Origin of the sequence: Synechococcus sp. CB0101 (genome assembly GCF_000179235.2) — a bacterium.
Classification (GTDB): Bacteria; Cyanobacteriota; Cyanobacteriia; order PCC-6307; family Cyanobiaceae; genus Vulcanococcus.
In genome coordinates this window covers 2,365,186-2,473,698 of the sequence record NZ_CP039373.1, presented here as the reverse complement: position 1 = coordinate 2,473,698, position 108,513 = coordinate 2,365,186, and the positions used below count along the sequence as shown (strand labels likewise).

At 66.9% G+C, this 108,513-nt stretch carries 118 protein-coding genes, 2 tRNA genes and 1 pseudogene (2 of these 121 cut by a window edge); 50 read left to right on the top strand and 71 right to left on the bottom strand.

Translation table 11 applies throughout. The features are described from left to right. A protein-coding gene (locus CB0101_RS13400) for an ABC transporter ATP-binding protein (RefSeq protein ID WP_010303838.1) crosses the window boundary here: on the bottom strand, window positions 1–111 show its 5' end (the start). The gene continues 600 nt to the left of window position 1, outside the view; 111 of the gene's 711 nt are visible here — the first part of the coding sequence; its start codon is at window positions 109–111; its stop codon lies off the left edge, out of view. Further along, the gene (locus CB0101_RS13395; RefSeq protein ID WP_371413631.1) at window positions 111–1,673 is read right to left on the bottom strand and encodes an NAD(P)H-quinone oxidoreductase subunit N; all 1,563 of its coding nucleotides are present in this window, start codon (window positions 1,671–1,673) and stop codon (window positions 111–113) included. Before CB0101_RS13395 ends, CB0101_RS13400 begins: the two co-directional genes overlap by 1 nt. Window positions 1,674–1,803: 130 nt before the next feature. On the opposite strand from CB0101_RS13395, the gene topA reads away from it, so the two are divergent. Genes topA through CB0101_RS13370 form a run of 5 tightly spaced genes read left to right on the top strand, consistent with a single transcriptional unit; the run spans window position 1,804 to window position 7,733 of the window. Next, a complete protein-coding gene (gene topA / locus CB0101_RS13390) occupies window positions 1,804–4,515 on the top strand; it encodes a type I DNA topoisomerase (RefSeq protein WP_010303834.1) in 2,712 nt (903 codons plus the stop codon). Then, a complete protein-coding gene (locus CB0101_RS13385; RefSeq protein WP_010303832.1) occupies window positions 4,515–4,910 on the top strand; it encodes a hypothetical protein in 396 nt (131 codons plus the stop codon). Before topA ends, CB0101_RS13385 begins: the two co-directional genes overlap by 1 nt. After that, entirely contained in the window at window positions 4,907–5,545 is a 639-nt protein-coding gene (locus CB0101_RS13380; RefSeq protein ID WP_010303830.1) for a DUF2232 domain-containing protein, read from the top strand. The genes CB0101_RS13385 and CB0101_RS13380 overlap by 4 nt, the downstream gene beginning before the upstream one ends. After that, the gene (cobT, locus tag CB0101_RS13375) at window positions 5,542–6,651 is read left to right on the top strand and encodes a nicotinate mononucleotide-dependent phosphoribosyltransferase CobT (RefSeq protein ID WP_010303827.1); all 1,110 of its coding nucleotides are present in this window, start codon (window positions 5,542–5,544) and stop codon (window positions 6,649–6,651) included. The genes CB0101_RS13380 and cobT overlap by 4 nt, the downstream gene beginning before the upstream one ends. 26 nt (window positions 6,652–6,677) lie before the next feature. After that, complete coding sequence (locus CB0101_RS13370) at window positions 6,678–7,733, top strand: hypothetical protein (protein WP_010303825.1); 1,056 nt, start codon at window positions 6,678–6,680, stop codon at window positions 7,731–7,733. A gap of 11 nt (window positions 7,734–7,744) precedes the next feature. Here the strand turns inward: CB0101_RS13370 and CB0101_RS13365 are convergent, their stop codons facing one another. Then, the gene (locus tag CB0101_RS13365) at window positions 7,745–8,818 is read right to left on the bottom strand and encodes an aldo/keto reductase (protein WP_010303824.1); all 1,074 of its coding nucleotides are present in this window, start codon (window positions 8,816–8,818) and stop codon (window positions 7,745–7,747) included. A 52-nt stretch (window positions 8,819–8,870) separates the two neighbouring features. Continuing rightward, the gene (locus CB0101_RS13360; protein ID WP_010303822.1) at window positions 8,871–9,431 is read right to left on the bottom strand and encodes a bifunctional nuclease family protein; all 561 of its coding nucleotides are present in this window, start codon (window positions 9,429–9,431) and stop codon (window positions 8,871–8,873) included. 55 nt (window positions 9,432–9,486) lie between these two features. Between CB0101_RS13360 and CB0101_RS13355 the strand changes: the two genes are divergently transcribed. Beyond that, window positions 9,487–10,158, top strand: a complete 672-nt coding sequence (locus CB0101_RS13355; protein WP_010303819.1) for a riboflavin synthase — start codon at window positions 9,487–9,489, stop codon at window positions 10,156–10,158. 45 nt (window positions 10,159–10,203) lie between these two features. After that, the gene (locus tag CB0101_RS13350; RefSeq protein WP_010303818.1) at window positions 10,204–10,806 is read left to right on the top strand and encodes an HdeD family acid-resistance protein; all 603 of its coding nucleotides are present in this window, start codon (window positions 10,204–10,206) and stop codon (window positions 10,804–10,806) included. Here CB0101_RS13350 and CB0101_RS13345 read toward each other — a convergent pair. The 4 genes from CB0101_RS13345 to CB0101_RS13330 form a co-directional block, all read right to left on the bottom strand. Then, window positions 10,794–11,180, bottom strand: coding sequence for an AbrB family transcriptional regulator (locus CB0101_RS13345; RefSeq protein WP_043716970.1), 387 nt, complete (start codon window positions 11,178–11,180; stop codon window positions 10,794–10,796). The genes CB0101_RS13350 and CB0101_RS13345 overlap by 13 nt on opposite strands. A gap of 114 nt (window positions 11,181–11,294) precedes the next feature. After that, window positions 11,295–11,903, bottom strand: coding sequence for a cytochrome c oxidase subunit 3 (locus CB0101_RS13340; RefSeq protein WP_010303814.1), 609 nt, complete (start codon window positions 11,901–11,903; stop codon window positions 11,295–11,297). Then, entirely contained in the window at window positions 11,900–13,567 is a 1,668-nt protein-coding gene (gene ctaD / locus CB0101_RS13335) for a cytochrome c oxidase subunit I (protein WP_010303812.1), read from the bottom strand. Before ctaD ends, CB0101_RS13340 begins: the two co-directional genes overlap by 4 nt. Further along, window positions 13,564–14,397 (bottom strand): cytochrome c oxidase subunit II, encoded by an 834-nt coding sequence (locus tag CB0101_RS13330; RefSeq protein ID WP_010303810.1) that lies wholly within the window; start codon window positions 14,395–14,397, stop codon window positions 13,564–13,566. The genes ctaD and CB0101_RS13330 overlap by 4 nt, the downstream gene beginning before the upstream one ends. 185 nt (window positions 14,398–14,582) lie before the next feature. Here CB0101_RS13330 and CB0101_RS13325 point away from each other — a divergent pair, with 185 nt between their 5' ends. The 7 genes from CB0101_RS13325 to CB0101_RS13295 all read left to right on the top strand — a co-directional run bounded on the left by CB0101_RS13325 (window position 14,583) and on the right by CB0101_RS13295 (window position 19,915). Further along, on the top strand, window positions 14,583–15,506 hold the full coding sequence (locus CB0101_RS13325; RefSeq protein ID WP_010303808.1) for a heme A synthase: 924 nt from the start codon (window positions 14,583–14,585) through the stop codon (window positions 15,504–15,506). Further along, a complete protein-coding gene (locus tag CB0101_RS13320; protein WP_029552737.1) occupies window positions 15,499–16,518 on the top strand; it encodes a heme o synthase in 1,020 nt (339 codons plus the stop codon). Before CB0101_RS13325 ends, CB0101_RS13320 begins: the two co-directional genes overlap by 8 nt. A 57-nt stretch (window positions 16,519–16,575) precedes the next feature. After that, on the top strand, window positions 16,576–17,607 hold the full coding sequence (locus CB0101_RS13315; protein WP_010303803.1) for an ABC transporter ATP-binding protein: 1,032 nt from the start codon (window positions 16,576–16,578) through the stop codon (window positions 17,605–17,607). A gap of 47 nt (window positions 17,608–17,654) precedes the next feature. Then, the gene (locus CB0101_RS13310) at window positions 17,655–18,521 is read left to right on the top strand and encodes an ABC transporter permease (RefSeq protein ID WP_010303801.1); all 867 of its coding nucleotides are present in this window, start codon (window positions 17,655–17,657) and stop codon (window positions 18,519–18,521) included. Between the two features lie 10 nt (window positions 18,522–18,531). Continuing rightward, the gene (locus CB0101_RS13305; protein ID WP_136644169.1) at window positions 18,532–18,972 is read left to right on the top strand and encodes a hypothetical protein; all 441 of its coding nucleotides are present in this window, start codon (window positions 18,532–18,534) and stop codon (window positions 18,970–18,972) included. Beyond that, entirely contained in the window at window positions 18,962–19,654 is a 693-nt protein-coding gene (locus CB0101_RS13300; protein ID WP_010303796.1) for an N-acetylmannosamine-6-phosphate 2-epimerase, read from the top strand. The genes CB0101_RS13305 and CB0101_RS13300 overlap by 11 nt, the downstream gene beginning before the upstream one ends. 69 nt (window positions 19,655–19,723) lie before the next feature. After that, entirely contained in the window at window positions 19,724–19,915 is a 192-nt protein-coding gene (locus CB0101_RS13295; RefSeq protein WP_010303794.1) for a hypothetical protein, read from the top strand. A gap of 16 nt (window positions 19,916–19,931) precedes the next feature. On the opposite strand, the gene groL is transcribed toward CB0101_RS13295, so the two are convergent. Continuing rightward, window positions 19,932–21,599: a chaperonin GroEL gene (groL, locus tag CB0101_RS13290; RefSeq protein ID WP_010303792.1), complete on the bottom strand. Its 1,668-nt coding sequence runs from the start codon at window positions 21,597–21,599 to the stop codon at window positions 19,932–19,934. A gap of 125 nt (window positions 21,600–21,724) precedes the next feature. Here groL and CB0101_RS13285 point away from each other — a divergent pair, with 125 nt between their 5' ends. After that, window positions 21,725–21,979 carry a hypothetical protein gene (locus CB0101_RS13285; protein ID WP_010303790.1) on the top strand — a complete coding sequence of 85 codons (255 nt, stop codon included), beginning with the start codon at window positions 21,725–21,727 and terminating at the stop codon, window positions 21,977–21,979. Between the two features lie 4 nt (window positions 21,980–21,983). Here the strand turns inward: CB0101_RS13285 and fabG are convergent, their stop codons facing one another. From fabG to CB0101_RS13270, 3 genes are read right to left on the bottom strand one after another with little or no spacing between them, the layout of a single operon-like run. Then, on the bottom strand, window positions 21,984–22,736 hold the full coding sequence (gene fabG / locus CB0101_RS13280; protein WP_010303788.1) for a 3-oxoacyl-[acyl-carrier-protein] reductase: 753 nt from the start codon (window positions 22,734–22,736) through the stop codon (window positions 21,984–21,986). 56 nt (window positions 22,737–22,792) lie between these two features. Beyond that, the gene (locus tag CB0101_RS13275; protein ID WP_010303786.1) at window positions 22,793–23,905 is read right to left on the bottom strand and encodes a TrkA family potassium uptake protein; all 1,113 of its coding nucleotides are present in this window, start codon (window positions 23,903–23,905) and stop codon (window positions 22,793–22,795) included. Continuing rightward, window positions 23,902–24,738 carry a glycosyltransferase family 9 protein gene (locus CB0101_RS13270; RefSeq protein ID WP_010303784.1) on the bottom strand — a complete coding sequence of 279 codons (837 nt, stop codon included), beginning with the start codon at window positions 24,736–24,738 and terminating at the stop codon, window positions 23,902–23,904. Before CB0101_RS13270 ends, CB0101_RS13275 begins: the two co-directional genes overlap by 4 nt. Before the next feature lie 61 nt (window positions 24,739–24,799). Between CB0101_RS13270 and ispD the strand changes: the two genes are divergently transcribed. Next, on the top strand, window positions 24,800–25,483 hold the full coding sequence (gene ispD / locus CB0101_RS13265) for a 2-C-methyl-D-erythritol 4-phosphate cytidylyltransferase (RefSeq protein ID WP_010303782.1): 684 nt from the start codon (window positions 24,800–24,802) through the stop codon (window positions 25,481–25,483). Here the strand turns inward: ispD and CB0101_RS13260 are convergent. Together CB0101_RS13260 and CB0101_RS13255 are read right to left on the bottom strand one after the other, a co-directional pair. After that, window positions 25,474–26,361, bottom strand: a complete 888-nt coding sequence (locus tag CB0101_RS13260; protein ID WP_010303780.1) for an LD-carboxypeptidase — start codon at window positions 26,359–26,361, stop codon at window positions 25,474–25,476. The genes ispD and CB0101_RS13260 overlap by 10 nt on opposite strands. Then, complete coding sequence (locus CB0101_RS13255; protein ID WP_029552735.1) at window positions 26,358–27,263, bottom strand: 4-hydroxybenzoate polyprenyltransferase; 906 nt, start codon at window positions 27,261–27,263, stop codon at window positions 26,358–26,360. Before CB0101_RS13255 ends, CB0101_RS13260 begins: the two co-directional genes overlap by 4 nt. 76 nt (window positions 27,264–27,339) lie before the next feature. Here CB0101_RS13255 and CB0101_RS13250 point away from each other — a divergent pair, with 76 nt between their 5' ends. Further along, window positions 27,340–28,947 (top strand): Ppx/GppA phosphatase family protein, encoded by a 1,608-nt coding sequence (locus tag CB0101_RS13250; protein WP_010303776.1) that lies wholly within the window; start codon window positions 27,340–27,342, stop codon window positions 28,945–28,947. Here the strand turns inward: CB0101_RS13250 and CB0101_RS13245 are convergent. From CB0101_RS13245 to petC, 6 genes are all read right to left on the bottom strand, one after another. After that, complete coding sequence (locus CB0101_RS13245) at window positions 28,928–29,743, bottom strand: helix-turn-helix domain-containing protein (RefSeq protein ID WP_010303775.1); 816 nt, start codon at window positions 29,741–29,743, stop codon at window positions 28,928–28,930. The two genes, CB0101_RS13250 and CB0101_RS13245, sit on opposite strands and share 20 nt — an antisense overlap. Before the next feature lie 189 nt (window positions 29,744–29,932). After that, window positions 29,933–30,004, bottom strand: a tRNA-Val gene (locus CB0101_RS13240). Between the two features lie 61 nt (window positions 30,005–30,065). Beyond that, complete coding sequence (cobM, locus tag CB0101_RS13235) at window positions 30,066–30,827, bottom strand: precorrin-4 C(11)-methyltransferase (RefSeq protein WP_010303773.1); 762 nt, start codon at window positions 30,825–30,827, stop codon at window positions 30,066–30,068. Further along, entirely contained in the window at window positions 30,824–31,678 is an 855-nt protein-coding gene (gene lgt, locus CB0101_RS13230; RefSeq protein ID WP_010303771.1) for a prolipoprotein diacylglyceryl transferase, read from the bottom strand. The genes cobM and lgt overlap by 4 nt, the downstream gene beginning before the upstream one ends. Further along, on the bottom strand, window positions 31,678–32,610 hold the full coding sequence (gene petA / locus CB0101_RS13225) for a cytochrome f (protein WP_029552733.1): 933 nt from the start codon (window positions 32,608–32,610) through the stop codon (window positions 31,678–31,680). The genes lgt and petA overlap by 1 nt, the downstream gene beginning before the upstream one ends. Window positions 32,611–32,648: 38 nt before the next feature. Beyond that, window positions 32,649–33,197, bottom strand: a complete 549-nt coding sequence (gene petC / locus CB0101_RS13220; RefSeq protein WP_010303768.1) for a cytochrome b6-f complex iron-sulfur subunit — start codon at window positions 33,195–33,197, stop codon at window positions 32,649–32,651. Between the two features lie 99 nt (window positions 33,198–33,296). On the opposite strand from petC, the gene CB0101_RS13215 reads away from it, so the two are divergent. Further along, window positions 33,297–33,656: a DUF3067 family protein gene (locus tag CB0101_RS13215; RefSeq protein WP_029552732.1), complete on the top strand. Its 360-nt coding sequence runs from the start codon at window positions 33,297–33,299 to the stop codon at window positions 33,654–33,656. On the opposite strand, the gene tatC is transcribed toward CB0101_RS13215, so the two are convergent. Beyond that, on the bottom strand, window positions 33,653–34,468 hold the full coding sequence (gene tatC, locus CB0101_RS13210; protein ID WP_010303762.1) for a twin-arginine translocase subunit TatC: 816 nt from the start codon (window positions 34,466–34,468) through the stop codon (window positions 33,653–33,655). The two genes, CB0101_RS13215 and tatC, sit on opposite strands and share 4 nt — an antisense overlap. Then, the gene (locus CB0101_RS13205; RefSeq protein ID WP_010303759.1) at window positions 34,465–36,195 is read right to left on the bottom strand and encodes an NFACT family protein; all 1,731 of its coding nucleotides are present in this window, start codon (window positions 36,193–36,195) and stop codon (window positions 34,465–34,467) included. Before CB0101_RS13205 ends, tatC begins: the two co-directional genes overlap by 4 nt. 59 nt (window positions 36,196–36,254) lie before the next feature. On the opposite strand from CB0101_RS13205, the gene gmk reads away from it, so the two are divergent. After that, entirely contained in the window at window positions 36,255–36,824 is a 570-nt protein-coding gene (gene gmk / locus CB0101_RS13200; protein ID WP_010303756.1) for a guanylate kinase, read from the top strand. Between the two features lie 53 nt (window positions 36,825–36,877). On the opposite strand, the gene psaJ is transcribed toward gmk, so the two are convergent. After that, on the bottom strand, window positions 36,878–36,994 hold the full coding sequence (psaJ, locus tag CB0101_RS13195) for a photosystem I reaction center subunit IX (protein ID WP_010303754.1): 117 nt from the start codon (window positions 36,992–36,994) through the stop codon (window positions 36,878–36,880). A 49-nt stretch (window positions 36,995–37,043) separates the two neighbouring features. Continuing rightward, window positions 37,044–37,523, bottom strand: a complete 480-nt coding sequence (locus tag CB0101_RS13190; protein ID WP_029552731.1) for a photosystem I reaction center subunit III — start codon at window positions 37,521–37,523, stop codon at window positions 37,044–37,046. Between the two features lie 62 nt (window positions 37,524–37,585). Between CB0101_RS13190 and tsaD the strand changes: the two genes are divergently transcribed. Beyond that, window positions 37,586–38,653 (top strand): tRNA (adenosine(37)-N6)-threonylcarbamoyltransferase complex transferase subunit TsaD, encoded by a 1,068-nt coding sequence (tsaD, locus tag CB0101_RS13185; protein WP_010303749.1) that lies wholly within the window; start codon window positions 37,586–37,588, stop codon window positions 38,651–38,653. 34 nt (window positions 38,654–38,687) lie between these two features. Continuing rightward, the gene (locus CB0101_RS13180) at window positions 38,688–38,882 is read left to right on the top strand and encodes a high light inducible protein (RefSeq protein WP_010303746.1); all 195 of its coding nucleotides are present in this window, start codon (window positions 38,688–38,690) and stop codon (window positions 38,880–38,882) included. On the opposite strand, the gene CB0101_RS13175 is transcribed toward CB0101_RS13180, so the two are convergent. After that, on the bottom strand, window positions 38,879–40,225 hold the full coding sequence (locus CB0101_RS13175) for a type IV pilus twitching motility protein PilT (protein WP_010303744.1): 1,347 nt from the start codon (window positions 40,223–40,225) through the stop codon (window positions 38,879–38,881). The two genes, CB0101_RS13180 and CB0101_RS13175, sit on opposite strands and share 4 nt — an antisense overlap. Between CB0101_RS13175 and wecB the strand changes: the two genes are divergently transcribed. Next, a complete protein-coding gene (gene wecB / locus CB0101_RS13170) occupies window positions 40,173–41,291 on the top strand; it encodes a non-hydrolyzing UDP-N-acetylglucosamine 2-epimerase (RefSeq protein ID WP_010303742.1) in 1,119 nt (372 codons plus the stop codon). The genes CB0101_RS13175 and wecB overlap by 53 nt on opposite strands. Here the strand turns inward: wecB and CB0101_RS13165 are convergent, their stop codons facing one another. Next, a complete protein-coding gene (locus CB0101_RS13165; protein WP_010303739.1) occupies window positions 41,292–42,464 on the bottom strand; it encodes an efflux RND transporter periplasmic adaptor subunit in 1,173 nt (390 codons plus the stop codon). A 113-nt stretch (window positions 42,465–42,577) separates the two neighbouring features. On the opposite strand from CB0101_RS13165, the gene ychF reads away from it, so the two are divergent. Next, window positions 42,578–43,669 (top strand): redox-regulated ATPase YchF, encoded by a 1,092-nt coding sequence (ychF, locus tag CB0101_RS13160; protein WP_136644168.1) that lies wholly within the window; start codon window positions 42,578–42,580, stop codon window positions 43,667–43,669. Window positions 43,670–43,760: 91 nt separating this feature from the next. Further along, a complete protein-coding gene (locus CB0101_RS15500; protein WP_168187989.1) occupies window positions 43,761–43,925 on the top strand; it encodes a hypothetical protein in 165 nt (54 codons plus the stop codon). 12 nt (window positions 43,926–43,937) lie between these two features. Here CB0101_RS15500 and CB0101_RS13155 read toward each other — a convergent pair whose 3' ends face one another. Together CB0101_RS13155 and CB0101_RS13150 are read right to left on the bottom strand one after the other, a co-directional pair. Beyond that, a complete protein-coding gene (locus CB0101_RS13155) occupies window positions 43,938–44,837 on the bottom strand; it encodes a cation diffusion facilitator family transporter (protein WP_010303717.1) in 900 nt (299 codons plus the stop codon). A 54-nt stretch (window positions 44,838–44,891) separates the two neighbouring features. Beyond that, a complete protein-coding gene (locus CB0101_RS13150) occupies window positions 44,892–46,106 on the bottom strand; it encodes an MFS transporter (RefSeq protein WP_010303714.1) in 1,215 nt (404 codons plus the stop codon). Between the two features lie 35 nt (window positions 46,107–46,141). Between CB0101_RS13150 and CB0101_RS13145 the strand changes: the two genes are divergently transcribed. Then, window positions 46,142–47,671: an alpha/beta hydrolase gene (locus tag CB0101_RS13145; RefSeq protein WP_246833774.1), complete on the top strand. Its 1,530-nt coding sequence runs from the start codon at window positions 46,142–46,144 to the stop codon at window positions 47,669–47,671. On the opposite strand, the gene CB0101_RS13140 is transcribed toward CB0101_RS13145, so the two are convergent. From CB0101_RS13140 to CB0101_RS13075, 14 genes are all read right to left on the bottom strand, one after another. Continuing rightward, window positions 47,661–48,680, bottom strand: a complete 1,020-nt coding sequence (locus CB0101_RS13140) for an ABC transporter permease (RefSeq protein WP_010303709.1) — start codon at window positions 48,678–48,680, stop codon at window positions 47,661–47,663. The two genes, CB0101_RS13145 and CB0101_RS13140, sit on opposite strands and share 11 nt — an antisense overlap. Further along, window positions 48,677–50,251 (bottom strand): ABC transporter substrate-binding protein, encoded by a 1,575-nt coding sequence (locus tag CB0101_RS13135; RefSeq protein WP_010303707.1) that lies wholly within the window; start codon window positions 50,249–50,251, stop codon window positions 48,677–48,679. The genes CB0101_RS13140 and CB0101_RS13135 overlap by 4 nt, the downstream gene beginning before the upstream one ends. Before the next feature lie 22 nt (window positions 50,252–50,273). After that, window positions 50,274–50,477 (bottom strand): hypothetical protein, encoded by a 204-nt coding sequence (locus CB0101_RS13130; protein ID WP_010303705.1) that lies wholly within the window; start codon window positions 50,475–50,477, stop codon window positions 50,274–50,276. Between the two features lie 183 nt (window positions 50,478–50,660). Further along, complete coding sequence (locus CB0101_RS13125) at window positions 50,661–51,971, bottom strand: homoserine dehydrogenase (protein WP_010303703.1); 1,311 nt, start codon at window positions 51,969–51,971, stop codon at window positions 50,661–50,663. Window positions 51,972–52,033: 62 nt separating this feature from the next. Continuing rightward, a complete protein-coding gene (locus CB0101_RS13120; RefSeq protein ID WP_010303701.1) occupies window positions 52,034–52,453 on the bottom strand; it encodes a SufE family protein in 420 nt (139 codons plus the stop codon). Then, window positions 52,453–52,905, bottom strand: a complete 453-nt coding sequence (locus CB0101_RS13115) for a hypothetical protein (RefSeq protein ID WP_010303699.1) — start codon at window positions 52,903–52,905, stop codon at window positions 52,453–52,455. Before CB0101_RS13115 ends, CB0101_RS13120 begins: the two co-directional genes overlap by 1 nt. Window positions 52,906–52,947: 42 nt before the next feature. Continuing rightward, window positions 52,948–53,202, bottom strand: a complete 255-nt coding sequence (locus CB0101_RS13110) for a hypothetical protein (protein WP_246833773.1) — start codon at window positions 53,200–53,202, stop codon at window positions 52,948–52,950. Window positions 53,203–53,209: 7 nt separating this feature from the next. Further along, window positions 53,210–53,812, bottom strand: coding sequence for a 5-formyltetrahydrofolate cyclo-ligase (locus CB0101_RS13105; protein WP_010303694.1), 603 nt, complete (start codon window positions 53,810–53,812; stop codon window positions 53,210–53,212). Further along, on the bottom strand, window positions 53,809–54,285 hold the full coding sequence (ruvC, locus tag CB0101_RS13100; RefSeq protein WP_010303692.1) for a crossover junction endodeoxyribonuclease RuvC: 477 nt from the start codon (window positions 54,283–54,285) through the stop codon (window positions 53,809–53,811). The genes CB0101_RS13105 and ruvC overlap by 4 nt, the downstream gene beginning before the upstream one ends. A 17-nt stretch (window positions 54,286–54,302) precedes the next feature. Beyond that, on the bottom strand, window positions 54,303–55,391 hold the full coding sequence (gene bchI / locus CB0101_RS13095) for a magnesium chelatase ATPase subunit I (protein WP_029552727.1): 1,089 nt from the start codon (window positions 55,389–55,391) through the stop codon (window positions 54,303–54,305). Beyond that, window positions 55,388–56,767, bottom strand: coding sequence for a DUF3370 domain-containing protein (locus CB0101_RS13090; protein ID WP_010303688.1), 1,380 nt, complete (start codon window positions 56,765–56,767; stop codon window positions 55,388–55,390). The genes bchI and CB0101_RS13090 overlap by 4 nt, the downstream gene beginning before the upstream one ends. After that, complete coding sequence (locus CB0101_RS13085) at window positions 56,764–57,810, bottom strand: serine hydrolase (protein WP_043716941.1); 1,047 nt, start codon at window positions 57,808–57,810, stop codon at window positions 56,764–56,766. Before CB0101_RS13085 ends, CB0101_RS13090 begins: the two co-directional genes overlap by 4 nt. 90 nt (window positions 57,811–57,900) lie before the next feature. Then, on the bottom strand, window positions 57,901–58,626 hold the full coding sequence (locus tag CB0101_RS13080) for an RNA methyltransferase (RefSeq protein ID WP_010303684.1): 726 nt from the start codon (window positions 58,624–58,626) through the stop codon (window positions 57,901–57,903). Next, window positions 58,623–59,015, bottom strand: coding sequence for a cytochrome c (locus CB0101_RS13075; protein WP_029552726.1), 393 nt, complete (start codon window positions 59,013–59,015; stop codon window positions 58,623–58,625). The genes CB0101_RS13080 and CB0101_RS13075 overlap by 4 nt, the downstream gene beginning before the upstream one ends. 73 nt (window positions 59,016–59,088) lie before the next feature. Here CB0101_RS13075 and petG point away from each other — a divergent pair, with 73 nt between their 5' ends. Continuing rightward, the gene (petG, locus tag CB0101_RS13070; RefSeq protein ID WP_010303680.1) at window positions 59,089–59,202 is read left to right on the top strand and encodes a cytochrome b6-f complex subunit V; all 114 of its coding nucleotides are present in this window, start codon (window positions 59,089–59,091) and stop codon (window positions 59,200–59,202) included. Between the two features lie 19 nt (window positions 59,203–59,221). On the opposite strand, the gene rsmD is transcribed toward petG, so the two are convergent. The 7 genes from rsmD to CB0101_RS13035 all read right to left on the bottom strand — a co-directional run bounded on the left by rsmD (window position 59,222) and on the right by CB0101_RS13035 (window position 65,122). Beyond that, on the bottom strand, window positions 59,222–59,794 hold the full coding sequence (gene rsmD / locus CB0101_RS13065; protein ID WP_010303678.1) for a 16S rRNA (guanine(966)-N(2))-methyltransferase RsmD: 573 nt from the start codon (window positions 59,792–59,794) through the stop codon (window positions 59,222–59,224). After that, the gene (hisH, locus tag CB0101_RS13060; RefSeq protein ID WP_010303675.1) at window positions 59,791–60,417 is read right to left on the bottom strand and encodes an imidazole glycerol phosphate synthase subunit HisH; all 627 of its coding nucleotides are present in this window, start codon (window positions 60,415–60,417) and stop codon (window positions 59,791–59,793) included. The genes rsmD and hisH overlap by 4 nt, the downstream gene beginning before the upstream one ends. Continuing rightward, window positions 60,414–61,466 (bottom strand): TIGR00730 family Rossman fold protein, encoded by a 1,053-nt coding sequence (locus tag CB0101_RS13055; protein ID WP_010303673.1) that lies wholly within the window; start codon window positions 61,464–61,466, stop codon window positions 60,414–60,416. The genes hisH and CB0101_RS13055 overlap by 4 nt, the downstream gene beginning before the upstream one ends. 101 nt (window positions 61,467–61,567) lie before the next feature. Beyond that, window positions 61,568–61,891, bottom strand: a complete 324-nt coding sequence (gene trxA / locus CB0101_RS13050; protein WP_010303670.1) for a thioredoxin — start codon at window positions 61,889–61,891, stop codon at window positions 61,568–61,570. Between the two features lie 183 nt (window positions 61,892–62,074). Continuing rightward, window positions 62,075–63,238, bottom strand: a complete 1,164-nt coding sequence (locus CB0101_RS13045; protein ID WP_010303668.1) for a GuaB3 family IMP dehydrogenase-related protein — start codon at window positions 63,236–63,238, stop codon at window positions 62,075–62,077. Between the two features lie 67 nt (window positions 63,239–63,305). Next, window positions 63,306–63,926: a CAAD domain-containing protein gene (locus CB0101_RS13040; protein ID WP_010303666.1), complete on the bottom strand. Its 621-nt coding sequence runs from the start codon at window positions 63,924–63,926 to the stop codon at window positions 63,306–63,308. Between the two features lie 53 nt (window positions 63,927–63,979). Beyond that, window positions 63,980–65,122 carry a homocysteine biosynthesis protein gene (locus CB0101_RS13035; protein ID WP_029552725.1) on the bottom strand — a complete coding sequence of 381 codons (1,143 nt, stop codon included), beginning with the start codon at window positions 65,120–65,122 and terminating at the stop codon, window positions 63,980–63,982. Window positions 65,123–65,167: 45 nt separating this feature from the next. On the opposite strand from CB0101_RS13035, the gene gyrA reads away from it, so the two are divergent. After that, a complete protein-coding gene (gene gyrA, locus CB0101_RS13030) occupies window positions 65,168–67,816 on the top strand; it encodes a DNA gyrase subunit A (RefSeq protein WP_043716927.1) in 2,649 nt (882 codons plus the stop codon). Beyond that, window positions 67,809–69,065 carry a lycopene beta cyclase gene (crtL, locus tag CB0101_RS13025; protein ID WP_029552724.1) on the top strand — a complete coding sequence of 419 codons (1,257 nt, stop codon included), beginning with the start codon at window positions 67,809–67,811 and terminating at the stop codon, window positions 69,063–69,065. The genes gyrA and crtL overlap by 8 nt, the downstream gene beginning before the upstream one ends. Here the strand turns inward: crtL and arsS are convergent. Next, window positions 69,055–70,077: an arsenosugar biosynthesis radical SAM (seleno)protein ArsS gene (gene arsS / locus CB0101_RS13020; protein WP_010303657.1), complete on the bottom strand. Its 1,023-nt coding sequence runs from the start codon at window positions 70,075–70,077 to the stop codon at window positions 69,055–69,057. The two genes, crtL and arsS, sit on opposite strands and share 11 nt — an antisense overlap. Window positions 70,078–70,091: 14 nt before the next feature. Further along, complete coding sequence (locus tag CB0101_RS13015) at window positions 70,092–71,702, bottom strand: glycoside hydrolase family 57 protein (protein ID WP_010303654.1); 1,611 nt, start codon at window positions 71,700–71,702, stop codon at window positions 70,092–70,094. A gap of 66 nt (window positions 71,703–71,768) precedes the next feature. Between CB0101_RS13015 and CB0101_RS13010 the strand changes: the two genes are divergently transcribed. From CB0101_RS13010 to CB0101_RS12995, 4 genes are read left to right on the top strand one after another with little or no spacing between them, the layout of a single operon-like run. Beyond that, complete coding sequence (locus tag CB0101_RS13010; RefSeq protein ID WP_010303652.1) at window positions 71,769–72,296, top strand: NYN domain-containing protein; 528 nt, start codon at window positions 71,769–71,771, stop codon at window positions 72,294–72,296. 53 nt (window positions 72,297–72,349) lie between these two features. Next, window positions 72,350–73,990, top strand: coding sequence for a 2-isopropylmalate synthase (locus CB0101_RS13005; protein WP_010303649.1), 1,641 nt, complete (start codon window positions 72,350–72,352; stop codon window positions 73,988–73,990). Next, window positions 73,990–74,838: a carbohydrate ABC transporter permease gene (locus CB0101_RS13000; RefSeq protein ID WP_010303646.1), complete on the top strand. Its 849-nt coding sequence runs from the start codon at window positions 73,990–73,992 to the stop codon at window positions 74,836–74,838. Before CB0101_RS13005 ends, CB0101_RS13000 begins: the two co-directional genes overlap by 1 nt. 29 nt (window positions 74,839–74,867) lie before the next feature. Then, window positions 74,868–75,617, top strand: a complete 750-nt coding sequence (locus CB0101_RS12995; RefSeq protein WP_010303644.1) for a 2OG-Fe(II) oxygenase family protein — start codon at window positions 74,868–74,870, stop codon at window positions 75,615–75,617. 16 nt (window positions 75,618–75,633) lie between these two features. Here CB0101_RS12995 and CB0101_RS12990 read toward each other — a convergent pair whose 3' ends face one another. Both CB0101_RS12990 and CB0101_RS12985 read right to left on the bottom strand, forming a co-directional pair. After that, window positions 75,634–75,858 carry an aspartate aminotransferase gene (locus CB0101_RS12990; RefSeq protein ID WP_010303643.1) on the bottom strand — a complete coding sequence of 75 codons (225 nt, stop codon included), beginning with the start codon at window positions 75,856–75,858 and terminating at the stop codon, window positions 75,634–75,636. Then, window positions 75,855–76,277, bottom strand: coding sequence for a hypothetical protein (locus CB0101_RS12985; protein ID WP_010303641.1), 423 nt, complete (start codon window positions 76,275–76,277; stop codon window positions 75,855–75,857). The genes CB0101_RS12990 and CB0101_RS12985 overlap by 4 nt, the downstream gene beginning before the upstream one ends. 87 nt (window positions 76,278–76,364) lie before the next feature. Between CB0101_RS12985 and CB0101_RS12980 the strand changes: the two genes are divergently transcribed. After that, window positions 76,365–76,610, top strand: coding sequence for a Nif11-like leader peptide family RiPP precursor (locus CB0101_RS12980; RefSeq protein ID WP_010303639.1), 246 nt, complete (start codon window positions 76,365–76,367; stop codon window positions 76,608–76,610). 4 nt (window positions 76,611–76,614) lie between these two features. Then, window positions 76,615–77,091 carry a DUF427 domain-containing protein gene (locus tag CB0101_RS12975; protein ID WP_010303637.1) on the top strand — a complete coding sequence of 159 codons (477 nt, stop codon included), beginning with the start codon at window positions 76,615–76,617 and terminating at the stop codon, window positions 77,089–77,091. Here the strand turns inward: CB0101_RS12975 and CB0101_RS12970 are convergent, their stop codons facing one another. Continuing rightward, window positions 77,092–77,274: a hypothetical protein gene (locus CB0101_RS12970; RefSeq protein WP_010303635.1), complete on the bottom strand. Its 183-nt coding sequence runs from the start codon at window positions 77,272–77,274 to the stop codon at window positions 77,092–77,094. Between the two features lie 119 nt (window positions 77,275–77,393). Here CB0101_RS12970 and CB0101_RS12965 point away from each other — a divergent pair, with 119 nt between their 5' ends. The 3 genes from CB0101_RS12965 to CB0101_RS12955 are packed head-to-tail and all read left to right on the top strand — an operon-like array spanning window position 77,394 to window position 78,317. Beyond that, a complete protein-coding gene (locus CB0101_RS12965) occupies window positions 77,394–77,648 on the top strand; it encodes a hypothetical protein (RefSeq protein ID WP_010303633.1) in 255 nt (84 codons plus the stop codon). A gap of 50 nt (window positions 77,649–77,698) precedes the next feature. Beyond that, window positions 77,699–77,980 (top strand): cell division protein SepF, encoded by a 282-nt coding sequence (locus CB0101_RS12960; protein WP_010303631.1) that lies wholly within the window; start codon window positions 77,699–77,701, stop codon window positions 77,978–77,980. Window positions 77,981–78,014: 34 nt separating this feature from the next. Then, the gene (locus tag CB0101_RS12955; RefSeq protein WP_010303629.1) at window positions 78,015–78,317 is read left to right on the top strand and encodes a hypothetical protein; all 303 of its coding nucleotides are present in this window, start codon (window positions 78,015–78,017) and stop codon (window positions 78,315–78,317) included. Here the strand turns inward: CB0101_RS12955 and CB0101_RS12950 are convergent. After that, window positions 78,314–78,688, bottom strand: a complete 375-nt coding sequence (locus CB0101_RS12950; protein ID WP_010303626.1) for a hypothetical protein — start codon at window positions 78,686–78,688, stop codon at window positions 78,314–78,316. The genes CB0101_RS12955 and CB0101_RS12950 overlap by 4 nt on opposite strands. Here CB0101_RS12950 and CB0101_RS12945 point away from each other — a divergent pair. Together CB0101_RS12945 and CB0101_RS12940 are read left to right on the top strand one after the other, a co-directional pair. Beyond that, complete coding sequence (locus CB0101_RS12945; RefSeq protein ID WP_246833772.1) at window positions 78,669–79,415, top strand: RluA family pseudouridine synthase; 747 nt, start codon at window positions 78,669–78,671, stop codon at window positions 79,413–79,415. The two genes, CB0101_RS12950 and CB0101_RS12945, sit on opposite strands and share 20 nt — an antisense overlap. Beyond that, complete coding sequence (locus tag CB0101_RS12940) at window positions 79,412–79,729, top strand: SemiSWEET transporter (RefSeq protein WP_010303622.1); 318 nt, start codon at window positions 79,412–79,414, stop codon at window positions 79,727–79,729. Before CB0101_RS12945 ends, CB0101_RS12940 begins: the two co-directional genes overlap by 4 nt. Here CB0101_RS12940 and CB0101_RS12935 read toward each other — a convergent pair. Beyond that, entirely contained in the window at window positions 79,696–81,009 is a 1,314-nt protein-coding gene (locus tag CB0101_RS12935; RefSeq protein WP_010303619.1) for a Rieske 2Fe-2S domain-containing protein, read from the bottom strand. The genes CB0101_RS12940 and CB0101_RS12935 overlap by 34 nt on opposite strands. Next, window positions 81,009–83,072, bottom strand: a complete 2,064-nt coding sequence (locus CB0101_RS12930) for an HDIG domain-containing metalloprotein (protein WP_043716934.1) — start codon at window positions 83,070–83,072, stop codon at window positions 81,009–81,011. Before CB0101_RS12930 ends, CB0101_RS12935 begins: the two co-directional genes overlap by 1 nt. A gap of 113 nt (window positions 83,073–83,185) precedes the next feature. Between CB0101_RS12930 and folD the strand changes: the two genes are divergently transcribed. From folD to CB0101_RS12910, 4 genes are all read left to right on the top strand, one after another. Further along, window positions 83,186–84,082, top strand: coding sequence for a bifunctional methylenetetrahydrofolate dehydrogenase/methenyltetrahydrofolate cyclohydrolase FolD (gene folD, locus CB0101_RS12925; protein WP_010303616.1), 897 nt, complete (start codon window positions 83,186–83,188; stop codon window positions 84,080–84,082). A 73-nt stretch (window positions 84,083–84,155) separates the two neighbouring features. Continuing rightward, on the top strand, window positions 84,156–85,067 hold the full coding sequence (crtE, locus tag CB0101_RS12920) for a geranylgeranyl diphosphate synthase CrtE (protein WP_029552720.1): 912 nt from the start codon (window positions 84,156–84,158) through the stop codon (window positions 85,065–85,067). Next, on the top strand, window positions 85,064–85,576 hold the full coding sequence (locus CB0101_RS12915) for a divergent PAP2 family protein (RefSeq protein WP_010303612.1): 513 nt from the start codon (window positions 85,064–85,066) through the stop codon (window positions 85,574–85,576). The genes crtE and CB0101_RS12915 overlap by 4 nt, the downstream gene beginning before the upstream one ends. Beyond that, window positions 85,569–87,011, top strand: coding sequence for an ATP-dependent RecD-like DNA helicase (locus tag CB0101_RS12910; protein ID WP_010303610.1), 1,443 nt, complete (start codon window positions 85,569–85,571; stop codon window positions 87,009–87,011). The genes CB0101_RS12915 and CB0101_RS12910 overlap by 8 nt, the downstream gene beginning before the upstream one ends. A 2-nt stretch (window positions 87,012–87,013) precedes the next feature. Here CB0101_RS12910 and CB0101_RS12905 read toward each other — a convergent pair whose 3' ends face one another. The 7 genes from CB0101_RS12905 to CB0101_RS12875 form a co-directional block, all read right to left on the bottom strand. Then, a complete protein-coding gene (locus tag CB0101_RS12905) occupies window positions 87,014–87,700 on the bottom strand; it encodes a GAP family protein (protein ID WP_010303608.1) in 687 nt (228 codons plus the stop codon). A 10-nt stretch (window positions 87,701–87,710) separates the two neighbouring features. After that, entirely contained in the window at window positions 87,711–88,103 is a 393-nt protein-coding gene (locus CB0101_RS12900; protein ID WP_371413587.1) for an acylphosphatase, read from the bottom strand. Between the two features lie 104 nt (window positions 88,104–88,207). Next, the gene (locus CB0101_RS12895) at window positions 88,208–88,795 is read right to left on the bottom strand and encodes a histidine phosphatase family protein (protein ID WP_010303604.1); all 588 of its coding nucleotides are present in this window, start codon (window positions 88,793–88,795) and stop codon (window positions 88,208–88,210) included. Window positions 88,796–88,810: 15 nt separating this feature from the next. After that, a complete protein-coding gene (locus CB0101_RS12890; protein ID WP_010303603.1) occupies window positions 88,811–90,181 on the bottom strand; it encodes a cobyrinate a,c-diamide synthase in 1,371 nt (456 codons plus the stop codon). Window positions 90,182–90,190: 9 nt separating this feature from the next. Then, entirely contained in the window at window positions 90,191–91,498 is a 1,308-nt protein-coding gene (locus tag CB0101_RS12885; RefSeq protein WP_010303600.1) for a glucose-6-phosphate dehydrogenase assembly protein OpcA, read from the bottom strand. A gap of 45 nt (window positions 91,499–91,543) precedes the next feature. Further along, on the bottom strand, window positions 91,544–93,067 hold the full coding sequence (zwf, locus tag CB0101_RS12880) for a glucose-6-phosphate dehydrogenase (protein WP_010303598.1): 1,524 nt from the start codon (window positions 93,065–93,067) through the stop codon (window positions 91,544–91,546). Window positions 93,068–93,176: 109 nt separating this feature from the next. Continuing rightward, entirely contained in the window at window positions 93,177–94,361 is a 1,185-nt protein-coding gene (locus tag CB0101_RS12875; protein ID WP_010303595.1) for a phycobilisome linker polypeptide, read from the bottom strand. Window positions 94,362–94,461: 100 nt separating this feature from the next. On the opposite strand from CB0101_RS12875, the gene CB0101_RS12870 reads away from it, so the two are divergent. Continuing rightward, on the top strand, window positions 94,462–95,031 hold the full coding sequence (locus CB0101_RS12870) for an SRPBCC family protein (RefSeq protein WP_010303594.1): 570 nt from the start codon (window positions 94,462–94,464) through the stop codon (window positions 95,029–95,031). 156 nt (window positions 95,032–95,187) lie between these two features. Here the strand turns inward: CB0101_RS12870 and CB0101_RS12865 are convergent. Further along, window positions 95,188–95,260: transfer RNA gene (locus tag CB0101_RS12865), tRNA-Glu, on the bottom strand. 108 nt (window positions 95,261–95,368) lie between these two features. Then, entirely contained in the window at window positions 95,369–96,490 is a 1,122-nt protein-coding gene (locus CB0101_RS12860; protein WP_029552718.1) for a histidine kinase, read from the bottom strand. A 279-nt stretch (window positions 96,491–96,769) separates the two neighbouring features. Between CB0101_RS12860 and CB0101_RS12855 the strand changes: the two genes are divergently transcribed. The 3 genes and pseudogenes from CB0101_RS12855 to pepN all read left to right on the top strand — a co-directional run bounded on the left by CB0101_RS12855 (window position 96,770) and on the right by pepN (window position 100,484). Next, entirely contained in the window at window positions 96,770–97,294 is a 525-nt protein-coding gene (locus tag CB0101_RS12855) for a hypothetical protein (RefSeq protein WP_136644298.1), read from the top strand. Between the two features lie 50 nt (window positions 97,295–97,344). After that, window positions 97,345–97,764 carry a hypothetical protein gene (locus CB0101_RS12850; protein WP_010302520.1) on the top strand — a complete coding sequence of 140 codons (420 nt, stop codon included), beginning with the start codon at window positions 97,345–97,347 and terminating at the stop codon, window positions 97,762–97,764. Between the two features lie 22 nt (window positions 97,765–97,786). Continuing rightward, window positions 97,787–100,484: pseudogene (gene pepN / locus CB0101_RS12845) on the top strand (aminopeptidase N). Here pepN and CB0101_RS12840 read toward each other — a convergent pair. Then, the gene (locus CB0101_RS12840; RefSeq protein ID WP_246833882.1) at window positions 100,481–101,602 is read right to left on the bottom strand and encodes a glycoside hydrolase family 10 protein; all 1,122 of its coding nucleotides are present in this window, start codon (window positions 101,600–101,602) and stop codon (window positions 100,481–100,483) included. The pseudogene pepN and the gene CB0101_RS12840 overlap by 4 nt on opposite strands. A 35-nt stretch (window positions 101,603–101,637) precedes the next feature. Continuing rightward, window positions 101,638–102,633, bottom strand: a complete 996-nt coding sequence (locus CB0101_RS12835; protein WP_010303572.1) for a ribose-phosphate pyrophosphokinase — start codon at window positions 102,631–102,633, stop codon at window positions 101,638–101,640. Window positions 102,634–102,703: 70 nt separating this feature from the next. Between CB0101_RS12835 and CB0101_RS12830 the strand changes: the two genes are divergently transcribed. After that, the gene (locus CB0101_RS12830; protein WP_010303569.1) at window positions 102,704–103,285 is read left to right on the top strand and encodes a hypothetical protein; all 582 of its coding nucleotides are present in this window, start codon (window positions 102,704–102,706) and stop codon (window positions 103,283–103,285) included. On the opposite strand, the gene CB0101_RS12825 is transcribed toward CB0101_RS12830, so the two are convergent. Next, entirely contained in the window at window positions 103,242–104,168 is a 927-nt protein-coding gene (locus CB0101_RS12825) for an LCP family protein (protein ID WP_136644297.1), read from the bottom strand. The two genes, CB0101_RS12830 and CB0101_RS12825, sit on opposite strands and share 44 nt — an antisense overlap. Window positions 104,169–104,283: 115 nt before the next feature. Here CB0101_RS12825 and CB0101_RS12820 point away from each other — a divergent pair, with 115 nt between their 5' ends. After that, window positions 104,284–105,498 carry a Coenzyme F420 hydrogenase/dehydrogenase, beta subunit C-terminal domain gene (locus CB0101_RS12820; protein ID WP_010303564.1) on the top strand — a complete coding sequence of 405 codons (1,215 nt, stop codon included), beginning with the start codon at window positions 104,284–104,286 and terminating at the stop codon, window positions 105,496–105,498. After that, a complete protein-coding gene (gene malQ / locus CB0101_RS12815) occupies window positions 105,498–106,985 on the top strand; it encodes a 4-alpha-glucanotransferase (RefSeq protein ID WP_010303561.1) in 1,488 nt (495 codons plus the stop codon). Before CB0101_RS12820 ends, malQ begins: the two co-directional genes overlap by 1 nt. Here malQ and CB0101_RS12810 read toward each other — a convergent pair. Continuing rightward, on the bottom strand, window positions 106,945–107,898 hold the full coding sequence (locus CB0101_RS12810) for a RodZ family helix-turn-helix domain-containing protein (protein WP_136644165.1): 954 nt from the start codon (window positions 107,896–107,898) through the stop codon (window positions 106,945–106,947). The genes malQ and CB0101_RS12810 overlap by 41 nt on opposite strands. Next, window positions 107,898–108,513, bottom strand: partial view of a pseudouridine synthase gene (locus CB0101_RS12805; RefSeq protein ID WP_010303557.1) — the 3' portion only. Its footprint extends 110 nt past the window's final position; the window shows 616 of its 726 coding nt (coding positions 111–726); its start codon lies beyond the right edge, outside the window; the stop codon is at window positions 107,898–107,900. Before CB0101_RS12805 ends, CB0101_RS12810 begins: the two co-directional genes overlap by 1 nt.

The following is a 108,513-nucleotide window of genomic DNA, read 5'->3' as shown; positions in this document are numbered from 1 at the left end:
GCGCACGTTCAGGCACAGGTCATCCAGGGCGGTGACGGCGGTGTCTCCACTGCCGTACACCTTGCGGATGTGATCCAGCTCCGCCACCAGCGGCGCAGCGGTGTGTGTCATCAACCGACGGGGAGATTGGCGGTAGCAGCTAGAGCTTTCTGCAGCATCGGCGTGCCGGCCACGGCACCATTCGCCCAGCCGAACAGCGGGTTGGAGAGGATGCCGCCCACAGCGGTAACAGCCACACAGGAGATCAGGGCCGCGCGCAGGGGTTGAAGACCGGCAACGCTCCAGTTCACCTCGGGATAAGCCTTCACCACTTCGGAGGCTTCCTGCGGCTCTTTCACCACCATCATCTTGATCACCGAGATGTAGTAGTAGATCGACACCACCGAGGTGAGCAGGCCCACCACCACCAGGAGGTATTGGCCGTCAGCCCAGCCGGCGAAGAAGAGATAAATCTTGCCGAAGAAGCCCAGCATCGGCGGGATGCCGCCCAGGGAGAGCAGGCAAAGGCTGAGGCCCAGGGTGATCAGCGGATCTTTCTGATAGAGGCCGGCGTAATCACTGATGCGATCAGAGCCAGTGCGCAGTGAGAACAGGATGATGCAGGCGAAGGCCCCCAGGTTCATGAACAGGTAAGCCGCCATGTAGAGCACCATCGCGGCATAGCCGTCTTCGGTGCCGCACACCAGGCCGATCATCACAAAACCGGCTTGACCGATGGAGCTGTAGGCCAGCATCCGCTTCATCGAGGTCTGGGCCAGGGCGACCACGTTGCCCAGCACCATGCTGAGGATCGCTAGGACCGTAAACAGCAGCTTCCACTGAGCTTCAAAGGGCTCAAAGCAGCCCACCAGGATGCGCAACGCCAGGGCAAAGCCAGCGGCTTTGGAACCGACCGAGAGGAAGGCCACCACAGGGGTGGGAGAGCCTTCGTAGACATCCGGTGTCCACTGGTGGAAGGGAACCGCGGCGATCTTGAAGGCCACGGTGGCCAGCACAAACACCAGTGCCAGAGCCGCCACCGGCGAGGCGCTGCTCTGCAGGGCCAGGGCTACTGCATCCAGACTGGTGCTGCCGCCCGTGAGGCCGTACAGCAGGGAGGCGCCATAGAGGAACACGGCGGCTGCAGCTGAGCCCACCAACAGGTATTTCAGAGCGGCTTCCGAGCTGCGGGCGTCGCGCTTCATGTAGCCCGAAAGCAGGTAGCTGGCCACCGAGAGGGTTTCCAGCGACACAAACACACTCACCAGGTCGGTGGAGCCGCAGAGGAGCATGGCTCCGAGGGTGGCGGCCAGCAGGATTGCGGCGTATTCACCCACCGGCGTGCCGGCCCGCTCCACATAGCGCCAGCTGATCAGCAGCGACAACAGCGTGGAGGCGGCCACAACGGCCCGGAAGGCAATGGCCAGGTTGTCGGCCAGGAAGGACCCCAGGAACGAGGGCTCCAGCGGCGAGGCGTTCCACTGCAACGCCAGCAGGCCCAAGGCCGTGCCCAAACCGATGTACGAAAAGAGGGGCACCCAGCGTGATGCGGCCTTCTCGCCGGCCAGGTCCACCAGCAGGCAAGCCAGCATGGCCAGGAGCACAGCCCCTTCTGGTGCCACCGCGCCTGCATTGAGCTGCAGGGAGGTGATCGCGCTCACCGCAGGAGCTGCCGCTGAGCCGGCCTCGGCCAGAAGAGAGTGCACAGCTGGATCAAGGTCGCCCGTTGGGGGGGACTGTAGCCGCGCTGTCGGCTGGATCTGGTTTCAGAGCCAGGGCTTGACCGCCGGTGCGATAAAGAGGGAAGCGGTTTACCGCCTGCCTGTGGCGCACACCCTCGTCATCGTTGAGAGCCCCACGAAGGCCCGCACCATCCGCGGGTTCCTTCCCAAGGACTTCAAGGTGGAAGCCTCGATGGGGCACGTGCGTGACTTGCCCAACAACGCCAGTGAGATTCCGGCGGCCCACAAGGGTGAGAAGTGGGCCAATCTCGGCGTGAACACCGCCAACAACTTCGAGCCGCTCTACGTGGTGCCGAAGGACAAGAAAAAGGTGGTGAAGGAACTCAAAGACGCCCTCAAGGGCGCTGATCAGCTCCTGCTGGCCACGGACGAAGACCGGGAAGGGGAATCAATCAGCTGGCACCTGCTGCAGCTTCTGAATCCGAAGGTGCCGGTGAAGCGGATGGTGTTCCACGAGATCACTAAAGAAGCGATCGGCCGGGCGCTGGAGCAGACCCGCGAGCTCGATATGGAGCTGGTGCACGCCCAGGAAACGCGGCGCATCCTCGATCGCCTCGTGGGTTACACCCTCTCGCCGCTGCTGTGGAAGAAGGTGGCCTGGGGCCTCAGCGCCGGCCGGGTGCAATCGGTGGCGGTGCGGTTGCTGGTGCAGCGTGAACGAGCCCGGCGGGCCTTCAAGAGCGGCAGTTACTGGGATCTCAAGGCCCAGCTGCAGCAGGGCAGCGCTGGCTTCGAAGCCAAGCTCACCCACCTCAAAGGCGAGCGCATCGCCGGTGGTTCTGATTTCGATGAAGCAACCGGTGGCCTCAAGGCGGGGAGCAAGGTTCGCCTGCTCGCTGAAGCCGAGGCGCGCCAGTTGCGGGAATCCGTGTTGGCGGCCCCCTGGACCGTGGCGGCCGTGGAGGAAAAGCCCAGCACCCGCAAGCCGGTGGCCCCCTTCACCACCAGCACCCTGCAGCAGGAGGCCAACCGCAAGCTGAGGCTCTCGGCCCGCGAAACCATGCGCACGGCCCAGGGCCTGTACGAGCGCGGCTTCATCACCTACATGCGCACCGACTCGGTGCATCTCAGCGACCAGGCGATCAACGCCGCCCGCAGCTGCGTGGCCGACAAATACGGCAAGGAGTATCTGAGCCCCTCGGCCCGCCAGTTCTCCACCAAGGCCCGCAACGCCCAGGAGGCTCACGAGGCGATTCGTCCTGCCGGTGAGAGCTTCCGCGATCCATCGGCCACGGGCCTCGACGGCCGTGATCTGGCTCTCTACGAGCTGATCTGGAAGCGCACCGTGGCCTCCCAGATGGCCGACGCCAAGCTCACGATGCTGAGTGTCGACCTTGAGGCTGATGGCGGCAGCCTCGGTACGGCCGCCTTCCGCGCCACCGGCAAGCGCATCGACTTCCCCGGCTTCTTCCGGGCCTACGTGGAAGGCAGCGACGATCCCGATGCCGCCCTGGAAGGTCAGGAGGTGCTCCTGCCGTCGCTCAAAACCGGCGACAGCCCGGCCTGCAAGGGAGTGGAGGCCCTCGGACACCAGACCCAGCCCCCTGCCCGCTACAGCGAAGCGGCCTTGGTGAAGATGCTGGAGAAGGAGGGCATCGGTCGCCCCTCCACCTACGCCTCGATCATCGGAACGATCGTCGACCGCGGCTACGCCACCCTCCAGAACAACGCCCTCACCCCCAGCTTCACGGCCTTTGCGGTGACGGCCCTGCTGGAGGAGCATTTCCCTGATCTGGTGGATACGAGCTTCACCGCTCGCATGGAGAACACCCTCGACGAGATCTCCCACGGGCAGGTGCAGTGGCTGCCCTACTTGGAGAGCTTCTACAAGGGCGACCAGGGCCTGGAAGCCCAGGTGCAGCAGCGCGAGGGCGACATCGACCCCACCGCCTCGCGCACGATCGAGCTGGAAGGGCTGCCCTGTGTGGTGCGCATCGGCCGCTTTGGTGCCTATCTGGAAACCAAGCGGGTGGCCGATGACGGCACCGAGGAGCTGCTCAAGGCCACGCTGCCCAATGAGATCACCCCAGCCGATCTCGATGCCGACAAGGCCGAGCTGATCCTCAAGCAGAAGGCTGATGGGCCCGAATCCCTCGGGGAAGACCCTGAAACCGGCGATCTGGTGTATCTGCTGTTTGGCCAGTACGGCCCCTACGTGCAGCGGGGCCAGGTGAGCGACGAGAACCCCAAGCCCAAGCGCGCCTCCCTGCCCAAGGGCACCAAACCGGAAGACCTCACCCTTGAAGACGCCCTCGGCCTCCTGCGCCTGCCGCGGCACCTCGGCGAACACCCCGACGGCGGCAAGATCGAAGCCGGCCTCGGTCGCTTTGGCCCCTATGTGGTGCACCACAAGGGCAAGGGCGAGAAGGACTACCGCTCCCTCAAGGCCGAAGACGATGTGCTGATGGTGGGTCTGTCGCGGGCCGTGGAACTGCTGGCTCAACCCAAACGCGGCCGCGGCGGCCGCACGGCCCTGAAAGATCTCGGCACGCCTGAGGGCGCCGATGAGGCGATCCAGCTGTTTGATGGCCCCTACGGCCTTTATGTGAAGCAGGGCAAGGTGAACGCCTCCCTGCCGGAGGGCACCACCGCCGACACGATCACCCTCGAGCAGGCGGTGGAACTGCTGGCGGCCAAGGCCGCGGCCGGCAAGGGCAAGGGGCGTAAGGCAGCGGGTACGGCGGCCAAGAAACCGGCGGCTAAAAAGCCCGCCGCCAAGAAGGCCCCGGCGACCACCAAAACCGGCCGCCTCCGGGCCAGTGCCGTGCGGGTGATCCGCGCCGCCGACAGCTGATGCAGCTGTCACGGCTGACGCCGCTGCTGCTGGCTGTTGCTGTGACCGGCTGCAGCGGCACGCCCTTTGGCGATCAGCTCTCACGCAGCTTCTCCCAGCCCCCCGCGCCCCCAGCGGCGCCGCCGGCTAAGCCAGACGTGGCAGCTACGCCCAAACCCGAGCCCCCCAAGCCTGAGCCCAAGCCCGCGCCGGCTGCACAACCCCTCACGCCGGCTCCCTACCGCGTGACGATCAAGCTGCCCGCCGCTGATCCCTCATCGCCGGCTGAAGCGGTGACCGATGCGCTGCGTCAGGCCGGTGTGGCCTTTGAGGTGGAAACGATCGAGCGGGTGCCGGCTGCCGGTGCGGATGCTGCGGCGCCCCTGCGCACCACGCCGGCCCCGCCAGCCCGATGAGCCTCAGCCGTCGCCAGGCCCATCAACTCACCGACACCGCCTATCTGGCGGCGGCCACGGCCTTGTTGTGGGTGGGTCTCTACTACCTGCCGGTGGGCGGTGCCCTGTTTCGCTTGGCCCTGCCGCTGCCGCTGGCGCTCCTGCAGCTGCGCCACAACCGCCGCTGCGCCGTGGAGGGGGTGACCGTATCGGCCTTGCTGCTGGTGGCCTTGATGGGGCCGATCCGGGGCCCGTTGGTGCTGTTCCCATACACGCTGCTGGCTCTCTGGCTCGGTTGGTGCTGGACCCAGAAGCTCAGCTGGTGGATCAGCTGGAGCGTCGGTGTGCTGATCGGCGCTACGGGTTTTCTGGTGCGGGTGGCGGTGGTGTCGGTGCTGCTCGGTGAAAACCTTTGGGTGGTGATCACCACCGCGGCGGCCCAGTTGCTCGAGCGGCTCAGCGGCCTGCTGCAACTCGGTGGCGGCCCGGAGCTCTGGCAGGTGCAGCTCTTGGCCCTGGGGCTGGTGCTGCTCCAGAACGTGATTTACGTGCTGGCTTTGCATGCGGTGGCGTTGTGGATCTTCCCCCGCCTGCGCAGCCCGATCAGCCCGCCGCCGGCGGTGCTGCGGCCCCTGCTCGCTCTCGATCCCCTTTGACGCTCCAGCGCCTCAGCGGTGATCCCCTGCAGGCGGAGCGATGGTGTGCCCAGGTGGCCGCCGCTGCCCGCGATACCCGGGTGTTGCTGCTGCTGGCCGGCACTGACACCGCCGCCGTGCCCGGTATCTCGGCCGCTGGTGCCACACCGGAGAGTCGCCGGCTCACGGCCGCAGCCGATGCGGAGTTGCTCTTGCTAGGGCCGGGCCAACCTCGCCCTCACGCCCTTCCGCCTCTGCCGGCGGGGGTGAGCCCGGCGCTGATCTCCCGGGTGGTGGTGGAGCAGCTGGCGCTGGAGCCACTGGTGGTGGATGCGGGGGCAGCGGTGCCGCCGGCGGTGCCCCATCTGCAGCTGGGCCATCGCCCGGCCCGTTGCCTCAGCACAGGAGCGGCGATCGAACAGCAGCGGGTGCTCGCGCTGATCGCCCTCGGCCGGCGCTGGGGAGGGCAGCTGGCCCAGCGCCGGCGGCCTTTGCTGCTGGCGGAATGCGTTCCCGGGGGCACCAGCACGGCCCAGGCGGTGCTCGAGGGCCTGGGGGTGCCCGCCGCTGGGTTGGTGAGCGGCAGCCTGCGGGAGCCCGCCCATGCCCTCAAGGCGCAGCTGGTGGCCAAGGGGTTGGCCGCGGCGCAGCTCCCCAATCCGGCGGCGGCGGAGCAGGTGCTGGCAGCGGTGGGGGATCCGATGCAACCCCTGGCGGCTGGGCTACTGCTCGAGGCGGCCATGGCCGGCTTGCCGGTGTTGTTGGCCGGTGGCAGCCAAATGGCTGCGGTGCTGGCGGTGGCGCTTGCCCTGGCTGAGCCCGCCCAGCGCTCGTTGGTTGCAGCGCACAGCGCGATCGCCACCACCGCCTGGGTGGCGGGGGAACCCGGCAGTGATCTGGTGCGGTTGTTGAAGCAGATCCACGCCCGTTGGGGGCATGCGCCGCTCGCCTTTGCGGCCTCCCTGCGCTTCATCCACTGCGCCTCTCCTCAGCTGCTGGCGTTTGAGCAGGGGTATGTGAAAGAAGGCGTGGGCGCGGGTGGTTTGGCGGCCCTATGGGAGCTCAGCGGCCGCAGCCCGGAGGCCTTGGCCGCCGCCTGCGATCAGGCCTGCAGCCAACTGATCTGATCGGTCTTGCCCCTTAGGGTCGGGCCATGGCTCAAGCCCCTCTGCTCTCGCGCCGCCACCTGCTGCAGCTGGCCAGCTTGGGGGGCACCGCCCTGGCCGCTGGATCCCTGGCGGGCTGCCGCCAGGGCGCCGAAGCCGGTCGACTGCTCACGGTGCGCGGCCAGCTGCCGCCGGCCTGGCTTAAGGCCCTGCCGACGGCCTGGCGTTCGCAGCTGCTGGAGGATCCCGCCGAGCTGCTGGAGCAGCTGAAGCGCTCGGGCGACCTCCCCAGCCTCAGCAGCCTGGGGGATGGTTGGGTGCAGCAACTTCCGGATGGGCTGTTGCAGCCCATCGAGGCTTCAGCGCTGCTGGATGCACTGGATCCCATGGCCCAGGCCCCCAGCCGTTTGTTCGCTGGGCCTGAAGCACCGGTCAAGGCGTTCCCCTGGGCCTTTGGCACCTGGGTGATCCTGCTGCGCAACCGGCCGGATCTGCTGCGGCGCCAGAGCGAGGGGTGGTCGTTACTGCTGGATCCCACCCTTCGCCAGCGGCTGGTGCTGCCGGCTAGCCCAAGGCTGCTGCTCGAGTTGGCGCGGCGCCAACTCGGCCTGGCTCCAGGCGGGGAGGATCCGCGCTTGGTGGAGCAGCTGCGCCGCCTGCACGGCCAAGCCATCAGCCTGGATGAACGCCAGGGGCTCAATTTTCTGTTGGCCGGCGATGCCGATGCGGCGGTGGTCACCAGTCAGCGCGCTGTGCCGTTGCTCCAGCGTGATCCCCGCCTGGCGGCCGTGCTGCCGGCCACGGGCTCACCGCTGTGGTGGCAGCTGTTGGTGCGCACGGGGCCGGCCGGCGCGCCTCTGCCACTGGAGTGGATCCGCGACGGCCTGAACCTGCCGCTGCTGGATCGTTTGCTGGCGGCCGGTTGGGTGCCGCCTTTGCCCGCTGCTGCGTTGAATCCTGCTCTCCAGCGTTGGCCTCAACGGCTGCGGCCGTTGCTGCTGCCGCCGCCTGAGCTGCTGGCCCGCTGCACCAACCTGCCGCCGCTGCCGCCTGCCGAGCGCCAAGGTCTCCAGCAGCTCTGGGATCAGGCGATGGCGGGGTAGACGCTCGCGCTTCAGCCCCAGAGCCGCCGCCGCGGCGCCGCCGCTAGTCGCTGATGGGTGTCGGCCAGCAGATCGGGAATCGGGAGCTGGTGGGGGCAGCGGGGCAGGCAATCGCCGCAGCGCTGGCAGGCGCTGGCATTGCGCTCCTCCCACCAATGGCCAGCACGGCCGATCAGGTTGTAGCGCTCCTGCGCGAAGGCACCCATGCCGTGGCCAACGGCCAGGTTGCGCAGGCGCAGCAGCTCGGGAATCGGCACCTCGCTGGGGCAGGGCAGGCAGGCTCGGCATTGCCCGCAGGCCTCGGCGCCCAGGCGCGTCTGGCCGGCTGCCGCCAGCCGGGCCAGGGCGCTCTGATGGGCATCGCTGAGCCAGGGCGTTGCACCGCTCAGTCGCTCGGCGAGGGCCAGATCCTCCGGCTGTTCAGCGCCGAGGCTGAGGGTGGAGATGCCGGCCTCCAGCAGAAAGCGATAGGCCAGCTCCAGGGGGTGGAACGGAGCGCAATCCGCCAGGAGCTCCGCTGAGGGGGCATACAGCCGTCCGCCTTTGTCAGCCGGGGAGATGGCCAGCACTCCGATCCCGGCCTGCAGGGCCTCTTTCGCGATGGCCAGCCGGGTTTGATCGAACAGGTGCACATGCAGGCTGCAGAAGCTGAAGTGCCCACTCGCCAGCGCCTGCTCGATCAAGGCGTTGCTGCCGTGGCTGGAGAAGCCCACCTGCCCCACCAGCCCTTCCTCCTGCGCCCAGCGGAGCAGCTCAGCGCCGGCGCCCTCGAGGGCCCAGCTCAGGTGCTCCGGCCGGTTGAGGCCATGCACCGCCAGGTTGTGGAGCTGGGTTAACCCCAGCCGCTCCAGCAAGGCCTGCAGCTGCTGCTGGCCTTCCTCCAGGCTGAGGCCCGGCAGCAGTTTGCTGGTGATCACCAGATCGGCGTGGGTGGCTGGATCGCGCTCCTTCAGGTCGCGCAGTGCCAGCCCCAGGTAGCGCTCGGCCATGCCGTAGGCCGGAGCCGTTTCCACGTGGTTCATCCCGGCCGCCAGGGCTGCTGTGAGCACCGCTGCCATCTGCTCGGCACTGCCGGTGGCCCGCATCGTGCCCAGGCAGAAGGGTGAAACCGCCGGACCTCGGCCGAAGGGGCGCCGCTCAACTGGGGGTGGGTTCACCGCCGGGGGCCTCCTCATCGCCGCCCTGTTCCGCGTCGCTGTCGCTCTGGGCCTGGCGGATGTTGCGCACCAGTTCGGCGGGGCTGATCCCATCGAGGAAGCGACGGAAATCGGCGGCATCCTCCGCATCCGCTTCGGCATCCACCGGTATGGAGGCATCGGCCACCACCTCCTCCAGCATCCAGATGCCGCTGCCGGTGCGCACGGCCAGGGCGATGGCATCACTGGGCCGGGCATCGAGCTCGTGGCTTTGGCCATCACTGCCGCTGAGCTTGAGCACCGCCCGGAAGGTGCTGTCTTCAATGGTGTGGATGATCACCCGCTGCAGCTCCAGGCCGCCCGCCTCCAGCAGCTTGGCCATCAGATCGTGGCTGAGGGGCCGGGCGGGGGGCTGATCTTTCAGCCCAGCCATGATGTTTTGCGCTTGGGCCTGGTCGATCCAGATCGGCACCTGGCGGCGGCCAGAGGGATCACGCAGCAGCACGATCGGGCTGCGGCTGGCGGCGTCGAGGGCGATGCCGGCCACTCGCATCTCAACCATCGCTTGCCTGCAGACGCCCTTGCCCGATTATGGCCAGGGTTGATCAGGGCACCGCATGTTCACAGGGCTGGTGCAGGCCGTGGGGCAGCTGCAGCGTTGCAGTGGCGGCGTGGAGCTGCGGGTCTCGGCCGAAGCCGGGCTCGATCCCAGCGCCCTGGCCCTCGGCGACAGCGTGGCGGTGGATGGCGTCTGCCTCACGGTGACCGAGCGTTCAGCCCATGGCTTCAAGGCCGATGTGAGCGAGGAAACCCTGGCCCGCACCACCCTCGCCGCCAAGGCCGATCGGCGCGGTTGGGTGAATCTCGAACCGGCCCTGCGCCTGGCGGATCGGCTTGGCGGGCATCTGGTGAGCGGCCACGTGGATGGCTTGGGTCGCGTGGTGGCGGTGGAACAGCAACCGGCTTCCTGGCGGCTGGTGCTGCGCTGGAGCAACCCCGCCTACGGCCGCTACGTGTGTGAGAAGGCCAGCGTGGCGGTGGATGGCATCAGCCTCACCGTGGCCGATTGCAGCGCCGATGGGGCGGACTTTTGGATTGCCGTGATTCCCCACACCTGGAGCTCCACCACGCTGCAGCAGTTGCGGGTGGGGGATGTGGTGAATCTGGAGGCCGACCTCCTGGCGAAGTACACCGAACGGCTGCTGCGTTGGCATCAGCAGGGCGATGCCAACGCCGCCTCGGCACCCGCGATCACCGCTGGCTGGCTGGCTGAACACGGCTGGAGCTGACGATCGCAGCGGTGATGTCTACCTTCTGGTAGACGACCGTTTTCTATGGCTTCCGACAGACCGGAACTCGATCTGAGTTCCCTGCGCAGTTTCACCATCGCCGAGGGCATCCTGCTGCTGGTGCTCGGCGTCCTGGCGCTGCTGTTCCCCGTGATCGCCTCCGCCTGGGTCACCGTGATCGTGGCCCTGGCCTTTCTGGTGGGTGGCATCTTCGGCTGGATCAACAGCCTGAACCGGTCACGCCGCCTGAGCCGCTGGCATTGCTTCTGGCGCCTGGTGGTTTCCACCTTGTTCCTGGTTACCGGTGCCTGGATCATTCAGCAGTTCAGCGCCGGCATCGTGCCAGCGGCGGCTCAGGTGGCGGCGCTGGCGTTTGCCATCGGCATCGTGTTCCTGGTGGAAGGTGTGGTGGCCGCGATCGTGGCCCTCTCTCACCGCGACATGGCCGGCTGGGGTTGGGGTCTGGCCAACGGCATCGTGACGTTCATCCTCGGCGTGATCATCGTCACGATGAAAGCCGGCGGTTTGCTGAGCGTGCTTGGAATCCTGGTAGGGATCAGCTTCCTGTTCAGCGGCATTGATCTGCTGGTGTTCAGCGCCGCCTTCCACGGTCCCAACGACCGTGGTGGCCCGGCTCAGCCGGCCTGATCCTCCTCTCCTGGGTTGCTGTCGTCCATGGGCAGCAACCAGATGGAGCCGGTTTCCTGGTGGATTTCGATCTTGAATTCCTGGCCCGGCTCCAGACCCATCCGGCGGGTGTAGGCGTGGCCGATCAGCAGGTTGCCGTTGCCATGCACCCGCGTGCGGAATTCAGCTTGGCGGCCGCGGGTGCCGCCACCACCGCCTCCTGAGCTGGCGTGGCTGGGCAGCTTGTAGCCCTTCGCTTCCACCAGCGCGCGGTAGAAGCTCTTCTTCAGTAAGCGGCCGCTGGGGCCCACATAGCCGCAGGCTCTGGCGATCTGATCTTCCGGGCGATTGCTCAGCGCCCGAGCCTTATCGAGCAGGGCCTTCCCTTCCAGCATCTGCACGGGAGTGCTCACTTTCTCTTCAACGAACACCGGCTTGGCTGAGATCTGGTCGCCCGATTGTGCCGATCAACTGCAATCCGCCGCAAGGGCAAAAGCAGAGAAAAATAGTCAGAGCAGATACAGCAGGCCGTAGAGGATCACCCAGATGCCATCCACAAAGTGCCAATAGAGCTCGGCAGCCTCCAGCGGGAACTGGTTCTCGATCGTGATCCGGCCGCCTTCGCGGCTTTGCCACCACACGATCAGGATCATCAGGCCGCCGAGGGTGACGTGCAGACCGTGGAAGCCAGTGATCGCATAGAAGGTGCTGGCGAACAGGTTGTCGGTGAGCCCGAAGGGCAGCGCGAAGTACTCCTTCATTTGGCCCGCCAGGAAGCTGAAGCCCAGTGCAGCGGTGAGCAGCAGCCAGCGCTGACAGAGCGGGTGGTTGCCTCGCCGCAGCGCTGCCCCGGCCCGATGGAAGGTGAAGCTGCTCACCAGTAGCAGCAGTGTGTTGATGGTGGGCAGCAGCAGCTCCAGCTCGTAGTTGTGCCCGGAAGGCAGTGGGTTCACCGCCCGGAAGGTGAGGTACGCCGCGAAAAAGCCGGCGAACGTCATGCCATCGGCCACCAGGAAGGTGGCCAGGCCAAAGATGCGGTGGTCAGCGTGTCCGTCGGTATGGCCGTGGTCGGTTGCGTTGGCCTCTTGCGCAACGCTGTCGCTCTGAAGGCTCGTCATCGCTGATCTCCTTGGCCAAGGGTCCACAGATCTCGGCCACTGCTGGCCTCCAGGCTCAGTTCACCGGGCGCCACGCCATAGCCATAGGGCTCATGCACCAGTGGCGGCTCCCCATGCCAGTTCTCCACGGGTGGCGGTGAGCTGGTGAGCCACTCAGGGGTGAGGGCCTTCCAGGGGTTGTCGCCGGCGGGAGCACCGTTGAAAGCGCTCATCACCACATTGATCAGGAAAGGCAGGGTGCTGATCGCCATCAGCAGGGCGCCGGCGCTGCTGAACTGATTGATCAGGGTGAACTGGGGGTCGTATTCGGCCACCCGGCGAGGCATGCCGTTGAGGCCGAGCCAGTGCTGCGGTGCAAAGCAGAGGTTGAAACCGATGAAGGTGAGCCAGAAGTGCAGTTGCCCCAGGGGTTCGTTCAGCAGCCGGCCGGTGACCTTCGGATACCAGTGGTAGACGGAGGCAAAGATCACAAACACCGTGCCGCCGTAGACGATGTAGTGGAAATGTCCCACCACGAAGTAGGTGTCGTGCACGTGGATGTCGAAGGGCACCTGGGCCAGTGCCACGCCGGTGATGCCGCCGAACACGAAGTTCACGATGAAGCCGCAGCAGAACAGCATCGCTGTGTTCAGGCTGATCTTTCCGCCCCAGAGAGTGGCCAGCCAGTTGAAGAATTTGATGCCCGTGGGCACCGCGATGAAGGCGGTGGCGATGGTGAAAAACAGGCGCATCCAGGGTGGAGTGCCACTGGTGAACATGTGGTGCGCCCACACGATCAAGCCCAAAAACACAATTGCCATGATCGAATACACCATGGTTGTGTAGCCAAATAGTGGCTTGCGGGCATGCACCGGCAGGATTTCGCTCACCAGGCCAAAAGCCGGCAGCACCATGATGTACACCGCCGGATGGGAGTAGAACCAGAACAGGTGTTGATACACCACGGCATTGCCCCCCAGGGCCGGATTGAAGAAGCCGGTGTGGGCAATGATGTCGAAGCTGAGTAACACCAAGGTGCCCGCCAGCACAGGGGTGGAGAGCACCACCAGGATGCTCGTTCCAAGCATGGCCCAGCAATACATCGGCAGTTGCATCAAGCCCAGGCCCGGGCGACGCAGCTTGAGGATGGTGGCGATGAAATTGATGCCACCGAAGATGGAACTGCCCCCCAGCAGCAGCACACTCAGGATCCAGATGATCTGGCCCGTGGCTGGTGTGGTGATGCTTAGGGGTGGATAGGCCGTCCAGCCAGATTGGGCGGCGCCGGTGATGAAGTAGCTACTGATCAGCAGGATCCCTGCGGGGGGGATCAGCCAGAACGCCACGGCATTGAGCCGCGGGAAGGCCATATCACGGGCTCCCACATAGAAGGGAATCAGGTAGTTACCGAAGGCACCATTCACCACCGGCACGATCCACAGGAAGATCATCACCGTGCCGTGCAGGGTGAGCACCTCGTTGTAGGTCTCCCGCGGCAGGAAATCGGAGATGGGGGTGAGCAGCTCGGTGCGGATCGCGCCGGCCAGGGCGCCGCCGATCAGATAGAAGAGAAAGCCGCAGACCAAATACTGCAGGCCGATCACCTTGTGATCGGTGCTGAAGCTCAGATAGCGCAGCCAGCCCTGGGGCTGCAGCGAGGGGCTGGGGTTGAGGCTGAGGGTCATGACTGCACCGCGGCGGGGGACTCAGCAGGGGGATTGGGGCTGTTCTTCGCCACCCAGGCGGCAAAGCTCTCCGGTTCTTCCACCACCACCGTGGAGCGCATGCCGCCGTGATACGGCCCGCAGAGCTCAGCGCACACGATCGGGTATTGGCCCGCTCGGGTGGGCGTAAAGCTCAGCAGGGTCGGTTGGCCAGGGATCACGTCTTGTTTGAGGCGAAACTGCGGCACCCAGAAGGCATGGATCACGTCGAGAGCTTTCATCTGCAGGGCGACGGGCTGCCCCACAGGGACATGCAGTTCTCCGCTGGTGATATCGGAGTCGGGGTAGTGAAAGATGAAGGCAAATTGCATGGCGGTCACATCCACCGGCAGCGGAGCGATCGCCCCATCTCCCTCCAGGGCTACCGGGCTGATCCCTCCCCAGGTGCGCTCGTCGCTGTGCTGCATGCCATGCATGCTGTGATCATTGAGCGGGGTCATCCCGCCCATGCGGTCGTAAATGTCGTAGCTGTAGATCCCCACAAACAGCACCACCACTGCCGGTATGGCGGTCCAGACAATCTCCAGGGGCAAATTGCCTTCGATGGCCGCGCCATCTCCGGTTTCACCGGCCCGGCGACGAAATTTGACCAGGCTGTAAAGAATTAGCCCCACGACCCCGATGAACAGGATCGCGCCAATGCTGAATAAAACCTTAAAGAGTTCGTCGTAAACCGGTGCGTTGGCGCTGGCGTCTGCCGGCAGCAGGTTCACGTTCTGGCCAATCCATAGCCCAGACAGCACCAGAGCCATTCCGGTGAGCAGGGTGAGGATGGCGGGAGGGATCCGCATGGCTGCGGCTACGGACGTCCAACCCTATGGAGGATCGCCGGGGCTGGACTGCTGGTGTTGACCTTTGCAGTAATCGCCGCTGATCGGGTGAGGGATTGAACACCGATTGCAACGTCGATTGATGCAATCGTGTGGCCGCCTGTTGCCCTGGTTAGGTTCAGCCCAACCGTGGTTCCAGTAGCCCGATGACGGCCATCACGTTCTCGCCGCCGATCGGTCGCCGTCGTGCTCTCGCGGCGCTCAATGTTCACTTATTGGCGGCGCTGATTGCACTGGTGGGGATTGGTGGGGCGACCCGGGTGATGGAGGCGGGCCTGGCCTGTCCCGACTGGCCTCTTTGTTACGGCTCGCTGCTGCCGGGCCGGCAGATGAATCTGCAGGTGTTCCTGGAGTGGTTTCACCGCCTCGACGCTTTTGTGGTCGGGGTTGGTTTGCTGGTGCAGGCATCCCTCAGCGCCTGGTGGCGGCATGAGTTGCCGCGGGCGGTGCCGTGGCTCTCAGGAGCAGCCCTGCTGCTGGTGGCCGTTCAAGGCGGCCTTGGCGCCCTCACGGTCACCCTGCTGTTGCCGTTTTCAGTGGTCACGGCTCACCTGATCACAGCTTTGTTGCTGGTGGCGCTGCTGAGCGCCTGCACCCAGGTGTTGTTGGAGCCATCCACCAGCCCCATGGCTCCTGTCCAGAGCCGTGGGGCTGTGTATCGCCTCTGGCCTGCGCTGATCGGTGTGGTCGCGCTGCTGGCCCTGGGCCAGTGCTTGCTGGGCGGGCTGATGGCCACCCAGTGGGCTGCCGGGCGTTGCCTGAGCTCCGGCGAAGGTTGCGGTTGGCTGCTGGCCCATCGTCTGGGTGCCCGGCCAGTGGCTGTGGCGGTCTTGCTGGCTGCTGCTTGGGCGCTTTGGCGCCGCCAGAGCGAACGGGTGCTTGCTGCACTGGCGGCCTTTGCCGTGATCGCGCAGGTGGCGCTTGGGGTGCTGAGCCTGCGCCTCACCCTGGCGGTTCCTGCCGTCACCGTGGCGCACCAATTAACGGCGGCCTTCCTGGTGGCGGTGCTCGCCGCCTGGTTGAGCCGCAGCTTGCTTGAGCCCGCTCATCTGGAGGTGTCTCGTGGTTAGTGCTCCTGCCGCTTCAACGGGTCTGAGCCGAGAACAGGCGGTGCCTTCAAGGGCGCGGATCAAACTGCCGCCCTGGCTGGAGGTGGCTAAGCCCCGTTTGATTCCGCTGCTGCTGGCCACCACCCTCGGCGGCATGGCCCTGTCCGAAGGGTGGCCCCTGCCGCCGTTGCGCCTGGCCTGCACTCTGGGCGGTGGTGCCTTGGCGGCGGCTGCCGCTGGTGTTCTCAACTGCCTCTGGGAGCAAGAGCTCGATGGCCGCATGCAGCGCACCAGCTCCCGGGCGCTGCCCTCCGGCCGCCTGTCGATGGGCACGGCCTTTGCCATCGCGGTGGCGCTAGCCCTCACGGCAGCCACCCTGTTGGTGGGTGGTGTGAATTGCCTGGCAGCGAGCTTGGCGCTGCTCGGGCTGTGCAGCTACGTGCTGCTCTACACCGTGCTGCTCAAGCCCCGCACCTCCCAGAACATCGTGATCGGCGGGGTGGCCGGGGCGATCCCGCCGCTGGTGGGGGCCGCAGCGGCCACCGGTCATCTCGGCCTGGGCAGCTGGTGGTTGTTTGCGCTGGTGATGGTGTGGACCCCGGCCCATTTCTGGGCCCTGGCCCTCCTGCTGCGCGAGGACTACCGCGCCGTGGGGATTCCGATGCTGCCGGTGGTGAAGGGCACCGCCGTCACGGCCCGTGGCATCAGCTTCTACGCCGCGCTCACGGTGCTGCTCAGCCTGTTCGGGGTTTGGGCGCTGCCCAGTGGTGGCCTCCTCTATGGCCTGCTGCTCCTGCCCTTTAATGCTCGCCTGATTCAGATGGCCTGGCGCCTGCATCAAGACCCCGACGATGTGCAGCGCGCCCGCGGCTTGTTCCGTTGGTCGATTCTTTATCTCTTCGGCATCTGCCTGCTGTTGCTGATGGCGCGGCTGCCGTCCGGTGCTGTGTTCAGTGCCCAGGGTTGGGATTTGCTGGCACTGGCTGGGTCCGGCAAGCCAGGTTTCACCCTGGCGGCGGTTTTGGCGGGCTGAGCTTTCTAGATTGGCTTCTTCACGGGCCACGGGGAGCCTGAACTCTTGGCGGATGGGATGCCGGAAGCGGTGATCGAGCTCCAGGATGTGAGCAAGCGCTATGGCAAGGGTGATCGCGCCGTTGTGGCGCTCGATGGCCTCAACCTGAACGTGCCTGCCGGCAGCTTGTTTGGCCTGCTTGGCCCCAATGGCGCGGGTAAAACCACAACCTTGCGGATCCTGGCCACCCTGCTGGCCCCCTGCAGCGGCAGCGTGCGGGTGGCCGGCGTGAATGCCCTGGAGAATCCCCGCGCTGTGCGCGAGCGCCTCGGCTACGTGGCCCAGGAAGTGGCGCTCGACAAAATCCTCAGCGGCCGCGAGCTGCTCCAGCTTCAGGGCGACCTGTATCACCTGGCCAGAGCCGACCGGGATCAGCGCATTGCCGAGTTGATCGATCTGCTCGCCATGGGCGACTGGATTGATCGCCGCAGCGGCACCTACTCCGGCGGCATGCGCCGCCGCCTCGACCTGGCCTCCGGCCTGCTGCATCGCCCCCAATTGCTGGTGCTCGATGAACCCACCGTGGGACTGGATATCGAAAGCCGCGCCGCCATTTGGCAGGTGCTGCGGCAGCTCCGGGATCAAGGCACCACGGTGCTGCTGAGCAGCCACTACCTCGAGGAGGTGGATGCCCTGGCCGATCAGCTCGCGATCATCGAAGGGGGCCGGGTGATTGCCGCGGGCCAGCCTTCCGAGCTCAAGGCCGCTCTTGGCGGTGATCGGGTCACCTTGCGGGTGCGGGAATTCAGTGATGAACCCGAGGCACTCCACGTGCAACAGCTTTTGCAACGCTGCCCCGGCGTGCGCCAGGTGGTGGTGAACCGCGCGCAGGGGTATTCGCTCAACCTGGTGGTGGAGCACGACGGCGTGGTGGAGCAGTTGCGCCGCCAGCTTGCCGAGGCCCAGCTGCCCGTGTTTGCCCTGGCCCAGAGCCGCCCCAGCCTGGATGATGTGTACCTGCAGGCCACCGGTCGCACCTTGATGGATGCGGAGCTGGCGGTGGCGGGCAGCCGTGATCCCAAGGCTGAGCGCAAGCAGTCGATGCGCTAACTCGAGTTTCTGCTCTCCGTTCTGTTGTTGTTTCCCCGTCAGCCGCGATGACCAGCGCCGCCCCTTCTCTGCTCAACGCCGCGGCGGGAACGCCCCCTCAGCGCTCCGCCACGGCTGAGCTGCTGCAGGAAACCCTGGCCCTCACGCGCCGCTTGTTTCTGCAGCTGGCCCGCCGCCCCTCCACCTTGGTGGCCGGTGTGCTGCAGCCGCTGATCTGGCTGGTGCTCTTTGGGGCTCTGTTTGCCAATGCACCGGAGGGGTTGTTGCCCGATGGGATGAGCTACGGCCGTTTCCTCGGTGCCGGTGTGATCGTGTTCACCGCCTTCAGCGCTGCCCTCAACGCAGGCTTGCCGGTGATGTTTGATCGCGAATTCGGCTTCCTGAACCGGTTGCTGGTGGCACCGCTGCGCTCCCGCAGTTCGATCGTGCTCGCCTCGGTGCTCTACATCACCGCGCTGAGCCTGGTGCAGAGCGTGGCGATCATGGCCACCGCCTGGGCTCTGGGTTACGGCTGGCCGGGTGGTGCCGGGTTGCTGCTGGTGCTGGTCACCCTGCTGTTGCTGGTGTTCGCCGTGACCGGGCTGAGCCTCGGGCTGGCCTTTGCCCTCCCCGGCCACATCGAGCTGATCGCCGTGATCTTTGTGGCAAACCTGCCGCTGCTGTTTGCGAGCACGGCCTTGGCTCCAATTTCGTTCATGCCCGCTTGGCTGGGCTGGCTTGCGGCTCTAAATCCCCTTACCTTCGCGATTGAACCGATTCGCGCGGCTTACGCCGGCCAGTTCTCCCTGTCTGCTGTGGTGCTGGAGGCCCCTTATGGGCAACTCAGCGCGGCGGCCTGCCTGGGAATCCTGGCTGCTTTAGCCCTGGGTCTGTTCCTGTTGATCCGCCCGCTGCTGGATCGCAAGCTCGCCTGATCCGTTGCCTGTGGCTGTCCGACCTCCCGCCTCTCCTTCACCGCAGGCCCGCCGGCAGGCGCAAATCCTGGCCTTGCAGGCCGCTCTGGCGGCCCGTGATGTCTCCTCGATCGAACGCCTGCTGGGCCAGTGGGTGCACCGCCAGGGGGTGAACTCGATCGACGCTCTCGGCCAAGAGCTGGATGCTGCCGAGCCTGAGGCCTGGGCGTGGTGGCAGACGCTGCAAAGTCCGGCTCCGCTGCCGGTGCTGCAGGAGCCAATGGCTGTTGCTGCCGAGCCCGTGGCTGTTGCTCCCGAGCCGATGGTCGTTGCTCCCGAGCCGGTGGCGCCTCTGCCACGCCTCGAGCCCCAGCTGCCAAAAGCCACCCGGCCGGCGCCGGCCCCTAGTCACCCCGCTGTGGTGCAACTGCGGGCTTGGTTGCCGGATCAGGAGACTCGCCGTGCTGCCTGAACGCGCCCAACTGCAGGGCGGTTTGATCGTGTCGGTGCAGGCGCCGGAAGGCTCGCCCATGCGCCAGAACGAGGTGATCGCCGCCATGGCGGAAGCGAGCCTCAACAACGGCGCGGTGGGTGTGCGGTTGGAGAGCCCTGAGCACATCGGTGCTGTGCGGCGCCGTTGCCCGGACGCCCTGATCGTGGGGCTTTGGAAGCGCACCTTCCCCGATAGCCCTGTGTACATCACGCCTGGCTGGGAGGAGATCCAGGCGGTTTGGGCGGCAGGCGCCGATGTGATCGCCCTCGATGCCACCGAGCGGGTTCGCCCCGATGGCGCCGTGCTCGCTGAGCTGGTGCAGCGTGCCCGCACCGATCTGGGTGCCGTGCTGATGGCCGATGTCGACAGCCTGGCCAATGGCCTGCAGGCAGCAGCCCTGGGCTGCCAATGGGTGGGAACCACCCTGTTCGGCTACACCGAAGCCACCACAGCGCTGAAGCCCCCCGCCTGGGAGCTCATCCCTCACTTGCGGCGCGAGCTCCCGGCCGATACGTTCCTGATCTGTGAGGGTGGCCTCGCCAGCTCTGAGCAGGCCGTGCAGGCGCGCAGCCTTGGCGCTGATGCCGTGGTGGTCGGCACGGCCATCACCGGAGTGGATCTGCAGGTGGCGGCCTACCGCCGCGCGCTCGAAGCTTTTTGAAGCTTGCGCCAACTCGGCCGCACCAAGCTGCAGACTGAGTGAGTCTCAAGCGTCTTACGGGAGGTATTGATGGCCCCCCTGCGATTGCACGCGATGGTGCCACTGGCCCTGGGCGGGCTGCTGCTGGTGGCGCCTGTGGCAGGCCTGCCGATGGGTGAACTGCAGGCGCTGAATCGGGAATTGGGGCGGCTCTGTTCCGATCCGCCCCGTGAGGCTTTGGCTGTCTGCCGGATTCACGCCCGCTTGGTGCGGGCGCTCTGAACCGGCGTCAGCGGCATCACATCATCCCGGGCATGCCCATGCCGCCCATGCCACCCATACCGCCCATTCCTCCCATGCCACCCATGTCGCCGCCGGGGGCGGCGGGAGCAGGAGGCTCGGGCTTGTCGGCAATCACCGCTTCGGTGGTGAGCAGCAGGCCGGAGATCGACACGGCATCCTGCAGCGCCAGGCGCACCACCTTGGCGGCATCGAGGATGCCGGCGGCGAGTAGGTCTTCGTAGCTGCCGGTGGCGGCGTTGAAGCCCTTGCCGCTGCGGCGCACTTCGTCGGCCACCACGTTGGCGTCGTAGCCGGCATTCGCGGCGATCTGATGCAGGGGCGCCGCCAGGGCGCGCTGCACGATCTCCACGCCGGTCCGCTCGTCGCCATTCAGGCCGGCGGCCAGGCTGTTGAGCTCGTCGGCCAGCTGCACCAGGGTGCTGCCGCCACCGGCCACGATGCCTTCTTCCACGGCGGCGCGGGTGGCATTGAGGGCGTCTTCAATGCGCAGCTTGCGGTTGCGCAGTTCGGTTTCGGTGGGGGCGCCCACCTTGATCACGGCCACGCCGCCGGCCAGCTTGGCCACACGCTCGCTCAGCTTTTCGCGGTCGTACTCCGACTCGGTGTTGTCGAGTTCACGCTTGATCGCGGCCACGCGATCGCCCACGGCGGCCTGGTGATCGCCGGTGGCCACGATGGTGGTCTCGTCCTTGCTGATGGTGATCCGGCGAACGGTGCCGAGATCCTCGAGGGTCACCTTGTCGAGGGTCATCGCCCGGTCTTCGCTCACAAGGGTGGCGCCGGTGAGGATGGCGATGTCTTGGAGCATCGCCTTGCGGCGATCGCCGAAGCCGGGAGCGCGCACGGCGGCCACCTGCAGCACGCCGCGGTTCTTGTTCACCACCAGGGTGGCGAGGGCTTCACCGTCCACTTCCTCCGCCAGGATCACCAGCGGCTTGCCGGCGCGCGACACGGCCTCCAGCACCGGCACCAGGTCGTTGATGGCGCTGATCTTGCGGTCGGTCACCAGCAGCAGTGCCCCTTCGAATTCGCACACCCGGCGGTCGCCGTCGGTCACGAAATAGGGGGAGCTGTAGCCACGGTCGAAGGCCATGCCCTCGGTGATTTCGAGCTCGGTGGCGAGGCTCTTGCTCTCCTCGACGGTGATCACGCCATCGGCGCTCACTTTGTCCATGGCTTCACCCACCATGCGGCCCACTTCCTCATCGCCGCCCGAGCTCACGGTGGCCACCTGGCGGATGGCATCGCCGGCCACGGCGCGGGAACGGCTCTCGATGCCCTTCACCACCTGGGCCACGGCCTTTTCCATGCCGCGGCGCAGCAGCACAGGGCTGGCGCCGGCAGCCACGTTGCGCAGGCCTTCACGAGCCATGGCCTGGGCGAGCACGGTGGCGGTGGTGGTGCCGTCACCGGCCTTGTCCTTGGTTTTGGTGGCCACCTGCAGCAGCAGCTTGGCGCCGAGGTTTTCGAACGGATCTTCGAGTTCGATCTCCTTGGCAATGGTGACGCCGTCGTTCACCACATCCGGAGCGCCGAACTTCTTCTCCAGCACCACATTGCGGCCCTTCGGCCCGATGGTGACCTTCACCGCATCGGCCAGGGCATTCACGCCGCGCTCCAGGGAGGCGCGGGAGGCATCAGAGAAGGAGAGCAGCTTGGCCATCGCTGGGCTATGAGCAGGCAATGGCCAAAGGCTCCCATGGCGAGGTGGTCGCTGGCTTGTGGGGAAAGCCGAATCGCTGCGGCCGGGCCGGTGCGCTCCTGGGCCGTGGCCGATAGGGTTCGCCCATGGAGGACAGCTTCAGCGACGCCCTGGCGGAGAGCCTGAACGGCCCACTCACCGAGGTTCTGGCGGATCCCACCACCGGCAGCGACGTGATGGCGTTTCTGATCGCGGTGGGTCTTGGTTTGGGGATGGCGTTGATTTACGTCCCCCTGCGCCTGTTCCTCACGATCACGGCGCGCAGCCGCCGCTTGCGGCTGCTGCAGCGGATTCGCCGGCTGCGCGAAGAGCTCGCACAGCCGGTGCAGCCTGGAACCTGAGGGTTCAGCGCATCACCATGCCCCCATCCACCTGCAGCACCTGGCCCGTCATGTAGGCGGCGGCGGGATCGGCGGCGAGGAAGCGAACAGCGCTGGCGACTTCGCCCGGCTGGCCCATGCGGCCCAGCGGAATCGCTTTCAGGATCGGTTCCTTGTCGAGCTCGGCCGTCATGTCGCTCTCGATGAACCCGGGAGCGACGGCATTCACAGTGACGCCGCGGCTGGCGAATTCAGCGGCGCTGCTGCGGGTGAGGCCGATCACGCCGGCCTTGGCGGCGCTGTAGTTGGCCTGGCCGGGGTTGCCCATCAGGCCCACCACCGAGGTGATGTTGATGATGCGGCCAGCTCTCGCCTTCAGCATCGAGCGGCTCACGGCGCGGGTGCAGAGAAACACGCCGGTGAGGTTGAGATCGATCACGCTCTGCCAGTCGCCGCTCTTCATGCGCATCAGCAGGCCATCGCGGGTGATGCCGGCGTTGTTCACCAACACATCCAGCCGACCTTCTTTCTCCAGCACCGTCTTGATCAGGCCTTCCACCTGCTCCTCATCGGCCACGTTCGCCTGATGGGCCCAGGCGTTCCCGCCCGCGGCGGTGATCTCACCCACCACGGCTTCAGCGGCAGCAGGGGAGCTGGCGTAGTTCACCACCACCGTGGCGCCGGCGTTGGCCAGTTCCTTGGCAATGGCGGCACCGATGCCGCGGCTGGCGCCAGTCACCAGGGCAACTTGTCCGCTGAGGGGAGTGGCGTCGGCCATGGAAGGAGGGGGAGTGCTCGGGTCGAGCGAGCGTAGATCTGGGCCCAGGCTGGCCCTCAGGCCGGCATGCTTGCCACGCCCTCCAGGGCCGAGCCGAGCAGGTCGCCGAAACGCTGCAGTTGTTGCTTGCTGCCCATCACCACCAGTAGTTGTCCTGGTGCAAGACGCACATCACCACCTGGGTTGGCGAGCAGGGGTTCCGGGGTACCGCTGCTGCTCGAGCTGGCCTGGGGATTGCGGATCGCCAGCACCAGGGCGCCGCTGCGGCGGCCCAGCTGCAATTCCGCCAGGCTGGCGCCGTTGAGGTCACCCAGGTGGCTCGGGTCATCGCTGAGCTGGAACTCCTCCACCTCGCAGTCGCTGCCGGCCAGCAGTTCCATGAAGGTCACGGCCAGGGGGCGCAGGGCCGTGGCGGCCATGGTGCGACCGCCGGCCACGTACGGACTCACCACCTGGTCGGCGCCCGCCAGGCGCAGCTTGCCTTCGGCCTCCTCGCTGTCGGCCCGGGCAATCAGGCGGGTGCGTGGGGCCAGGCCCCGGGCGCTGAGGATCACGTAGAGGTTGGCGGCGTTGCTGGGCAGGGCCGCCACCAGCGCCCTGCAGTGATGAATACCCGCTTCTTCGAGGGTTTCATCGAAGGTGGCGTCGCCCTGCAGCACGGTGAGCCCGCGTTGTTGGGCTTCTTCGATGCGATCCGGATCGTTTTCCACCACCAGGATCGGCACGCCTTCGCCGCTGAGCTGTTCGGCGATCTCCCGCCCGATCCGGCCGTAGCCGCAGAGGATCACGTGCTGATTCATCGTGCGTTTGAGCTGTTGGCGGTAGCGCCGTTCACGCAGCCGCCGGAAATAGCCGGAGTTGGTTAATTCCAGCAGTTTCTGGATGGTCTGCTGCACCACCACCAGGCCGCCCACCAGCAGCAGGGCTGTGACGATCCGCCCCCCGGTGTGAATTAGGGGGGTGTGCTCATCACTGAAGCCGAGGGTGCTGAGGGTGATCAGCACCATCCAGTAGCAATCGCCCCAGTCCCAGCCTTCGGTGAGGCGGTAGCCGAGGGCGCCGCCGTTCACCACCAGCGCGAGGGCCAGAAGGGGCCCGGCCCAGGGTTGCCGGGCGAGGGCACCGCGCAGGCCTGGCCGGCGACGGATCGGCCGGCGCGGGCGTTTCATCCCAGGCCGAGGGCGGTCAGAACCGCCGCGGAATCGAGCTGTTGCAGCTGGCCGGCCTGGCCTACCGCCTGAACACCCTGGCGGCTGGGCAGGCCAGCGACATCACGGCCCAGGGCTACCAGTGGCATGCCTGCAAGCAACGCCAGCTCTGTGGTGATCGGATCGCTGCTCAGCACCACATCACAGCTGGCCACCTGAGCGGCACGCTCCAGCAGCTTGCCGCTGCGGTTCGCGTGCACCACCCGCAGGTCGGGGAGCTTGGCGCGCACCTGATCCGGGAGCTCCTGCCAGAGCTGGCTGGGCCAATCACCGGCGTCGCCTGAAGGGGCGAGCAGCAGAGCCGGCCCCTGGCCTGGCGGCAGTTGTGTGGCGGCCTGCTCCAGGGCGGGCTTGGGCAGGGCGAGCCGGAAGCTGTTGGCGTCGAGGTTCAGGCCGAGGGGCTTCAGGTAGGCAGCCATCCCCTGGGCCGGCCAGCCGCTGCCCGCTGACACCGAGTTGGTGGCTGAGAAACCGCCGGCGGCCACGCGGGTGGGGATGTGGCTCATCGAGAGCATCAGATCAACCTGGCGCCCGCTGGCCAGGTTGATGCAGGCCTGGAAGTCGGGCTCACGCACATTCCCCAGCAAATTGGCCCAATCGGCGAGCGTGGGGTTGCCGTTGAAATCGAAGGGAATCAGCTTTTCGACGGCTGGCAGCAGGCTCCAGGCGCTGGCTGCCGCAGGGGCACAGGCCACCTGGATCTGGGCTCCGAGCGCTTGGGCGACTTCAGCCGCTGCCGGCAGGCAGTGCAGCTGCGCGTCGAGGCCGCCTGGAACCAGAAACAGAACGCGCATGGCCGCAGGCGGAGCGTCGACTGATTGTATGTAGGTGGGATTACTCAGCCCAGGACCCGCCATGCATTTGCTGATCGCCTGTGCCGGCAGCGGCCGCCGCATGGGGGCTGAACGCAACAAGCTGCTGCTGGAGGTGGCGGGCAGGCCTGTACTGGCTTGGACCCTCGAGGCGGCCCTGGCCTCCGCCTCGATCCATTGGATCGGGATCGTGGGGCAACCCATCGATCAGGCCGACATCCTGGCGATGGTGGAGGCCGCCAATCCCCAAAAGCCGGTGGCGTGGATTCAAGGGGGGGACACCCGCCAGGATTCGGTGTGCAACGGTCTGGCGGCGCTGCCGGACGATGCCCGTTCTGTGCTGATTCACGACGGTGCCCGCTGCCTGGTGGAGCCGGGCTTGATCGATCGTTGTGCGGCTGCCGTCGATGGCGGCGCGGCGGTGATCGCTGCAGCGCCCGTCACCGACACGATCAAGCGGGTGGACGACCAGGGGTTGATTCAAGACACCCCGGATCGTTCTCACCTCTGGGGCGCGCAGACACCGCAGGGGTTCCCGGTGGAGCAGCTGCGCCAGGCCCATACCCGCGCCCGTGCTGAGGGCTGGAGCGTCACCGATGACGCCTCTCTGTTTGAGCGGTTGGGCTGGGCGGTCTCCGTCATGGAGTCGTCGCCAGCGAACATCAAAATCACCACCCCCTTTGATCTCACGATCGCCGAAGCGGTGTTGGCGGCGCGTCAGGCCTGAAGCACCACCAGCTCACCCCCGGTGGCATCCAGCTGCACCCGCTGGCCAAGGGCCAGGGCTGCATTGCCGGGTTCATGGCCCACCGGAAGATCCGCCAGCACCGGAATACCCAGATCGCTGGTGCGCTCCTGCAGCACAGCCCGCCACGTGTCGGTTGCGTCGTCTGTGTCGCTGCAGTCGCTGAAGCTGCCGAAGCCGATCCCTGCTAGTTGCTGCAGCGCTCCGCTGAGGCGCCAGTGGGTGAGCATCCGATCGAGGCGGTAGGGGGCCTCGCCGATGTCTTCCAGCACCAGCACCGCCCCCCGCAGCTCGGGGAGGTGTGCCGTGCCCAGTAGATGGGTGGCCACGGTGAGATTGCCCACCAGCAGAGGCCCATCCGCCACGCCGCTCACCCAGGGGGTGCCGGCGAGGGCGGGCAGGGGTTCGCCGAACAGCAGTTGGCGCAAGCGCTCCTGGCTCCAGCTGGGTTCGGCGGCCAGGCTGGTGAGCATCGGGCCATGGATCCCGCCGGTGATGCCGGCGGCCTGGCGGGCCCAGAGCAGCGAGGTCACATCCGAGTAGCCCAGGAGCCATTGGCCAGCCCCGCTCGGGCGCAAGAGGCCTGGGTGCTCCAGTAGGCGGGCGGCGCCCCAGCCGCCCCTCAGGCAGGCCACGAGTGGCGCTTCGCTTTGGAGGTCGTCCAGGCGTTCGTGATCGGTGCCGGCCAGATGGCCCCAGCGCCGCAGCGGCTCAGGGTGGGGATCAACCTGCAGGCCCCAGCTCTCGAGCACGGCGATGCCGCCCTCCAGCCGCTGGAGCGCATCGGCCTGGAGCGCGGAGCTGGCGGCCGCCAGCTGCACCCGATCACCGCGGCGCAGGGGCGCTGGCCAGAGGGTCATGGGGTGAGCCCTCCGCTGCGGCCCACAACGAGGGCGAGGAGCAGCAAAGCCCCGAGCAACACCTGATGGCGGAAATGAAGCCCGAAGGTGGAGCGGGGCAAGTCGGGGCTCTGCAGCCGCCGGGCTTCGCGCCACCAGCCAACGGCGCTCACCAGCCAGAGCAGCCAGAAGCCGCCATGCACTCCCTGCATGGCGGCGGCCCAGGCCACCAGCAGGGCAGCGGCGCCGTAGCACCAGCCCACCACCACGGGCGCCCGATCGCCAAGGCTTAAGGCTGAGCTGCGCACCCCCACCCGCGCATCGTCGTCGCGGTCGGCCATCGCGTACACGGTGTCGAAGCCGAAGGTCCACAGGCAGGTGGCGAGCCACACGGCGGCCAGGGGCCAGCCCCCCTGCAGGCTGCCGCTGCCGGCGGCCCAGGGGATCAGCACGGCGAACCCCCAGCACAGGGCGAGCACAGCTTGGGGGTAGCCAAACCAGCGCTTGGCGGAGGGGTAGAGCAGCACCGGCGGCAGGGCTGCAATCGCCAGCCCCAGGCAGAGGCCGCGGCTTGCTGCCGGTAAACCCCAGAGCACCACAGCCAGCGCCGCCATCAGGCAGAGGGCCAGCAACAGAACGGCCGCCGCCACGCTGATGCGGCCGCTGGCCAGGGGGCGTTCGCGGGTGCGTTCCACCTGGGGATCGATGCGCCGATCCCAGAGGTCGTTCGCCACGCAGCCCGCGCCGCTCACCGCAAGCCCGCCGAGCACAATCCAGCCCACCAGCACCGCCGGGGGTGGCGCCTGCGGCAACAGCCAGAGGCTCCAGCCCGCCGGAATCAGCAGGATCAAACGGCCGCTTGGTTTATCCCAGCGCAGCAGCGCCAACCAGGTCTGCAGCGGTGCCAAAAAGCCAGTCAGCAACGTGGCGCAAACCCTAGGTCTGCCGCCTGGGTGAGCAGCAGTGCGAAAGTGGCGCAGCGCGAGAGGCGATGGCCGCGTGAGCGAGGCACCCAGCCGCTCCATCGGGAGCTCCATCCGCCCCGTAGCGGGGATTGATATCGGCACCAATTCGATCCACCTGCTGGTTGCTGCGGTGGATACGGAGCTGCGCACCTTTTCGGTGATCCTCACGGAGAAATCCACCACGCGGCTTGGGGAGCGCGACCCCGAAACCGGTGATCTCTCGCCGGACGCGATTGAACGGGCGTTCACGACCTTGCGCCACTGCCGCGAACTGGCCGCAAGCCATGGGGTGGATCCCGGTGATGTGGTCACCGCCGCCACCAGCGCGGTGCGCGAGGCCCCCAACGGCCGTGATTTTCTGCAATCGATCCAGGAGCAACTCGGCCTGGAGGTGGATCTGGTGAGTGGCCCGGAAGAGGCTCGCTTGATCTATCTGGGCGTGCTGTCTGGCATGGCCTTCGGAGATCAGCCGCATCTGATCCTCGATATCGGCGGTGGATCCACCGAGCTGGTGTTGGCCGATGGCCGTGATGCCCGCGTGCTCACCAGTACCCGCGTGGGTGCAGTGCGGCTGCAGCGTGATTTCGTGCGGGAGGAACCGCTGCCCGCCAAACGGGTGGAGTTTCTACGGGCGTTCATCCAGGGATCCCTGGAGCCGGCGGTGCTGCAGGTGCGTCAGCAGTTGCAGGCGGGTGAGCGGCCCGTGATGGTCGCCACCAGCGGCACGGCCATGGCGATTGCGGCCCTGGCGGCAGCCGACGATCCGAGGCCGCCTCTACGAATGCAGGGGTATCGGGTGAGCCGGCAACGGCTCGATCAACTGGTGGAGCGTTTGCTCGGGCTCACCCCTGCCCAACGCCGTGCGTTGCCGGCTCTGAATGAACGCCGCGCCGAGATCATCGTGCCCGGGGCGCTGATCCTGCAGACCGCCATGGAGATGCTTGGCGCTGCCGAGCTGGTGATCTGTGAGCGGGCCCTGCGGGAGGGGCTGATCGTGGATTGGATGCTGCGCAACGATCTGATCGTGGATCGCTTCGCCTTCCAGAGCAGCATCCGCCAGCGCACGGTGTTGCATCTGGCTCAGCGCTACAAGGTGGATGTGCCACGGGCTGAGCGGGTGGCGGCCTACGCCCAGAGTCTTTACAGCCAGAGCCAGGGGCTGCTGCACAGCGACGACGGCAGCGGCCGCCAGCTGCTCTGGGCCGCCGCCATGCTCCATAGCTGCGGCCAGCACATCAACACCGGGGCCTATCACAAGCACAGCTGGTATTTGATTCGCCACGGGGAGCTGCTCGGCTACTCCGATAGTGAGCACCTGATGGTGGCGGCCATCGCCCGCTATCACCGCCGCTCGTTGCCCAAGAAACGGCACGAGTCATGGCAGCTGATCGAGGGCCGCGACCAGCGCCGCACCGTGGCCGCCATGGCCCTGTTGCTCCGTCTGGCGGTGGCGCTTGATCGCCGGCCTGAGCCCGTGTTGGCCGGCCTGCAGCTACGGCGCGATGGCGATCACCACTGCTCGATCCGGCTGGAACCGATGCATGCTGGTCAGGATCTCAGCCTTGAGCGCTGGAGTCTGGCGGCGTGCCAGGCGGCCGTGGAGGAAGCAGTGGGGGTTCGCCTCAGCGTGGAGGAGCGTTGAAGCTCATCCAGCGGATCTGATCGATGGGGCCCAGGGGTTTGCCGGGGCCGTCGCCTTGGATCACCGTCACGAGATCAGGGCGGCCTGCCAACACTTCGAGCCCACCGTCGAGGGGGAACTGGCGCTTGCCTTGGAATGTGCCTTCAAACAACACTTTCCCCTTGGCGGTGCGCACGGTGAGCCAGCTGGGCTGGGCGGCGCTGAGGGTGAGTTCGGTGGGGATCGGTGCAGGTGCAGGCTTGGGTTTGGGCTTGGCCGCAACCGGCGGGGCAACGGGCTGGGCGGGCTTGGAGGGCTTGGCTGGTTGTGGAGCCGAGCCGCGAACCCCCCGTTGCGGCAGCTGCTGCCATCCCCACACGCCAGCGGCACCAATCCCGGCCAGCAGGGCCAGGCTCCCCAGCCAGCGCAGGGCGATCGTGCCGCCACCGTTGCCACGGGGGCGCGGCTGAGTGGTGTAGCTCTGGGGGCTGAGCCGGGCGCGGGGGCGCTGGCGGCCGGGAGGTTCGGCGCTGCTGAGGGGGGCGGGCACCGGTTTGATGGTGCTGCGTAGCTGCTTGAGCGGCTCCACCAGGGGGGATGCATCGATCCCCAGGGCCGCGGCTACTCGACGCGCCTGGGCGATCACAAACACCAGTTCCGGCAGGCGCTGCGGGTCTCCAGATTCCAGGGCGTTGAGTTGTTCCTCGCCCATATGCAGCTGTTCGGCCAGGGCGGTGCTGCTGAGGCCGCGTTGCTCACGGGCGCTGCGCAGGCTCTGGCCCAACGCGATCAAGGGATCGCTGGAGTCGCTACTCATCGCCGCTGCTTCGTGTTGCCCAGCGTTCGAAGGGTTGGCCTCACTGGCGTTCACGGTGAGTCGGCTGGGTCGTTGCCGTCATTGTGCCGTGAAAACAGTGATCAACCACGCGGTTGCTGAAAACCGTGGTTGTTGCTGAGATCAGTTGAACATCGATCAAGGTTGATTCGTCAACCTTGATGATTTAGATGGGCGATACTGGATTCGAACCAGTGACCCCTTCCGTGTGAAGGAAGTGCGCTACCACTGTGCTAATCGCCCGCGTGCGCTGCTCGCTCGCGCTTTGAGACTTTAGAACATGGCCTGCCTGGTTTCAGCTGGCTCAGGCGCCTCCGCGGAACAGGTGGTGATGGCTGGCTGAGTAGAGCCGAGAGCGGGCTGCTCCGGGAGCAGCGAGGGCTGGGCTCACCACATACAAGGTGGTGCGAATCAGCTCGCGTTCCTGGCTGGCCCGCGCCATCTCCGCTAGCGGCACCACCTGGAGCCATTGATCCGGCCAGCTCACCCGATAGCCAATGGCGACCGGGGTGTTGGCTGGATAGTGCAGCAGCAGCTCCGCCTGCACCTCCTCCACATGGCGGGCGCTCAGATACAGACAAAGAGAGGCTTGCAGCGCAGCGAGCTGCTGCAGTTGTTCTCGTTCAGGCACGCCGGTTCGCCCACCAGCGCGGCTCAGCACGATGGTTTGCACCAAGCCAGGAATGGTGAGTTCCGCCTGCAGGGCTGCGGCGGTGGCTTGGTAGGCGCTCAACCCCGGCACTACCTCAACCTCCACATCGGCATCCAGCAGCCGGCAGAGCTGTTCATGCAGGGCGCTGTACAAACACGTGTCGCCGTCATGCAGGCGCACCACCCGTTTGCCGGCGGCGGTGCGCTCAAGCATCACCGCCATCACCTCTTCCAGCGTGAGGGTGCTGGTGCGCACCCGCTCGCAGCCCTCCGGCGCCATCGCCGCCAGTTGGGGGTTCACCAGTGAGTCGGTCCAGATCAGCACCTCTGCCTGCTCGATCGCCCGCGCAGCACGGAGCGTGAGCAGATCCGGTGCTCCGGGACCTGCCCCCACGATCCAGACCTTGCCACTCATGCCTGCACTCCGCTGGGGTCCGGCAGGGGTTGGCGCCGGCCATACAGCCAGTAAAGGCCCAGGGCCCCAAGGCCGATCAGCAGCAAGCTCACCAGCTGGGCCATGCGCAGGCCTCCATCGCAGTCGGGCGGGGTGCCCATCAGGCAGAGGGGATCGATGCGCAGGCCTTCAATCCAGAAGCGCCCGGCGCTGTAAGCCACCAGGTAGAAGCAGCTGATCGCCCCCATCGGCAACTGGATTTTCCCCCGCACACCCCGTTCAAACAGCACCAGCAGCAGGGCCAGAACGCCGAGATTCCAGAGGGATTCGTAGAGGAAGGTGGGGTGGAAGGTGCTCTGATCGAGAAATTCCACGGGCCGATTGGCGTAGGGAATCGTGAGCTTCCAGGGCAGATCCGTGGGGAGTCCAAAGGCTTCTGAGTTGAAGAAGTTGCCCCAGCGGCCGATGGCCTGGCCCAGAGCAACCGAGGGCAGCAGCACATCGAGCAGGTTCCAGAAGGCAATCCGCCGCCAACGGCTGTAGAGGATCACGGCGAGCGTGCCGCCGATCAGGGCGCCATGAATGGCGATGCCCCCCCGCCAGATGGCGAAAGCATCCAGCCAATTCAGCTGGTACTGCCGCCACTCAAAGGTCACGTAATAGAGGCGGGCGCCGATCACGGCCGCCAGCACCAGGATCGGCAGCAGGTCGGCGATCAGGGCGGGATCGATGCCGCGCTGTTTGCCCAGGCGTGTGGCGAGCAACAGGCCCAGCAACACGGCAACCGCGATCAGCAGGCCGTACCAACGCAGAGAAAAGGGCCCCAGCTGAAACAGCAAGGGCCCTGGTGAGGTGAACAAAGCGAGGGGCATCAGATGCCTTCGGCGGCCTGAACCTTTTCTACCTGCTTCTTCTTCAGCACCAGCATGATCTGGGCCAGAGCCACGGCGGCGAAGAAGGCCAGCAGACCGTAGATGCGGTTGGGGTTCTGCAGCACCACTTCAGCGTCGAGCTGACCGAAACCACCCACGTTGGGATCGTTGGTGAGGGCTGCACCGGCGGCCACCACATCGCCCACGGCGGCGGTGAGGGTGGGACCTGCGGGAATGGTGTCGGTCACGCTGTTGCCATCAGCGGTTTGGATCACCACATCGGTGGCTCCGTTATCACCGGCGTTGATGGCCTGAACCGTGCCAGCGGCTGAAGCGGTGAAGACGCTGTTGTTGCTCTTTTCACCGGTGGGATACACCTGGCCGCGGCCACGGTTGCCGCCCACGTGCAGCTGGTATTTACCGAAGTGAATGTTGCTGTCGGTGGCGGGATCAGGCGAAAGAATCGGGAAGACGATCTTCTGGTGGTCATCGCCGGGCAGAGGGCCCACCAGCAGGATGTTGGGGTTGTCGTCGTTCCAAGTGGTCACGTAAACGCCGGCGGTCTCTTCCTTGAGCTCGTCGGTGAGGCGATCAGCCGGGGCCAGGGTGAAGCCATCGGGAAGCATCACCACGGCACCAACGTTCAGGCCGGTGGGGCTGCCATCGCCAGCCACCTGCTGCACCTTGGTGTCGTAAGGGATATCCACTTCCACCTTGAACACCTCATCAGGGAACACCGCCTGGGGCAGTTCCACTTGGGTGGGCTTCTTGGCGAGGTGGCAGTTGGCGCAAGCCAGCTTGCCGGTGGCTTCGCGGGGGTAGTCGTAGTTCTGCTGTGCCCAGAACGGGTAAGCCCAGCTGGCCTGGGGAGCTACGAGCAGAGCGCCGAGAGCCAGCAGCGAGCTCAGCAGCAGGGAAAAGGAACGACGCATGGTGCGGAGTGGCGAGGGGAAAACGACTGGGGAGGAGATCAGACCCACCAGGGCTTCTCGCCGGTGCGGAAATCGGTTTCGGTCCACTGGCTCAGGAACACGTTGTCGTTCTCAACCGACACGTGGGCCAGGGCCAGGGAGAGGGGGGCGGGGCCGCGCACCACCTTGCCGGTGGCGTCGTACTGGGAGCCGTGGCAGGGGCACATGAACTTGTTGGCCGCCGCGTTCCAGGGCACCACACAGCCGAGGTGGGTGCAGATCGCGTTGATGCCGTAGCTGCCGATCGCGTCGCTGCCCTCAACGATCAGATAGGTGGGATCGCCCTTGAGGCCCTGCACCAGGTTGCGATCACCTTCGCGGTGGTTGCTCAGCCAGCCACTGGCGGTGACGGCATTGCCGAGCTCGTCCTTGGCTGCGGTGCCGCCGCCGGAACCAGCAGCCTTGGGGGGGATGAAGTAGTTCACCACCGGGTAGAGGGCACCCAGGGCCACGCCCGTGACCGACCCGAAGGTCAGCAGGTTCATGAATTGGCGACGACCCATTCCGGGCACGTCACCACTCGAGGCGCTTGCTGGGATCTGGGTCATACGGGGCGGCGTGGTGGCCACTGCAACGTGGCGCCCATTATGGACGTTGCCCCTCCGGCCACCGTTGGCCAAAACGGGCTTGCGGCGGCAGCCTGCAACATGCTGTTGCGCGCCCTTGCTTCCGTGACCCTGCCCGCCGACGCTCCGCTCAGCAGCGCTGAGGTGCTCGAGATCCTGCGCCAGCGCTGGCAGGCCTCCTATGACCTGCAGCTGATCGTGCGCCGCGGCCGCCTCTATCTCCAGGTGATGTGGGGTTATCTCGAGCAGCAATCGTTTCCGATGACACCCGAGCAATACCTCGCTCAGCTCGAGGAGTTGGTGGTGAATCTCAACGGGCTGGGGGTGGCGCAGCAGGTGCGCAGCTGGCTGCTCACCACCACTGACAAACCAAGGTTGGGCAAGGCGATGAACCTCGCCCTTGATCTGCCCGAGGGGCGCTCCAGCGAATTTCTGCTCTAGCTGCGCTGCACGATGCGGGCGAGGCCCACGCCAATCAGATAGAGCGCGGTGATGGCGCCGCTGAGCAGCAGCATCGTGACCGGATCAGTGGATGGGGTGAGCACAGCCCCGGCCAGAGCCGATCCCACCACCACGAAGCGCCAGGCCGCCAGCATCGTCTGGGCGCGCACAAGGCCGAGCGCCGCCAGCAGCATCTGCAGCACTGGCAACTGGAAGGCCAGGGCCGTGGCCACCATCAGCAGCAACACGAAATCGAGATAGCGCTCGATCGACCACAGCGGCTCCACCACATCGGCGCCGTAGCTCACCAGGAAGTTGAGCGCGGCGGGCACCAGCGCCCACCAGGCAAAGGCCAGGCCGGCCATGAACAGCACAGCCGAACCACCCACGGCCGGTGCCACCAGCCGTTGTTCTCGCCGCGTCAGCCCCGGCAGCACAAAGGCCAGCCCCTCGTAGAGCACGTAGGGCAGCGCCAGGATCAAGCCGGCGTAGCCGGCCACCTTGATGGAGACAAACAGGAATTCACCTGGCGCCAGCTGTAGGAAATGAATGCCCTTGGCGGGTACCTCCAGCAGCCGCACCAGCGGTTTCACCAGTAGCAGGCAGCCACCAGCTCCGATCAGCACCGCCAAAAGGCTGCGCAGGATGCGACGGCGCAGTTCCTCGAGGTGATCCACCAGCGTCATCTCCACCTCGGCCGGAAACTGATCGTCCGGGTGGATCGCCTCTGGGCCCGCGGCAGCAGCCTGCTCGCCGATGCCGCTGATGCGGATCGGTGCCGGCGGGGGCAGCACAGTGTCGGGCTCGCTCATGGCTCTGGCTCCACTCCGAGGCTAGGGGGCGCCGCTGTGAGCAGCGCTGCCGCACGGCCGGGATCGGCCCACAGCACCTCGCCGCCCCGATGGCGCACGGTGCCGGGCACAGCGCCGGCAATGCGCTGGAGGTCGTCGCAGGGCACCAGCACCACCGCCACACGGCTGTTGCCGCGCGCCCGACTGAAGTGCGCGGCCAGATCGGCTGCGGCCTGGAGGTCTGCGTCTCCCGGCACACCTTCTGATCCCTTCAGCACCACATGGCTGCCTGGGCACTCCTGGGCGTGGAACCAGAGATCACCGCGGCGGGCCTGCCGCAGGCTGATCCATTCGTTCTGGCGGTGGTTGCGGCCCACCTGCAGACGCAGACCGCTGGGGCTGGTGAGCTCCAGCGGGTTGGGGGCAGCGCTGGTCTGCTGGCGGCGTTGGCTGCGGTTGGGGCGCCCGGGGTCCTGCAGGTGGGTGCATTCCTCCTCCAGGGTGTGCAGATGCTCCAGCGCAGCGGTGTGGCTGTGCTCCGGCCCCTGCTCCAGGAAGGTGAGGCTGGTTTCGAGTTGTTCGATCCGCTGGCGGTGTTGCTCCAGCCGCGGGGTGATGGCGGCCACGGAGCGCCGCAGCTTGCGTGCCCGTTTGTAGAGCTTCTGGGCTTCTGCCACCTGGTCACGGCTGGGCTGGGGCAGGCACAGCAGCGCATCGGCCTGCTGTTGCAGCTGGTCGCTGTTCTCCACCTGATCGAGCAGCTGCTGCTGGTGCTCCATCTGGGAGCGTTCGCGCTGCAGCAGTTGCTCCAGCCGTTGCCGCAGCTGATGTTGCCGCTGCTGCACCTGCCGGCTGCCCAGGCGCTGCTGGTGATAGCTGGCCAGGGCTTGGTTGATGGCCAGCGGTTCAGGGGCTGCGCTGCCAGCTGGGGCTGGTGCCTGCCAGCAGCGGTAGGCGCAGCATTGGCCCGGGGTGAAGCCAAAGCGCTGCTGCTCCATCGCCTGCAGCCAGCTTTGCCAGTGCTCCCACAGCGCCTGCCATTGCTGGGCGCTGAGGCTCTGCACCGGTTGGCTGAGCCAAGCCTGGCCCTCTGGGGTATCGCCGGCCAGCTGCAGAGCCAGGGCCGGGCTGATGCCTTGATACGCGCTCTGCAGCGCTTTCAGCAGCGGCAGCGGCAGCAGGGTGAGCTGCGCCTTCCAGCGTTCAAACGGTTCGTTGGGATCCGGGGGCTGTCCCTGCAGCGGCGGCGGTGGGCTGTAGAGGTCGCCGGTGCCGATCGGCCGCAGCCGCGACTGCTGTTGGCGCACCTGACGGGCGGCTGCCACCACGCGGCGCTGCTCGTCGAGCAGAAACAGATTGCTGTGGCGGCCCATCAGCTCCAGCACCAGCCAGCGCTGCAGGCTGTCGCCGGGCCGCGCCGCAAAGCCCAGCTCCACCACCCGCTCCCAGCCAGGCTGCTCCAGGCTCACCAGCGCCAAGCCCCCGAGGCCGTGCTGCAGCTGCTGGGCGAGGGTGCTGCCATCACCCTGGCGCGGCGGCGGGGCAATGGCCAGCAGGCGCGGTGCCTCCGCCAGCCAGCTCAACTCCAGCCAGAGGCGCTGCCGCAGGGTGCGAAATCCCAGCTGCAGGGTTTGGGCATCGGCCTGTTGCGCCTTCTCGAAGCGGCTCGGCACCAGCAGGGGCTGCAGTTCGCTCAGCACCGCCCGCAGGCTGGTGAGGTCCATGGCCTGGAGCGCGGCAGGAGCCATGGGCGAGGCGAAACAGCTGCGGCGGCACACCTACTCTGCAGGGCCGCGCTCGATCGTTCATGGCTGCTGAGCCCTCCGCTGCCGGCCGGCTGTTTCTGATCACCGGCCCGAGCGGGGTGGGTAAGGGCACCTTGGTGGCGGCCCTACTGCAGCGTCACCCCCAGATCTGGCTGTCGGTCTCGGCTACAACCCGTGCGCCTCGCAGCGGGGAGCAGGAGGGGCAGCACTATTTCTTCCTGGATCGCCCCGGTTTCGAGGCCAAGGTGGCCCAGGCGGGCTTGCTGGAGTGGGCCGAGTTCGCGGGCAATTGCTATGGCACCCCTCGGGAGCCGGTGGAGCAGCAATTGGCGGCCGGGCGCCCGGTGTTGCTGGAAATCGAGCTGGAGGGAGCCCGCCAGGTGCGCCAGAGCTTCCCGAGCGGCTTTCAGATCTTCATCAAGCCGCCCTCGTTTGACGAGCTGGAGCGCCGCATCCGCGGCCGCGGTACCGATAGCGAGGAAGCGATCAGCCGTCGCTTAGAGCGCGCCCGCGTGGAGCTGGCAGCCGAGGCGGAATTTGATGCAGTGCTCGTCAATGACGATCTCGATCGCGCCTTGGCTGAGCTCGAGGAGTTGATGGGACTGCGCTGAGCGCAAAAAAAGCGGCTCGTTGGAGCCGCTTCAGGGAATTCAGCCGGAGCTGCTCACATCGGGTGGAAGAGCAGGTCGGGATAGAAACGGTTGAACTCGATCAGGATGCCGGCGGTCACGGTGAACCAGATGGCGGCAAACACCGGAGCAGTGGTGAGGAACTTCTTCATCGCTGGAGAGTGAATGGACGAGGAAAAATCGGTTCAGGCCGCGGCCTGATCAGCGAGGGGAGACGGTGATCTTGTCGTCGGCCTCGGTGAGCTTGCCGCTGGTGAGAGCGCCGAAGGCAGCGATCGGCCAGGTGGCAGCAGCCAGGGTGCTCTTGAAGGCCAGCGAGAGGTCGATCTGGATTTCCTTCATGGCGGCATCCTTGTCGCCGCGGATCGCCATCAGGTAGTTGCGACCGGCCCAGCCGATGCAACCAGCGATGTAGAGGAAGGCGATGCCAGGAATGATGAAGTCACCGGCGTGGCTGAGGCGGCCATCCACGATCAGGTGGGGCAGGCCATCAGCACCGCAGGAGGCCTGGCTGTACATCGCGAAGCGAGCCTTGGCCTGGTCGGTGGTGGCGGCAGCAGCACGCTGCTGGAAGCGAGCGCTCTCAGCGCAGGGGGTCAGCCCGGCCACATCGGCTTTAGCCACAGGGGCGAAGCCGAAGATCAGCAGGGCAGAAATCAGAACAGCAAAGAGGCGGCGCATCGGGTCCAGCTGCTGCACGGCAGGATGTCACTTGCGGACACTAAGAGCGGCCTCGAAAGCTGATGCCAACCCTGCTGGCCCTCGAAACAAGTTGTGACGAGTCAGCGGCGGCTGTGGTGCGTGATCAGCGTGTGCTGGCGAGCGCTGTGGCGTCGCAAGTGGAGGAGCATGCGCGCTGGGGTGGCGTGGTGCCAGAGATCGCCTCGCGACGCCATGTGGAGGCGTTGCCAGCCCTGATCGAGCAGGTGATGGCGCAGAGCGGTGTGGCCTTCAGCGAGCTGGATGCGATCGCTGCCACAGCCGCCCCTGGGCTGGTGGGTGCCCTGCTGGTGGGTTCGCTCACGGGGCGCAGCCTGGCGCGGCTGCACAACAAGCCGTTTGTGGCCGTGCATCACCTGGAGGGCCATCTCTGCTCGGTGCAGCTCGGAGAGCCGCTGCCGCCGGGCCCCTACCTGGTGCTGCTGGTGAGCGGCGGTCACACCGAAATGATCCGTGTGGATGGTCCAGGGCGGTACGAGCGCCTGGCCCGCAGCCGTGATGACGCCGCCGGCGAGGCCTTCGACAAGGTGGCCCGCCTGTTGGATCTTGGCTATCCAGGCGGCCCGGCGATCCAGGCGGCGGCGGCCGAGGGTGACCCGCGCCGCTTTGCTTTGCCCAAAGGGCGGGTGTCGCTGCCCGGTGGTGGCTTCCATCCCTACGACTTCAGCTTTAGCGGCCTGAAGACGGCTGTGCTCCGGCTGGTGAATCAGCTCAAGCAGGAGGAGGCCCAGGGCGGGCAGCCCTTCCCCCTGGCGGATGTGGCGGCCAGTTTTGAGCAGGTGGTGGCCGATGTGCTGGTGGAACGCACCACCCGCTGTGCGCGCGATCAGGGCCTCAGCACCCTGGTGCTGGTGGGTGGCGTGGCGGCCAACCGCCGGTTGCGCCAGCGCCTGGAGCAGCGCTGCGCGGAGCTGGGAATTCAATGGCGCTTGGCGCCGCTGGCCTACTGCACCGACAACGCCGCGATGATCGCGGTGGCGGCTGAGCAGCGCTTCCAGGCCGGGTCGCAAAGCTCGATCGAGCTGGCGGTGGCTCCGCGGCTGGCCCTGGAAGAGGCCCCTGTTCTCTACGAACCGCAGCCAGCCTTCTGAGGCCCCTAGGCTCTTGAGACTCATCGGAACAGCCATGGCCACGGCTCAACCGGCACCCGAGCCCTCCGAGCTGGCTTCCAACGTGGTGGAAGCAGCTCCTGAGGAGCTCAACCAGTGGAAGCGCGGCTTCACCCCCCAGGCTGAGATCTGGAATGGCCGCATGGCCATGCTCGGTTTGTCGGTTGGTCTGAGCGTGCTGTTGATTGCTCGGCTGGCCGGCAAGGCCTAGGTCTTGCCCCGCAACGCCTGAGCCAGTTCGTTGGGTTTCAGGCTTTGGGCCAGGGCATCGTCCGCGTTGACGCGGCCTTGTTCCACCAGGGTCTGCAGGGCCTGATTGGCGGTTTGCATGCCGTCAAAGCTGCTGCGGGCCATGATTTCCTCGATCTCCGCCAGCTCGCCGCGCTGGATGTAGTCCTTGCAGGCGTCGGTGTTGATCAGGATGTCGTGAAAGGCGGCGCGTTTGCCGTCGGTTGTTTTCAGCAGGCCCTGGGCGATCACCCCCAGCAGGCTCTCCGACACGGCCCGGCGGATGCTCTCCTGCTCGCTCGGCGGCACCATCCCCAGCACCCTTTCCACGGTTTTCACCGCTGAGTTGGTGTGCAGGGTGCCGAACACCAGGTGACCGGTCTGGGAAGCCTCAATCGCGGTGGCCAGGGTTTCGCCATCGCGGATCTCACCGATCAGGATCACGTCGGGGTCTTCCCGCAGGGCGGCCCGCAGGGCGTTGTGGAACTGGCGGGTGTGCTGGCCCACCTCCCGGTGGCGGATCAGCGATTGCCGGCTCTCGTGCACGAACTCCACCGGGTCCTCAATCGTGAGGATGTGGCAGCTGCGGTTGCGATTGATCCAATCGATCATCGCGGCGAGGGTGGTGCTCTTGCCTGAGCCGGTGGGCCCTGTGATCAGCACCAGCCCCTTGGGCCTGGAGGCCAGCTCCTGCAGCACCGGCGGCAGGTTGAGCTGTTCGAGGGTGGCGATCTGCTGCGGAATCAGGCGCAACACCATCGCCGGGCCGCGCAGTGAATCCATGAGGTTGATCCGCACCCGCACGAACGGAAACGCGTGGGAGCCATCGAATTCCTTGTCGTGCCCGAAGCCATCGATCTGGGCGGGGCTGAGCATCTCCCGCAACCAACCGTGGAAGGTGGCGGTATCGGTGATCGGCCAGCCCGTGCGAATCATCTCGCCGCGGGCCCGGTAGCGGGGTTCTTCCCCCACACCCAAGTGCACATCGGAGAAGCCGTTGGCATCGGCGATCTTCACGATCCCCTCCAGGCTTCCGGGCTGGGGGCCATTGAGGGCGCCGGGCTCAGCAGGTGCAGATGGTGAGGCTGGCGGCGCGGCAGCAGGTGCAGCGGCTGGCTGGCTTCCCGTCAGCGGTGGAAACAGGCTGGGTGGAAACGGAGAGCTGGCACTCACCACGGCAGTGGTCGCTGGTTCCAGCTTCGCGGTGATTGCGCCCGTTGCCCAGGGAATTGGCCCGCCATCTTTAGGATCCGGCTGACTGCCGGCCTCGCGCGTGAGCACCCTCCACAACGTTTCCATCGTGCTGGGCACGCGCCCGGAGGCCATCAAGCTGGCGCCGGTGATCCAGGCCTTTCAGGCCGCCCCTGATTTCCGCACCCAGGTGGTGCTCACCGGCCAGCACCGGGAAATGGTGGCGCAGGTGATGGAGCTGTTCGGCCTCCAGGCCGATCACGACCTGGCCTTAATGGCCCCCAAGCAGACCCTCACCCACATCACCTGCGGTGCTCTGCAGGGGCTGCAGGCGGAGTTTGAACAGCACAAGCCGGATCTGGTGCTGGTGCAGGGCGACACCACCACGGCCTTTGCCTCGGCCCTGGCGGCCTTTTACGCCCAGGTGCCTGTGGGCCATGTGGAGGCGGGCCTGCGCACCGACAACATCATGGATCCCTATCCAGAGGAAGCGAATAGGCGGCTGATCTCGCAGTTGGCGCAGCTGCATTTCGCACCCACGGAGGTGTCGGCGGCCAACTGCCGAGCCTCGGGCGTTGTGGGTGAGGTGTGCATCACCGGCAACACCGTGATTGATGCGCTGCTGTTGATGGCTGAAAAGGCGCCGCCGTATGCGTTGCCGGGCCTGGATTTCAACAAGCAGCGGGTGATCCTGGCCACGGTGCACCGCCGCGAAAACTGGGGTGAGCGGCTGCAGGAGATCGGCCAGGGCTTCCTGCAGGTGCTCGAGCGCTTCCCGGATACGGCCCTGCTGCTGCCGCTGCACCGCAACCCCACTGTGCGGGAACCGCTGCAGGCGCTGTTGGGCGATCATCCGCGCGCCTTCCTCACCGAACCCCTCGATTACGACCAACTGGTGGCGGCGATGCGGGGCTGCACGCTGCTGCTCAGCGATTCGGGTGGTCTGCAGGAGGAGGCGCCGGCACTCGGTAAACCCGTGCTGGTGCTGCGCCGCACCACCGAGCGCCCCGAAGCGGTGGATGCCGGCACCGCGAAGTTGATCGGCACCGCCAGCGCCGACATCCTGCGTGAAGCCTCGCTCTTGCTGGAGGATTCAGGCGCCTACGAGGCCATGGCCCGCGCCCACAACCCCTTCGGTGATGGCAAGGCCAGTGAGCGGATCTTGGAGGTGAGCCGCCGCTTCCTGAATCAGGCCCGCTGATCACTCCCGCTTCTTTTTGGCCCAGGGCGGTAGGTCGATGAACACCCGGGTGCCGGGTTTGAGGCCTTCGAGGATCTGAGTGTCTTTGCCGCTGCTGGTACCGAGCGACACCGCCTGGAAGGTGGGCTGATTCCCGGGCCCCACCAGCAGCACCCCCGGTTTGCCCTGCTCGGTCACCACCGCCACGGTGGGGATCACGGTGCGGGCCGCCAGGGTGCCGGTGTTGAAGTCGATGTCGGCGGTCATGCCGATGCGTAGCTCCGGCGGCGGATCGATCAGTTGCAGCTTGACCTCGAAGGAGGTGACGTTGTTGAGCTTCTCGGCGCGTGGGGCGATCTGACGCACCCGCGCCGGGAAGCGGCGATCGGGGAAGGCGTCGACCCGCACGGAAGCGCTCTGGCCCACCGCAATGCGGCCGATATCGCTCTCGGGAACTTTCGCCACGGCCTCAAGGCCCTGGGCCAGCTCCACGATCGAGGAGCTACTGGCGCCGGCCGATGCCGAGGCGGAGGTGGTCGGCGTCACGAAGGCGCCGGGATCGGCGAAGCGGGCCGTCACCACACCAGCGAAGGGTGCTCGCACGGTGAGATCGGAGCCTTCTTTGAGGCGAGCGTCCAGGCGCTGGCGGGCTGCCTCCACCGCCGCTTTGTCCACGGAATAGGTGGATTTGGCGCTGTTGTAGTCGTCCACGCTGATGCCGCCCTGGCGGATCAGTGCTTCGCGGCGCTGGAGTTCGCTTTGGCTGCGGCTCAGCTGGGCCTGGGCCGATCGCAGTTGAGCACGCAGTTCATCGAGGCGATCTTCCAGATCGCCACCATCCATGAGCGCGAGCGCTTGCCCGGCCCGCACGCTGTCGCCCTCTTCTACAAACAGCTTGTTGAGCACCCCCTGGCGCTTGGGGCTCACGTTCACCTTGCGGAAGGCCTCCAGTTCGCCGCTGGCCGTGATCACCCCGGGCAGGGTTCCTTCCCGTGCCACCACGGTGAAGCTGTCGAGGCTGCGCTGCTGGCTGCTGCTGCGGCGCTGGCTGATCAGGGCGCCGCCGCCCCCGATCACGAGGGCACCGGCCAGAAGGCCGGCCCAGAGGCGTTTGCGTTGCAACCAACGCTGGCTGCGCTGCAGGGCGGCTGGGAGCGGCTTCCCGACCTCGCGCTTGGGGGGTGACTCGAGCATGGAGGAGGGAATGGTCGGGCGCCTGCGCTGGCTCCAGTCTTCCTGGTCGCACCCCTTGGCTGTGGGTTGGATCCCCGATGAGTGCTCCAGGGGGCAGTCCGTAGATTCCTCCGATGCTTAAAGCCGGAATCGTGGGACTGCCCAATGTGGGCAAGTCGACCCTGTTCAACGCCCTGGTGGCCAACGCCCAAGCGGAGGCAGCCAACTACCCCTTCTGCACCATCGAGCCCAACTCGGGTGTGGTGTCGGTGCCGGATCCGCGGTTGCAGCAGCTCTCGGATCTGAGCAAGAGCAAGGAGCTGATCCCCACGCGGGTGGAGTTTGTGGATATTGCCGGCCTGGTGAAGGGCGCCAGCCAGGGCGAGGGCCTGGGCAACAAGTTTTTGGCCAACATCCGCGAGGTCGACGCCATCGTGCATGTGGTGCGTTGTTTCGAGAACGACGACGTGATCCACGTGTCGGGCACCGTGGGCCCGGCCCGCGACGCCGAGGTGATCAACCTTGAGCTGGGCCTGGCGGATCTCAGCCAAGTGGAAAAGCGGCGCGAACGCCTCAAGAAGCAGGTGCGCACCAGCAAGGAGGCCCAGGTGGAGGATGCGGCGCTCGAGCGCATCCAGGCGGTGCTGGAGCAGGGCGGCGCAGCCCGCAGCGTGGAGCTCAACGAGGAAGAGGCGGCGATGGTGAAGCCCCTGGGGCTGCTCACCGCCAAGCCGATCATTTATGCCACCAATGTGAGCGAAGACGATCTGGCCTCTGGCAACGCCTACTGCGAGGAAGTGGCTGCGCTGGCCGAGAAGGAAGGCGCTGGCACCGTGCGCATTAGCGCCCAGGTGGAAGCCGAGCTGATCGAGCTCCCCGAGGAAGATCGCGCTGAATTCCTGGCTGGTCTCGGAGTGGAGGAAGGCGGCCTGCAGAGCCTGATCCGCGCCACCTACACGCTGCTCGGCCTGCGCACCTACTTCACCACCGGTGAAAAGGAAACCCGCGCCTGGACGATCAAGGCCGGCATGACTGCTCCCCAGGCCGCCGGCGTGATCCACACCGATTTCGAGCGCGGCTTCATCCGCGCCCAGACCATCGGCTACAAGCAGCTGCTGGAAGCCGGTTCATTGGCGGAAGCGCGCAACAAAGGCTGGCTGCGGGCGGAAGGCAAGGAGTATGTGGTGGAAGAAGGGGACGTGATGGAGTTTCTGTTCAACGTGTGAGCAGGGTTGCGTCGTTGTTGGGCATCCATCGCGGCTCTGATGCGCTCTCCGTGCCTGTTTGCCCCACAATGGCCTCAGCGTGTTTAGCCCCATGACGGAGCAGCAACAGGCCGCCGACGGCGCCCAGCAGCACGATTTCGAGGCGCAGAAGCAGGTGCACCAGCAGATCCGCAATGATCCCGATTACGACGATTGGGAGTACGGCACCGAACCCCTGCCCCACGAGGCCTGGACGGCCAAGGTGAGCAAGGGCTGAGACGCGCAGGCGTTAGCCCGGTTCCAGCTGCAGGGTGCTGTGCTCCACGCCAATGGCGGCGAGGGCGTCTTTGGCTTGATGCAGCAGATCGAGATCGTCGATGCCGCTGTCGCGGCGGCACACGTGGGCGGTGAGCGCCACTTGCGTGGTGCTGAGGCTCCAGATGTGCACGTGGTGCACATCCACCACTCCTGGTAGGCCCAGCAGCGTGGCGCGCACCTGATCCGGCTTGATGTGGGCTGGGATGCCATCGAAGAGCACCACGAGTGCATCGCGGATCAGCACCACGCCCGTGTAACCCACCGCCACGCCAACGCCGATGGCGGTGAGCGGATCGAGCCAGTGCCAGCCGGTGATCCCCACCAGCAGCGCGCTGAGCAGCACCGCCAGCGACACCAGCGCATCGCTCACTAAGTGGATCACCGCCGCGCGGCGATTGAGGTCATGGGAGTGGCCGTGGTTATCGCCCCCATGGCCGAACAGTTGCGCTGAGCCGAGGTTCACGACGATGCCAGCGGCTGCAGCCCAGGCCACGGGCCCACTCACCAGCGGCTCCGGGCTGTGCAAGCGCTGGATGGCTTCCACCACCACCACCGCCGAGGCCATGGCCACCAGTACGCCATTGATCAGGGCGGCCAGCTGGGTGCTACGGCCAAATCCGTAGGTGAACCGTTCGCTGGGCGGACGCGTGCTGAGCCGCTCAGCGCCCCATCCAAGGGCCAGGCCTGCCACATCGCCCAGGTTGTGAATCGCGTCACCGATCAGGGCCAGTGAGCCGAAGCCGATGCCGATCACGATCTGCGCCACCGACAGCGCCGTGTTCAGCAGGATGCTCCAGCGAAAGGCTGAGGCCAGGCCGGCCCGGCCGATGTGTTGCTGCGGGTGGCGGCGACCCGGTTCGTGCGGAGCCATCACGGCAAGTCCATTGCCCTGATTGTGGGGGCAGTGCTGCGGATCGGCCTGTGTTCAGGCTTTCACGTGGGCGCGTCGGCGGATCGGGCCAATCAGTAATAGGCACAGCGCACACACCAGCGCTACCAGCAACCAGAGCACCAGCCCATGCCCTTGCCCATCCAGCAACAGGCCCGCCAGCAGCGGCGCTCCGAAGGCGCTGAGGGCAAAGCATTGGGAGAACAGCGCCATCGCTAGGCCGCCATGGCCGGCAGGGCTCAGTTCCACCACCGCTTCTGTGGAGGTGGGCAGAAAGGCCGCCTGCCCCAAGGCCAGCACCATCAGGGCCAGCACCACGAGCGCGATGCCGTGGTCGGTGAGGGCTGAGAGCGCCAGCAGGGCTGTGCCGCCGCTGAAGCAAACCATGCTGAAACCGAGGCCCACCGCCACCGATCGGCGCGCCATGGCCTGGCCCACTGGCCACTGAATGAGCAGCAGCACGGCCAGGGGGATGCCAATCAGTAGGGCGCTGATGGCTTCCGGTTGGGCGTCGCGCTCCAGCCCGCCCCGCACCAGATCCAGGGGCACGGCGCTTTGCATCAACGCGGGGATCGCCGTGGCCACCACCGAGAGCAGCAGCATCGGCAGTAGGGCCGGTAACCACTGGCCCAGGGGAATGGTGGGCACCCCGGACCGTCCGGCCTGCAGGGCCCGCGGCAGCGGGCGCCAGAGCAGCAGGGCCGTTAGGGCCACGATCGCGCTCATGTCCACGAGATACACACCCCGCAGGTGGCCCAGCTGAGCCAGCAGCGCTCCAGCGAGCGTGCCGCTGGCCACACCACCCGCATCAGCGGTGCGTGACAGGGCGTAGCCGCGCGCTGAGGACATCGGCGTTGAGCAGAGCGGCACCGCCAGTTCCACGGCGGGCCAGTAGAGCCCTCCCGCCAGGCCCAACAGCACCTGGCCGGCCACATAGCCCTGCTGCTGCTGGGCACCCATCAGCAGCACATCGCCCAGGAAGCCGCAGAGCCCGGCCAGCAGCACCGGCAGGCCGCAGCTCAGCCCCAAATCGAGCAACCAGCCGCTGGCGAAGCGCCCGAAGGTGCCCGCCAGGGCCGCGACCGCCAGGCCACTGCCCACCTGTGAGGCGGTGAAATCCGCCTGGTGAAACACCATCGGGGTGAGATACAGCACCCCGCCTGCGCCGAAGCTCGCCACCAGCCGCACCATGGCGAGCTCCCGCAGCGACGCGGGAAACTGGTTCCACCACTGCCGGCCCGCTGACAGCATCTGTGCTTGTGCCAACCCGTCGACCGTTGCGTGCGGTGCTGCGCAGTCTGCTGGCTGGCCTGCTGTGGCTGAGCCCTGCCCGGGCCGCCGAAGAGCTTGAGGTGCGGCTCGATGGCTTGCGTCTGCCGATCGATCTGGTGGCGCTGGAAGCGTGGAGCGATGCACCGGATGCGGTCGACGGGGATCTGCGCGCCTGGCTCGATCTGCTCGATCCTCGCGGCCGTGAGCAGCTGCGGCGCGTGCTGCGGGCACCGCTGGTGCAAGACCGCTCCTTTGCCCAGCAGTTTCTGGCCAGCTGGGCCGGCCAAAGGGTGCTGGAAGAACTCGATCAGCTGATCAGCACCGAGCAGGGCGGCAGCGCCGGGCCACTGCTGTTTCAAACCCTGCAGGAATTGCTGGCGCGGCAGCCGCAGGTCACCACGATCGAGCTGCTACGGGCGGTACCCAGCCGGAGCCTGGTGCTGCATCTCGATGGGGGCCTCCAACTGGCGGACCAGTGGCGCCGACAGATTGAGGCGCAGAGCGAAGGGCTGAAGGCCCTGCAGCAGCTGCGCCTGCGGCAGGTGTCGCAGACCTGGTTCTCTCTCAGCAGCGAGACCGGCGCAGCCGCTCCGCCGCAGCGGCAGCGGCTGCAGCTCAAGGTGCCCCATCGCCGCCAGGCCCTGGAGCTGCAGATTTGGCCCGGCTCGCGCCGCAGCTGGGTGCTGCTGAGCCCGGGTCTCGGCGGTAGCGCTGCTCAGTTGGAATGGCTCGCCGCTGGGCTGCAGCAACGCGGGTGGCCCGTGCTGCTGCTGGATCACCCCGGCAGCGATGAGCGCGCGGTGCGGGAGTTGCTGGAGGGACGGCGCCCTCCGCCGGGGGCAGAAACCCTCAGTGATCGGGTGCTCGATTTGCAGGCGGTGGTGCGCGCGGTGGAGCAGGGCTCCCTGCCGCGGCTGGGGGATCAGGTGGTGTTGATGGGCCATTCGCTCGGAGGGCTCAGCAGCCTGCTGGCGGCTGGCCTCCGCCCGGAAGCGGGCCTGGCGCGCCGCTGTGACCGGGCCCTCGATGGCATTCCGCTCACCAACCTTTCGCGCCTGCTGCAATGCCAGCTGCTGGATGTGCGCTTGCCGGCTCCTCAGCCCCTGGCCCAGCCGTTGCAGGCGGTGGTGAGCCTCAATGGCTTCGGCAGCTTGCTCTGGCCCCATCGCGGTTTGCGCGCCTTGCCCGCACCGGTGCTGCTGGTGGGCGGCAGCCTGGATCTGATCACGCCTCCTTTGGGAGAGCAGCTGCAGCTGTTCCTGCGCGATCGAGATCACCAGAGCCGGCTGGTGTTGCTCGAGGGCGGTAGCCACTTTTCGCCCGTGCGTATTGATCGCCAGGAGCAGGCCCTGTTCCAGCTGGGTGAGGAGTTTGTGGGGGTGGAGCCCCTGCGGGTGCAGGTGCTCACCCTGGGGCTCACCGCCGATTTCCTCGATGCCCTGCCCAAGGGTGTGCCGCCGCAGCGGCGGCAGTTGGGGGGCGTGACCGCTTACGTGCTCAATCGCCGCCAGGCCGAAACCTGGAGCAACGCCCTCAGAAACTGACGCGCGGATCCAGCAGGGCCACCAGCAGGTCCACCAGCACGCTCACGGCCACCACCAGGGCCGCCACCACCACCACAATCCCCTGCACCACCGGGTAATCCCGCTGGCCGATGGCCTCCTGCAGCCGGAAGGCCACGCCGGGCCAGGAGTAGGTGACCTCAATCAACAGGGCTCCGCCGATCAGCGATGCCACCGTGATGCCCGTGATTGTGAGCACCGGCAGCAGGGCATTCGGCAGGGCATGGCGCAGCACCACCCGCCGTTCGCTCAGACCGCGGCTGCGGGCGGCCTCCACGTAGTCGGAATCGAGGGCGCGGCGCAGGTTGAGCCGCAGGGCGTTGGCAAACACGCCGCTGAGCAGCAGACCCAGGGTGGAGGCTGGCAGCACCAGATGGCGCATGGCCCCCCAGAACTGCTGGCTGCTGCCCGCTAGCAGGCTGTCGAGCAGATAGAAACCAGTGCCACTGGGCGGCACCAGGGTGGCGGGGAAGCGGCCCCCCACCGGTAGCCAGCCCAGCCATACGGCAAAAACCAACTGCATCACCATCGCCGCCCAGAAGGGCGGCAGGGCATAGGTGCCGATGCCGTAGAGCCGGCCCGCCAGATCGGTTTTGCCCTCTGGCCTGGCGACACCGCTGAAGCCCACCGCCAGCCCCACCAGCGCCGCGATCAGCAGGGCCACCACGCCCAGCTCCAGGCTCGCGGGAAGGCTATGGCCGATCACGGCGGTGACGGGTTCGTTGTTGGTGAGGGAGTCGCCCAGCTGGCCGTGCAGCAGATCCATCAGGTAGCGGCCGTACTGCACGGGTAGCGGCTGATCCAGCCCCAGTTGCGCCCGCAGCGCTGCCCGCGCTTCCGGTGGGGCGCGCATGCCCAGCAGGGCATCGATCGGATCCCCCGGTGCTACTCGCAATAGCAGGAACACCAGGCTGGCGATCAGCCACAGCATCAGCGGCACCAGCGCCAGGCGGCTGGCCAGATAACGCAGCAGGTGACGGCGGCGACTCATCGAACACTCAGGGCCTGCAGCACCAGGCGACCGCTGCCATCAAACACGGGGCGCTGCAGGCTTGGTTGAGCCCAGGCCCGCGGCGCCACCTGCCACACCGGGATGTAGGCGGCCCCCGCCGCGGCGCGCTGCTGCAGCTCGAGCAGCAGGGGAAGCCGCGCCGCGCCGGAGAGGCGCTCGCTGGCCTCCAGGTTGGCCTGCAGGCCAGGGGCACTCCAGAAGCTGCCGGCCGCGGCGGCGTTGCCCTCCAGGCACTGCGCGCCCTTGGCCTTGTTGCAGGCCAACATCGGGGCCAGGTAGATGTCGGGATCGGGGAAGTCGGCGCTCCAGTCGAAAAAGATCATCGGGAAGGCGCCATCGGCCACCTGGCGGTAAGCCGTGGTGGATTCCACCCCCGTGACCTCCAGCTGCACGCAATCGCCCAGGTCGCGCTCCAGCTGGGCTTTCCAGGTGAGGGCAAACAGCTTGTCGGCCGGCACGTTCGAGCGGAAGGTGAGCGGCAGGGTGAAGCGCCGGCCTCGGCAATAGCCGGCCTGTTGATAGAGCTCACGCGCCCGCCCCGGGTGGTAGGTCGGCCAGGCCGGGGGTGTTGAGCCCGCCAGGGGCGGTGGCACCAGGGAGCGCAGCGGCGCGCGGATGCCGTAGCTCACCCGTTCGCTGATCAGCTCACGATCGAGGCTGTGGGCCACCGCCTGGCGCAAGGGCAGCTGATCGAAGGGCGGACGATCGCTCAGCAGCGTGAGGTAACCGATTTCCCCAGCAGGGCCAATGCCCTCCACCAACCGGCCCTGCCGCGCCCGTTGTGCCAGGGCCCGCTGCTGGTCGCTCTCCATGCCGCTCGACATCAGCACATCCACCTCGCCGCTCACCAGCGCTCCGAACAGCGCGGTGGAGTTGCTGAGGGTCACCAGGTGGATGCCGCTGTTACTCGGCGCCGGCCCCCAGTAGCGCGCGAAGGGGAGCAGGGTTTGTTTCTGGGGGGTGCTGCTCACCAGCCGGTAGGGGCCCGTGCCCACAAAGCGATCCGCCAGGGAACGGTTGCGGTGTTGCTGGTAGGCCTTGGGGGAGAGCGGCGTGAGGCTGATCGAGCTGAGCAGCGCCGGCAGCGCGCTGTAGGGCCGCTTCAGCTGCAGCTCCAGTTCGTAGGGGCCACTGGCCCGCACGCCGCTGATGCGGTCATCGAGCAGGTAGCCCATCTTCGCGAGGCTGCGGAAGCGCTCGAGGCTGAACACCATCGCGGCGGCATCGAAGCGGCTGCCGTCGTGGAACAGCACATCGCGCCGCAGCGGAATCCGGGCGATGCGCCCATCCGGGCTGATCTGGGGTGGTGCAGCGGCCAGGCGGGGCTGCAGCTCGCCGCCTGCGTCTGTGGCGTAGAGGGGATCACCAATGGCGCTGAGCAGCTGCAGGCCTGCGGTGCCGGTGATGTCAATCGGGTCAACGGAGGCCAGCGTGCTTTTGCTGGCCACCACCAACTGCCCGGGGGGGTGAGGGTGCTGGCAACCGGCCAGCAAAGCGACGGCCGGCAGGAGCGTCGCCAGGGCCGTGCGGAACAGGAGGCGGCTGGTCAAGGCTGCGGGCAAGCCCGCTTATTCAAGCCCCATGCACAAGGCGTGGGGGATGGTGGTGGCTTTGGCTGGCCACTTGCTGCAGGGAAATTTCAAACACGGGTGAGCCATGGCGGGCCAGGGGCCAGCGCCGCACCCAGCAGCGGTTATGACGGTCGTCCACGCCGATCACCTGATACAGGTTTTCGTCGCTGGTGAGGGTGATGCAATCACCCTGATGCAGGGTCATGGGTCGGGTGTGAAACAGAGCGGTGGTGGCGCAGAGAGGAAGGGGTTTCGACAGGCAGCCTTCTTGGCGATGGGCTGATCAAAGGTTCTCGTCGCTACAAAGCAAGCGCTGCGTCAGCGGATTCAGATGGCGCAGCGGTGCGGGGTCGTTCTCGCTTTGTGTCCAATCTGCCTCAGCGCCGGCTCAGAGGGTGCGCAAGCAGGCCGCCACGGCTTTCACGTCCGGCAGGGCTGTGATTGCCGCCAGGGCCCGGCGGAAGTTGGCCTCCTGCACCTCGTGGGTGATCACCACGATCTCGGCGTCATTGCTGTCGCCGCTGGTTTCGAACTGCACGATCGAGCGGATCGACACCCCCTGATCGCCAAAACAGCTTCCAATCCGGCCGATTACACCGGCTTGATCACCGGTTTGCAGGCGCAGGTAGTTGCGGTGCTGCGTTTGGCCGGGATCCACCAGGCGGCAGCTGCGCCAGCGGCTGGCCGCCAGCAGCGGATCAAGGCCGCCGCCCTGGCCAGTGGCCTCGCGAATGCCGGCGATGTTGAGGATGTCGGCCACCACAGCGGAGGCGGTGGGCCCTGCACCGGCGCCAGGGCCGTAGAACATCACGCGACCCACGGGATCCCCCTCCACCAGGATGGCGTTGTTCACCCCATGCACCCCGGCCAGGGGGTGGTCTTTGGGGAGCAGGGTGGGGCTGACGCGCACATCAAGCTGCACCGTGTCATCGGCGTCGGTGCCGAGGAACTGGGCGGTGGCCACGAGTTTCACCACGTAGCCCAGCTGGGCGGCGTAGTTCACATCACGGGCATCGAGGCGGTTGATGCCTTCAGTGGGGATGGCGCTGCGTTCGATCGAACCGCCGTAGGCCAGGCCCGAGAGGATCGCGATCTTGTCGGCGGCATCTCCGCCTTCCACGTCGGCGGCGGGATCGGCTTCGGCATAGCCCAGGCGCTGGGCATCAGCCAGCACATCGCCGTAGGCAGCGCCCTCATCCGCCATGCGGCTGAGGATGTAGTTGGTGGTGCCGTTGATGATGCCGCTCACCCGCTGGATGCGGTTGCCACCCAGGGATTGTTTGAGCGGTTCGATGATCGGGATGCCGCCGCCCACGGCCGCTTCGATCAGCACGTACACGCCGCGTTCGGCGGCCGCGGCAGCGATCTCTTCGCCGTAGCGGGCGATCACGGCTTTGTTGGCGGTCACCACCGGTTTGCCGGCGGCGATGGCGGCCAGGATCAGGCTGCGGGCCGGCTCGAGGCCACCCATCACCTCCACCACGATGTCGACAGCAGGGTCATTCACCACCTGCTGGGGATCGGTGCAGAGAACGTCGGCGGGCAGTTCAACCGGCCGCGGGCGGTTCAGATCGCGCACGGCGACGCGTTTGAGCGCCAACTGCCCCACCAGCGGATGGCGGCCCTGAGGGTTGAGCAGGATCTCGGCCACGCCTGCTCCCACCGTGCCAAGCCCGAGCAAGCCGATGCCGATGGTCATGCCGCCTGATCCGTGAAAGGGGTGATCCTAGAAATTGATCGAACGCGCAGCCGCTTCGGCCTTCAGCCAGCCGCGAGGGCACTGGCCTGAGCCTGCATCAATTTGAGGATGTTGAGGAAGCCATTGGCCCTTGAAGGGGTGAGGCTGGCCTGCAGGCCGGTTTCGCTGAGGAAACCGGGATCGATTCCAGCTGCAGCGCCGGGCTCAAGCCCTTCGAGCCCCTCGATCAACAGCGCCAGTAGGCCTTTGGTGATGGCCGCGTCGGAATCGCCCTGCCAGTGCAGCTTCCCATCCACCAACTGCCCCACCACGTACACCTGCGACACGCAGCCCTTCACCTTGAAGGCGTCGTTGCGGAATTCCTCCGGCAGAGGCTCGAGCTTCTTCGCCAGCCACAGCACGTATTCGTAGCGCCGCTTCGGGTCGGCGGTGCTTTTGAGGCGTTCAACGATCTGATCGAGCTTCTCGCTGCCTGTAGCCATCAACGGTGACGACGGATGCGCTGGAGTCCCAGCAGCATGGCAGTTGCCCCCAGGGCGCCGAGCCATCCCAGCGGATGGGGCCGATGCTGGCTGATCTGATCCAACTGGGCCTGACCGTGCTGCACGGGCATCTCCAGATAGTCGCGGTGGCCTGGGCCCCCATCCACCTGCAGCTCCCACTCGCCCTGGGCTTGCTTGGGCAGCGCGAAGCTCAGCTGGCCCTGGGCGTTGGTGCGGCCCAGATCGATGGCTTCTCCATCGGGTGCCACCAGGCGCACCACGGCATCGCTGGTGGGTTCGCCGTTGGAGAAGCGGCTTTCAAGCACCAGGCTGTCGGTGAGGCTTTCCAGCCGCGTGATGCTGCTCTCAATGCCGTGGGCCTGCCCAGCAGCGGGGCTCAAGATGAGCGCTACGGCCAGGGCGCGCAGGGCGGTGGATCGGGATTGCGTCATCGCCATGCCAATGGGAGCTGTGCCCAGCTAAGCGCCTGGGTTTCAGGCCGACCAGCGGTTACCTGAACTGCGGGTTTTGCCGGCTTGCACCATGTGAACCATCGAGCTCACCATCATCGAGAGGGCGTCGCCACTTTCCTGGCGGCCGCTCAGTTCTGCAGCGAGCACCTGCTCAGCAGCCGTGCCTCGGTTCACGCGGATACCGGGTGTCCGCCGGCTGGCATTGCTGGCGGACTGGAACGCGTCGTTGGCCTGGAGATCCACAGCTGAGGTCTTTGCCTGCACTGATCCTGCCAAAACCTGATCAGTGGCGCGAGGACGAGGCGGAGCTCTCAACAGCTTGCAACCAATGGATGCCCCGTTCATCCAGCCACCCCGGGAAGGGCACATCCCAGGCATCGCGGGGTAGTGCGGACACTAGGCACGCCGCGGGCAGCACCGCCAGGGCGGGGATCGATCCCCAGTGGGGATCGCAGCGCAGGCGATCAAACCAGCCGCCGCCGTAGCCCAGCCGGATCCCGGCTGCGTCGAAGGCCAGGGCTGGCGCCAGCAGCAGCCCCAGAGCCCTGGCTTCGAGATCGGGGCCTTGCGTTGGAGAGGGGATGCGGGTGTCGTCGGGGCTGAGGTCATCCCCCAGCTGCCAGGGGCGATAGCGCAGCTGCCCCTCGGCAATGCGTGGCAGCGCCAGGCGCTGCTGCAGCGAGGGGTGCTCGGCTAGCGGGCGCAGGTCGGCCTCGCCCGCTAGTGGCCAATAGATCCCGAGCCGCTGCTCACCATCGAGGTGCGCCGCCAGCCCCAGGGCGGCTTGCTGCAGGCCTGGCTCGGCAGCGGGCAGGTGCTTCAGCCGGTGGCTGCGATAGCGCCGGCGCCACTCCGCTTTGGTGTGGTCGGCCGGGGCTTCCGTCATCGCTGGAACCACCCGGTCAGAGCCGCCGCCAGCGCATCGGCCGCATCGTCAGGCCGGGGCGGGGTGTCGAGGTTGAGCTCGCGCATCACAGCGGCCAACACGTCGTCTTTCTCAGCGTGGCCATGACCGGCGAGGGCCAGCTTGATCTGCATCGGCGGAAATTCCACCACCGGGATCTGGAAGCGCGCCAGGGTCATCATCAGCACCCCGCGCGCCTGCACCACCGAAATCGTGGTGCTGGAGCGATAGAAGAAAAACTTCTCCACCACCGCCAGCTGGGGCTGCCAGGCGCGGATCAGCTGGCGCAGGTCGCGGGCGATCTCCACCATCCGCTCCCCTTCGCTGCGGCCGGGGTCGGTGCGGATGATCCCGCAATCCAGCAACCGCTGCTGCCCCCGGCCCGGGGTGCCCTCCACCTCAATCAGGCCGTAGCCCACCCGGGCCAGGCCGGGGTCAATGCCGAGGATCACCATGGAGCCCCGGCCATCGCTCAGGCCGCCAGCGCCAGTTCGAAGGCGCCGCGGTCGCTGGATTCAGGGCGCTCGAACACCTTGCAGAACACCTTCACCACGCGGTCGCCGGAGTCGATCTGCTCGAGGGGGTCCTTGCGCAGGCGGTGCCGCAAGCAGCAGGCGGCCACGCGGGCCACGTCGTCTTCGGTGACCTCGGTGCGGCCCTCGAAGGCAGCCAGAGCGCGGGCGGCGCGGTTGGTCACGATGTCGCCGCGCAGGCCGTCCACATCGAGCTCACCGCAGATGGCAGAGATGCGGATGCGCAGGTCGTCGTCGATCTGCACGTGGGGCAGACGGTTCTGCGCCTCCACCACCCGGGCCTGCAGCCCGTCCTGGGTGGTTTGCACGGCGTTGTTGAAGCCGTCGGGGTCGTTGTCGAACGCGGTGCGCTGATCCACCACCTGCACGCGCAGTTCGGGATCACGCACGGTGCGCACCTCCACGCTCATGCCGAAACGATCCAGCAGCTGCGGGCGCAGTTCGCCTTCCTCGGGGTTGCCGGAGCCGATCAGCACGAAGCGGGCCGGGTGGCGCACGCTCACGCCTTCACGCTCCACCGTGTTCCAGCCGGAGGCGGCCGAATCCAGCAGCACGTCCACCAGGTGGTCGTCCAGCAGGTTCACCTCATCCACATACAGCAGGCCGCGGTTGGCCTTGGCCAGCAGGCCGGGCTCAAACGCCCGCACGCCTTCGCTGAGCGCTTTCTCAATATCGATGGTGCCGCAGAGGCGGTCTTCGGTGGCGCCCAGGGGCAGGTCCACCATCGGCACCTGGCGCTTCTCGGTGGGCAACTGTTCGCCGTGCTCGGCCCGCTGGCGCACCTCGCTGCTCTGCAGGTCGGGGTCGGCGGGGGAGCTGTTGTAGGGGTCGCCCGCCACCACGTCGATCTCGGGTAGCAGATCAGCCAGGGCGCGGATCGTGGTGCTCTTGCCGGTGCCGCGGTCGCCCATGATCATCACGCCGCCAATGCGCGGATCGATCACGTTGAGCAGCAGGGCGAGCTTCATCTCCTCCTGACCCACGATGGCGGTGAAGGGGAAGACCCTGCGCTTGCGGGCTTGCATCAGTGAGAGGAGGCTGGCTGGTCTGGGGATTGTTTCACAGGCACCAGGCTCAGCACCTGCGGCGGTGTGGCATCGGCCGGGTAGATCAGGCGCACCCGCAGATCACGGCTGGCCCCGGGCGCCAGGCTCACCGTGCCGAGGGCCGGTCCCTCTTGCCCCACCCGTTGCACCAGGTGGAAGCTGCGCCGCCCGCCGGCCTGGCCGCTGCTGTTGTCGAGCCCAGTGGTTTCCACGCTGCCGCGGAACATCACCGATTTGCCGGGTTGGGGATTGAAGCGCAGGCCCCCCTGGGCTGTGTCGCTTTTCAGCGGTGATTCAAACGCCAGTTCCAGTTGCACCGGTTTGCTGCTGGTGTTGCGTAGCGGGATGGAGAGGTTGTATTCCACGCCGTAGTTGCCGTGGGCGGCCCAGGCTGTGCCGGGATAGAAGGCTTTCAGCTCAGCGGTCTGCACCTGGCCGGTGCCCAGGCTCCCCCGCTCCAGCGAGGCGATTGGCCAGGAGATCGGCGCGCTGCTGGCGGCCAGATAGGGCTTGCCCGGATCGGTGATTGTGCCGCTCCACACGCTGCCGATCTGCACGCCGCTGACGCGGGAATACACCATGCGGCCGCTGGCACCGCGAGGGGTGGGCTGATGCTCCTTGGGGCTCAGGCCACCGTTGAGCAGCTGAGCCCAAGACTCCGCTGCCGGGGGCTGATCACCGCTGCCGTAGGCCGCCAGGGTGGCCAGGCTGAGGGGGCCGGAGCTCTGTAGGCGGAGCTGTAGGTTGCGGCCGTTGAGCAGGGGGTCGAGGCCTTTCACCGGTAATGGCAGCACGATCAGCGTGCTGACGCGGCCAGGTTCCAGAGTCCAACGATCGGGCAGCAGCTTGTTGCGTTGGCGGGCCAGCAGTTCGGTGGCCACGCGGCTGCCAGGTCCGCTGTACACATGCCCGTCCTGGGGCATCAGCGCAGGCAGGGGCAAAAAGGGCGCCTCGGGCTGCTGCTTGTCGGTGGCCTGCGACAGCGCCGTGGAGCCGCCCAGCAGTTGCAATGACACCGGCTGGCTCCCGCGCGGTTCGGCCACCACCGCCAGCCATAGGGTCGAATCGAGGCTGTCCGGCTTGCCGGCATACACGTGGTGGCTGAACAGATCGAAGCGTCCGTTCAGGGCCACATCCAGATGGGCGTCCGGCTGCGGCCGGCCGGCCGTGGGGAAGGTGGACAGCAGGATCCCCGGCCCGCTGATCAGCTCCGGGTTGTTGTCGTTCACCACCAGCACCCCATCGAGCTGCCCTGGTAGGGGCGCAACGGTCTGGCGGCGCAGAATCGGCGCCGGCGGTGCTGGGGCCGCAGGGGTGGCGGCAGCCGGAGTGGCCGCCAGCAGCAGGGGCAGGATCATCGGGTTGCAGCAGGTGCGGCGCCACCGGGTTTGCCGATCAGAGCCCGGGCCACCTCGGCGGCCATGGCGCGGATCAGCTCGGTGGAGCGCGGGTCGTTGAACGGGCCTTTCACCATGAAAGCGGCCACGGCCCGCTGGCCGTTGGGCAGCTCGATCAAACCTCCATCGGCGTAGGCGATGCCGATGTCGCCGGTTTTGTTCAGCACCGTCACACCGTGGGCCAGCAGGGCGCTGTCGGGATCAGCTGAATCGCCTCCCAGACCCTTCAGCAGTCCAAGGGGCAGCAGGGTGTTGGTGCGGGAGGTGCCCATCACGCCGCGGAACAGGTCGCGGGCCCTGGGGCTGAGCATCTCGCCGGTGTCGACCAGGGCGATCGAACGGGCCAAATCCAGGGAGCTGGTGGTGTTGGTGCCGTCGAGGTCGGGCAGCCAGTTGTTCACCACCGTGGCCGTGAGGCCCATGGCCTGGAAGCGGGCGTTCAGGGCGACTTTCCCCCCCAGGCGCTTGATCAGCAGGTTGGTGGCGCTGTTGTCGCTCACCCGGATCATTTCGGTGGCGGCTTCCCAGAACGGGAAACGGGTGCCCACGGGTTTGCTGGCCATCCAGCCGGCGCCGCCCCCGATCACCTCCTTGGTGAGGGCAAGCGGCTCGTTCCAGCGCAGCTTGCCGGCATCGAGTTCTTCGAGCCCGGCCAACAGGATCGGGGTTTTGATCGAGCTGGCTGCCGGCATGGCGCGATCGGGCTGCAGCTGGGCGAAACGGCCGTCGTCGAGCACCAGCAAGTAGCCGCTGGCCTGCAGATCTTTGTGGCGTGCCGCCAGCTGAGCCCACTTCTGGCTCACGGCGGTGAGCTCGGTTTTCGGTTCAAACCGGCCCAGGGCCATGCCGCTGGGCAGGGGCTGGGCGGTGGGGAGCAGTGCTTGGGGCGCTTTGCTGGCGCCAGCTGGTTTTGCCCCGCCGGCCAGTTGCGGTGCCAGCAGCTTCAAGGTGGTGCCGGTGATCACCCCCAGGCCGATCCCCATCACCGTGAGCCGCAACACCAGGCGCAGCGGCCCCCCCAACCGGGGGTGCTGCTGGAGCGTTTGGGGCGGCTCGCGCTCACGGGTGCTGCCTGTCGGCGGTCGGACCGGACGTTAAGGGGTCCCTTGCCGCGCTGCCCAACGCAGTTGGCGCACCATGCCGCGCAGCAGGGCGACCTCAGGCTCCTGCACCTGGGCCCGCTGCAACAGTGCTCGCAGCTTGGCCATCCGCGCTGCTGCTGTATGGGGATAAAGGAAGCCCACCTCAAGCAGCAGCGCTTCGGCATCGGCCAGGGTCGCCTCTAGGGCGCCGCGCTCGCAGAGGTTGCCGAGGTCTGCTGGCTCGGTGCGCTCTGTGGTGCGGCAGGCCTGCAGTTCGTGCAGGCAGATCGCCACCGCATGGGAGAGGTTGAGCGACGCGTAGGCCTCACTGGTGGCCAGGCGCACCAGCCGTCCGGCCTGGAGCAGTTCGGCATTGCTGAGGCCGCGGTCCTCGCGGCCGAACACCAGGGCTGCGCCGGCATCGCCACGGCTGCCCTGCCAGAGCCAGCGGAGGGCAGGGGCTGGCTCGCTCAAGGGCAGGCTTTCGGTTTCGATGCGGCCGCTGGTGGCCACCACCCGCTGGCAGTCGGCAATCGCAGCGGCCAGATCGGGGTAGAGCTGGGCCTGCTCCAGTAGCGCTTCACCGTGCACTGCCATCTGGCGGGCTTCAGCACCGAGGTGATCGCAACGGGGCGCCACCAAGCGCAACTGATCGATGGCGAAGTTGGCGCAGAGCCGGGCCACGCTGCCCACATTGAGGGGGCCTGCAGGCTCCACCAACACCACAGCCAGGCTCATGTGAGCGTGTGCAGGTAGGCCAGCAGATCCGCCATGGCCTGGGGTTCGGGCTGGAAGCGCGGCATGGGCGGGGTGCGGCCGCTCACCACCTGCTGAATCAGCTGACGGTTGTTCTTGCGGCTGTCCACCCCGTGAAGGTTCGGCCCCACCAGACCCTGGGCGGCGATGCCATGGCATCCCGCGCAGTTGATCAGAAACAGCTGCTCGCCGCGATCCGCCGCTCCACTGAGCTGCAGGGTGCTGCGGGTGTAGGGGTCGCTGCGGGCTGCTGGAAGCACCACGAGCGACAGCACCACCACGCAGGCCGCCGCCAGCAGCACCAGGGCAGGAATCAAGCCTCGGCTGGTGCCGGTGCTCTCGGGGCTTTCAGGGGCGGACGGTGCAGTCACAGATGGTGAGAGTGGGTCGCGCTCGGCTCAAGCGCGTGAAAGAATTGTGCAACCAACACTGGTGCGCCACCCCATGATCGAACCCCTGCTCTGCGGCATCGTGCTCGGTCTGATTCCCGTGACCCTCACCGGCCTGTTTGTGGCGGCCTGGAACCAGTACCGCCGCGGCAGCGCTCTGGGCGGCTGAGCCCCCCCGCAGTTCCGAGTCAGGCAGCAGCACTGAGCATGAGCACGGTGCTGCTGCCATAACGCTTCTGCTTCAGCAGCTCCCAGCCCTCAAACTCCTTGCCAGTGCAGGCGGGCAGGGCCGATGAGCTGCATTCCAACAGCAGCAGGCCGTGGCCGCTGAGCCAGCCGCCTTGCCGCACCGCCTTTGCTACGGCTCCGTACAGACCAGCGGCGTAGGGAGGGTCGGCGTAGATCAGATCAAAGGGCTGCTGCTCTGCGGCGCGGCCCGCCTGAAGCCAGCGCACCACGTCCTGGCACACCACCTGCAGCTCGGGGGTAGGGGTTAGTCCAGAGGCGGTGAGCTCGAGATTGCTGCGGCTGGTGCTGGCCATGCCGCGCTGTTGATCCACCGCCACCACCGCCGCTGCACCGCGCTGCAAGGCTTCGCAGCCCATCACGCCGCTGCCGCAAAACAGATCGAGCCAGCGGCAGCCCGGGAGGTCGGCCGCCAGCATGTTCATCACCGCCAGGCGCACCCGCGATGGCGTCGGCCGGGCCGTGTCTCCCGGGGGGCTGTGCAGGCGGCGGCCACCGCTGAGACGCAAGCTCATTCCGGTTGGTTGACCCACGCCAGCCAGCGGCGCAGCATCGCTTCACCGCTGAGGCTCGATTTTTCAGGGTGGAACTGGCAGGCGCCGATGCGTCCCTGCCAAACGGCCGCGGTGATGCTGTGATCACCGAACGACACTGCCGCTGTGGTGCAGGCGGGATCGCTGGGCACAGCGGCATAGGAATGCACGAAGTACATCCAGGCGGGCTGGCCATCGGGCGGCACCAGCGGGCTGGGCGTCATCGGTTGCAGAGGCTCCCAGCCCATGTGGGGCACAGGGTGCCCCGGTTGTTTGGGGAGGGCGGCCACATGGCCGGGGATGAGGCCGAGCCCCTGCCGCGTGCCTTCATCACTGCCCTCAAACAGCAGCTGCAACCCCAGGCAGATGCCCAACAGGGCCCCACCAGCCCCGCACCATTCACGCAGCGCCTCCGCCAGGCCCGACTGCTCGAGCCGCTCCATGGCCGGATCAAAGGCCCCCACGCCGGGGAGCACCAACGCATCACACCCTTCCATCTCGGTGTTTGTGTGCACAGCCTGAATGCGGCAGCCGAGGCGTTCAAAGGCCCGCTGCACCGAGTGCAGATTGCCCATGCCGTAGTCGATCAGGCCGATGGTGCTCATGAACAGGAGAGGGCAGAGCGGATCCTTTCGCCAGGTTGCTCGATCGCCGGTGCCACCTCCAGCGGAAGATCATTGAGCCGGTCGATCAGCTGATAGAGCAGCCCCACCCGGCGGCGATCGAGGTGGAAGCGCAAGCAGGGCCGCAGGATGCCGTTGCTATCGCAGCTTTCGCCTTGGCTGAGGCTGCCCTCATCCACCAGATCGTCGAACTCGCGGTTGAGCTCGGCCACGGTGTCTGCGGGGAGCTCACTGTGCAGCAGCAGCTCCATCCGGTCTTCGGCGAACTGCGCCGTGTGGAACACCCGATAGAAATGACAGATGTGCTGCATCGCTTCGGCGGCGGTGCTGGCCTGTTTGAGCAGGCTGGTGTCTTCCGGGGAGATCAGGCCGCGGCTGGCCAGATCGTGTTGGATGTCCTGCAGCCAGTCGGGCCAGAAATGATCGCCGCTGGGGGCGAGCATCACCAGCGGGATCGGTGGTGTGCGGCCGGTTTGAATCAGGGTGAGCGATTCAAACAGCTCATCAAAGGTGCCGAAGCCGCCCGGCATCACCACCAGCGCATCGCTTTCACGCAGGAAAAACAGTTTGCGGGTGAAGAAGTAGCGGAAGTGCAGTAGACGCCCGTCGCAGGCATTCACGAAACGGTTGGCGTGCTGCTCAAACGGCAGATCCACATTGAGGCCGATGCTGTTCTCGCAGCCGGCTCCACTGTTGGCGGCCTCCATGATGCCGCCACCGGCGCCGGTCATCACCTCGAAGCCGCGGGCCACCGCTTCCACCGCCAGCTCCTGAGCAAGCCGGTAGGCCGGTTCGTCGCTGGTGGTTCGCGCCGAGCCGAACACGGTCACCTTGCGGGTCTGGCGGTGGGGAGCGAACACGCTCAAGCCATCGCGGATATCGGCCAGGGCACCGTTGATCAGCCGCCATTCATCGGCATCGTTGCTGCCCTTGGCGATCTCCAGGAGGCTCACGATGCTGCGTTCGATGGCGCGCCGCTGCGGGTGGTTCTGCAGCTCCTGATCGAGGGCCTGAAGGGGGCTCTGCTCCATCAACCGACGGGGGTGATTGGGGTGGACTGACGCATGAAAAAAGCCCGGCAGCTGCGCCGGGCTTTGAGGCTATCGGGCCGCGGATGCGAGCCTTCGCTGCATCAGAGGTATTTGGCGATCGTGCCGGAGAGGGTGGTCTTGGGCACGGCACCCACCACGGTGTCCACCTTCTGGCCGTCCTTGAACACCATCAGGGTGGGGATGCTGCGGATGCCGTACTGGCTGGCGACGTTGGGGTTCTCGTCGGTATTCAGCTTGAACACCTTGATCTTGCCCTCAAACTCCTTGGCGATCTCGTCAACGATCGGGGCCACCATGCGGCAGGGACCACACCAGGGGGCCCAGAAATCCACAAGCACTGGCACATCACTCTTGAGCACGTCTTGCTCGAAGGATGCGTCGGTGACGGCTGCGGCGCTGGACATCCGAGGTTGGGTCAGTGTTTTGGGAATCTAGCAACGGTTTCCAGCTTGCCTTCAGGGCTGCCGGAACTCGTAAAGAAGACAGAAGGCCCGGTCGCGCCGGGCCAGGGGGTGTGAGGAGTGTGTGGGCCGGAGCCCGCACGGTACGAGGGTAACGCCGCTGTCTTCAGCGTCTGTGTGGCAGGCCTATTTGCCCATGCCCAGCTGCTGGGCCTTCTGATACACCTTGCCCTCGGTGAGCAGCGAAGGAGCCACCACCACTTCCACCTGTTGCATCTCCTTGAGCGTGCGGGCGCCAAGGGTGCCCATGGAGGTGCGGATGCAGCCCAGCAGGTTCTGCGTGCCGTCGTCGAGGGAGGCGGGGCCGCGCAGGATTTTCTCCAGGCTGCCGGTGGTGCCCACCTTGATGCGGGTACCGCGGGGTAGCACAGGGCTCGGGGTGGCCATGCCCCAGTGGAAGCCGCGGCCGGGGGCCTCGGCGGCGCGGGCGATCGGGGAACCGATCATCACGGCGTCGGCGCCGCAAGCCAGGCACTTGCAGATGTCACCGCCGGTGACGATGCCGCCGTCGGCCACGATCGGCACATAGCGACCGCTTTCGGCCATGTAATCGTCGCGGGCGGCGGCGCAATCGGCGACCGAGGTGGCTTGGGGGATGCCGATGCCCAGCACGCCGCGGCTGGTGCAGGCGGCGCCAGGGCCGATGCCCACCATTACGCCGGCGGCGCCGGCACGCATCAGCTTCAGCGCCACCTCATAGGTCACGCAGTTGCCGATGATCACCGGCACACCGAAATCGCGGCAGAGGGCTTCCAGATCGAGGCTCTCTTGACCTTCAGGGCCGATGTGCTCGGTGCTCACCACCGTGGCCTGCACAAAGAAGAGATCAGCGCCGGCTTCGGCGATGGCCTTGCCGAATTTGAGGGCGGCCACGGGGGTGGCGCTCACCGCCGCAATGCCGCCGCGCTCCTTGATCTCGGCGATCCGCTTGCGGATCAGGTCTTCACGCACCGGCTGGCTATAGAGCTCCTGCATCAGCGGCACGAACTCCTCCTTGCCCACCGCCGCGATGCGATCGAGGGCGGGGTTGGGGTCGTCGTAGCGGCACTGCACGCCCTCAAGATTCAGCACGCCAAGGGCGCCCTGCTTGGTGAGCTCCACGCACATGCCCACATCCACCACGCCGTCCATGGCGCTGGCGATGATCGGGATTTCGCGGGTCACACCGCCCAGGGTCCAGCTGCTGTCGGTGACCGCCGGATCAACGGTGCGACCGCCTGGTACCAGAGCGATCTCATCGATGCCGTAGGCGCGGCGAACAGTGCGAGAACGACCGAGCTGAATCTCCACCGAAATCCGTGACGCAATCGAGCCAAGCTATCAACCGGCCCGATAACGCCCCTCTGTGGAGATCGGGTTAGCTGCGGCCGCGGAAGCTCTTCCAGCGCTGCTTCACGCCCTCGATCACCTCGTGGCGGTCGTTGCTGCGCACCAGGCGGCTGAGGCTGAACTGCACCACCGCCACCAGGCCCGCTAGCTCGAGCAGCCCGGGCAGAAGCGGAATGCTCTCCAGAACGCCCAACACGGCGGAGTACACCCGCAGCACCAGCAGCAGAGCAATCAATCCGGCCAGCAGGCTCAGCGGTGTGCGAGCGGCCTGCCACTGCTCCTGCAGTTGCCCGCTGCTGATCCAGGTCCGCACTTTCTCCACCAGCAGATCCCATTCGCCACCCTCTTGATCGGTGGCGGGAGCTTGAACCTGCGGGCTGGCGGGTACCTCGATCGTGCTCGCCACGGTGGGCACCTCCAGGGGGACTGCTGCGGGGGCCGGCTCGACGACGGGAGGTGTGGGCTCAGCTGCGGCGGCCGTCTCGGCGGCGGCAACGACCGGGGTCTCCACCGGTGTGGTCTCCGCGCTGGGCGCTTCGGCGGCAGCTGTTTCAGCTGCCGTGGTGTCCGCAGGGGCTGCTTCGGCTGCTTGCACCACGGGTTCGCTCTGCTGCTCGCTTTCGGGCTTGAGATCAGCAGCGTCGGCCATGGTCGGGGGCAAGTGCTTCAGCCGGGGAGCTTACGGCCGATTTCCTGCCTCGTTTACTCGAGGGGCACAAGTGCCGGGCGTTGCGGCAGGCCCACCAGCGGCAGGTGGATTGGGAATCGGCCGCTGCATAGCCGCTCGCACAGCTCGAGGGCCATCTCCTCAGCCAAGCGAGGGCTGTGGGCCGGTGCGCAGCGCAGGCGCTGATCGCCCAACACCAGTTCGCCGCTCAAGAGCTCGGCGTAGTTCACGCTGCCCAGGCTGGGGCGCACCCGGCGCGGGACTCCGTAATCCAGCACTGGCGCCTGCAGTTGAGCGTGGGTGCAGGCTGCCTGGCGGGCCGCTGAGAGATTGAGCAGCGGCACCGGCGCCGCCACGGCCACCAGCAGGCCGCTGCCCTCCTGCCGTTGGTGGCAAGCGCGGATCCAGCGCTGCTCCAAGCCGTGCAGATCCACGCTCACCGCGCAGCTCGCCCCAGGGCTCAGGGCATGGCCGCTGGCTTGGCGCCGCACCTGGGGCTGATGGCCGGCACCAGCCCCGCTCACCCAGCCCACGGCGCCGGCTACCAGCACCGGTGAGCCGGGGCCCAGGGCGTGCAGGCCAGGCATGGTGAACCCGATGCTGCCGGCCCCGCCGCAACTGAACAGGGCGCTGCCCAGCGGGCCCAGCACGGGGCCCCAGGGGGTGGGGGTGAGGCCATCGCGGCTGCTCACCGCCACCACGCCGTTTTCAGCGATGGCGCGGTGCAGCAACAGCTGGCCTGCGCCGATCTCCGCCAAAGACAGTTGCGTTTCCAGCTCCTGACGGGGGTGCTGGGGGCTGGCCAGGCCGCTGGCGCTGAAGGGCAGGCGCTGCCCCAGCAGCAACGCCTCAAGGGCAGCGGCGCCGCCGCCCTGCATCGGCAGCACCAAGTCGGTGTTGCCATGGCCGCCGCCGGCTTCGGCGGATCCCAATCGGCCGCGTTCGATCCGCATCGGTGGATCGCTCGGCCCGAGGTGCAGCACCAAGGAGGCCTGTGCGGTGAAACCGGCCTCTCCCGCCGCCACCACATGGGTTTGGCGAAAGGCCTCCTGCAGGCCGTGCTCGGCGACGCGCGCGCGAAAGCGCTCAGCCGTGCACACCCGCAGATCGCCGCGCTGCTGCAAAGCGATCAGCTCAGACTCGCTTCGGACGGGTGCATCCCCGCGGGCGGCAGACACAGGCGCAACAACCGATAAAATGCGTTCTAATCAAAGTCCTGTCGAATGGCGGATCCAACCGAACCCGGCGCGTTGACACCCGGGGGTGGTGACGGATCTGGTGGCCCAGGCGATTCCGATAGCCGCATCATCCAGGCCGACCTTCGGAACGAAATGTCGCGCTCCTACCTGGAGTACGCGATGAGCGTGATCGTGGGCCGGGCCTTGCCCGATGCCCGCGACGGCCTCAAACCGGTGCATCGCCGCATCCTCTACGCGATGTACGAGCTGGGCCTCACCAGCGATCGGCCTTACCGCAAATGCGCTCGTGTGGTGGGTGAGGTGCTCGGTAAGTACCACCCCCACGGCGACACCGCGGTGTATGACGCCCTGGTGCGGATGGCGCAGGACTTCTCCATGCGCATGCCGTTGATCGACGGCCACGGCAACTTCGGTTCGGTGGATAACGATCCCCCCGCCGCCATGCGATACACCGAATCGCGGCTGCAGGCGCTCACCACCGACAGCCTGCTCGAAGACATCGAGTGCGAAACCGTCGATTTCATCGACAACTTCGACGGTTCCCAGCAGGAACCCACGGTGATGCCCTCGCGCATCCCGCAGCTGCTGCTCAACGGCTCCACCGGCATCGCCGTGGGGATGGCGACCAACATCCCTCCCCACAACCTCACAGAGCTGATCGATGGCCTGCTGGCGCTGATCGAGAACCCGGAGCTCGAAGACCGTGAGCTGATGCGGCTCATCCCCGGGCCCGACTTCCCCACCGGCGGCCAGATCCTCGGCCGCAGCGGCATCCGCGAGATGTACACCACCGGCCGCGGCTCGGTGACGATGCGTGGTGTGGCCTCGATCGAAACGATCGAAGCGAAGGGCCGCCCGGATCGCGATGCGGTGATCATCACCGAGCTTCCGTATCAAACCAACAAGGCGGCGCTGATCGAGCGCATCGCCGAGCTGGTGAACGACAAGAAGCTCGAAGGCATCGCCGACATCCGCGACGAATCCGATCGCGACGGCATGCGCATCGTGATCGAGCTGCGGCGCGATGCCTACCCGCAGGTGGTGCTCAACAACCTGTTCAAGCTCACGCCGCTGCAGAGCAACTTCAGTGCCTACATGCTGGCGCTGGTGAAGGGCGAGCCGGTGCTGCTCACCCTGCGCAAGATGCTCGAGGTGTTCCTCGACTTCCGCGTCGAGACGATTGAGCGCCGGACCCGCTATCTGCTGCGCAAAGCCGAAGAGCGCGACCACATCCTGCTCGGCTTGTTGATTGCGCTCGACAATCTCGACGCCATCATCGCCCTGATCCGCAGCGCTGCTGACACCGCCACTGCCCGAGCCCAGCTGATCGAGCAGTTCGGCCTCAGTGAGATCCAGGCTGACGCGATCCTGCAGATGCAGCTGCGGCGCCTCACCGCTCTCGAGGCCGACAAGATCCGCCTCGAGCACGAGGATCTGCTCGCCAAGATCACCGACTACAAAGACATCCTGGCCCGCAAGGAGCGGGTGCTGGCGCTGATCACCGAAGAGCTGGGAGTGCTGCGCTCCCGCTATGACTCCCCCCGCCGCACCGAGATCCTCGATGTGGAAGGCGGCCTTGAAGACATCGACCTGATCGCCAACGAGCGCTCGGTGGTGCTGCTCACCGAGAACGGCTATCTCAAGCGGATGCCGGTGAGCGAATTCGAAGCCACCAGCCGCGGCACCCGTGGCAAGGCCGGCACCCGCAGCCAGGGCGAAGAGGCGGTGCGGCTGTTCATCAGCTGCAACGACCACGATTCGCTGCTGCTGTTCTCCGACCGCGGTGTGGTGTACACCGTGCCGGCCTATCGGGTGCCGCAGTGCAGCCGCACCGCTAAAGGCACGCCGATCGTGCAGCTGCTGCCGATCCCGCGCGAAGAGCAGATCACCTCTCTACTGGCGGTGAGTGAATTCGCCGAAGACGCGGTGCTGGTGATGCTCACCAGCGGCGGTTACATCAAGCGCACCCGCCTCTCGGCCTTCGCCAACATCCGCTCCAACGGTCTGATTGCGATCTCGTTGGAAGAAGGCGATGCCCTCACCTGGGTTCGTCTCGCCCAGCCCGGCGACAGCCTGCTGATCGGCTCCCGCAACGGGATGACGATTCACTTCCGCCTCAGCGATGAGGAGCTGCGGCCCCTGGGCCGCACCGCTCGCGGCGTGCGGGCGATGAATCTGCGCCCCGGCGATCAGCTGGTGAGCATGGATGTGCTGCCGGTGGAGCTCGCCGATCGGGTGGAAAGCAGCAGTGCTGCCGCCGATGAAGAAGACACCGAAGAGGTGCCCCCCAGCGAGGGGCCCTGGGTGCTGGTGGCTTCCGCCAGCGGCCTCGGCAAGCGGGTGCCGGTGGATCAGTTCCGCCTGCAGAAGCGGGCTGGCATGGGCCTGCGCTGCATGAAGTTCCGCCGCGATGGCGATGTGTTGGTGGGTCTGAAGGTGCTCGGCGCCGGAGAGGAACTGCTGCTGGTGAGCGAGAAGGGCGTGATCGTGCGCATGCAGGCTGACGCGGTGCCGCAACAGTCGCGAGCGGCTACCGGCGTGCGCCTGCAGCGCCTGGATTCCGGCGATCGCCTTTCAGAGGTGGTGCTGGTGCCACCGGCTCCGGAGGAAGAAGACGAGCTCGAGGGCCTCGAAGCCCCAGCTGCTGCAGACAGTGCAGCGCCGGATGCCTGATTCCAGGCACGACGTTGTCGTCATCGGGGCCGGTCCGGCGGCCCTCTGCATCGCCGCCGCTCTTGCTGAGCGGGGCGTTGCAGTGCAAGGGCTGGCGCCTGACGATCCCGCAGCGCCCTGGCCGAACACCTATGGCATCTGGGGCCCGGAAGTGGATGCCCTCGGTTTGGGCCATCTCCTCGGCCATCGCTGGCGCGACACCCGCAGCTATTTCGGCGATCGGCTCGCCAGCCCCGCCGTTCAACACGGCATCGACTACGGCCTCTTCGACAAGACCGCCCTGCAGCAGCACTGGTGGCAACCGTGTCAGCAGGCTGGCCTGGTGTGGCATCTCGGTCGGGCGGCCTCGATCGACCACGACCCGCAAGGCTCGGTGGTGATCACCGACGCAGGCGAGCGGCTCGCTGCCCGGCTGGTGATTGATGCCAGTGGCCACCACTCCCCGTTTGTGACGCGCCCTGATGAAGGCCCTGTGGCGGGGCAGGCGGCCTACGGAATCGTGGGCCGTTTTTCAGCGCCGCCTGTGGATCCGGGGCAGTTTGTGCTGATGGATTACCGCTGTGATCACCTCAGCGAGGCGGAGCAGCGCTGCGGTCCACCCACCTTCCTTTACGCGATGGATTTCGGTGAGGGGGTGTTTTTTGCGGAGGAAACGTCGCTCGCGCTCGCTCCTGCGGTTCCTTACGACGTGCTCAAGGACCGCTTGCTGCGCCGGCTCGCCCTGCGCGGCATCACCGTGGAGGAGGTGCAGCACGAGGAGTTCTGCCTCTTCCCGATGAATTTGCCCTTGCCGGATCTGCAGCAGCGGGTGGTGGGCTTCGGCGGCTCAGCCGCGATGGTGCATCCTGCCTCGGGCTACATGGTGGGGGCGCTGCTGCGGCGCGCGCCGGCCTTGGCTGAGGCGATCGCCACAGGGCTGCAGCAGCGCGATGCTTCGGCGGATCAGTTGGCCTGTACGGCTTGGCAAGCGCTTTGGCCGCTGGAGCTGCAACGCAAACACGCGCTTTATCGCTTTGGCCTCGAGAAGTTGATGCGCTTTTCGGAGCCGCAGCTCCGCGCTCATTTCCGCACGTTCTTCGGCCTGCCGCGGGAGCAGTGGTATGGCTTCCTCACCAACACCCTCAGCCTCCCTCAGCTCATTGCCGCCATGGTGAGGCTGTTCATCACGGCACCCCTCGCGGTGAAGGCTGGGCTGATGGGGATGCAGGGCAGCGAGCTGCAGCTGGGCCTGCGCATGCTTAGGCCGTAGCCCCAGCGCAGGAACTGCCCTGGCCGGCGGTGCAGCCATAGCAGTGGTTGCCCCAGCGAATCGCTCTGTTTTGGAGCTGTTCCAGGGTGATCGCCTCGATCGTGGAGGCGTCACCAGCCAGCGGCAACTCCAGCATCTGGTTGAAGTCGCAGTCGTAGAGCCGACCATCGGCCGCCACCGAGAGGGTGTCGCGGCACATCAGCCCGTCGAGGGCGTTGGCGTTGAAGGCGCCCTGCAGCAGCTTGAGATAGCAGTTCACGTGGCCATCGCGTTGCAGCTGCTCGAGAAAGCGGGCGATCGGCATGTTGTTGAGGCCGATCAGCTGATCGAACTGCACCCCCGCCAGCTCCTGCAGGCGCCGTTTCCAGGCGGCCGTGTCGCAGGGGGTGAGCTGCTGCAGGCGGGTGCCCTCGGGGTTGCTCATCAAGGTGAGCTGCCGCTTGGGATCACCCTGGCCATAGCCGAGCGCATTCAGCTGCTGCAGGGCTTGGATCGAAGCCTCCCAGGTGCCATCGCCACGTTGGGCATCGGTGCTCTCTGCTTCTGGCTGGGGCAGGCTCGCCACGATTTCCACCTGCTCCCGGGCCAGGAATGCCGCCAGATCGCTGAGTGCCGGCAGCAGCAGCACCGTGAGGTTGCAGCGATCGATCACATGGCAACCCTGCTGGCGCGCTGCCCGCACTAGATCGCGAAAGCGCGGGTGCAGCTCCGGCGCACCACCGGTGAGATCCACCACGGCTGGCCGCAGGCGCTCCATCGCGGCGATGCACTGGTTCACCACCGCATCCGCCATCTGGGTGTGGCCCTGATGGGGGCCGGCATCCACATGGCAGTGGCTGCAGCGCATGTTGCAGAGCTTGCCCAGGTTGAGCTGCAGCACCCGCAGCGGGCCGCGCAGCGGCAGCGCCAGCCCCTCGCCGGCGAGATGCTGCGGGAACTCGAGCGCCTCAGGCAGGGCCTGCTCCAACAGCTGCAGCTGTTCAGCTGGCGAAAGGGCGGGCGATCGAGGCATGGATGGCAGTGGCGTCAGCCGGCCGGTGTGGTGGGGATCTGCGCCCAGTCGGCGGCGTTGATCAACGGGAACAGGCCGTCTTCAGCCTGCACGGCCTCGAGCCAGCCCTGCGGGAGCGGCTCACCGCTGTCGATGGCGCCCAGCAGCTGCCAGAAACGGCCCAGATGGCGTTCAATCCGCTCACGCGCCAGTTCGGTGGTGGTGCCGGCCCGCAGGATGAAGCTCCAATCGGAGCTCTGGGCCAGCAGCAGTTCCCGGCCCGCTTGGTTGAGCAGCTCCCGCGCCTCCTCGCTGCCCACGCCGCGGCTCACCCGCGCCACCATCGCCCGTGAGGCTCGGTTCCACTCGGGGATGATCCAGGCGTTGCTGTCGTTGAGCCAGTAGTTGTGATAACCCCCTTGCCCCCAGCTGGAGGGGGAGGGCTGGCAGAGCTGCAGGTTGTCGCCGCGGGTAAGGGTGTCGCGCAGGGTGGCGAGCCCCACGCCGCTGGCGGGTGCCTGGCGGAACAGTTCCGCCAGGAAGCGCGGGCCTTCAAACCACCAGTGGCCAAACAGTTCGGCATCGAAGGGGGCCACCAGCAGTGGTGGACGCTCCATGGCGTTCTGTAGGTGCTGCAAGTGCCGGGCCCGTCCTTGCAGGTAGTGCGCTGCATCGCGCTGGGCGCTGGCATGGGCGGCGGCTGGCTCATAGGCCTGCTTGGCATCGAGGCCGCAGTCGCGGCTGCTCACCCGGTGCAGCTTCAGGCCCAGGGGCCGGCGGCAGCCAATGCCGCGCTGTTCGAGTTCGCCCTCGGGGAGATCCCAGCCCAGATCCCGGTGGAATTCGCGGTAGCTGGCATCCCCGGGGTAGCCATCGCGGGCGCTCCACACCGGCAGGGTGGATTCGCTGTCTCGCCCGAAGAAGGCCATCCCCGCTGGGGTGCAGATGGGGGCATACACGCCGTAGCGAGGCCTGGGTTGGCCATGCAGCAGGCCGTGGGCGTCGAGGATGGCGTAGCGCAGGCCGCAGCTCACCAGCAGCCGATCGAGGCCTTCGTAGTAGGCGCATTCCGGCAGCCAGATGCCCTGGGGCCGCACCCCCAGCAACCGCTGGTGTTCGCGCACGGCGGTGAGCAATTGAGCCCGCACGGCTTCGGGGGAATCGCGCAGCAGCGGCAGGTAGCCGTGGGTGGCGGCGCAGGTGAGGAGATCCAGCACCCCAGCTTGTTGCAAGCGCTGGAAGCGCGGCAGCAGGTTGCCGTTGCAGCGTTGCCATGCCGCTGAAGCACTGCTCAGTTGCTGGGCGAGATCGGCGGCGGCGGCTTCAAAGCCTGCCGGGGCCTGCAGCAGTAGTTCCTGGCGCACCGCCAGCCACGGGACGAACCGCTCGCTGAGGGCGCGGCTGCTGAGCAACGAGAGCAGCGTGGGCGAGAGGCCCATGCTCAGCCGGGGGCGCTGGGCTGGATCGGCGGCGGCCGTCTCCAGCACGTCCAGCAGGGGTAGGTAGCACTCAAGCAGCGCCTGGAAATACCAGTCTTCTTCCAGCGAACCCGGTTCGCTGGAGTGCACGTAGGGCAGATGCGCGTGCAGCACCAGGGCGAGTTCGCCGTGGCTGGTGCTCTCCGTAGCCAGTGCGCCGCTGGCCAAGGACCCAGCTCAGAGTGGGGCGACTTTACGCGCTGCTTTTAGTCTCAAGCCAGCGATTTGGCAGCGATGCAGCTGGCTCTGGCGGTCGACGGCCACAGCATGTTCTATGTGCAGCAGAAGCTGGGCTGGTTTTTCGACCCCCGCCGACTGCTCGCCTACGCCACGGCGACGCCCGGTGTGGAGATCAGCAGCGCCTTCTGGTACACGGGCCTCAAAGACCCCACCGACCAGCGGCCGTTCCGCGATGCCCTCACCAGCCTGGGGTTCACCGTGCGCACGAAGCCCCTGCGGGAGGTGGGTGGTGAGGCGGATCAGCGCCAGTTCGCCCGCGCCAATCTCGATGTGGAGGTCGCGATCGACCTACTGGCGGTCGCCCACCGCACCGATGAGGTATGGCTGCTGAGCGGCAGCCGCGACCTGGAGCGCCTGGTGGAGGTGTTGCGGATCAAAGGCCTGAAGGTGGTGCTGGTGAGCACCGATGGCATGGTGCCCCGGGAGCTGCGCAACGCCGCCGATCGCTTCCTCGATCTGGCGGAGCTGCGGCCGCAGCTGGAGAAAACCGAGCACCAGCAGGCGGCCTTTGGCCGCAGCTGAGCCCTCAGCCCTAGGATGGGCCTAACTCATAACCATTCCGACTTGTAGCCGTCATGGCCCGCGATCCCGGCCGGGTATTGATTTTCGATACCACCCTGCGTGATGGGGAGCAGTCCCCTGGCGCCAGCCTCAACCTGGAGGAAAAGCTGGCGATCGCGCAGCAGCTGGCTCGCCTGGGCGTCGACATCATCGAGGCCGGTTTTCCCTTTGCCAGCCCCGGCGATTTCAATGCCGTGCAGCGCATTGCCGCCACGGTGGGCACGGCTGATGGGCCGGTGATCTGCGGTTTGGCCCGGGCGGCCAAGGGCGACATCAAGGCCTGCGCTGAAGCGGTGGCTCCGGCGGTCAACAAGCGCATCCACACCTTCATCGCCACCAGCGACATTCATCTGGAGCACAAGCTGCGCAAGAGCCGCGCCGAGGTGCTGCAGATCGCCGGCGAGATGGTGGCCTATGCCCGCTCCCTCGTCGACGACGTGGAGTTCTCCTGCGAGGACGCCGGCCGCTCCGATCCGGAGTTCATGTATCAGGTGATCGAGGCCGCCATTGCCGCTGGCGCCACCACGATCAACATCCCCGACACGGTGGGTTACGCCACCCCGACGGAATTTGGTGCCCTGATCGATGGCATCAACCGCCATGTGCCCAACATCGATCAAGCCGTGATCTCCGTGCACGGCCACAACGATCTGGGCCTGGCTGTCGCCAATTTTCTCGAGGCGGTGAAGAACGGCGCTCGCCAGCTCGAGTGCACGATCAATGGCATCGGCGAACGCGCCGGTAACGCCTCCCTCGAGGAGTTGGTGATGGCGCTGCACGTGCGCCGCAGCTACTACAACCCCTTCCTGGGCCGCCCTGCAGACAGCACCGAGCCCCTGACGGGGGTGCGCACCGAGGAGATCTACAAAACCTCACGCCTGGTGAGCAATCTCACCGGCATGGCGGTGCAGCCCAACAAGGCGATCGTGGGCGCCAATGCCTTCGCCCATGAGAGCGGCATCCACCAAGACGGTGTTCTGAAGAACCGCCTCACCTACGAAATCATCGATGCGCGCACCATCGGCTTGGCCGATAACCGCATCTCCCTCGGCAAGTTGAGTGGCCGCAGCGCCTTCCGCGCTCGCCTGGAGGAACTCGGCTACACCCTCGAGCGCGACGATCTCGACGATGCCTTCGCCCGCTTCAAGGAGCTGGCCGATCGCAAGCGTGAGATCAGTGATCGCGATCTCGAAGCGATCGTGAGCGAGCAGGTGCAGCAGCAGGATGAAGCGCGCTACAGCCTCAAGCTGGTGCAGGTGAGCACCGGCACCAACCTGCAGCCCACCGCCACGGTCACCTTGGTGAATGGTGATGGTGCTGAGCTCACCGAAGCTGCCATCGGCACTGGCCCTGTGGATGCGGTGTGCCAGGCCCTCAATCAGCTGGCACGGGTGCCGAATGAGCTGGTGGAGTTTTCGGTGAAGTCGGTCACTGAGGGCATCGATGCCATGGGTGAGGTGACCATCCGCCTGCGGGCTGATGGCGTGCTCTACTCCGGCCATGCCGCCGACACCGACATCGTGGTGGCTGCAGCTCAGGCGTTTGTGAATGCGCTGAATCGCCTGGTGGCTGGCACGCAACGCTCGCCGTTGCACCCCCAGAAGGCTCCTCTGCCGGTGGGTGATCTCGCCCCGGCTGAGCGTCCGCGCCTCTGATGGCTCAACCTGCGAGCGGTCGGCCCCGCAGCCTGCTGGCTAGTGGGTTGCAACTGGCCCTGCTGTTGCTGATCGCGGTGGCGATGCTGGTGCCGCTGTTTTGGTTGGTGAGCACCTCCCTCAAGGGACCGGCCGAAAACATCTTCACCTCGCCGCCGGCTCTGCTGCCCAGTCAGCCCAGCCTCGAGGCCTATCAGCGGTTATTCGCCGACAACCCGATGCTCGGCTACATCCGCAACAGCGCCATCGTGAGCGGCCTGGCGGTGCTGGCCAATCTGCTGTTCTGCTCGCTGGCGGCCTACCCGCTGGCGCGGATGCGCTTCGCTGGGCGCGGCCTGGTGCTGGCTCTGGTGGTGGCCACGATCCTGATCCCCTTCCAGGTGGTGATGATCCCGCTCTATCTGCTGATGGTGCAGCTGGGGCTACGCAACACCCTCTGGGCGCTGATCATTCCCCAGGCCGCCACCGCCTTCGGCATCTTTCTGCTGCGGCAGAGCTTTGCCGGGGTGCCCGTGGAGCTGGAAGAGGCGGCTCGCATCGATGGCTGCACCCCCCTGGGTGAATGGTGGAACGTGATGATTCCGGCAGCCCGCGCCGATCTGATCACCCTGGCGATGTTCGTGTTCATCGGCACCTGGAGTGATTTCCTCTGGCCGCTCGTGATCCTCGACGACCCGAATCTCTACACCCTGCCCCTGGGCTTGCAGCAACTGGCCAGCAGCTTCTCGCTGGATTGGCGCCTTGTGGCCGCCGGTGCGGTGGTGTCGATCCTGCCGGTTCTGGCCTTGTTCATCGGCTTGCAGCGGTACATCCTGCCCAGCGCCAGTGGCGATGCCGTGAAAGGCTGAAGCGGCCGCCACCGCCCGCTCCATCGCGCATGGCCCAGCCGAATGACGCCAATGCCTCCACCAGCATGGAGGTGCTCAGCCTGTTTCCTCGCTATCTGCTGAAGGGAACCCTGGAGCCGCGCCTGCTCGAGGCGCTGCAGCAGTTGGCTCAGCAGGTCTTGGCCGACCCCGGCTCCACCCCCGATGCCGCCGCCAAATTGGCCGGGCAGCTTGCGCTGCAGCGGGAGCTGGGGCCCCAGTATCCGGCGGTGGCCGAGCTGTGTGCCTCGGTGCTGATCCCCGCTTGCGAGCGCTGGATCCGTCATGTGATCGATCAACAGCCGCCCCAGGGCCGCGGCCCCTGGACCCCCGGCCGCTACCGGCTGCAGATGATCGATGTGTGGCTCAACGTGCAGCGCGCCGGCGACTACAACCCCACCCACACCCACGGCGGCAGCTTCTCCGGGGTGATCTTCCTGCAGGTGCCGCCCCAGATCGTGAACGACAGCTTCGATGGGCAGCTCTGCTTCCACGGCCCGGAGGAGTGGCACATCCAGAGCTTCCGAACCGGCATGGCCAAATACGTGCTGCCGGTGCCTGGTGAGTTCTATGTCTTTCCGGCTTGGCAGCCCCACTCCGTGGCGCCTTTCCGCGGCGAGGGGGAGCGCTGGTCACTGGCGTTCAACGTGGTGGCGGTTCCCCAGCAGCCTGGCGCCCCACCGGCGCCACCAGCCCAAGCCCCGATGCGCGGCAATGTGTCGCTCTCGCTGGGGCGTGAGAAACCAGGTGGGTTTGGTTGATCGCAGCAGCAGCTGCTCAGCTTCGGCTGAGGGCCCAGAGCCCCTTCACCAAGCGCTGCAGCGCTTCACTGAGATCGGCGGATCCGAGCATCCCGTAGCTGAGCCGCAGGCAACAGCCCTCCAGGCCGAAGCTGCTGCCGCTCACCAGGGCGACGCGGTACTGGCGGATCAGCTGCTCCATCGCCGGGATCACCGGCTGCTGCACCAGGCTCAGCCGGCGGGCGGCTGCCGCTGGCTTCATTCCTGGCCGTTGGGCAGCGGCGGCAAGGAGGGCAGGCGGCCTGCTTTGGGCTTGGTGGTGCGGTTGTTGAGATCGAGCCCGTTGTCGAGTGGGAACGAGGGTTCACGCTCCTGGTTGCGCAGCTGCGCCCGGAGGTTGGCCTGTTCACTCCGCAGGGCCTGCACGCTCTGCTCCAGACCCTCGAGGTTCTGCAGGCGCTCCGCGGTGGAGCGCACCTGCTCTTCGAGGGCATTGGTGCGATCGAGATCCTTTTCGTTTTCCAGGGTTTGCAGCTTGTCCTGCAGGGTCTGCAGGCGTTCACCCTGCTGCCGCACCTGAAGCAGCAGCACCACAAACAGCACAGCGACCAAGGCGGTGAGGCCTGCACCGGCGCGGCGCATCCAGGTGGGCAAGGGGGCCTGCGGGCTGCTGGTGCTCATGGAGCGGTTTCGGATTCGTCAAGTTTGGAACGCGCCGTCTCCCTTGGCGAGGCTTTTGGCTAGGACAGCGCCAGTTCCGGTTTGTCTGTGTCGCTCCAACAGCTCGATGCGTTCCTCGCCCATGCCCGTCAGCAGCCGCAGTTGGCGGAGCTCTTGCAGCAGCCGCTGGATCTGGAAGACCTGCTGCAGCTCGCCCAGGCCGAGGGCTTTGCTCTGAATGAGCAAGACGTGATTGAGGCTCAACTGCGCGAGGAGGCGCACCTCAGCGACGCCGAGCTGCAGCGCCGGGCTGGCGAAGAAGCCCGCCGGCTGCGCCATTTCATTCCCGGCTGATTCGATGGCAGCGATGCGCGAGCGGGTGGCGGATTACCCGCGGCCGCCGGCCTTGGTGGTGAGCGAGCAGCTCATCGAGGTGCGGGCCCTGGGGCAGGTGTTGGCGCAGACCCGCCGCAGCCTGCGGGTGCTCGAAACCTTCCACCCCCCTACCTACTATCTGCCGCCTGAGGCGATGCGCCTGGAGTGGCTGGAGCCCGCAGTGGGCCACAGCTTCTGCGAGTGGAAGGGTGTGGCCAGTTACTTCAGCGTGGTTGTGGGCGATCAGCGCCTGGAGCGGGTGGTGTGGAGCTATGCCGATCCCACTCCAGCCTTTGCGGCGCTGGCGGGTTGGTTTGCGCTCTATCCCGGCCGGATGGATGGCTGCTGGGTGGATGGCGAACGGGTCGAACCGCAATCCGGAGGCTTTTATGGCGGCTGGATCACCTCCGGTTTGGAAGGGCCCTTCAAAGGCGACCCCGCCCACCCGGAGTTGATCTGATCAGGCCTGCAGAAGCCGGCAGCCGATCTGAATGGCGCCGTTGTCGAGCAGGCGGCCGAGTTTCAGGGCCACCGCTTCCTCGGCCCGGTTGAACTGGGCTTGCATGCTTGTGATCCAGGCGATCTCCTCATTGGTGATCACGCCGGTGGAGACGCTCTCCAGAAACACTTCGCCGATGCTCATGGATCAAGCCATTGCGATGCGCGAACGCTAGGGAGGGTGTTCAGGGTGTCTGGTGGCTGTGATGCGTTGTTACCTCACAGTCGCGTCATGCTCTGCTGGTGTGAGCAACACCGATGGGTATGACCTTCTATGAATTGATCTGGCAGGGCGAAGGTGTTGGCGATGCCGGCGATCTGGAAGAAGCGCTGCTCAATTTTCAGGAGATCAAGCCCAAGGAGCTGAGCTGGGAGCAGGTGTTTGCCGATGCCGATCAGGCGCCGCCCTGCATCCGCCGCTACACCTCGTTTGAGGCTTTCCTCGATAACGAGAATGAGCTCGAAACGATTCACCCCACGCAAGACATGCTGGAGCGATTCGCCCCGGATCAAGCCTGAGCGACGCAACGCCTCTGGCGAAAGCCCCCGGGAGCCGTCACGCTGCGGGGATGGATCCTCTCTTCCCGGATGCTGCTCTGAACCCTCAAGTTTGGGGGGCGGAGGTGGTGCTGATCCAGCCCACCAGCCTGGAGGGGGTGCAGGAGGCCGTGATGGCCCTGCGGGATCACGCCACCGTGTTGCTGAATCTCTCCAGCCTGCCGGTCGATCAGATGCAGCGGGCAGCTGATTTCATGGCGGGCGGCGCCTTTGCCCTCGATGCTCAGCAGGAGCGGCTCGGGGAACGGGTGCTGCTCTTCGCGCCTCACTTTGTGCAGCTGCACCGGGCGTGAGCGGGCAAGCTGGAAGGCTGCGGCAGGGGCGGCGATGGATGTGCGCGATCTGGATCTGGCGGCCTGCTCGCCGGTGAACCACCTCTGGGGCGAACTGGTGGAGCGGTTGGGCTTGGAGCGGAGCACCCGGGCAGCCCAGCAGGCCCTTGATCTGCAGGCGATGCGCGGCAGTGGCAGCACCCTGCCGGTAGTGCTGGTGGAAACCTGCGGCATGGCCTTGGTGGAGCGCGGTGCCCTGAGGCGCGCCACCGGCTTGCCCTGGCCTGAAGGCCCTGGGGCGCTGCTGTTGATCAGTCGTCCGCGCCAGGAGCTGCAGGTGCTGCAGCTGGAGCGTTAATCGAAGCTGCAGGTGGGGGTGAGACCCGGCACGCGGAACTCCATGAACCAGAGGTATTCGCGGCTGCGCCACCCGAGGTCAAAGGGTTCGGTGGCTTCCCATTCCCCCTCCTGCAGGCCAAAGGCCTGCTCCAGGAAGGCCGGCACCAGGGCTTCCACCTCCTCCTGGCCGGCTTCGCCTTCATCAAAGAGGCGATCGGTGTAGATCGCCGCGAAGATTTCGTGCTCTTCGTCGCAGATCACCACCTCAAAGCCGCTGCCGCCACCGGTGGGCAGGGTGTGCAGCTCGAAGTATTCATCGCGCTCCAGCGGATCGCTGGGGGCCTGATCCAGCAGAGCCGCCAGGGCTTGCTTGAAACGATCCAGAGCCATCCGGCTGGAGCAGTTGCTGTCAGTGTGGCGGTATCAGGTCGGAACGGCCAATGCAGCGCTGCCGGTGATCAGGGAAGGCCTCGATCCGGCCTGGATCGTGCACCAGGCTCCTGATCTGCTGGTGCTCAACAAGCCCCATGGCCTGCTCTGCCAGCCGGGCCTGGGGCCGGAGTTGGCCGATTCGTTGATCAGCCGGGTGCAGCAGCGGTGGCCCCAGGCGCAACTCGTGCATCGCCTCGATCGCGACACCTCGGGCCTGATCCTGGTGGCCCTCGCCTCAGAGCTGCATCGCGAGCTGAGCCGGATGTTTGCCGAACGGCAGGTGCAGAAGCGCTATGTGGCGGATGTGCATGGGGTGCCCGATCAGCCACACGGCTTGATCGAGTGGCCGATTGCCAAACTTCAGCACCGCCCGCCCCTTTACGGCGTGGATCCAGCGGGCAAAGCTTGCAGCACCCGCTGGCGCCTGCTGCAGGCGCACGGCCGTTGCAGCCGCCTGGAGCTCCAGCCCCTCACGGGGCGCTCCCATCAGCTGCGGGTGCACCTGCAGGCCATCGGCCATCCGATCCTGGGGGATCCGCTCTATGGGCCGCTGGCTTCAGCGTTGGACGATCCGCTCGGCTCGCGTTTGCATCTCCATGCCGCCGCATTGCACTGGCTGCATCCCGGTAGCAGCGAGTCGCTGGCCTTCGACGCTCCACCGCCCTTTTCACTCCCCAGCCCATGAGTGCCCATCCACCCGCCATCGCCGCTCTGGGCTACGCCGCAGCCAGCCTCACCACCGTGAGTTTCATTCCGCAGGCGATCAAAACCCTGCGCACCGGCGACACCCGGGGCATTTCCCTGCGCATGTACGCGCTGTTCACCGCGGGCATTGCGCTTTGGGGGATCTACGGGTTGCTCACCGGCGATGGCCCACTCATCGCCGCGAATGCGATCACGCTGGTGGCAGCGGGGTTGATCTTGGATCGCAAATGTCGCGCTTGGTGGCGGGAGCGCCAAGGAGATCAGCGGTTGCGGGGCGGTAGGCCGTTGCCGTAGCGCAGCAGCTCCAGCCAGCGCTGGATGCGTAGCCCCCCCAAAGCTGCCGCCACGGCGACCAACAGGGCCAAGCCACCCCAGAGCCCAGCGCCCAGCCAGGCCGCTGCCAAGGCCGCTGCAGCGGCTAACCCCCAGCTCAAGGGTTGCAGTTGGCGCAGGCGCCGATCGGCTCCAGAGCAACTGCGGCAGTGGCGGGTGTGGGCTTCATAGCGCTCCATCAGCGCATGGCGCCCCTGGCGAGGCGGTAGCGGTTCGCCGGGGAATGGCTCGCCGCCGTAGCGATTCACCCAGTCATGCAGCGCTTGCACGTAGCGATCCGCGCTGGTGGAGAGATGAAAGCTGCGCATCGCATCTTGGCTGCCGCCGCGTTGCTCCAGCACCCGCTCCTGCCAGTGCAGGAACAGCTGGTCGTCTTCCAGCACCACATGGTTGCCTAGGTGCTGCAGCCACTCGGGCCGCAAGCGCAGCAACCGAGCCGGCCAGGGGGAGTTGAACTTGAACGGGAAGCGGGTGATCAGCCGGCACTCGCCCCGGCGGATCGGCGTGGCATACACCACGGTGAAAATCCGAGCGAAGCCCTTGGCCGTGAGTTCGTGCCACATCAGGCAGGGTGCGGCGTAGGTGGTGAACTCGCTGCCGAGCTTTCCGCGTCGCGGCCCCTCCTGCCACACACCGGTGAATCCTTCCGGCCCGAAGCTGTTCAGCTCCAGCTCCACCGGGCCGGCGTTTTCGCGGCGGCCCACCGTGGCGTGGTGGGTGAAGGGCACATGGCTCACATCCAGCACGTTCTCCAGCAGGGTGAGCGCATCCATCGGCAGATCGCGGAACGTGTCCTGCACGAGCCAGCCGGGTTGATCAATCTCCGGCACCAGTGGAAGGGGATGATCGGCTGCTTCGGCGATATCTCCGCTGAACACAAACAACAGTCCCTGGCCCGTGGCGGTGGCGTAGCCGCGGCAATGGCTTCGTGGGCTGATCGTGCTGCCCTCTTGGGCTTGGGGAATGGCGGTGCAGCGCCCTTCGCCGTTGAAGGTCCAGCCGTGATACGGGCACTCGAGCTCACCGGCCTCGTTGAGGCGTCCATCCGACAGCGGCACCAGCCGGTGAGGGCACACATCCGCGAGGGCCCGCCATTGGCCGCTGCTGCGCTCGAACCACAGCACCAGGTCTTCCCCCATCAGGGTGAAGGGTGTGGGGCGCTTGGGGTCGAGGTCGCGCAGGAACGCCACGGCGTACCAGGCGTGCGTCCAGCTGGTGGCCTGGTTCGAGCGAGAGGGCATCAGGCGCTGTAGCCCTTGCGGGCTGGGATCGGATAGGGGATCCGACGATGGCGCATCCGCCGCCACACCCGCACGAAGGCACGCACCAGCAGTTCCAGCTCCGCCAGGCTCAGGCCGCTATCCAGCAGTTGGCCATCGCGCCAGCGGGCTTCCACAATGCGGCGCACCATCGCCCGGGCTTCCTGTTCGCTGGTGTCGGGCGGAAGCGAGCGCAGCGCCGCCTCACAGCCATCAGCCAGCATCAACACGGCTGTTTCGCGGCTGCGGGGGATTGGGCCGCGGTAGCGGTAGTCGGCTTCGCGGATGTTGGGATCGCGCCGCCGGGCTTCATGCAGGAAGTACCCCATCTTGAGGGTGCCTTGATGCTCGGGGATGAAATCCGCCAGGGGGCGAGGCAGCCGGTAGCGGCGGGCGAGCTTGAGGCCCTCATCCACATGGGCCTGAAGGATGCCGGCGCTCAGCTGCGGGTCATCGAGCTTGTCGTGGGGGTTGTCGCTGCCCATCTGGTTCTCGATGAACCATTGCGGGCCGTGCAGTTTGCCTACGTCGTGATAGAGCGCACCGGTGCGGATCAGGTCGGTGTCGGCCTGGATGGCCCGGCCCCCTTCTTCGGCGAGGCCGCAGATCATCAAGGTGTGCTCAAACGTGCCGGGGGCTTCACAGGAGAGCCGGCGCAGCAAGGGGCGCTCCAGGTCGGCCAGTTCCAGCAGCCGGGCCCGGGTGAGCAGATCAAAGAAGCTCTCCACCAGCGGGCTGATCAGCAGCACCCCCAGCAGCAGCCCCCCGAGCAACACCGCTTCGCCCGGGAGGTCGGCGCCCACGGGCAGACGCCCATCGCCTTCGCCGCTGGCCACCGCCAGCTGCAGCAGCAGCCACTCAGCCACCAGCGCCCCCACCGGAATCAGCAGGGCCAGTTGCAGCAACTGAGCGCGGCTGCGCTGCCTTCCCGCCAACACCGCCGTCGCGGCGGCCACGCCGGCAGCGACCAAGATGCGCTGGTCGTTGAACGGAGCCAACGGCAGCGGCCAGAGCAGCGCCGCGATCGCCACCCAGGCGAGGCCGGCTGTGGTGCCCAGACCCTGGGCCAGCAGCAAGGTGGCGGGCACCAGCAGCGCCAGCGGACTGGCGGCCGCTCCCAGCCAGAGCTTGAACCCCTGCACGATCAACAGCAGCCCCAGGGCCAGCAGCGCCTGGCGGGGCTCGAGGCTGGCTCGGTTTTGGCGTAAGACCAGCACCAACACGCCACAGGCGGCCAGGGCCTCACCGGCATGCAGCAGCCAGGCTCCGATCAACGGCCTGCGGTTCACCAGGCCGAAGTAATCGAGCACTGCATAGGCCTGGTTGCTGATCGGCTGGCCTTGGCGGGTAATCAGCTCGCCTTCGCGCACCTTGATGGTGGGGATGCCCTGCTGGGTGAGTAGGTCTTCGATCAGCCGCTGGCTCAGGGCGGCATCGATACGCAGGTTGCTGCGGCCCTGCAGGGAGCTCGCCACTACGCGGCTACCCAGGCTGCGGCCAGGTTCTGCCAGGTCGTCCAACTGCAACTGCGCGGCCTGCTCCAGTTGGCGGTGGGCCACGCTGCTCACCAGACCCTGCTGGAGCATGCGCCGCTGGGCCTGGCGCAGGTTCTCCTCCCACCCCCGAAGCACGGCGGGGGATTGGCTCGCCAGCCAGTCGCGCTCGTCGAGGCTGAGTTCGAGGGGGGCCACCTGCTCCTGGTTGGTGCTGGCCAGCTGCTGAATCGCCTTCAGCTGCCGTTCCAGCCGCTGTTCCAGTTCGCGGTTGATGCGCGGATCCACCACCTGCACGTGGGTGCGCGGCCCGAGTTGGGAGCGGCGCTGCTCCAGGGCGTCGGAATCCACCACGGTGGCGGTTTTGGGGGCACGCACCGTGAATGGGGCGGGCACACCCGGTCTCAGGCTTGGCTCCACCAGCCATGGCCAGCTGGAGAGCAGCGCCACGAGCAGGGCAGCCAGCAGAAGTGCAAAGCCGTCACGCCGGCGCCAGGGCGTGAGCGCCTGCCGCGGCAGCTCCAGCCGCAACAGCCCGCGCCGGAGCCGCATCAGGGTTCGCCAGGGGCGATGGCCGGGACCCGTGCCGCTCACTGAAGAGGCCTTGAATCGTCCACGCTAGCGATGCCATTGCATGCTGAGGGCAGTGATGGGCGCCCTCTCCCATGGCCACGCGTCTGGATGGCCGCCAGCTGGCGGCAACGATCGAAGAGCGGTTGCAGGCGGTGGTGGCCGAACGGTTGGAGCGGGCCGGGCGCCCGCCGGGCCTGGCGGTGCTGCGGGTGGGCGATGACCCCGCCAGTGGGGTGTACGTGGCCAACAAAGAAAAAGCTTGCAGCCGGATCGGCATCACCAACCTCGGTGCTCACCTGCCGGCCCACACCCCGGCGGCGGAGGTGCTCAGCACGATTCAGCGCCTCAATGCCGATCCGGCCGTGGACGGGATTCTGCTGCAGCTGCCCCTGCCGGCTGGCCTCGATGAGCGGCCGCTGTTGGCGGCGATCGATCCGGAAAAAGATGCCGATGGCTTGCACACCCTCAACCTGGGCCGCCTGCTGAAGGGGGAACCCGGCCCTCGCAGCTGCACCCCTGCCGGTGTGATGGCCTTGCTGGCGGATGCCGGGGTGGAGCTGGCCGGCAAGCGTGCCGTGGTGGTGGGCCGCAGCATCCTGGTGGGGCAGCCGATGGCGCTGATGCTGCAGGCCGCCAATGCCACGGTGAGCATTGGTCACTCCCGCACCGAGGATCTGGCGGCACTCACCCGCCAGGCGGATGTGCTGGTCGTGGCGGCCGGCAAGCCGCGCATGATCGGCGCCGAGCACGTGAAGCCGGGGGCTGTGGTGGTGGATGTGGGCATCCACCGCATCGAGGCTGAAGACGGCGGGAAGGCTCGCCTGTGTGGCGATGTGCGTTTTGAAGAGGTGGAGCCGATCGCTACGGCCATCAGCCCCGTGCCCGGCGGGGTGGGTCCGATGACGGTGACCCTGCTGCTGGTGAACACGGTGGCCAGCTGGTGCCAGCGCTGCGGGCTCGATCAACCGTTGGCGGATCTGTTGCCATAAACGGCTGGCCTGCGGCGCGCCAGGCCCTGGCCTGAGAGAATCCGCCGCAGCGATGGCCCCAGGCCCAGCCCCCATGACCGCGGCCGCCACCATGACCAGCTTCGACTTTGCGGCCTATCTGGAGGCGTCGCGGCTGAAGGTGGAAGCGGCCCTGGATGGATCCCTGGGCCCCGAGCGGCCCGAAAGCCTGCGGGAGTCGATGCGCTACTCCCTGTTGGCCGGCGGTAAGCGGCTGCGGCCGATTCTCTGCCTAGCGGCCTGTGAGCTGGCGGGAGGCGACAGCGCACAAGCGATGCCCACCGCCGTGGCGCTGGAGATGATCCACACCATGTCGCTGATCCATGACGATCTCCCCGCCATGGACAACGACGATCTACGCCGCGGCATGCCCACCAACCACAAGGTGTACGGCGAAGCCAACGCGATCCTGGCGGGCGATGCCCTGCTCACCCGCGCCTTCGAGATGGTGGCCCTGCGCAGCCCCGGCGTGCCCGCTGAGCAGCTGCTCAAGGTGGTGGGCGAACTCAGCCTGGCCTCCGGCGCCCCTGGCCTGGTGGGCGGTCAGGTGGTGGATCTGGAGTGCGAGGGCAAAAACGTGGATCTCGAGACGCTCGAGTACATCCACCTGCACAAGACCGGTGCCCTGCTGCGGGCCTGCGTGCTCACCGGCGCCCTGATCGCTGGTGCCCCTGATGCCCTCTTGGAGGCGCTGCGCACCTATGCCCGCGGCATCGGCCTGGCCTTCCAGATCATCGACGACATTCTCGATGTGACCGCCAGCAGTGAGGTCCTCGGCAAGACCGCCGGCAAGGACCTCACTGCGGATAAGACCACCTATCCGAAGCTGCTGGGCCTGGAGGAGTCGCGCAAGCGCGCCGATGCTTTGGTGGCGGAGGCCAAAGCGGCCCTGGAGCCCTGGAGTGCCGGCGGCAAGGCCGCACCCCTGCTGGCCCTGGCCGACTACATCACGAGCCGCGATCGATGAGCGCCCCCTTACTCGGCATCCTCGACAACGGCGCCCTGTGGTGGGGCCTAGCGGCTTGCGGCAGTGCCCAGCTCTCCAAGCTGCTGATCGAATTGGTGGTGCACCGCCGCTGGAACCCCAAGGTGCTGGTGGAAACCGGCGGCATGCCCTCGAGCCATTCGGCGCTGCTCACCGGCACCGCGGCGGCCCTCGGCTGGCAGCAGGGGTTTGAGTCGCCCGTGTTCGCCCTGGCGGCCACCATGTGTTTTGTGGTGCTCTACGACGCAGCCGGCGTGCGCCGTGCCGCTGGCCTCACGGCCCAACGGGTGAATGGCTTGCCGGATGGTCTTTGGGAGCTGCATCCCGAGCAAGACCCTGCGCTCAAGCCCCTCAAGGAAAACCTTGGCCACACCCGTCTGGAGGTGCTGGTGGGCAGCCTGATCGGCCCGCTGGTGGCCCTGCCGGGTCTGGTCTGGGTGGGTTCGCCACTGGTGCTGGCGCAGCACTGGGGCTGGCTGGCGGTTGGCTGAGGCCCTCACCGCCGGCCAGGCCGCTGCAGCTGAGGCCTTCGCGGCCTGGCTGAAGGCGCCCTACGACGGCACCCCCTTTGTGCTGAGCGGCTATGCCGGCACAGGCAAGACCTACCTCTCCCGCCACCTGCTCCAACAGGTGGACGATCTCGGCACCTGCTGGACGGTGGTTGCCCCCACCCATAAGGCTGTGGGGGTGTTGCGACAGCAGTTGGCTTGGGCTGGCTTGCAGCCCACTTGGTACCCGAGCACGATCCACCGGTTGTTGCGCCTGAAGCTCAAGCGCCAGGGGGATCTTGAGCGTTGCGAGGAAACCGAGCAAACGGCGGCCTCACTGGAAAACCTCGGCCTGGTGTTGGTGGATGAGGCCTCGATGGTCGACAGCACCCTGCTGGAGATTGCCTTGCGCTGCGCCCATCCCTTCCGCACGCGGCTGGTGTTTGTGGGGGATCCGGCCCAGTTGCCGCCGGTGGGGGAGCCCACCAGCCCAGTGTTTGGCATGGGCCGCGCCGCAGCCGCCAGCCTCAGCGAGGTGGTGCGCCATCAGGGGCCGGTGCTCCAGCTCGCCACGGGCCTGCGCAACGGCCAGCTGCCCTGCCGCCAGCCCCCGGCCCTGGCGCCGGTGCGCGATGACCACGGCCAGGTGGCGGCCCTCTCCCGCAGCGAGTGGCTCGCTGCTGCCCAGGCCGCTCTGCGCCGCGGTGCCGAGCTCGACAACCCTGATCACGCCAGGATTCTCTGCTACACCAACCGCGCCCTTGAGCAGCTGGTGCCGATTGCCCGCCGCGCGATTCACGGCGAGATGGCCGATCAGCTGCCGGTGCTGCCCGGCGAGGTGTTGATCACCCGCGCGGCGGTGATGGCACCGGCCTGCCGCGCCGGCGAAGAGGCCGCCGAGGAGCCCGACATGCTGCTCGGCTCCAACCGGGAGCTGGTGGTGCGCGATGTGACCCCAGAGCGCTGCGACCTGGCTGATTTCGGCATCGGCAGCGGCGATGGCCTCACCGCTCCGGTGATCGACACCCTCAGCGCAGAAGTGGAAGCTGGCGAAGCGCGGCTCACGCTGCGGCTATTACCGCCGGCGGGTAGCTCGGCCCGCGAACAGCTCGATGGGCTGATGCGCCAGCTGCGCCAGCAGGCCCGTGATGCCGGCAAGCAGGGTGGCCGCGCCCTCTGGCGCCGCTATTTCCTGGTGCGCGATGCCTTCGCCTCGCTGGGCCCGGCGGCGGTGCTCACCGTTCATCGCAGCCAGGGCAGCACCTTCGGTGAGGTGTTTGTGGCCGGGGATGTGTTCTGGCCCAGTGATGCAGTGCTGCGCCGTCAGCTGGTATATGTGGCCGTGAGCCGTGCCAGCCAGGCGGTGTGGCTGGTGGCCGGAGGCAAGGCTGTGGAAGATCAGCGCCTCTGGAGCGACTGGCTTCAGCAGGGCGTTTGAGCTCAGCTGAGCTGCAGTCCCTCAATTCCCTGCCAGCCCAGATAGCCCGCCAGCACAAGGCTGAGGGCCCCCACCAGCAGATCGCCCCGCGCGAACAGCACCTGCTTGCCTTTCTCCAGCAGCGGCACCACCCGGTCACGTCCCACCAGCACCGCCCCGAAGGGCAGCAGCAGCGCCAGGCTGGCGGAGATGCTGAAGCCAGCTGTGTAGATCACCTCCTGAACGCGGCTCAGGCCTGAGGCCAGCAGGGCAGAAGCTGCCTTGGCAAACAGAAACAGGTCATCCGGACTGATCACTTCAATCGCGCAACTGGCACCCAGCAGCAGCGGCAGCGGCATCGCGCAGAAGCGATCCAGCTGGCGCGTCCAGGCGGGGGGATCCTGCCCTTCTTCCTTGCGATCCAGCAGCTCCTTGAGGCCCAGGGCCAGCAGGGCGCCGGCTGCCAGGAGATCCAAGCCCGTGCGGTGGCTGCTGCCCTTCTCCATGGTGAGCAACAGGCCATGCCCCACGGTGAGCAGCAGCACCACCATCGAGGTGACGGTGACCATCCAGGCCAGCACAAACAAACCGCCCCGGCGCAGGGGCTGGGGACCCAGCAACAGCAGCAGAAGCAGGCCGATGTGGATCGGACTGATGGCGATGCCGCTGCCGTAGGCCAGGAGTTCAGCCCACAGGGTCCCGTTTGTCATCGCAGCTGGTTCAGCGTCGAATTTCGAACCAGTCTTCCCTGCTCGGGGCCAGTTGGCTATGGCTCACGCTGTGAACGCCGGCCCCTTGGGGTCCCCGCTCGCACCAAAGCCGCAGTTCGGTGAGCTTGTGCATGGCTCCCTCGGCCTGCACCTCCACGGATCCATCGGGGCGGTTGCGCACCCAGCCGTTCAGATCCAGCTCGCGGGCTTTCTGGCAGCAGGCGGCGCGGTAGCCCACGCCCTGAACCCGCCCGCGCACAATCAACTGCCACCGTTCGAGGCGCTGTTGGCTGGCCGGATCAGGCCTCTCCACCTCCAGCCACTCCCGCTGGCGAACGCTGCGGCCGTTGCGACCGGGGGTGTAGGCATCGGCAATCAACCAGCCGGGTGCGCGGGACTCCACCTGGCGTGGGGTGCTGCGTTTGGATGCCGTTTCTTTTTTTGGTCCCACTGCTTTCGAACCCTCCGACCGCTTGTTCTCAAGCTGACACGGCGAGGGGCCTCTGGCTACGGGTGTGGAACCGGCGCATTCCAGCGCAGCAGAGCCCGCTGTTCACGCTCGCTGCCAAGCACGCAGAAACTGCCGGTTCCCAGCACCAACAGGGCACCACCGGCCACCCCAAGCCCCAGCCAGCAGCCCGCCAGGCTGCGCAGGATGTGGCCGTGGGCGAACAGGGCCACCCGGCCGCCTGGGTGTTGCTGCACCAGCCGTTCGATCAGCCGCTCACAGCGCTGCTGCACGTCCTCCAGGCTTTCTCCCTCCGGGCAGGGGTGGCTGAACACGGTCCAGTCGGGGACGCTCTGGCGGATTTCAGCGGTGGTGATTCCCTCGTAGCGGCCGTAGCCCCACTCGCGTAGGTCGGGTTCCAACTGGGCCTGGCCAGCGAGACCCGCCAGTTCACAGGTGCGCCGCGCCCGCTGCAGGGGGCTGCAATACACCGCATCAAAGCTTTGCTGGGCCAGTACAGGAGCCAGGGCGCGGGCTTCGGCTTCGCCCTCCGGCAGAAGCGGGATGTCGGTGCTGCCCGTATGGCGGCCGTTCAGGGCCCATTCGGTGGCGCCGTGCCGCAGCAACCAGAGTTCAGGGTTGGCCATTTGAGAGTCGGACGTTCAACAGGGCAGCAGGGGTGGCGTGCGCCGTGCAGCAGCGGCTAACCGCTCGGGGATGAAGCCACATCCCCCCCAGTGAAGGTGCAGCCAAGTGGCATGCAGGTTGGAGTGGCTCCAGCCTTCGGGGCGCATGGGAGAGCCCCAGCCCTCAAGCTGCCACAGCTGATCGGTTTCGTCAGGGCTGTTGCTGAGCTGCCAGCGGTGGAATTCATGGCCGCACAGCTGATCGCCCTCTTGGAGCACCAGCCCATTCCGCAGCGCTGTGGCGGTGCGGTAGCCGAGGCTGAGGGAACCCCGCGCCGCCTGGAATGGCAGCAGGCCGGCCATCGAGTGGGGCTCACCATTGCGGTCACTGAGTTGTTGGCCGAGCAGCAGCAGCCCGCCACACTCGGCATAGATCGGCAGCCCCCGCTGATGGGCCCGCCGCAGATCCTGGAGGCTCCGTTGGCTGGCGGCCAGTTGAGCGGCATGCAGCTCCGGATACCCCCCTGGCAACACCAGGGCTTGGCAGCCCTCCGGCAGTGGTTGATCCGCCAAGGGTGACCAGCTCTGCACTTCCACACCGTGCTGAACCAGCAGTTCGCTCGCCTCGGGATACCGGAAGTGAAACGCGGCATCGCTGGCGATGGCGATGCGCACTGGCTCCCCGCCCTCAGCGGGCGGTGCGCTGCCATTCGCCGCCAAGGTGCGTGGCGCCGCTGATTGCAGCAGCGGCCAGAGCTGATCCAGCGCGAAGTGCCGTTCCGCGAGATCGGCCCAGGCCCCGATTCGCTCCTCAAGATCGGCTAGCTCATGGGCCGGCAGCAGGCCCAGATGGCGCGATGGCAGCTCCAAGCTGTCGTGGCGGGGCAGGGCCCCGAGCAGTGGCATGGCGATTGAGGCCAGTGCCTCCGCCAGCAGGGCATGGTGGCGCTCGCTGCCCACGCCGTTCAGCACCACGCCGCTCAGGTGCAGGTTGGGCTGGTGATCGCGGAAGCCCCGCACCAGCGCGGCCAGCGAGCCCGCCTGGCGGCTGGCCTCCACCACCAGCACCACGGGTAGCTCCAGCAGCTGGGCCACATGGGCCGAACTGCCCTCGCTGCTGGGGCCTCGGCCATCGAACAGGCCCATCACGCCCTCCACCAAGGAGAGCTCAGCGGCGCTGCCGTGCTGCTGGAAGCTCTGCTGCACCCAGGCCTCGCCGCAGAGCAGCGGATCGAGGTTGCGGCAGGGCCGGCCGCTGGCGGCGCTGAGCAGCTGCGGGTCGAGGTAGTCGGGCCCCACCTTGAAGGTTTGGATGCTCTGGCCGCGGCGGCGTGCCAGGGCCGTGAGCGACAGGCTCACCAAGGTTTTGCCGCTGCCGCTGGCCGGGGCGGCGATCAGGCAGGGCATGCGGGCCGCTTAGTTGGGCAGCAGCTTGGCAGCCAGGGCCGCGGCAGCGGCCAGCAGTGGGTTGGTGCTGTCGTGGCCGCCGCCAAGCAGCCGCGCCATTTCCATCTCTTCGCTTTCGTTGGGCAGGGGCACCACCTCTTCGGCCAGCTCCATCGAGGCCACGCCGCCGGCCTCCAGGCGCATGCAGCCGCCGGATTCCGAGCAGAGGATCACGCACAGCGGCGGCCGATTGGCCGGCGCGCAGATCAGGCGCATTCCCACCATGGCGCCGGGGTGCATCTTGCTGAGGCCAACGGGCACCGGCATCAGCCGCATTTGCACGCTCTGGCCGTCGCTGCGCTGAAACTCGGCGCCGATGCCGCGCCCTTCGCTACCGCCATTGCCATCGATCCAGTAGCTGTTGAGCAGGTGCCAGCCGAGCCGATCGGCGATCCAGGCCGCCAGCAGCAGACCTTTCACCGGGTGCTGGCCCTCCACGTCGATGTCGAGCTGCACCACCTGATCGAGCGCGCTCTGGCGGGTGGGGGGATCAAACACCATCGCCAGCGATTCCCGCCAGGTGCGCAGCCGCAGCCAGTTCAGGTCGTTCACGGCCTGCCCTTGCTCAATCCGTTGCACCAAGAGATCGAGGCAACGGCGCGGTTCGCCGATGGAGCTATCCACCACCAAACGCCGTGGCGGCACCGCCAAGGCCTCGAGCAGCTCTGGAGATTCATCCATCGTGCCGTTCCACCACACCCAGCAGGGCAGGTCATCGGGGATCAGCTCCTGGAGCATCGCCAATCCCTGCTGCATGACTCCCATGCCGCCGCGCAGCACCACCACATCACCGCAGGCATCAGCGCTCACGCCGCGCTCCTCCGGCAGCGGGCAGTAGGCCGCCACCGTGGATTCCAGCTGCTGATCGCCCGCCAGGGTGGGGGCCAGGGTGATCAGGCGGCGGGGCTGGTGGGCGCTGATGGCGCGATCCACAAATTGGCCCCGCAGGTCGTCGGCGCTATGGCTGCCGGGTAGCTGACCCAGGGCCCAGGCCACCGCGGGCGCCGTGGGTGCCGTGCTGGCTGGGAGGCCCAGTTCGCCGATCGCCAGGCGCGCGGCCGCCAGCAGCTGATCACTGAGCAGGCCTGTGATCGGCCCATCCATGCGTCCGGTGCGGATCAGCTGTTGCTGCAGCCAGGAGGGCTCCCACACCACCAGGGTGAAGGTGGCGGCACCACTGGAGTCCTTGAGGTTTTCGCTCCAGAGCCGGTTGAGATAGGCCGGTACCTCGCTGGGAGGCAGTTGATGCGGGGCCTGCAGGGTGAGCTGGGGGGCCATGGCGGTTGGTGCGACGGAGGAGGAAAGGAAGCGCGGTGGAAGGGATCAGGGGCGACGCCACATCAGGCCGTCTTCAGCCAGCAGGTTGTCGGCGGCGCCAGGGCCCCAGGTGCGGGCTTCATAGGGGTGCACTGGTAGCTGCCAGGGGGCGTCTTCAATCAGCTCCAGCAGCGGTGTGTAGAGGCGCCAGGCAGCCTCCACCTCATCGCTGCGGGTGAACAGGGTGGGATCGCCGAGCATCGCGTCGGCCAGCAGGCGCACATAGCCCTCATCGGAGGGTTCGCCGAAGCTTTCGTCGTAGCTGAAGTGCATGTCCACCGGGCGGCTGCGCATGCCGGAGCCGGGGGCTTTCACATCGAACACGAAGCCAGCGCCTTCATCGGGCTGGATGCGCAGCACCAGTTGGTTGGCGGTGGGGGTGCCTCCGGCGGCGTCGAACAGCTGCACCGGCGCTTTGCGGAAGGTGAGCACCACCTCCGAAAGACGCTTGGGCAGCCGCTTGCCGGTGCGCAGGTAGAAGGGCACCCCCTGCCAGCGCCAGTTGTCGATGAACAGCTTCATCGCCACATAGGTTTCGGTGGTGCTCTCGGGATTCACCCCCGGCTCTTCGCGATAGCCCGCCATCGGGTTCGCTGGATTGCCGCCGCGGCTGTATTGGCCGCGCACACAGCATTTCCAGGGTTCGTCTTCGTTGGCGAGGCGGGCGGCCTGCAGCACCTTGGCCTTCTCACTGCGGATCGATTCCGGATCGAAGTGCCCAGGGGTCTCCATCGTGGTGAGCGCCAGCATCTGGGTGAGGTGGTTTTGCACCATGTCCCGCAGGGCGCCGCTGGTTTCGTAGTAACCGGCCCGCTCTTCCACTCCCACGGTTTCCGCCGCCGTGATCTGCACGTTGGCGATGTAGTTGCGATTCCAGATCGGCTCGAAGATCGCGTTCGCGAAGCGCAGCACCAGGATGTTCTGCACCGTCTCCTTGCCCAGGTAGTGGTCGATGCGGAAGATCTGCGACTCCTGGCCGCAGCTCTGCACCACCCGGTTGAGGGCTTGGGCGCTGCTGTAATCGGTGCCGAATGGTTTCTCGATCACCACCCGGCTGCGGCTGGGATCCTTGAGCAGGCCGGCATTGGCCAGGGCCCGGCAGCCGCTGCCATAGAAGGCCGGTGACACCGAGAGATAGAAGGTGCGGTTGCCACGGGTGGCGCGCTGCCGGTCCAGAGCCTCGAGGCGGGTGCCGAGGCGCACCACGTCTTCGTCTTGCTGGAGATCAACCGGTTCGTAGAAGAGGCAGGCGGCGAACTGCTGCCAGGCGCTCTGGTGCTGCTTTACCTCCTCAGCCATGGCTTCGGCCATGCGGTTGCGGAAGTCGTCGTCGCTCCAGGGGCGACGTGCGCAGCCCAGCACCGAAAACTCGGTGGGTAGGCGACGCTGGCGGAATAGCTCAAACAGTGCCGGGATCAGCTTGCGATGGGTGAGATCGCCGCTGGCTCCAAAGATCACCAGGCACTGTGGTGAGATCACCCGCTCCTGGCGCAGGCCAACGCGCAGGGGATTGGTCTGGGTGGCGGCCATGGGCAACGCGTGCGTGTTCCAGGTTTAACGAGGCCGAGCCAACACCGCATGGGTTGGCAACAAAAAAGCCCGCCATGTGGCGGGCTGGAGACCTGAGCGCACCAGGAGCTCAATAGGTTTCCACGTGCCAGCGCTCGGCCTTCTTGAGCTGGGGGCGCAGCTCGGCCCAATCGAGGCCCTTGGCGGCGGCAGCGGCGGTCATCGCTTCGTCGATACCGGGCTCCATGCCACGCAGACCGCACATGTACACGTGGGTCTTGGGGTTTTCGATCCAGGAGAAGATCTCCTCAGCGTTCTCGCTGACGCGGTCCTGGATGTACATGCGGCCGCCATTGGCGTTCTGCTGCTCGCGGCTGATCGCCTTGGTGTAGCGGAAGTTCTCGGGGAACTCACGCTCGTAGCGGTTGAAGTCGTCGTCGTAGAGCAGGTTGGCGGTGGTGGGAGCACCCATGAACAGCCAGGCCTTGCCCTTGAAGTGCCAGCCGTTCTTCTCACGCTCAGCCGGCTCGAACATGCGGCGCAGGTAGGTGCGCATCGGCGCGATGCCGGTGCCAGTGGCCAGCATGATGATGTTGGCGTCTTCATCGGCCGGCAGGAGCATCTCCTTGCCCACGGGGCCGGTGATCTTCACCTTGGCGCCGGGCTCGATGTCGCAGAGGAAGGTGGAGCACACACCGTTGATGGTTTCGCCGTCCTTCTCGTACTGCAGCTGACGCACGCAGAGCGACACGGTGTCGCCGTCCATGTTGTCGCCGTGGCGGGTGCTGGCGATCGAATAGAGGCGCAGCTTATGGGGCTTGCCGTTGGCGTCTTCGCCGTCGGGAATGATGCCGATCGACTGACCCTCCACGTAGTTGAGCTGGGGGTCGCCACCCTTGAGGTCGAAGGTGATGTGGTTCACCCGGCCGATGGCGCCTTCAGCCAGGAGGCTGTAGTTCTCGGTCACGGTGCCGACGAAGGGGTTCTTCGGCTTGTAGAGATTGACGGGGACGTCGGCGTGATGCACGGCAGCGGCAGCAGGTTTGGCGGGTGAGGCTTTGGCCTTGGTGGTCTTGGCGGCAGCAGGAGCAGGGCTGGCTGCGGGGGCTGAGGCGGCAGGCGCTTCGGATGCAGCGGTGACCGAGATCACCTTGCCTCCCAGCTTGGTGATCGACTGCATCAGAGCCTGCAGCCGTGAGAAGGGCACGTTGATGGTGCGCTCAGCATTGCGCTGCTGGGTCAGGCCGTAGCCCTGCACCACCACGGTGAACACGCGCGAGTCGCTGCAGCTGGATGTTGCGGTCGAGACACGCATGAATCTCTGGGGCCCTTGATGTCGCGCGCGATCATAGGGAACCTGCACGCTTCAGCTTGAGGGCGTTAAGTTATGGCGCTTAAAGCGTCATCTAGCCGGTTTGCTCTCGTCGCAGCTCACGGCAACTCCCAAAGGCGCTGAGTCGCAGCAGGTTGATGCCTGTGCGCTCGACACCATTCAGCAGGAGATGGAGCGGTTGCCAGGCGGGACGCGCCGGCTCGCCGTGCGCCTGCGCCTTGCCCTCGACCCTCAATGGTTGTGGGCAGTCCTCACCGATTACGACAGCCTCAGCCGCTTCATTCCCAACCTGCAGAGTTCGCGGCTGCTCTGGCGCCGAGCCAACGTTGTTGGCCTCGAGCAGGAGGGCGCTCAAACCTTCATGGGCATGCGCTTCAAGGCCCGCGTGCAGCTGGAGCTCACCGAACACCTGGAGGAGCGCCGCCTCTCGTTTGTGATGGCGAAAGGTGATTTCCGCCGCTTTGAGGGCACCTGGCAAATCGGTGTGGAAGCCGGAGCTACCACGCTCCTGTATGAGCTCACGGTGCAGGGCTGTGTGGGGATGCCGATCGGTTTGATCGAACAGCGCCTGCGGGAGGATTTGGCTGCCAACTTGCGGGCCGTGCAGCAGGAAGCCCAGCGACGTTCGGCTTCTCTGGAAGCGGCGATCTGAACGGGGCGATCTGGACAGGGCGATCTGAACGGTGCGGGCTCAGCGTTTGGCCCGTTGTGAATCGTTTGTAGAGCCGGTTGAGCGCCGTTGACCTGATGCCACCACTCACGCCTCAACGGCAACGAAAAAGCGGCCCTGAGGCCGCTCTTTTCGGTATACCCCCAAGGGGATTCGAACCCCTGTCGCCTCCGTGAAAGGGAGGTGTCCTAGGCCTCTAGACGATGGGGGCTAGGACTCGGTGGTGAGAACAGCATTCGGGCGATGCCCTTGTGCTGCCTGGCTTTTCAGCCGCGCCTCCGATGGGATGAAGTTACGGGTCGGAGGTGCCCTTCGTCAATCAGCTGGCGCTTTGGCCGTCCCAAACGGGCACGGTGAAGTGGAAGCAGGCGCCTTCACCCGGCTCGGACACCACCCAGATCCGGCCACCGTGCACTTCGGTGATACGCCGGCACACCGACAGCCCCACGCCAAACCCTGATGTGTTGGAGGAGGTCTGCGGCAGTCGCACCCGCTCGAGAAAGATGCGTTCCTGTTCATCGCGCGGAATGCCCGGCCCCGAGTCGCACACGCTGATCTGTAGCCACTGGCTGGTGCGGTGCAGGATCGTGAGGCTCACCTGGCCGCCGTCGGGGGTGTACTTGAAGGCGTTCTCCAGCAGGTTGAGCAGCACCTGGCGCATGCGGCGCTGATCGGCATACACATCCGGTAGATCCGTTGGGATATCGGTGAGCAGCTCCAGTCCGCGCCCCACCCACAGCTTCTCCAGCTCGAGGATCGCCTCCGCCGCAACGGGGCCCAGGGCGAGGCGCTGCGGGTTGAACAGGGCTTCCCAGCGGGTGGTTCCCACCTCCAGCAGGTCTTTGGAGAGTTGCTCGATGTCGTCGAGACGTCGTCCGAGCACGTCGCGGAAGCGGGTTTCATCGATCTGGCCGAGCTTGAGGCTCTGCAAGGCCAGTTTTGAGGCCGTGAGCGGGGTGCGCAGCTCGTGGGCCACCATCCGCAGCAGCCGCTCCTGAACCCGGAGGCGTTCGATCAGAGTTTCGTTCTCTTGGCGCAGCACCAGCAGCTGATCTTCCAGTTGCAGTTCGCGCTGGGTGCGACTGCCATCGCTTTCGGCTGGCCGAAGGCTGATGCCGAGCCCGCTCACCACCTCCAGCTGCTGCCAGCGCGGCAGCCAGTTGCGCAGCTGCTGCAGGAGGGTGTTGCCGGCAAACACCTGCTTGGGGGTGGGGTCGAGCTTGATCAGAGCCGGTGTGGCCACCAGCCGATGCAGCTCCAGCAGTTCAGGCCGTTCGGCTGGATCGGCGATCTCCAGACTCACGTCGAAGCCAAAATCCTGGTTTTCCAGGAACGCCACCAAGCCGCGCAGGTCGGGGGTGGCGCGGTGGTGCGGGGCCGCCACCAGCAGCAGTTTCAGGTAGCGGCGCTGCGAACCATCACCGTCGAGATGGGAGGGCAGGGCAAGGCCTGCCCCCCTGCGCACGTCCCCGCGCTGTTGCGGCTGGGACGTTGTGCTGACGGGGAAGCGGCTGGGTTGAGGCTCGTCGGGGGACTGTTCCCCTGCGGCTGGCACCGGCGCGCTGAATCTGCAGAAATTGTGCTTTCACCTTATGAGGTTTGGCAGGGCTGACCAGCCCCGCTATGACGACTGTGATGAGACGTTGTCGAGAGGAACGCCGTGGCCCATCCACGAGAACTCGCGACACGGGTGCATCCGGTGTCGCCCCAGCCGCCGGCGATGCGTGGCAGCCGTATTCAGTTCGACAACACCCTGCGCCGTTGGTTCAACCGCAACCTCGGCCTGTGGCGCTCCCGGCGTCAGTACTTCTTCCCTGACGACGAGGTGCTGCGCGTCGACATGCTGCTGCGGGTGCAGACCTTTGAGGATCAGGCCGAAGCGGAACCCCGCTATCGCTTCACCTGGTGGCCGGAAAAGGAATACGACTTCTTCGACATCAAGCCGCGCTACGTGCGCGAAGGCACGATGGATGCCTCCCTCTGCGGCCATCAGCTGCGGCGCAGTCACGGCTATCTGTGCGGGTCTCCCACCAAGAGCCAGATCCGCCAGGCCGATGAGCACGAGCTGGTGTTTGAGTCGCATTACCAGCAGTGGGACATCCTCGAGCACATCCGCCTGGTGGATCAGGACCGGTTCCGCGCCCGCTCCATCTACTCCTGGTGCGACGGCAATCTTGAACTGGTGGAAACGCACCACGAGATTCGCCTTGAGCCGGCCGGGCCGCCGCTGCCGGCGGATGCCTGATGGCGTTTGGCTGGTTCTGCAGCAGGATTAGGCAACATCGCTCCTGTCGCGTGCGCTCCTCCGCCAGCCGCCTCGCTCTTCTGCTGCTTCCTCTGGCTCTCACCCTGGCTCCTGTGGCTGCGGTGGCTGCACCGGCATCCGAAGCCGATATGAGCCTCTACACCCGGATCGGGGCGCTGAATGTGTGCATCGCCCGGGCTGCCGGCATCGAATTCGACAAGGCGGTGGCTGTGGCGGGTGAAACCATCGCCCAGGTGATCCAGGGCCAGCACGATGGCGCCATCGCCCAGGTGGGTCCCAAGCCGCTCACGATTGAAGAGCTGCGCAAGGGTGCGATCAACTCCGCCGTGCTCGGTGCCGTTGAGGTGTGCCCGGATGAAGTGCCTGCCGATGTGCGCAAGAAGGTGGAGGAGGTGTTGAAGAACCGCAGCAGCGCCCCTGCCGCCAGCCCCGCTCCCGCCAAGAAATAACCCCGAGCCCCACGCTCCTGCCATGGCCACCGTTCGCCTCGCCGATTACCGGCCGGCCCCCTGCCTGATCGCCCACACCAACCTCACGGTTGAGCTGTTTGCCGATCACGCCTTGGTGGAGGCCGAGTATCAGTTCGAACCCAACCCGGTTGCTGAGCCAGGCCCACTGGAGCTGCAGGGGGTGGAACTCGAGCTGCTGGAGCTCCAGCTCAATGGCGTGCCGCTGGCGGCTGAGGCCTACACGCTCGAACCCACTCGGCTGGTGCTGCATCAGCCGCCGGCGGAGCCGTTTTCCCTGCGCAGCCGGGTGCGGATTCATCCCGCGACCAACACCAGTCTGGAAGGGCTGTATGTGAGTGGTGGCATGTTCACCACCCAGTGCGAGGCGGTGGGCTTCCGCCGCATCACCTTTCACCCCGATCGTCCCGATCTGCTCAGCCGCTTCCGGGTGCGCATCGAGGCGGATCAAGCCAGTTGTCCGGTGCTGCTCTCCAATGGCAACTGCCTGGAGACCGGCCCCTTGCCCGAGGGCCGCCATTTCGCGGTTTGGGACGATCCCTTCCCCAAGCCCTCCTATCTGTTTGCCCTGGTGGCAGGCCAGTTGGAGGAGGTGCGCGATCAGTTCACCACCCGCAGCGGCCGCACGGTGCAGCTGCGCTTGCACGTGGAGCCCGGCGATGCGCCCTTCACGGCCCATGCGATGGCTTCGCTCAAGCGTTCGATGCTCTGGGATGAGCAGCGCTACGGCCTGGAATACGACCTCGATGAGTTCAACATCGTGGCGGTGCGCCATTTCAACATGGGCGCGATGGAGAACAAGAGCCTCAATATCTTCAATTCCAAGCTGGTGCTCGCCGATGCGGCAACGGCCACCGATGGTGAGCTGGAGCGGATCGAAAGTGTGATCGGCCATGAGTATTTCCATAACTGGACCGGCAACCGCATCACCTGCCGGGATTGGTTCCAGCTCTCGCTCAAAGAAGGGCTCACGGTGTTTCGTGATGCCAGCTTCACAGCGGATCTGCATTCCGCCGCGGTGAAGCGGATCGAGGATGTGTCGTTGCTGCGCAATACGCAGTTTCGAGAAGATGCCGGGCCAACGGCACATCCGATCCAGCCGGATCACTACCAGGCGATCGACAACTTTTACACCACCACGATCTATGAAAAGGGATCGGAGGTGATCCGAGTACTCCACACCCTGTTGGGTGAGGAGACCTTCATGCGCGGGATGGCTCTGTACGTGAGCCGTCATGACGGCACCGCGGCCACCTGCAACGACTTTGTGCAGGCGATGCAGGATGCGGCCGAGGAGGCCTGGGCCCAAGGGGCCGCCCTGCCGCGCTTCGATTTTGCGCAGTTTCGCCATTGGTACAGCCAGGCCGGGACTCCACAGCTGCAGATCGAGCGCCATTGGGATGGGGATCAGGGCAGCCTGCGCCTGCAGGTGCGTCAGAGCACCCCACCCACCCCTGGCCAACCCCAGAAGCAGCCCCTGGTGATTCCTCTGGTTTTGGGGCTGGTGGGCCAGGCGGGCGAACCGCTGCCGGTGCGTTTGCAGGGTGAAAGCGAGGAACAGGCCCGCGCGTCGTCGCTCAGCCACGCCTGGGGTGATGGCAGCCGGCTGGTGGTGATTGATCAGCCTGAGCAGCAGATCTGTGTGGAGGGCCTGGAGCCCTACAGCCACCCGCCAGCCCTCTCGTTGTTGCGGGGCTTTTCGGCGCCGGTGAAGCTGGAGCTGCAACGCAGCACCAATGAGTTGCTGCACCTGCTCGCTTGCGACAGCGACCCCTTTGCCCGCTGGGATGCCGGTCAGGTGCTCCTGCGTGAGGCGGTGCTGGAGCGGGCCTCCGGCTCCCCCAACGAAGAACTGGAAGAAGGCCTGGTGGCGGCCTTCGATCGGATCCTGGCGGAGGTGGGCCTGTGCGATTCCAACCGCAGCATGCTGTTGGCGCTGCCTGGTCTGCCAGAGCTCGAGGATGCGGCGGTGGCCGCGGCTGGCTGTTCCGATCCGCCGGCCCTGTTCCAGGCGTTGCTGGATCTGCAGCAGCGCTTCGGCACGGCGTTGGCTGAGCCGCTTGAGCACACGCTGGAGCGTTGCCGGCCCCAATGGCTGCTGGCCTGGCCCGATGGCGTCGGTGACCGCGATCTCACGGCCACGGCCTGGAGCTGGCGGGTGGCCGCCGGCGATGTGGGCGTGCGCGCCGAGGCGGCGGCGGCCGTGGGCGGCCCCTCGATGACCCTGGCCCGGGCGGGCCTTCGGGCCTTGCAATGCCAACACCCCCGAACGGGCGGCGGCAATGGCGGCCTTCCATGACCGCTGGCAGGAAAAGCCGGTGATCCTGGATGCCTGGTTCGCCCTGGAGGCCTCGGCACCTTTCGGTGATGGCGTGGCCCGGGTGCAGGCACTGCTCGAGCATCCGCGCTTCGATCCGGCAGCACCCAATTCGATTCGCGCCGTGTTGGGGGGCTTCGCCGGCAATGTGGCTCAGTTTCATGCGGCCGATGGCCGCGGCTATCGCTTCATGGCCGAGCAGATTGCGCAGCTCGATCAGCGCAATCCGATCACCGCCTCACGCATGGCCAAGCTGTTCAGCCGTTGGCAGAGCTACGGGCCCGAGCGCAGCGCCCGCATGCGCGAAGCCCTCGAGCAGTTGGCCGCCGCCACCCTCTCCACCAACACGCGCGAGGTGGTGGGGCAGTGCCTCGGGGCTGCCTAACGCCGAGGCGACATGGAGCTGTTGAACAGGTTCTGGTGCAATCGGCCCAGGGCCTGTTGGCGAGTGCTTCCGCCCTCGGGCCCGGCGTATTGGCCCCAGAGGCCTTCCCAATAGAAATAGATCACCCCATGGCCCCGCTCGGCGGCCAGCCGCACCTTCTCGCTCAGGGTGGGCATGGGTGTGGTGCGCCCGCCAAAGCCCGAGAGGATGCCGATCTCCACGGGGATCCCCCAGCTGCTGGCCTTCACCAGCGCCGGTTGCTGCAGATCGCGTTCGTATCCCTTGAGTGAATAGGCGTAGTTCTGCACCACCAGCTCATCGATCAGCCCGCCCAGGGCCCAGAGCTCCCAGTCCTGCAGCCAATGGTTGTAGGCAAAGCGGAAGGGTCCCGGTGACAGGCTCACATAGGGGCTGCCCTGGCCGCTGCGCTTGAGCGTGGCCCGCAACTCCCGCAGCAGTGAGCTCAGCTGTTTACGCCGCCACACCATCCAGGTGCGGTCGGTGTGGTTATCGGGGGGCTGAACGCCCTGTTCTCGCTCGTAGAGAGCGCGGGTATACGGGTCGTAGCCCAGCTCCACCGGCCAGGCGAAGTGGTCATCCAGCTGGATGCCATCCACTTTGCAGCGCTGCACGATCTCGCCGATCAGGCCAAGAAAGCGGTCGCGCACGCCGGGGTGGGCGGGGTTGAGCCACACCATGTCTTTGCCATGCATGCTCATGGCCGTGGTGCCATCACGCTTCTGCAGCACCCACTCCGGGTTCTGGCGCACCACGGCTGCATCCGCCGGCTCCATCAGGCCGTACTCAAACCAGGGAATCACTCGCATGCCGCGGCGATGGGCCGCGCTGGTCATCAGGCAGATGGGGTCGTGGCGGGCGCCCGATTGCAGCAGCGCCGGCTCCACCGGTGCCCAGCGGCTGCGGTGAAAGGTGGTGCCGCGGCTCCACACATTCGGGTAGAGGGTGTTGAAGCCAGCCTGTGCCAGTTCCCCCACAGCCCGTTCGATGCGCTGGGGCTGGTAGTAGAGGGGGCTGGGGCTGTTGGTGAGCCACACCCCCACCCGGCGCGAATCCGCCCAGGCTGCTGTGGGCAGCAAGCTGAGCAGCGCTGCTGCGATCCAGCACCGTTTCACGCCTTTCTGAACGCCCTTCCTCAACGGAACATCGAGCTCACGGAGCTCTCGTCGTGGATGCGCCAGATCGCCTCGCCCAGCATGTTGGCCACCGACAACACCTGCAGCTGCGGGAAGCGGCGATCGTCGGGCAGAGGAATCGAGTTCGTCACGATCACTTCCTCAAACAGCCCTGGAGCCGAGAGCCGTTCGATGGCGGGGCCGGAGAACACCGGATGGGTGGCGCAGGCGAGCACACGGGTGGCGCCGTTCTCGCGCAGCAGCCTTGCGCCGGCGCAGATGGTGCCGCCGGTGTCGATCATGTCGTCGATCAGGATCGCTGTCTTGCCCGCCACGTCGCCGATCACGGTGAGGCTCTCGGCCACGTTGTGGCCGGAGCGGCGCTTGTCGATGATCGCCAGGGGCGCATCGTTCATCTGCTTGGCAAAGGCCCGCGCCCGTGCCACACCGCCCACATCGGGCGAGACCACCACCACATCGCCGAAGTCGCGGCCGGCGAGGTAATCCACCAGGACCGGTGAGCCGTAGATGTGGTCGCAGGGAATGTCGAAATAACCCTGGATTTGGGCGGAATGCAGGTCCATGGCCAGCACCCGATCCACGCCCGAAACCGTGAGCAGATTGGCCACCAACTTGGCGGTGATCGATTCGCGGCCGGCGGTTTTGCGGTCGGCGCGGGCGTAGCCGTAGTAGGGGATCACCGCGGTGATCTGGCGCGCTGAAGCTCGCTTGCAGGCATCCACCATCACCAGCAGCTCCATCAGGTGATCGTTCACCGGAGCGCAGGTGGGCTGGATCAGAAACACATCGCAGCCGCGGATGGATTCCTGGATCTGGATGTAGAGCTCGCCGTCGGCAAAGCGTTTGATCACGCGGGGGCCGTCGGGAACCCCCAGGTAGGCGCCGATCTCCCGGGCCAGGGCCTGATTGGCGGTGCCACTGAACAGCCGCAGCCGGCGAGTGTCATGGGCCACGTGCGCCTGATCGACCCGTTCTGCGGTCAGGAAACTGGTCACGGCGGCCGCTGGCGCGAACGGTGGAACCCCGATCGTAGAAGCCGCCCGGATCTCTGGCTGCGCTCGATCGATGACATTGCCCTCCCCCAGCGCTGAAATCCACCGGCCCGCCTGGCCTGCGCCGGGCCTGGTGCTGGTGGCCCCCGGCGGCGTGAGCACCGTTGCAGGGGCGCCCCTGGCGGCGTTGTTGGGCCTGCGGCCGCTCGCCTGGGGCGCTGAGAGCGTGCTCGATGCCTCTGCCGCCCTGGCCAGCCTGTCCAGCGAAGCCCCGGGTTGGCTGTTGCCCCTGGCGCTCGACCCCGGCGCGGAGTTGCCCCAGCCGGGGTGTTGGTGCGAAGCGCTGGGGGCCTGGCGGCAGGCCGTGGTGCTGCAGGTTCCGGCGGCGGCGGCGGGATCCGGTGCAGCCCGGGCCTATACCGCCCTGTTGCAGGCCGCTGGGGTGCCGCTGGTGGGGCTGGTGCAGCAGGGCGGGCCCTGGGATCAAGACCGCCGGCGGGCCGACGGATTGCCCTGGCTGGGGTGGCTACCGGCGGAGCCTCGGCCGGCCGGCAGTGAAGAGGAACAGGCGGCTGAGGCCTTGCGCCTGCATCTGCTGGCCCGCTGGCAGCTCAGTTCGGCCAGGGGCGCTGAGCTTGCGCATCCAGGGCTCTGAGCGGGCTCTTGGGCTGAACCGGCGGCCGCAGCGGCAGTGTGCGGAACTCCAGCCGTTCCCCGGGCCGCAGGGCGACGGCCAGCAGGCTCAAAGCCTCGGAGCGTGTGAGGTTGGTCTCCACCTGGCCCTGCAGCTGCTGGAGCAGATCAGGCAATTGCTGCAACTGCGTGCGCTGCCCCATCTGCCGCAACACGCTTTCCACCGCCATCTGCTGGCGGTCGCGGCGCCGCTCTTCCCCATCGGTTTCATCGCGGAAGCGCAGCAGTTGCTCCACCTGCTGGCCATCCATCACCTGCAGGCCTCCTTCGAGGCGAATCGTGTACTTCTGCGTTTTGTCGGTGTATCGCATGCTCCGGTCGGGGGAGAGCTCCACCCGGCCGATGCCATCCACCAGATCCCGCAGGGCGGCCCTGGGCAGCACCACGTAGCGATCGGGCTGACCTTTGGGCAGGCCCACGAGTTGGGCGGCTGCCCCGGCCACGAGGGCGGGCCCGCCGCGTTTGTAGAGAGTGCCGAGTGCCACCGGGAGCTTGTCGCCCGGCAGCTGCACGGCGGTTTCGACCGGCAGGCTGAGCAGTTGCAGGGGCCCCTCCGGATTCACGTGCACCAGCAGCAGTGCATCGCTGTTGGCTGGCACCGCTGTGCTGCCGTTGCTGAGGCGATCGGCATCGGAGCCGATCAGGAGCACGCTGATGGCGCGGTCCGGAGCCTCGGCCAGATCGGCGGCGCTGGGGGGGCCTTGCTCGCTGGCGCTGCGATCGCCCTCCGGCCAGATCACCCCGAGCAGCGCCAGGCTGCTAGCGAGGCCTAATCCAGCGGCCAGCAGGCGAAGGGCAGCCCGTTCACGGGTGCGGCGCTGCGGGCGTGGCTGGGCGGGAGCCAAAGCGGATGTGCGATCAACATTCCCTCCACTTTGACCGAGCTCCCCGGTTTTGTTGCCCTGGCGCCAGGCGCCCTCGATAGGTTGTGCAGCCAACCACCACCCCAGGGCGGCTCCGTTGACTTCCGCTGCTTCCCCATCAGGTGCCGTCGCGCCCCATGAGCGGGCCAAACCGCTGGCCAAGGGCAGCGTGTATCCCGCCAAAGACCTCTGCAGCCAGTGCGGCCTCTGCGACAGCCGTTGGGTGGCCTATGTGAAGGACAGCTGCGCCTTCCTCAACCAACGCTTTGACGCGATGGAGGCAGCGGCCCATGGCCGCAGCCGCGATCTCGACAACGAAGACGAGCTCTATTTCGGTGTGCAGCAGCGGATGCTCACCGCCCGCCTGCAGCAACCGCTCGACGGCGCCCAGTGGACCGGGATCGTGAGCCGCATCGGTGTGCGCGCCCTGGAAACGGGCCTGGTGGATGCGGTGCTCTGCGTGGGCCAGAGCGAAGACGATCGCTTCACCCCCGTGCCGCGCCTGGCCCGCACCCCCGAGGAGGTGCTCAGCGCCCGGGTGAACAAGCCCACCCTCTCGCCCAACCTCGAGGTGCTCGAGCAGCTGCCCGGCAGCGGCATCAAGCGTTTGCTTGCCATTGGTGTGGGCTGCCAGATCCAGGCCCTGCGGGCCGTGCAGCCCACCCTGCCCCTCGATGAGCTGTTTGTACTCGGCCTGCCCTGCGTCGACAACGTGTCGCGCCAGGGGCTGCAGACCTTCCTGGAGAGCACGGTCAGTTCACCAGACACGGTGGTGCATTACGAGTTCATGCAGGACTTCCGCATCCACTTCCGCCACAGCGATGGCCGCGAGGAAACGGTGCCGTTCTTCGGGCTGGATACGCCCAAACTCAAGGATGTGTTTGCCCCCAGCTGCCTGAGCTGCTTCGACTACACCAATGCCGGCGCTGATCTGGTGGTGGGCTACATGGGTGCCACCTTCGGCCGCCAGTGGCTGACGGTGCGCAACCCGAAGGGTCAGCAGCTGCTTGATCTGGTGGAGGCGGAACTGGACGTGGCGCCCGTGAGCAGCAGCGGTCAGCGCCAGGCGGCGGTGCAGCAGGGCATTGAGGCCTACGACAAAGCCGTGAAGCTGCCGATCTGGGTTGCCAATCTGATCGGGTTCTTCGTGGAGCGCTTCGGGCCCAAGGGGCTGGAATACGGCCGCTTCTCGATCGATTCCCACTTCACCCGCAATGCGGTGTGGCTGCGGCGCCATCACCCTGACAAGGTGGAAGCACACATCCCGGCCTTTGCCCGCCGGATTATTAGCCGCTACCGGCTTCCGGATTGATGCGCAGGGCCGGCGTTCTGCTTCACCCCACGGCACTGCCGGGCTCCCCGGTGTGCGGCAGTTTCGGTGCTGAGGCCCATCGCTGGCTCGACCTGCTGGCCGATCACGGCATCAAGGCCTGGCAGCTGTTGCCCCTGGCTCCTCCCGATTCGCTCGGTTCGCCCTACAGCTCCCCCAGCAGCTTCGCCCTCAACGCTTGGCTCCTCGATGCTGAGCTGCTGGTGGCAGAAGGGCTGCTGGAGCCGGCAGACCTGAGCGAGCTGCCCCAGGGCGGCGACTCGGCGCGGTTGGATCTGGTACGGGCCGACCAACGCGCCGAGCAGCTGGGCGCCGCCCTGCTCCGGCGTTACCCCCACTGGGAGCGGGCCCAGCGGGAGCGTTTCGCCAGCTGGCGCGATCAGCAGCGCACGTGGTTGGTGGATCACTGCCGGTTCTGGGTGCTGCGGCGGCGCTTTAACGCCCAACCGTGGTGGCAGTGGCCCCAGCCTCTGGCCTGCCGCCAGCGCTCAGCCCTGCGGGCTCTCGATGCTGAAGCGCAACAGCCGCTGTTGCAGGAAGCGCTGGTGCAGTGGCAGTTGCAGGAGCAGTGGCAGCTGCTCCTGGATCACGCCCGCGAGCGCGGCATTCAGGTGATCGGCGATGTGCCGTTCTATGTGGCGCATGACAGTGCGGATGTCTGGAGCCATCGCCGGCTGTTTTCGGCCGCAGCGGACGGCAGCTTGAGCCAGCAGAGCGGTGTTCCACCCGATTACTTCTCCGCCACGGGTCAGCTCTGGGGCACACCCGTATACCGATGGCCTCTGCACCGGCTCACGCGTTTTCGCTGGTGGATCCGGCGGCTGCAGCGGCAGCTCAGCCTGGTGGATCTGCTGCGGCTGGATCACTTCCGTGCCCTGGAGTCCGCCTGGTGCGTACCAGGCGGTGATCACACCGCTGAGCGCGGCATCTGGCGCCCTTCGCCCGGTGCCAGCCTGCTGCGCCGCCTGAGCCGCCGCTACCGCGGCCGGCATCTCCCGCTGATCGCTGAAGACCTCGGTGTGATCACCCCCGCCGTGGAAGCCCTGCGCGATCGCTATGGGCTACCGGGCATGAAGATCCTTCAGTTCGCCTTCGACGGCGATCCCCACAATCCCTATCTGCCCGCCAACTACCGCGGCCACAACTGGTGCGTGTACACGGGTACGCACGACAACGCCACCTGCATCGGTTGGTGGCAGCAGCTCAGTGATGATCAGCGCCACCAGGTGGAGCAGTTGCTGGGGCCCGTGCAGGCGCCAGGTTGGCAGCTCTTGGAGTTGGCCATGGCCAGTGAGGCGGATTGGGCCGTGGTGCCACTCCAGGATCTGTTGCACCTGGGCGATGAGGCGCGTTTCAACACCCCTGGCACCAGTTCCGGCAATTGGCTCTGGCGCTTGAGCGGGAGTGTGGATCAGATCACCGGTCCGCTCAAGGGGTTTGGGGAGCTGGCGCAGCGCCACCAGCGTTAGGGGTTGGTTTTGGCAAGGGCAGGCGGTATTGGCCGGGCTGCTTGCTGATGGGAGGCAGGGCCGCGCCATTCCAGAGCACGTCCGTGGCTTTCGGAACGGGATAGATGCTGAGCTCCAGGGGTGGTTCGAGTTGCCACACCAACTGCCCTTTGCTGCCGGTGAGCTGGGAGCGCTGGCCGTTGTCGCTGCGCAGGTTGATGGTGCTGGCCTGGCTGAGGTTGAGCTCCAGTACCCCCAGCTCAGGTTGCTCGGATCCGGCCTGCTGAAGCGCGTTGAGGGCTGTGCGGCCCACTCCGCGGCTGGCCTGTTGCAGGGGCCGCAGCTCAGGGAAGGCCCCCAGCAGGGTAGTGCCCGGGGCGGCGGGCTTGCGCTGTTCGGCGGCCGGCAGTGGGGCGATGGGATTGAGGCTGAGCAGGTTGGCGGCGGCCAACTGGCGTTGCTGCAGGTTCAGGGCGTAGATCAAGCCCAGGCAGATGCCTCCGTAGAGCAGGCCCCCCTGCCAGGTGCTGAACACATCGATCGAGCCCGGTGTGAAGCGCTTGAGCAGGCCTCCGCCTTTGCCGCGGGGGCCGTGCTGCGGGCTCTGGGGGGGCAGCGCCACATCCAGGCTGCCCGCGGGCAGGTCGAGGTGCTGCTCGATCAGGGGCAGCATTGTGCGCAGATAGGCCCCTTCCGGCAGACGATCGCGCCAGCCCCGTTCGAGTGCTTCCAGCACGGGCGTGCTGATCCGGGTTTCCAGGGCGAGTTGCCGCAAATTGAGGCCCCTGGCCTCCCGCTCCTGGCGCAGTCGTCGTCCCACGGCCAGCAGGGGGTCCTCCTGAGGCATGGCAGCCCCGTTCTCCCCCGCTCGCTGGCCGGCGCTTCGGCCCAACAGGCGGCCGAGGCGGGGCAGGCGTGGGACAAGCCTGGGCATTAAGGCCGGGGGTGGGTGTCAGGCCATTCTTGGGGATCCAGGCGTCTCCAGCGACCCTCTGGTAGCTCGCCCAGTTCGATCGATCCGATCGCCACCCGCTGCAGGTCGAGCACCGGATGGCCCAGGAGCTCGGCGGTGCGGCGGATCTGGCGGTTGCGCCCCTCGTGCATCACCAGCTGCAGCTGGGTGGCATCGTGCTCTTGATCCAGGCGATGCAGGGTCACCGGTTGGCTCGGTAGTCCGTCGAGGGGCACCCCACGGGCCCAGCGATCGAGCACGGTTTGGCTGGGCTGGCCGCGCACCCAGATTCGATAGGTCTTGCTGTGCTGGAAGCGGGGGTGGGTGAGCTGCAGGGTGAGAGCGCCGTTGTTGCTGAGCAGCAGCGCCCCGCGGCTGTGGAAATCGAGGCGGCCCACCGGGTGTAGCCCCTGACCCGAGGCCAATTCCGGGGGCAACAGATCCAGAACAATCGGCCGGCCTTCAGGGTCGTGGCAGCTGCACATCACACCCGCCGGTTTATTGAGCAGCAATGCCAGAGGCGGTTGCGCCGGGCGCAGCGGTTCGCCATCGATGCAGATGGCATCGCGCTCGGGATCAGCCCGTTCTCCTAGCTCG

Coding starts and splice junctions, on each gene's coding strand:
- CB0101_RS12940 (WP_010303622.1), top strand. CDS start 79,412: ATGAGTGCCCATCCACCCGCCATCGCCGCTCTGGGCTACGCCGCAGCC.
- CB0101_RS13205 (WP_010303759.1), bottom strand. CDS start 36,195: ATGGCTCCTGCCGCGCTCCAGGCCATGGACCTCACCAGCCTGCGGGCG.
- CB0101_RS13345 (WP_043716970.1), bottom strand. CDS start 11,180: ATGCTGGAAGGGAAGGCCCTGCTCGATAAGGCTCGGGCGCTGAGCAAT.
- CB0101_RS13000 (WP_010303646.1), top strand. CDS start 73,990: ATGGCTCAACCTGCGAGCGGTCGGCCCCGCAGCCTGCTGGCTAGTGGG.
- CB0101_RS12905 (WP_010303608.1), bottom strand. CDS start 87,700: ATGACAAACGGGACCCTGTGGGCTGAACTCCTGGCCTACGGCAGCGGC.
- ctaD (WP_010303812.1), bottom strand. CDS start 13,567: ATGACCCTCAGCCTCAACCCCAGCCCCTCGCTGCAGCCCCAGGGCTGG.
- CB0101_RS13115 (WP_010303699.1), bottom strand. CDS start 52,905: ATGACGCAATCCCGATCCACCGCCCTGCGCGCCCTGGCCGTAGCGCTC.
- CB0101_RS12830 (WP_010303569.1), top strand. CDS start 102,704: ATGACATTGCCCTCCCCCAGCGCTGAAATCCACCGGCCCGCCTGGCCT.
- CB0101_RS13380 (WP_010303830.1), top strand. CDS start 4,907: ATGAGCCTCAGCCGTCGCCAGGCCCATCAACTCACCGACACCGCCTAT.
- tatC (WP_010303762.1), bottom strand. CDS start 34,468: ATGAGCGAGCCCGACACTGTGCTGCCCCCGCCGGCACCGATCCGCATC.
- CB0101_RS12960 (WP_010303631.1), top strand. CDS start 77,699: ATGGATCCTCTCTTCCCGGATGCTGCTCTGAACCCTCAAGTTTGGGGG.
- CB0101_RS13360 (WP_010303822.1), bottom strand. CDS start 9,431: ATGGTTGAGATGCGAGTGGCCGGCATCGCCCTCGACGCCGCCAGCCGC.
- CB0101_RS13140 (WP_010303709.1), bottom strand. CDS start 48,680: ATGAGTCGCCGCCGTCACCTGCTGCGTTATCTGGCCAGCCGCCTGGCG.
- CB0101_RS13275 (WP_010303786.1), bottom strand. CDS start 23,905: ATGAAACGCCCGCGCCGGCCGATCCGTCGCCGGCCAGGCCTGCGCGGT.
- CB0101_RS13315 (WP_010303803.1), top strand. CDS start 16,576: ATGCCGGAAGCGGTGATCGAGCTCCAGGATGTGAGCAAGCGCTATGGC.
- crtL (WP_029552724.1), top strand. CDS start 67,809: ATGCCTGATTCCAGGCACGACGTTGTCGTCATCGGGGCCGGTCCGGCG.
- CB0101_RS12895 (WP_010303604.1), bottom strand. CDS start 88,795: ATGGCCAACCCTGAACTCTGGTTGCTGCGGCACGGCGCCACCGAATGG.
- CB0101_RS13040 (WP_010303666.1), bottom strand. CDS start 63,926: ATGGCCGACGCTGCTGATCTCAAGCCCGAAAGCGAGCAGCAGAGCGAA.
- CB0101_RS12975 (WP_010303637.1), top strand. CDS start 76,615: ATGGCAGCGATGCGCGAGCGGGTGGCGGATTACCCGCGGCCGCCGGCC.
- hisH (WP_010303675.1), bottom strand. CDS start 60,417: ATGAGCACCATCGGCCTGATCGACTACGGCATGGGCAATCTGCACTCG.
- CB0101_RS13150 (WP_010303714.1), bottom strand. CDS start 46,106: ATGCTGTCAGCGGGCCGGCAGTGGTGGAACCAGTTTCCCGCGTCGCTG.
- CB0101_RS13260 (WP_010303780.1), bottom strand. CDS start 26,361: ATGACCCTCTGGCCAGCGCCCCTGCGCCGCGGTGATCGGGTGCAGCTG.
- CB0101_RS12995 (WP_010303644.1), top strand. CDS start 74,868: ATGGCCCAGCCGAATGACGCCAATGCCTCCACCAGCATGGAGGTGCTC.
- tsaD (WP_010303749.1), top strand. CDS start 37,586: ATGCCAACCCTGCTGGCCCTCGAAACAAGTTGTGACGAGTCAGCGGCG.
- CB0101_RS13330 (WP_010303810.1), bottom strand. CDS start 14,397: ATGCGGATCCCTCCCGCCATCCTCACCCTGCTCACCGGAATGGCTCTG.
- CB0101_RS13215 (WP_029552732.1), top strand. CDS start 33,297: ATGCTGTTGCGCGCCCTTGCTTCCGTGACCCTGCCCGCCGACGCTCCG.
- CB0101_RS13385 (WP_010303832.1), top strand. CDS start 4,515: ATGCAGCTGTCACGGCTGACGCCGCTGCTGCTGGCTGTTGCTGTGACC.
- CB0101_RS15500 (WP_168187989.1), top strand. CDS start 43,761: ATGACGGAGCAGCAACAGGCCGCCGACGGCGCCCAGCAGCACGATTTC.
- CB0101_RS12875 (WP_010303595.1), bottom strand. CDS start 94,361: ATGCGTGTCTCGACCGCAACATCCAGCTGCAGCGACTCGCGCGTGTTC.
- CB0101_RS13120 (WP_010303701.1), bottom strand. CDS start 52,453: ATGGCTACAGGCAGCGAGAAGCTCGATCAGATCGTTGAACGCCTCAAA.
- CB0101_RS13005 (WP_010303649.1), top strand. CDS start 72,350: ATGGCCCGCGATCCCGGCCGGGTATTGATTTTCGATACCACCCTGCGT.
- CB0101_RS12970 (WP_010303635.1), bottom strand. CDS start 77,274: ATGAGCATCGGCGAAGTGTTTCTGGAGAGCGTCTCCACCGGCGTGATC.
- CB0101_RS13090 (WP_010303688.1), bottom strand. CDS start 56,767: ATGATCCTGCCCCTGCTGCTGGCGGCCACTCCGGCTGCCGCCACCCCT.
- petA (WP_029552733.1), bottom strand. CDS start 32,610: ATGCGTCGTTCCTTTTCCCTGCTGCTGAGCTCGCTGCTGGCTCTCGGC.
- rsmD (WP_010303678.1), bottom strand. CDS start 59,794: ATGAGCTTGCGTCTCAGCGGTGGCCGCCGCCTGCACAGCCCCCCGGGA.
- CB0101_RS13310 (WP_010303801.1), top strand. CDS start 17,655: ATGACCAGCGCCGCCCCTTCTCTGCTCAACGCCGCGGCGGGAACGCCC.
- cobM (WP_010303773.1), bottom strand. CDS start 30,827: ATGAGTGGCAAGGTCTGGATCGTGGGGGCAGGTCCCGGAGCACCGGAT.
- CB0101_RS13245 (WP_010303775.1), bottom strand. CDS start 29,743: ATGAGTAGCGACTCCAGCGATCCCTTGATCGCGTTGGGCCAGAGCCTG.
- CB0101_RS13350 (WP_010303818.1), top strand. CDS start 10,204: ATGGCTTCCGACAGACCGGAACTCGATCTGAGTTCCCTGCGCAGTTTC.
- trxA (WP_010303670.1), bottom strand. CDS start 61,891: ATGTCCAGCGCCGCAGCCGTCACCGACGCATCCTTCGAGCAAGACGTG.
- CB0101_RS13180 (WP_010303746.1), top strand. CDS start 38,688: ATGGCCACGGCTCAACCGGCACCCGAGCCCTCCGAGCTGGCTTCCAAC.
- folD (WP_010303616.1), top strand. CDS start 83,186: ATGGCCACGCGTCTGGATGGCCGCCAGCTGGCGGCAACGATCGAAGAG.
- CB0101_RS13295 (WP_010303794.1), top strand. CDS start 19,724: ATGGCCCCCCTGCGATTGCACGCGATGGTGCCACTGGCCCTGGGCGGG.
- CB0101_RS13155 (WP_010303717.1), bottom strand. CDS start 44,837: ATGGCTCCGCACGAACCGGGTCGCCGCCACCCGCAGCAACACATCGGC.
- CB0101_RS12990 (WP_010303643.1), bottom strand. CDS start 75,858: ATGAAGCCAGCGGCAGCCGCCCGCCGGCTGAGCCTGGTGCAGCAGCCG.
- ychF (WP_136644168.1), top strand. CDS start 42,578: ATGCTTAAAGCCGGAATCGTGGGACTGCCCAATGTGGGCAAGTCGACC.
- CB0101_RS12950 (WP_010303626.1), bottom strand. CDS start 78,688: ATGGCTCTGGATCGTTTCAAGCAAGCCCTGGCGGCTCTGCTGGATCAG.
- gmk (WP_010303756.1), top strand. CDS start 36,255: ATGGCTGCTGAGCCCTCCGCTGCCGGCCGGCTGTTTCTGATCACCGGC.
- CB0101_RS12965 (WP_010303633.1), top strand. CDS start 77,394: ATGACCTTCTATGAATTGATCTGGCAGGGCGAAGGTGTTGGCGATGCC.
- CB0101_RS13365 (WP_010303824.1), bottom strand. CDS start 8,818: ATGCGGGCCACCGGCAGTGCCGAGCAGATGGCAGCGGTGCTCACAGCA.
- CB0101_RS13340 (WP_010303814.1), bottom strand. CDS start 11,903: ATGACGAGCCTTCAGAGCGACAGCGTTGCGCAAGAGGCCAACGCAACC.
- CB0101_RS13080 (WP_010303684.1), bottom strand. CDS start 58,626: ATGAGCCTGGCTGTGGTGTTGGTGGAGCCTGCAGGCCCCCTCAATGTG.
- arsS (WP_010303657.1), bottom strand. CDS start 70,077: ATGCCTCGATCGCCCGCCCTTTCGCCAGCTGAACAGCTGCAGCTGTTG.
- ruvC (WP_010303692.1), bottom strand. CDS start 54,285: ATGGTGATCCTCGGCATTGACCCCGGCCTGGCCCGGGTGGGCTACGGC.
- CB0101_RS12915 (WP_010303612.1), top strand. CDS start 85,064: ATGAGCGCCCCCTTACTCGGCATCCTCGACAACGGCGCCCTGTGGTGG.
- CB0101_RS13190 (WP_029552731.1), bottom strand. CDS start 37,523: ATGCGCCGCCTCTTTGCTGTTCTGATTTCTGCCCTGCTGATCTTCGGC.
- CB0101_RS12810 (WP_136644165.1), bottom strand. CDS start 107,898: ATGCCCAGGCTTGTCCCACGCCTGCCCCGCCTCGGCCGCCTGTTGGGC.
- CB0101_RS12935 (WP_010303619.1), bottom strand. CDS start 81,009: ATGCCCTCTCGCTCGAACCAGGCCACCAGCTGGACGCACGCCTGGTAC.
- psaJ (WP_010303754.1), bottom strand. CDS start 36,994: ATGAAGAAGTTCCTCACCACTGCTCCGGTGTTTGCCGCCATCTGGTTC.
- zwf (WP_010303598.1), bottom strand. CDS start 93,067: ATGGCCGCCACCCAGACCAATCCCCTGCGCGTTGGCCTGCGCCAGGAG.
- CB0101_RS13355 (WP_010303819.1), top strand. CDS start 9,487: ATGTTCACAGGGCTGGTGCAGGCCGTGGGGCAGCTGCAGCGTTGCAGT.
- CB0101_RS13270 (WP_010303784.1), bottom strand. CDS start 24,738: ATGCGCGTTCTGTTTCTGGTTCCAGGCGGCCTCGACGCGCAGCTGCAC.
- CB0101_RS12855 (WP_136644298.1), top strand. CDS start 96,770: ATGCGTGGCAGCCGTATTCAGTTCGACAACACCCTGCGCCGTTGGTTC.
- CB0101_RS13325 (WP_010303808.1), top strand. CDS start 14,583: ATGACGGCCATCACGTTCTCGCCGCCGATCGGTCGCCGTCGTGCTCTC.
- ispD (WP_010303782.1), top strand. CDS start 24,800: ATGCATTTGCTGATCGCCTGTGCCGGCAGCGGCCGCCGCATGGGGGCT.
- CB0101_RS13285 (WP_010303790.1), top strand. CDS start 21,725: ATGGAGGACAGCTTCAGCGACGCCCTGGCGGAGAGCCTGAACGGCCCA.
- CB0101_RS13125 (WP_010303703.1), bottom strand. CDS start 51,971: ATGACCATCGGCATCGGCTTGCTCGGGCTTGGCACGGTGGGAGCAGGC.
- fabG (WP_010303788.1), bottom strand. CDS start 22,736: ATGGCCGACGCCACTCCCCTCAGCGGACAAGTTGCCCTGGTGACTGGC.
- CB0101_RS13055 (WP_010303673.1), bottom strand. CDS start 61,466: ATGGAGCAGAGCCCCCTTCAGGCCCTCGATCAGGAGCTGCAGAACCAC.
- CB0101_RS13165 (WP_010303739.1), bottom strand. CDS start 42,464: ATGCTCGAGTCACCCCCCAAGCGCGAGGTCGGGAAGCCGCTCCCAGCC.
- CB0101_RS13010 (WP_010303652.1), top strand. CDS start 71,769: ATGCAGCTGGCTCTGGCGGTCGACGGCCACAGCATGTTCTATGTGCAG.
- CB0101_RS12985 (WP_010303641.1), bottom strand. CDS start 76,277: ATGAGCACCAGCAGCCCGCAGGCCCCCTTGCCCACCTGGATGCGCCGC.
- CB0101_RS12955 (WP_010303629.1), top strand. CDS start 78,015: ATGGATGTGCGCGATCTGGATCTGGCGGCCTGCTCGCCGGTGAACCAC.
- CB0101_RS12930 (WP_043716934.1), bottom strand. CDS start 83,072: ATGCGGCTCCGGCGCGGGCTGTTGCGGCTGGAGCTGCCGCGGCAGGCG.
- petG (WP_010303680.1), top strand. CDS start 59,089: ATGATCGAACCCCTGCTCTGCGGCATCGTGCTCGGTCTGATTCCCGTG.
- petC (WP_010303768.1), bottom strand. CDS start 33,197: ATGACCCAGATCCCAGCAAGCGCCTCGAGTGGTGACGTGCCCGGAATG.
- malQ (WP_010303561.1), top strand. CDS start 105,498: ATGCGCAGGGCCGGCGTTCTGCTTCACCCCACGGCACTGCCGGGCTCC.
- lgt (WP_010303771.1), bottom strand. CDS start 31,678: ATGCCCCTCGCTTTGTTCACCTCACCAGGGCCCTTGCTGTTTCAGCTG.
- CB0101_RS13175 (WP_010303744.1), bottom strand. CDS start 40,225: ATGGCCTCCGGGCGCGTGCCCAGCACGATGGAAACGTTGTGGAGGGTG.
- CB0101_RS12885 (WP_010303600.1), bottom strand. CDS start 91,498: ATGGCCCCCCAGCTCACCCTGCAGGCCCCGCATCAACTGCCTCCCAGC.
- gyrA (WP_043716927.1), top strand. CDS start 65,168: ATGGCGGATCCAACCGAACCCGGCGCGTTGACACCCGGGGGTGGTGAC.
- crtE (WP_029552720.1), top strand. CDS start 84,156: ATGACCGCGGCCGCCACCATGACCAGCTTCGACTTTGCGGCCTATCTG.
- CB0101_RS12890 (WP_010303603.1), bottom strand. CDS start 90,181: ATGCCCTGCCTGATCGCCGCCCCGGCCAGCGGCAGCGGCAAAACCTTG.
- CB0101_RS13130 (WP_010303705.1), bottom strand. CDS start 50,477: ATGACCCTGCATCAGGGTGATTGCATCACCCTCACCAGCGACGAAAAC.
- CB0101_RS13105 (WP_010303694.1), bottom strand. CDS start 53,812: ATGACGGAAGCCCCGGCCGACCACACCAAAGCGGAGTGGCGCCGGCGC.
- CB0101_RS13370 (WP_010303825.1), top strand. CDS start 6,678: ATGGCTCAAGCCCCTCTGCTCTCGCGCCGCCACCTGCTGCAGCTGGCC.
- groL (WP_010303792.1), bottom strand. CDS start 21,599: ATGGCCAAGCTGCTCTCCTTCTCTGATGCCTCCCGCGCCTCCCTGGAG.